Annotated in this window: 104 protein-coding genes and 1 other annotated feature (2 of these 105 cut by a window edge); of the genes, 18 read left to right on the top strand and 86 right to left on the bottom strand. The window is 42.2% G+C overall.

Annotated features, from left to right (window positions below):
• The 12 genes from DFR58_RS07145 to spoIIP form a co-directional block, all read right to left on the bottom strand.
• A protein-coding gene (locus tag DFR58_RS07145; protein WP_114297125.1) for a response regulator crosses the window boundary here: on the bottom strand, positions 1–30 show its 5' end (the start). It extends 342 nt beyond the left edge of the window; only the first 30 of its 372 coding nucleotides appear in the window; the start codon lies at positions 28–30; its stop codon lies beyond the left edge, outside the window.
• Positions 23–772 (bottom strand): 16S rRNA (uracil(1498)-N(3))-methyltransferase, encoded by a 750-nt coding sequence (locus DFR58_RS07140; RefSeq protein WP_114297124.1) that lies wholly within the window; start codon positions 770–772, stop codon positions 23–25. The genes DFR58_RS07145 and DFR58_RS07140 overlap by 8 nt, the downstream gene beginning before the upstream one ends.
• Positions 754–1,698 (bottom strand): 50S ribosomal protein L11 methyltransferase, encoded by a 945-nt coding sequence (gene prmA, locus DFR58_RS07135; protein ID WP_114297123.1) that lies wholly within the window; start codon positions 1,696–1,698, stop codon positions 754–756. Before prmA ends, DFR58_RS07140 begins: the two co-directional genes overlap by 19 nt.
• Positions 1,699–1,739: 41 nt before the next feature.
• Positions 1,740–2,879, bottom strand: coding sequence for a molecular chaperone DnaJ (gene dnaJ / locus DFR58_RS07130; protein ID WP_114297122.1), 1,140 nt, complete (start codon positions 2,877–2,879; stop codon positions 1,740–1,742).
• A gap of 321 nt (positions 2,880–3,200) precedes the next feature.
• Positions 3,201–5,054, bottom strand: a complete 1,854-nt coding sequence (gene dnaK / locus DFR58_RS07125; RefSeq protein ID WP_114297121.1) for a molecular chaperone DnaK — start codon at positions 5,052–5,054, stop codon at positions 3,201–3,203.
• A gap of 103 nt (positions 5,055–5,157) precedes the next feature.
• A complete protein-coding gene (gene grpE, locus DFR58_RS07120; RefSeq protein ID WP_114297120.1) occupies positions 5,158–5,796 on the bottom strand; it encodes a nucleotide exchange factor GrpE in 639 nt (212 codons plus the stop codon).
• Between the two features lie 67 nt (positions 5,797–5,863).
• Positions 5,864–6,928 (bottom strand): heat-inducible transcriptional repressor HrcA, encoded by a 1,065-nt coding sequence (gene hrcA, locus DFR58_RS07115; protein ID WP_479722730.1) that lies wholly within the window; start codon positions 6,926–6,928, stop codon positions 5,864–5,866.
• A 138-nt stretch (positions 6,929–7,066) separates the two neighbouring features.
• Complete coding sequence (hemW, locus tag DFR58_RS07110; RefSeq protein ID WP_114297118.1) at positions 7,067–8,215, bottom strand: radical SAM family heme chaperone HemW; 1,149 nt, start codon at positions 8,213–8,215, stop codon at positions 7,067–7,069.
• Between the two features lie 217 nt (positions 8,216–8,432).
• Complete coding sequence (locus DFR58_RS07105) at positions 8,433–9,242, bottom strand: histidinol-phosphatase HisJ family protein (RefSeq protein WP_242987453.1); 810 nt, start codon at positions 9,240–9,242, stop codon at positions 8,433–8,435.
• Positions 9,243–9,251: 9 nt separating this feature from the next.
• The gene (gene lepA / locus DFR58_RS07100; RefSeq protein ID WP_114297116.1) at positions 9,252–11,063 is read right to left on the bottom strand and encodes a translation elongation factor 4; all 1,812 of its coding nucleotides are present in this window, start codon (positions 11,061–11,063) and stop codon (positions 9,252–9,254) included.
• 156 nt (positions 11,064–11,219) lie between these two features.
• Positions 11,220–11,516, bottom strand: coding sequence for a hypothetical protein (locus tag DFR58_RS07095; protein WP_114297115.1), 297 nt, complete (start codon positions 11,514–11,516; stop codon positions 11,220–11,222).
• A gap of 70 nt (positions 11,517–11,586) precedes the next feature.
• The gene (gene spoIIP / locus DFR58_RS07090) at positions 11,587–12,849 is read right to left on the bottom strand and encodes a stage II sporulation protein P (RefSeq protein WP_114297114.1); all 1,263 of its coding nucleotides are present in this window, start codon (positions 12,847–12,849) and stop codon (positions 11,587–11,589) included.
• Between the two features lie 208 nt (positions 12,850–13,057).
• Here spoIIP and DFR58_RS07085 point away from each other — a divergent pair, with 208 nt between their 5' ends.
• Together DFR58_RS07085 and DFR58_RS21785 are read left to right on the top strand one after the other, a co-directional pair.
• Entirely contained in the window at positions 13,058–13,300 is a 243-nt protein-coding gene (locus DFR58_RS07085) for an endonuclease domain-containing protein (protein WP_147273154.1), read from the top strand.
• A 366-nt stretch (positions 13,301–13,666) separates the two neighbouring features.
• A complete protein-coding gene (locus DFR58_RS21785) occupies positions 13,667–13,828 on the top strand; it encodes a hypothetical protein (protein ID WP_170138061.1) in 162 nt (53 codons plus the stop codon).
• Positions 13,829–13,870: 42 nt separating this feature from the next.
• Here the strand turns inward: DFR58_RS21785 and DFR58_RS07080 are convergent, their stop codons facing one another.
• The 14 genes from DFR58_RS07080 to DFR58_RS07015 all read right to left on the bottom strand — a co-directional run bounded on the left by DFR58_RS07080 (position 13,871) and on the right by DFR58_RS07015 (position 33,561).
• Entirely contained in the window at positions 13,871–18,178 is a 4,308-nt protein-coding gene (locus tag DFR58_RS07080; protein ID WP_114297181.1) for a 2-hydroxyacyl-CoA dehydratase, read from the bottom strand.
• 386 nt (positions 18,179–18,564) lie between these two features.
• A complete protein-coding gene (locus DFR58_RS07075) occupies positions 18,565–18,783 on the bottom strand; it encodes a hypothetical protein (protein WP_114297112.1) in 219 nt (72 codons plus the stop codon).
• A 107-nt stretch (positions 18,784–18,890) separates the two neighbouring features.
• Positions 18,891–19,544: a hypothetical protein gene (locus DFR58_RS07070; RefSeq protein WP_114297111.1), complete on the bottom strand. Its 654-nt coding sequence runs from the start codon at positions 19,542–19,544 to the stop codon at positions 18,891–18,893.
• A gap of 445 nt (positions 19,545–19,989) precedes the next feature.
• Positions 19,990–20,544, bottom strand: coding sequence for a signal peptidase I (lepB, locus tag DFR58_RS07065; RefSeq protein ID WP_207659148.1), 555 nt, complete (start codon positions 20,542–20,544; stop codon positions 19,990–19,992).
• A gap of 67 nt (positions 20,545–20,611) precedes the next feature.
• Complete coding sequence (gene aspS, locus DFR58_RS07060; protein ID WP_114297110.1) at positions 20,612–22,396, bottom strand: aspartate--tRNA ligase; 1,785 nt, start codon at positions 22,394–22,396, stop codon at positions 20,612–20,614.
• A gap of 24 nt (positions 22,397–22,420) precedes the next feature.
• Positions 22,421–23,746 (bottom strand): histidine--tRNA ligase, encoded by a 1,326-nt coding sequence (gene hisS, locus DFR58_RS07055; protein WP_114297109.1) that lies wholly within the window; start codon positions 23,744–23,746, stop codon positions 22,421–22,423.
• Positions 23,747–24,243: 497 nt separating this feature from the next.
• Positions 24,244–24,861, bottom strand: a complete 618-nt coding sequence (locus DFR58_RS07050) for an MBL fold metallo-hydrolase (RefSeq protein ID WP_114297108.1) — start codon at positions 24,859–24,861, stop codon at positions 24,244–24,246.
• Positions 24,862–24,887: 26 nt separating this feature from the next.
• A complete protein-coding gene (dtd, locus tag DFR58_RS07045) occupies positions 24,888–25,337 on the bottom strand; it encodes a D-aminoacyl-tRNA deacylase (RefSeq protein ID WP_114297107.1) in 450 nt (149 codons plus the stop codon).
• 17 nt (positions 25,338–25,354) lie between these two features.
• On the bottom strand, positions 25,355–27,544 hold the full coding sequence (locus tag DFR58_RS07040; RefSeq protein WP_114297106.1) for a RelA/SpoT family protein: 2,190 nt from the start codon (positions 27,542–27,544) through the stop codon (positions 25,355–25,357).
• A 44-nt stretch (positions 27,545–27,588) separates the two neighbouring features.
• Positions 27,589–28,104 (bottom strand): adenine phosphoribosyltransferase, encoded by a 516-nt coding sequence (locus DFR58_RS07035; RefSeq protein WP_114297105.1) that lies wholly within the window; start codon positions 28,102–28,104, stop codon positions 27,589–27,591.
• Positions 28,105–28,138: 34 nt separating this feature from the next.
• Positions 28,139–30,688: a single-stranded-DNA-specific exonuclease RecJ gene (recJ, locus tag DFR58_RS07030; protein ID WP_114297104.1), complete on the bottom strand. Its 2,550-nt coding sequence runs from the start codon at positions 30,686–30,688 to the stop codon at positions 28,139–28,141.
• A gap of 171 nt (positions 30,689–30,859) precedes the next feature.
• On the bottom strand, positions 30,860–31,786 hold the full coding sequence (locus DFR58_RS07025; RefSeq protein WP_114297179.1) for an MraY family glycosyltransferase: 927 nt from the start codon (positions 31,784–31,786) through the stop codon (positions 30,860–30,862).
• A 36-nt stretch (positions 31,787–31,822) separates the two neighbouring features.
• A protein-coding gene (gene prfB / locus DFR58_RS07020) for a peptide chain release factor 2 (protein WP_114297103.1) occupies positions 31,823–32,927 on the bottom strand; the annotation gives its coding sequence in 2 pieces (ribosomal slippage) (positions 31,823–32,851 and positions 32,853–32,927; 1,104 coding nt in all).
• Between the two features lie 49 nt (positions 32,928–32,976).
• A complete protein-coding gene (locus DFR58_RS07015) occupies positions 32,977–33,561 on the bottom strand; it encodes an ANTAR domain-containing response regulator (protein WP_114297102.1) in 585 nt (194 codons plus the stop codon).
• Between the two features lie 885 nt (positions 33,562–34,446).
• Here DFR58_RS07015 and DFR58_RS07010 point away from each other — a divergent pair.
• The 3 genes from DFR58_RS07010 to DFR58_RS07000 all read left to right on the top strand — a co-directional run bounded on the left by DFR58_RS07010 (position 34,447) and on the right by DFR58_RS07000 (position 36,711).
• Positions 34,447–35,781, top strand: a complete 1,335-nt coding sequence (locus DFR58_RS07010; RefSeq protein WP_114297101.1) for an ammonium transporter — start codon at positions 34,447–34,449, stop codon at positions 35,779–35,781.
• Positions 35,782–35,936: 155 nt separating this feature from the next.
• Positions 35,937–36,275, top strand: a complete 339-nt coding sequence (locus tag DFR58_RS07005) for a P-II family nitrogen regulator (protein ID WP_114297100.1) — start codon at positions 35,937–35,939, stop codon at positions 36,273–36,275.
• 286 nt (positions 36,276–36,561) lie between these two features.
• A complete protein-coding gene (locus tag DFR58_RS07000; protein ID WP_170138060.1) occupies positions 36,562–36,711 on the top strand; it encodes an aspartyl-phosphate phosphatase Spo0E family protein in 150 nt (49 codons plus the stop codon).
• Between the two features lie 26 nt (positions 36,712–36,737).
• Here DFR58_RS07000 and DFR58_RS06995 read toward each other — a convergent pair whose 3' ends face one another.
• From DFR58_RS06995 to DFR58_RS06960, 8 genes are all read right to left on the bottom strand, one after another.
• Positions 36,738–37,556: a Cof-type HAD-IIB family hydrolase gene (locus tag DFR58_RS06995; protein WP_114297098.1), complete on the bottom strand. Its 819-nt coding sequence runs from the start codon at positions 37,554–37,556 to the stop codon at positions 36,738–36,740.
• 12 nt (positions 37,557–37,568) lie between these two features.
• Positions 37,569–38,735 (bottom strand): aminotransferase class I/II-fold pyridoxal phosphate-dependent enzyme, encoded by a 1,167-nt coding sequence (locus DFR58_RS06990; RefSeq protein ID WP_114297097.1) that lies wholly within the window; start codon positions 38,733–38,735, stop codon positions 37,569–37,571.
• Entirely contained in the window at positions 38,732–39,211 is a 480-nt protein-coding gene (locus DFR58_RS06985) for an Lrp/AsnC family transcriptional regulator (protein WP_114297096.1), read from the bottom strand. The genes DFR58_RS06990 and DFR58_RS06985 overlap by 4 nt, the downstream gene beginning before the upstream one ends.
• Positions 39,212–39,295: 84 nt before the next feature.
• Positions 39,296–39,573, bottom strand: a binding site (T-box leader).
• 78 nt (positions 39,574–39,651) lie between these two features.
• Positions 39,652–40,101, bottom strand: a complete 450-nt coding sequence (locus tag DFR58_RS06980; RefSeq protein WP_114297095.1) for a hypothetical protein — start codon at positions 40,099–40,101, stop codon at positions 39,652–39,654.
• A 382-nt stretch (positions 40,102–40,483) separates the two neighbouring features.
• Complete coding sequence (trxA, locus tag DFR58_RS06975) at positions 40,484–40,813, bottom strand: thioredoxin (RefSeq protein WP_114297094.1); 330 nt, start codon at positions 40,811–40,813, stop codon at positions 40,484–40,486.
• A gap of 159 nt (positions 40,814–40,972) precedes the next feature.
• Complete coding sequence (locus tag DFR58_RS06970) at positions 40,973–42,001, bottom strand: hypothetical protein (RefSeq protein WP_114297093.1); 1,029 nt, start codon at positions 41,999–42,001, stop codon at positions 40,973–40,975.
• Positions 41,998–43,023 carry a phosphodiester glycosidase family protein gene (locus tag DFR58_RS06965; RefSeq protein WP_114297092.1) on the bottom strand — a complete coding sequence of 342 codons (1,026 nt, stop codon included), beginning with the start codon at positions 43,021–43,023 and terminating at the stop codon, positions 41,998–42,000. The genes DFR58_RS06970 and DFR58_RS06965 overlap by 4 nt, the downstream gene beginning before the upstream one ends.
• Positions 43,024–43,197: 174 nt before the next feature.
• Positions 43,198–43,614 (bottom strand): putative ABC transporter permease, encoded by a 417-nt coding sequence (locus DFR58_RS06960; protein ID WP_114297091.1) that lies wholly within the window; start codon positions 43,612–43,614, stop codon positions 43,198–43,200.
• Positions 43,615–44,038: 424 nt separating this feature from the next.
• Between DFR58_RS06960 and glgP the strand changes: the two genes are divergently transcribed.
• From glgP to DFR58_RS06945, 4 genes are all read left to right on the top strand, one after another.
• Positions 44,039–46,606: an alpha-glucan family phosphorylase gene (gene glgP, locus DFR58_RS06955; RefSeq protein WP_114297090.1), complete on the top strand. Its 2,568-nt coding sequence runs from the start codon at positions 44,039–44,041 to the stop codon at positions 46,604–46,606.
• A gap of 234 nt (positions 46,607–46,840) precedes the next feature.
• A complete protein-coding gene (locus DFR58_RS21780; RefSeq protein ID WP_170138059.1) occupies positions 46,841–46,978 on the top strand; it encodes a hypothetical protein in 138 nt (45 codons plus the stop codon).
• A gap of 307 nt (positions 46,979–47,285) precedes the next feature.
• On the top strand, positions 47,286–47,585 hold the full coding sequence (locus DFR58_RS06950) for a type II toxin-antitoxin system RelB/DinJ family antitoxin (RefSeq protein WP_114297089.1): 300 nt from the start codon (positions 47,286–47,288) through the stop codon (positions 47,583–47,585).
• 3 nt (positions 47,586–47,588) lie between these two features.
• A complete protein-coding gene (locus DFR58_RS06945; RefSeq protein ID WP_114297088.1) occupies positions 47,589–47,927 on the top strand; it encodes a type II toxin-antitoxin system RelE/ParE family toxin in 339 nt (112 codons plus the stop codon).
• Between the two features lie 76 nt (positions 47,928–48,003).
• Here the strand turns inward: DFR58_RS06945 and DFR58_RS06940 are convergent, their stop codons facing one another.
• The 17 genes from DFR58_RS06940 to DFR58_RS06855 all read right to left on the bottom strand — a co-directional run bounded on the left by DFR58_RS06940 (position 48,004) and on the right by DFR58_RS06855 (position 70,109).
• Positions 48,004–49,068 (bottom strand): serine hydrolase, encoded by a 1,065-nt coding sequence (locus tag DFR58_RS06940; protein ID WP_114297087.1) that lies wholly within the window; start codon positions 49,066–49,068, stop codon positions 48,004–48,006.
• An 89-nt stretch (positions 49,069–49,157) separates the two neighbouring features.
• Positions 49,158–50,744, bottom strand: coding sequence for an NAD(P)/FAD-dependent oxidoreductase (locus tag DFR58_RS06935; protein ID WP_114297086.1), 1,587 nt, complete (start codon positions 50,742–50,744; stop codon positions 49,158–49,160).
• 111 nt (positions 50,745–50,855) lie between these two features.
• Positions 50,856–51,845, bottom strand: a complete 990-nt coding sequence (locus DFR58_RS06930; RefSeq protein WP_479722729.1) for an acyl-CoA dehydratase activase — start codon at positions 51,843–51,845, stop codon at positions 50,856–50,858.
• Complete coding sequence (locus DFR58_RS06925; RefSeq protein WP_114297084.1) at positions 51,811–52,926, bottom strand: acyl-CoA dehydratase activase-related protein; 1,116 nt, start codon at positions 52,924–52,926, stop codon at positions 51,811–51,813. Before DFR58_RS06925 ends, DFR58_RS06930 begins: the two co-directional genes overlap by 35 nt.
• A complete protein-coding gene (locus tag DFR58_RS06920) occupies positions 52,898–53,884 on the bottom strand; it encodes an acyl-CoA dehydratase activase-related protein (protein ID WP_114297083.1) in 987 nt (328 codons plus the stop codon). Before DFR58_RS06920 ends, DFR58_RS06925 begins: the two co-directional genes overlap by 29 nt.
• A 119-nt stretch (positions 53,885–54,003) precedes the next feature.
• Positions 54,004–54,675, bottom strand: coding sequence for a hypothetical protein (locus tag DFR58_RS06915; protein WP_114297082.1), 672 nt, complete (start codon positions 54,673–54,675; stop codon positions 54,004–54,006).
• A 174-nt stretch (positions 54,676–54,849) separates the two neighbouring features.
• On the bottom strand, positions 54,850–55,119 hold the full coding sequence (locus DFR58_RS06910; RefSeq protein WP_114297081.1) for a ribosomal L7/L12 family protein: 270 nt from the start codon (positions 55,117–55,119) through the stop codon (positions 54,850–54,852).
• A 229-nt stretch (positions 55,120–55,348) separates the two neighbouring features.
• On the bottom strand, positions 55,349–55,504 hold the full coding sequence (locus DFR58_RS06905) for a cyclic lactone autoinducer peptide (RefSeq protein ID WP_114297080.1): 156 nt from the start codon (positions 55,502–55,504) through the stop codon (positions 55,349–55,351).
• Between the two features lie 20 nt (positions 55,505–55,524).
• Positions 55,525–56,409, bottom strand: coding sequence for a hypothetical protein (locus tag DFR58_RS06900; protein WP_114297079.1), 885 nt, complete (start codon positions 56,407–56,409; stop codon positions 55,525–55,527).
• A gap of 251 nt (positions 56,410–56,660) precedes the next feature.
• Positions 56,661–57,590 carry a class II fructose-1,6-bisphosphate aldolase gene (gene fba, locus DFR58_RS06895; RefSeq protein ID WP_114297078.1) on the bottom strand — a complete coding sequence of 310 codons (930 nt, stop codon included), beginning with the start codon at positions 57,588–57,590 and terminating at the stop codon, positions 56,661–56,663.
• A 183-nt stretch (positions 57,591–57,773) separates the two neighbouring features.
• Positions 57,774–58,193, bottom strand: coding sequence for a bacteriohemerythrin (locus tag DFR58_RS06890; protein ID WP_114297077.1), 420 nt, complete (start codon positions 58,191–58,193; stop codon positions 57,774–57,776).
• A gap of 156 nt (positions 58,194–58,349) precedes the next feature.
• Positions 58,350–59,621 (bottom strand): cysteine desulfurase, encoded by a 1,272-nt coding sequence (locus tag DFR58_RS06885; RefSeq protein ID WP_114297076.1) that lies wholly within the window; start codon positions 59,619–59,621, stop codon positions 58,350–58,352.
• A gap of 139 nt (positions 59,622–59,760) precedes the next feature.
• Positions 59,761–61,212 (bottom strand): ParB N-terminal domain-containing protein, encoded by a 1,452-nt coding sequence (locus DFR58_RS06880; protein ID WP_114297075.1) that lies wholly within the window; start codon positions 61,210–61,212, stop codon positions 59,761–59,763.
• A gap of 12 nt (positions 61,213–61,224) precedes the next feature.
• A complete protein-coding gene (locus DFR58_RS06875; RefSeq protein ID WP_114297074.1) occupies positions 61,225–64,428 on the bottom strand; it encodes a type I restriction endonuclease subunit R in 3,204 nt (1,067 codons plus the stop codon).
• Complete coding sequence (locus DFR58_RS06870) at positions 64,428–65,624, bottom strand: restriction endonuclease subunit S (protein ID WP_114297073.1); 1,197 nt, start codon at positions 65,622–65,624, stop codon at positions 64,428–64,430. Before DFR58_RS06870 ends, DFR58_RS06875 begins: the two co-directional genes overlap by 1 nt.
• A complete protein-coding gene (locus DFR58_RS06865; RefSeq protein ID WP_114297072.1) occupies positions 65,621–67,201 on the bottom strand; it encodes a type I restriction-modification system subunit M in 1,581 nt (526 codons plus the stop codon). Before DFR58_RS06865 ends, DFR58_RS06870 begins: the two co-directional genes overlap by 4 nt.
• Before the next feature lie 634 nt (positions 67,202–67,835).
• The gene (locus tag DFR58_RS06855) at positions 67,836–70,109 is read right to left on the bottom strand and encodes a pectate lyase family protein (RefSeq protein ID WP_114297070.1); all 2,274 of its coding nucleotides are present in this window, start codon (positions 70,107–70,109) and stop codon (positions 67,836–67,838) included.
• A gap of 639 nt (positions 70,110–70,748) precedes the next feature.
• Between DFR58_RS06855 and DFR58_RS06850 the strand changes: the two genes are divergently transcribed.
• The 3 genes from DFR58_RS06850 (at position 70,749) to DFR58_RS06840 (ending at position 73,181) form a co-directional block, all read left to right on the top strand.
• On the top strand, positions 70,749–71,576 hold the full coding sequence (locus DFR58_RS06850) for a hypothetical protein (protein WP_114297069.1): 828 nt from the start codon (positions 70,749–70,751) through the stop codon (positions 71,574–71,576).
• 126 nt (positions 71,577–71,702) lie between these two features.
• The gene (locus DFR58_RS06845; RefSeq protein ID WP_114297068.1) at positions 71,703–71,840 is read left to right on the top strand and encodes a cyclic lactone autoinducer peptide; all 138 of its coding nucleotides are present in this window, start codon (positions 71,703–71,705) and stop codon (positions 71,838–71,840) included.
• Between the two features lie 168 nt (positions 71,841–72,008).
• Positions 72,009–73,181 carry an MFS transporter gene (locus DFR58_RS06840; RefSeq protein ID WP_114297067.1) on the top strand — a complete coding sequence of 391 codons (1,173 nt, stop codon included), beginning with the start codon at positions 72,009–72,011 and terminating at the stop codon, positions 73,179–73,181.
• A 165-nt stretch (positions 73,182–73,346) separates the two neighbouring features.
• Here DFR58_RS06840 and DFR58_RS06835 read toward each other — a convergent pair whose 3' ends face one another.
• The 6 genes from DFR58_RS06835 to DFR58_RS06810 form a co-directional block, all read right to left on the bottom strand.
• A complete protein-coding gene (locus tag DFR58_RS06835) occupies positions 73,347–74,810 on the bottom strand; it encodes an FGGY-family carbohydrate kinase (RefSeq protein ID WP_114297066.1) in 1,464 nt (487 codons plus the stop codon).
• A gap of 63 nt (positions 74,811–74,873) precedes the next feature.
• Entirely contained in the window at positions 74,874–75,650 is a 777-nt protein-coding gene (locus DFR58_RS06830) for an SDR family oxidoreductase (RefSeq protein WP_114297065.1), read from the bottom strand.
• Entirely contained in the window at positions 75,647–76,615 is a 969-nt protein-coding gene (locus tag DFR58_RS06825; protein WP_114297064.1) for an electron transfer flavoprotein subunit alpha/FixB family protein, read from the bottom strand. Before DFR58_RS06825 ends, DFR58_RS06830 begins: the two co-directional genes overlap by 4 nt.
• A 2-nt stretch (positions 76,616–76,617) precedes the next feature.
• Positions 76,618–77,412, bottom strand: coding sequence for an electron transfer flavoprotein subunit beta/FixA family protein (locus DFR58_RS06820; protein ID WP_114297063.1), 795 nt, complete (start codon positions 77,410–77,412; stop codon positions 76,618–76,620).
• Entirely contained in the window at positions 77,390–78,679 is a 1,290-nt protein-coding gene (locus tag DFR58_RS06815) for an MFS transporter (RefSeq protein ID WP_114297062.1), read from the bottom strand. Before DFR58_RS06815 ends, DFR58_RS06820 begins: the two co-directional genes overlap by 23 nt.
• 75 nt (positions 78,680–78,754) lie before the next feature.
• On the bottom strand, positions 78,755–80,227 hold the full coding sequence (locus DFR58_RS06810; RefSeq protein WP_114297061.1) for an FAD-binding oxidoreductase: 1,473 nt from the start codon (positions 80,225–80,227) through the stop codon (positions 78,755–78,757).
• Between the two features lie 326 nt (positions 80,228–80,553).
• Here DFR58_RS06810 and DFR58_RS06805 point away from each other — a divergent pair, with 326 nt between their 5' ends.
• Positions 80,554–81,276, top strand: a complete 723-nt coding sequence (locus DFR58_RS06805; protein WP_114297060.1) for a MurR/RpiR family transcriptional regulator — start codon at positions 80,554–80,556, stop codon at positions 81,274–81,276.
• A 183-nt stretch (positions 81,277–81,459) separates the two neighbouring features.
• Here DFR58_RS06805 and DFR58_RS06800 read toward each other — a convergent pair whose 3' ends face one another.
• The 19 genes from DFR58_RS06800 to DFR58_RS06710 all read right to left on the bottom strand — a co-directional run bounded on the left by DFR58_RS06800 (position 81,460) and on the right by DFR58_RS06710 (position 93,504).
• Positions 81,460–81,894, bottom strand: a complete 435-nt coding sequence (locus DFR58_RS06800; protein ID WP_114297059.1) for an arsenate reductase ArsC — start codon at positions 81,892–81,894, stop codon at positions 81,460–81,462.
• 59 nt (positions 81,895–81,953) lie between these two features.
• Entirely contained in the window at positions 81,954–82,367 is a 414-nt protein-coding gene (locus tag DFR58_RS06795) for an arsenate reductase ArsC (RefSeq protein ID WP_114297058.1), read from the bottom strand.
• Positions 82,360–83,427, bottom strand: coding sequence for an ACR3 family arsenite efflux transporter (arsB, locus tag DFR58_RS06790; protein WP_114297057.1), 1,068 nt, complete (start codon positions 83,425–83,427; stop codon positions 82,360–82,362). The genes DFR58_RS06795 and arsB overlap by 8 nt, the downstream gene beginning before the upstream one ends.
• Positions 83,428–83,446: 19 nt before the next feature.
• Positions 83,447–83,785: an ArsR/SmtB family transcription factor gene (locus DFR58_RS06785; protein WP_114297056.1), complete on the bottom strand. Its 339-nt coding sequence runs from the start codon at positions 83,783–83,785 to the stop codon at positions 83,447–83,449.
• 180 nt (positions 83,786–83,965) lie between these two features.
• A complete protein-coding gene (locus tag DFR58_RS06780; RefSeq protein WP_114297055.1) occupies positions 83,966–84,847 on the bottom strand; it encodes an ATP-binding protein in 882 nt (293 codons plus the stop codon).
• Positions 84,819–85,721: a 4Fe-4S binding protein gene (locus DFR58_RS06775; RefSeq protein WP_114297054.1), complete on the bottom strand. Its 903-nt coding sequence runs from the start codon at positions 85,719–85,721 to the stop codon at positions 84,819–84,821. The genes DFR58_RS06780 and DFR58_RS06775 overlap by 29 nt, the downstream gene beginning before the upstream one ends.
• Positions 85,722–85,724: 3 nt before the next feature.
• Complete coding sequence (locus tag DFR58_RS06770) at positions 85,725–86,090, bottom strand: NifB/NifX family molybdenum-iron cluster-binding protein (RefSeq protein ID WP_114297053.1); 366 nt, start codon at positions 86,088–86,090, stop codon at positions 85,725–85,727.
• Positions 86,090–86,974: an Mrp/NBP35 family ATP-binding protein gene (locus DFR58_RS06765; RefSeq protein ID WP_114297052.1), complete on the bottom strand. Its 885-nt coding sequence runs from the start codon at positions 86,972–86,974 to the stop codon at positions 86,090–86,092. Before DFR58_RS06765 ends, DFR58_RS06770 begins: the two co-directional genes overlap by 1 nt.
• A gap of 67 nt (positions 86,975–87,041) precedes the next feature.
• A complete protein-coding gene (locus DFR58_RS06760; protein WP_114297178.1) occupies positions 87,042–87,455 on the bottom strand; it encodes a MerR family transcriptional regulator in 414 nt (137 codons plus the stop codon).
• Between the two features lie 113 nt (positions 87,456–87,568).
• Complete coding sequence (locus tag DFR58_RS06755; protein WP_114297051.1) at positions 87,569–87,841, bottom strand: hypothetical protein; 273 nt, start codon at positions 87,839–87,841, stop codon at positions 87,569–87,571.
• Between the two features lie 60 nt (positions 87,842–87,901).
• Positions 87,902–88,240: a DUF134 domain-containing protein gene (locus tag DFR58_RS06750; RefSeq protein ID WP_114297050.1), complete on the bottom strand. Its 339-nt coding sequence runs from the start codon at positions 88,238–88,240 to the stop codon at positions 87,902–87,904.
• A gap of 76 nt (positions 88,241–88,316) precedes the next feature.
• Positions 88,317–89,153 carry an MBL fold metallo-hydrolase gene (locus tag DFR58_RS06745; RefSeq protein WP_114297049.1) on the bottom strand — a complete coding sequence of 279 codons (837 nt, stop codon included), beginning with the start codon at positions 89,151–89,153 and terminating at the stop codon, positions 88,317–88,319.
• 97 nt (positions 89,154–89,250) lie between these two features.
• Positions 89,251–89,490: a thioredoxin family protein gene (locus DFR58_RS06740; RefSeq protein WP_114297048.1), complete on the bottom strand. Its 240-nt coding sequence runs from the start codon at positions 89,488–89,490 to the stop codon at positions 89,251–89,253.
• Positions 89,491–89,614: 124 nt separating this feature from the next.
• Positions 89,615–90,517, bottom strand: coding sequence for a thioredoxin domain-containing protein (locus tag DFR58_RS06735; protein WP_242987447.1), 903 nt, complete (start codon positions 90,515–90,517; stop codon positions 89,615–89,617).
• 42 nt (positions 90,518–90,559) lie between these two features.
• Positions 90,560–91,261, bottom strand: coding sequence for a cytochrome c biogenesis CcdA family protein (locus DFR58_RS06730; protein WP_114297047.1), 702 nt, complete (start codon positions 91,259–91,261; stop codon positions 90,560–90,562).
• On the bottom strand, positions 91,261–91,806 hold the full coding sequence (locus DFR58_RS06725) for a thioredoxin family protein (RefSeq protein WP_114297046.1): 546 nt from the start codon (positions 91,804–91,806) through the stop codon (positions 91,261–91,263). The genes DFR58_RS06730 and DFR58_RS06725 overlap by 1 nt, the downstream gene beginning before the upstream one ends.
• Positions 91,806–92,066, bottom strand: coding sequence for a 4Fe-4S dicluster domain-containing protein (locus DFR58_RS06720; protein WP_114297045.1), 261 nt, complete (start codon positions 92,064–92,066; stop codon positions 91,806–91,808). Before DFR58_RS06720 ends, DFR58_RS06725 begins: the two co-directional genes overlap by 1 nt.
• Before the next feature lie 46 nt (positions 92,067–92,112).
• On the bottom strand, positions 92,113–93,117 hold the full coding sequence (locus tag DFR58_RS06715; RefSeq protein ID WP_114297044.1) for a permease: 1,005 nt from the start codon (positions 93,115–93,117) through the stop codon (positions 92,113–92,115).
• A gap of 15 nt (positions 93,118–93,132) precedes the next feature.
• Positions 93,133–93,504 (bottom strand): ArsR/SmtB family transcription factor, encoded by a 372-nt coding sequence (locus DFR58_RS06710; RefSeq protein WP_423230831.1) that lies wholly within the window; start codon positions 93,502–93,504, stop codon positions 93,133–93,135.
• A 426-nt stretch (positions 93,505–93,930) separates the two neighbouring features.
• Here DFR58_RS06710 and DFR58_RS22150 point away from each other — a divergent pair, with 426 nt between their 5' ends.
• Positions 93,931–94,092: a hypothetical protein gene (locus DFR58_RS22150; RefSeq protein ID WP_207659147.1), complete on the top strand. Its 162-nt coding sequence runs from the start codon at positions 93,931–93,933 to the stop codon at positions 94,090–94,092.
• A 57-nt stretch (positions 94,093–94,149) separates the two neighbouring features.
• Here DFR58_RS22150 and DFR58_RS06705 read toward each other — a convergent pair whose 3' ends face one another.
• From DFR58_RS06705 to DFR58_RS06685, 5 genes are all read right to left on the bottom strand, one after another.
• Complete coding sequence (locus DFR58_RS06705; RefSeq protein WP_114297043.1) at positions 94,150–95,754, bottom strand: alpha-L-rhamnosidase-related protein; 1,605 nt, start codon at positions 95,752–95,754, stop codon at positions 94,150–94,152.
• 349 nt (positions 95,755–96,103) lie between these two features.
• Positions 96,104–96,940: a carbohydrate ABC transporter permease gene (locus DFR58_RS06700; RefSeq protein WP_114297042.1), complete on the bottom strand. Its 837-nt coding sequence runs from the start codon at positions 96,938–96,940 to the stop codon at positions 96,104–96,106.
• Positions 96,937–97,665, bottom strand: a complete 729-nt coding sequence (locus DFR58_RS06695; RefSeq protein WP_207659145.1) for a carbohydrate ABC transporter permease — start codon at positions 97,663–97,665, stop codon at positions 96,937–96,939. Before DFR58_RS06695 ends, DFR58_RS06700 begins: the two co-directional genes overlap by 4 nt.
• A gap of 249 nt (positions 97,666–97,914) precedes the next feature.
• Entirely contained in the window at positions 97,915–99,261 is a 1,347-nt protein-coding gene (locus DFR58_RS06690) for an ABC transporter substrate-binding protein (protein WP_114297040.1), read from the bottom strand.
• 296 nt (positions 99,262–99,557) lie between these two features.
• Positions 99,558–105,371, bottom strand: coding sequence for a putative Ig domain-containing protein (locus DFR58_RS06685; protein ID WP_170138058.1), 5,814 nt, complete (start codon positions 105,369–105,371; stop codon positions 99,558–99,560).
• A 637-nt stretch (positions 105,372–106,008) separates the two neighbouring features.
• Here DFR58_RS06685 and DFR58_RS06680 point away from each other — a divergent pair.
• The 3 genes from DFR58_RS06680 to DFR58_RS22600 are packed head-to-tail and all read left to right on the top strand — an operon-like array spanning position 106,009 to position 109,281.
• Positions 106,009–107,646 carry a sensor histidine kinase gene (locus DFR58_RS06680; protein WP_207659144.1) on the top strand — a complete coding sequence of 546 codons (1,638 nt, stop codon included), beginning with the start codon at positions 106,009–106,011 and terminating at the stop codon, positions 107,644–107,646.
• Between the two features lie 10 nt (positions 107,647–107,656).
• Positions 107,657–109,237, top strand: a complete 1,581-nt coding sequence (locus DFR58_RS06675) for a response regulator (RefSeq protein ID WP_114297038.1) — start codon at positions 107,657–107,659, stop codon at positions 109,235–109,237.
• A complete protein-coding gene (locus tag DFR58_RS22600) occupies positions 109,228–109,281 on the top strand; it encodes an AgrD family cyclic lactone autoinducer peptide (protein ID WP_114297174.1) in 54 nt (17 codons plus the stop codon). The genes DFR58_RS06675 and DFR58_RS22600 overlap by 10 nt, the downstream gene beginning before the upstream one ends.
• A gap of 12 nt (positions 109,282–109,293) precedes the next feature.
• Here DFR58_RS22600 and DFR58_RS06665 read toward each other — a convergent pair whose 3' ends face one another.
• Positions 109,294–109,914, bottom strand: a complete 621-nt coding sequence (locus DFR58_RS06665) for a TetR/AcrR family transcriptional regulator (RefSeq protein ID WP_114297037.1) — start codon at positions 109,912–109,914, stop codon at positions 109,294–109,296.
• A gap of 380 nt (positions 109,915–110,294) precedes the next feature.
• Between DFR58_RS06665 and DFR58_RS06660 the strand changes: the two genes are divergently transcribed.
• Positions 110,295–111,101, top strand: a complete 807-nt coding sequence (locus tag DFR58_RS06660; protein ID WP_170138057.1) for a class I SAM-dependent methyltransferase — start codon at positions 110,295–110,297, stop codon at positions 111,099–111,101.
• A 70-nt stretch (positions 111,102–111,171) separates the two neighbouring features.
• Here DFR58_RS06660 and DFR58_RS06655 read toward each other — a convergent pair whose 3' ends face one another.
• The 4 genes in view from DFR58_RS06655 to DFR58_RS06640 are tightly spaced (at most 48 nt apart) and all read right to left on the bottom strand, a layout consistent with a single transcriptional unit that may run on beyond the window.
• Positions 111,172–111,948 carry a transposase gene (locus DFR58_RS06655; protein WP_114297035.1) on the bottom strand — a complete coding sequence of 259 codons (777 nt, stop codon included), beginning with the start codon at positions 111,946–111,948 and terminating at the stop codon, positions 111,172–111,174.
• A 48-nt stretch (positions 111,949–111,996) separates the two neighbouring features.
• Positions 111,997–112,947 carry an ABC transporter permease gene (locus DFR58_RS06650; protein WP_114297034.1) on the bottom strand — a complete coding sequence of 317 codons (951 nt, stop codon included), beginning with the start codon at positions 112,945–112,947 and terminating at the stop codon, positions 111,997–111,999.
• A 6-nt stretch (positions 112,948–112,953) separates the two neighbouring features.
• Positions 112,954–114,135, bottom strand: a complete 1,182-nt coding sequence (locus tag DFR58_RS06645) for an ABC transporter permease (protein WP_114297033.1) — start codon at positions 114,133–114,135, stop codon at positions 112,954–112,956.
• A protein-coding gene (locus DFR58_RS06640; protein ID WP_114297032.1) for an ABC transporter ATP-binding protein crosses the window boundary here: on the bottom strand, positions 114,128–115,343 show its 3' portion. 329 nt of this gene lie beyond the right edge of the window; only the last 1,216 of its 1,545 coding nucleotides appear in the window; the start codon falls outside the window, past its right edge; its stop codon occupies positions 114,128–114,130. The genes DFR58_RS06645 and DFR58_RS06640 overlap by 8 nt, the downstream gene beginning before the upstream one ends.

The following is a 115,343-nucleotide window of genomic DNA, read 5'->3' as shown; positions in this document are numbered from 1 at the left end:
ATCTACTACAACAAATTTGAGGTTACTCATTTCCTAAATCTCCCAATTCATACATTAGTATTGATATTACAGCTATCCCTGCAGTCTCTGTCCTCAAAATTCTGGGGCCTAATGTTATGGGCCTTATATTAAAGTCCTGCGATCTACGCACCTCATTTTCCGTAAATCCACCCTCCGGGCCCACAAAAACAGCTATTCTTTTGGTTTTAGATCCTTTAATAATCGGCTTTAAAAAGCTCCCGGTTTCCTTCTCATACGGTATGATGCACAATTCGGCAGTGTCCGAAGCCTGCCTTAAAGCATCCTCAAAGCTCACGGGCACACCTATATGCGGAATTGTGCCCCTGTTGCACTGCTTTGATGCCTCCAGTGCAATTTTCTGCCATCTGGCAGTCTTGACTCCGGCATCCTTTTCATTGGCTATTTTAACCACCGTTCTATCGGTAGATACCGGAATAATGCTTTTAACACCCAACTCAACACTTTTCTGGATAATGAAATCCATTTTATCCGACTTGGGAATTCCCTGAAATAAAACAATATCTATAGGCGGTTCAGCATTATTTCTCTCTGAGCTTATAATTCCTGCAATTATACAATCCTTTTCGAAATTTTCAACCCGCACGGTGTAATCAGTACCCGCGCCGTCGCATACCTGAAGGGTATCGCCGCACTTAAGCCTCAAAACACGCTTAATGTGGCTTACGTCCTCACCCTTTATTGTAACTGCATTATTGCAAATATCCTCTTTGCTTATAAAGAACTTAGGCATTTGAACACCATCGCCACCCATTCGCCTGATTCCAGCCGCTCTATGCAGGAAAATCCCTCGGCTTCGCAGGCCTCCATAACCTCCCGGCTTCTCTCCTTTATGATACCGGAGGCTATAAAATATCCACCTGCTTTTAAATAATACGGCATAATTTTTGAAATGTCAATTATGATATTGGCAATAATATTTGCGGCCACTATATCGGCCTTCTGTGCAGGAACCTCATCCAAAACGCCTCTTAAGGCATGTACCCTGTCGTGAACGCTGTTAATTATACAGTTCTCCCTGGTAACCCTTATGGCAACCTCATCAATATCCACCGCCGTTATATGATTCGCTCCCAGCTTGGCTGCAATTATAGACAGTATTCCCGTGCCGCAGCCCACATCTATAACCTCGTCCCCTTGCTTCAAATACTTTTGGAGCAGCCCGGCGCACATTGCAGTTGTCTCATGTGTGCCTGTACCGAAGGCCATACCGGGATCAAGCTCTATTACAATCTCTCCGTCCTTCATGTTATAGTCTTCCCATGAAGGCTTAATCACTATGCCTTTTGAGATGTGTATCGGCTTATAGTATTTTTTCCATGCCGTGGACCAGTCCTCATCATCGACCTCGGTATAACCGCTGTAGCCGTGCCCGGTGTTCAGAAAGTTTGAAATAAACCTTATTTTCTCCTTAACAAGCTGCTCCAGCTCGGTAATATTAATATCCCCCTGAAAATAAGCCTTAATAATAACATCGTTCCCAAGGCTGCTTAAAAACTCCTCATCGGCATAATCGAGAGAATCGGACCTTAAAACTTCCCTTCTTATATCATTGGGGTCTTCTATTGCCACACCACCCGCACCTATAGAGGTAAGCATTTCCGATACGGCATCCGAAGCCTCGTCTGTAGTCGTTATTTTAATTTCATGCCACTTCACGCCCTGCTCCTTTCAGCTTTAGCAATAGTAAGCTTCCACAGCTACATTCCCAATGCGTTTTTCATTTTGTCAAAAAAGCTTTTCCTCTGCTCATGGCAATCATCACCGCTTAATTCCGCAAACTCCTTTAAAAGGGACTTTTGCTTTTCATTCAGCTTTTTGGGTACCTCAACATTCACCTTAACATATTGATCTCCCCTGCCGTTTCCTCTTAAGAAGGGTATCCCCTTTGTCTTAAGCCTGAATACCGATCCGGTCTGCGTACCCTCGGGTATGGAGTATTTCACCTTGCCGTCCAGAGTGGGAACCTCAAGCTCACAACCCAAAACAGCCTGCACAAAGGTTATGGGCATTTCACACACAACATCATTGCCCTGCCTCTGAAACAGTGCGTGAGGCTTTACTCTCATTGTTATAAACAGGTCTCCCGACGGCCCTCCCTTTGTTCCGGGCTCTCCCTCTCCTCTTAAGGATATTGTCTGTCCGTCATCAATCCCCGCCGGTACATTTATTTTTATTTTTACGCTTTTTCTTATACGTCCCTTTCCGTTGCATTTAGGACAAGGGTCTGTAATTATTTTACCCTCTCCATGACAAACGTCACAGGTTTTAACGTTTACAAACTGCCCAAAGGGTGTACTCTGCTTATATTGTACCTGCCCGGTGCCGTTACAGTGCTTGCAGGTTGAGCTTGTTGATCCGGGCTTTGAGCCTGAGCCTGAGCATGTACCGCAGTTCTCCATTCTGTTTATGCTTATTTCCCTTTCCACTCCGAAGGCCGCCTCCTCAAAAGCAATTTCCATTGCATATTTAAGATCAGCACCCTTCTGAGGGCCTCCCTTGCTCCTTGCAGACCTTCCTCCAAAGCCTGCACCTCCGAAAAAGGACTCAAAAATATCTCCGATGCCCCCGAAATCAAAATCGGAACTGAAGCCTCCCCCAAAGCCGTTGGGATCAGTTCCTGCGTGCCCAAACTGGTCGTACTGCGCCCTCTTCTGGGAATCACTTAGGATTTCATAAGCCTCATTGGCCTCCTTAAACTTCGCCTCGGCGGCCTTATCGCCTGGATTCATATCGGGGTGGTACTGCTTTGCCAGCTTTCTGTACGCTTTTTTTATATCAGCATCGGAGGCACCTCTTTCAACACCAAGGACTTCATAATAATCCCTTTTGTTTGCCATCCAATCAACTCCTTCTCTAATTAAAGAGCCTTGGGGGTCAGCATGTATCCCCTTTCAAGCCTCCCAAAATTTCTATGACACCTGCGAAATATTATAGCATATGGATAATAAGGTTTACAAACAAATTTATACTGACAGGTGCTTTTATATACGCTTAAACAGGCCAAAGCCATTTGCAGAGAAGGCTGATCCCAAAACCCGAACATTGTCCGTCAGCTTTCTCATGAAGAAACCCGGAAGACCCCTGCCGGCAAACCGTCAGAGCTTCTTGCTTCTAAATGACTTTGGCCTGTTGTTCCACTTTATATTTTAAATTATGTTCTATTTCTTATCGTCGTCAACCACCTTGTAGTCGGCATCATAAACATTGTCCTGAGCGCCCTGGCCTGGATTTGCTCCTGCGCCCGGATCAAAGCCCGCTTCAGGATTTGCTCCCTCACCGGGGTTCTGCTGATAGATTTTTGAGGATATCTCATAGAAGGCCTGTGTCAGAGCCTCGGTAGCACTCTTGATTTGTTCGGTATCAGTGCCCTTAAGAGCCTCCTTAACCTTATTTATTTCAGCCTCAACCTTTGATTTATCATCCTCCCCAAGCTTATCTCCCAGCTCCTTTAAGGTCTTTTCGGACTGGTATACCATAGAGTCGGCATTATTCCTTACCTCAATCTCTTCCTTCTTTTTCTTATCCTCCGAGGCAAACTTCTCAGCTTCCTTTACAGCCTTATCTATATCATCGTCCGATAAATTTGTGGATGCCGTAATAGTAACCTTTTGCTCATTTCCTGTACCCAGATCCTTGGCCGATACATGCGCAATTCCATTGGCATCTATATCAAAGGTAACCTCTATCTGAGGCACGCCCCTTGGAGCCGGCGGTATTCCTGTAAGCTGGAACCTTCCCAGTGTTTTGTTATAGGAGGCCATTTCTCTTTCTCCCTGCAGAACATGGATCTCAACACTTGTCTGTCCGTCGGCGGCAGTTGAAAATACCTGGCTCTTTTTGCTGGGAATGGTGGTGTTTCTTTCAATCAGCTTTGTAAATACCCCTCCCAGAGTCTCTATTCCAAGAGACAGAGGGGTTACATCCAACAACAGCAGATCCTTAACCTCTCCCGTCAGTACTCCGGCCTGTATGGCAGCCCCTACGGCAACGCACTCGTCGGGGTTTATACCCTTGAAGGGATCCTTTCCAAGGTATTTTTTAACAGCCTCCTGCACGGCAGGAATTCTAGTGGAACCTCCTACCAGCAAAATTTTATCAATTTTGTCGGGTGAAAGTCCCGCATCCTTCATGGCCTGTCTGGTGGGGCCCATTGTATTCTCAACAAGGCCGGCCGTCAGCTCATCAAATTTTGCCCTCGTCATTGTAACGTCAAGGTGCTTGGGGCCTGTCGCATCAGCCGTAATAAACGGGAGGTTTATATTTGTAGTGGTAACGCCCGAAAGCTCTATTTTAGCTTTCTCCGCAGCTTCCTTAAGCCTCTGCATAGCCATTTTGTCATTCCTTAAATCTATTCCGTTTTCCTTTTTGAAGGTATCGGCCAGATAGTCCATTACCTTCTGGTCGAAGTCATCTCCCCCAAGCCTGTTGTTTCCGTTTGTGGCAAGAACCTCAAACACTCCGTCTCCGATCTCAAGTATGGATACGTCAAATGTACCTCCGCCAAGGTCGTACACCATTATTTTCTGGTCGTGCTCCTTGTCAAGCCCATATGCAAGAGCAGCAGCGGTGGGCTCATTTACTATTCTCAGAACCTCAAGTCCGGCAATCTTTCCGGCATCCTTGGTAGCCTGCCTCTGAGAATCACTGAAATATGCGGGTACGGTAATTACGGCCTGGCTTACCGGCTCACCGAGAAAGGCTTCGGCATCGGACTTAAGCTTTTGAAGTATCATTGCCGATATCTCCTGAGGAGTGTACTGCTTGTCGTCTATTTTGACCTTTCTGTCGGTTCCCATATCTCTCTTTATTGATATAACCGTTCTTTCAGGATTAGTTATTGCCTGTCTCTTAGCCACTTGGCCTACCAGCCTTTCGGCAGTTTTTGAAAATGCCACAACCGAGGGTGTGGTTCTATTTCCCTCGGGATTGGGGATAACTACCGGCTCTCCGCCTTCCATTACCGCCACGCAGGAATTTGTAGTTCCTAAATCTATGCCAATTACCTTTGCCATATAAAAAACCTCCTAAAAATAAAAATTAATTATATTTTCATACTTTCTTATTCCCATAATAAAAATTTATGTAGAACTAAAAAATCATATGCCCCTCATGCCACTAATTGGCAACCTTCACCATACTGTGCCTTATTACCTTATCCCCGATTTTATAGCCCTTTTGAAACTCCTCAACAACAGTACTCTCTCCGGCATTCTCATCCTCTATATGCATTACTGCGTTATGCAGAATGGGATCAAACTTTTCACCTACACTTTTAATTTCCTCAACATTCAGTCCCTTCATTACATCCTTCATCTGCCTGAACATAAGCAGAATCCCGTCCTTTAGAGAACCTGCCTCACCAGCCTCTCCCACCTTGGCGGATGCGTCTAAGGCACGCTCCATATTGTCAGCCACAGGCAAAAACGCACTTACTGCCTCTGCCACCGCTTCTACATATTGAGTCTCCTTTTCCTTTGCGGTTCTTTTTTTGTAATTGTCAAACTCCGCAGCCATTCTCTGCAGCGCGGACATATACTCCTCGCACTTGGAGGATTTTTCCTCAAGCCGGCTTTTTAATGCCTCCAGTTCCTTTTCGGTGCAGCCCGCCTCCGTCCCTTCGGACTCACAGCAGCCGGTATCCATGCATTCAGTATCTTTTAACTCATCATTATTTTCAGGGCATTCATTCTTACATGCCTCACTTGAAGCATTCTCATCATTGGATCTTTGTAAATTGCCATCTTCCCTTTTCATTGTATTTTAGTCCAACCTCCTACACCTCTAAAATTTTAGCTTGCAAACAGATATTTCTTAACTAAATTTACTCCGTCGAGCTGCCGTCAGGCTGTGAGCCTATAAGCTTATTCAGTTCCTGATTGATTTTCTCCCTTATATAATTCATAGTAGATATAACCCTTGAATATTCCATTCGTGTGGGGCCTATTATCCCTATAGAGCCTATGATTATATTGCCAAGGGAATATGTCGTGGTAATCAGGCTGCAGTCCTTTATTTCCTTCATTTCATTTTCAGCGCCGATTTGAATGGTTACTCCCTTTGAGGAGGAAGCTCCCTTTAAAATCCTGCAAAGTATATCCTTTTCATCCAGCGTGTCTAAGAACTCCTTGGCCTTAATTACATCCCTGAACTCAGGGTAATTTAAAATATTTGTGGTACCGTCAAGGTAAACCTCTGAAGTATCTGTCTGGTTGATACAGTCAGCCACCCCATCCAGAATAGGAAGCAGTATCTCCTTTGCCATTCCCATTTCATATTCTATTTCCTTTATAAGAGGAAAATTTATCTGCTCTAGGGTAAGGCCGCTTAATTTGTCATTAAACACATTGGATACCTTTATAAGCAGATCGGGAGTAATGCTTTCCGATATCCTTATAAGACCGTTTCTTACAATTCCTGTATTGGTAACTATGATTATCAAAGCCTTCCCAACCTCAACAGGAACAACCTGAACAGCCTTCAGAGCAATCTTATTGGTCTGGGGTATCATAGCCATAGATGTATATTTAGTGATTTTCGACATAACCAATGAAGCCTGCTTCATGAGCTGTCCCAATTCATTTATCTTTATCTCCATAGATCTTCTTATGTGTTCTATGTCTTCAATACTCAAATCAGAGGCACGCATAAGCTGATCCACATAGAGCCTGTAGCCTTTGTCGGAAGGAATTCTTCCGGCAGAGGTATGCGGCTGGGCCAGATATCCCATATCCTCAAGATCCGCCATTTCATTTCTTATTGTGGCGGAGCTTAAGCCAAGCTCGTGCTTTCTGGCAATAGTTCTTGAACCTATAGGCTCGGCAGTATTAATGTAGTCGTCGATAATAGCCCTAAGTATTCTCATTTTTCTATCATCTAAAAACATCATCAGCACCCCCTTTGTTAGCACTCATTGATATCGAGTGCTAATTCTATTCTAAAAATACCACCGTATTTTTTGTTTGTCAAGTAATTTTTTCAAGTGACACTCAGGGGACATTCCTCGACGAAGGAGAGGTGTGTCCCCTTACCTTATTAGCTCCACGAAAACGCTGTTTGCCAGATCCAGGCCCTTTGAAGACAGAGCAAGCCTGCTTCCCATGCATTCCAGCAGTCCCTTTTCCGTCAGTTCCTTAATTTGCATACCGTAGATGTCAAAAATCTCCCGGCCGAATCTTTGCCGGAATTCACTGATATCTATTCCCTGTGTCAGTCTGAGGCCCAAAATTACAAATTCCGATATTTCATCCTTCTTATATATATGCTCTATATTTTCAGCAGTATTTTGCCCATTATCAATGCATTTTATATAATTTTCAATATCGCATATGTTGCCGTATCTTTTGCCGTCAAAATACGAATGGGCTCCCGGTCCCACCCCTATATACCTGCAAGTCCTCCAGTACTTAATATTGTGGCGGCATTCATATCCGGGCCTTGCAAAGTTGGATATTTCATAATGCCGCAGGCCCGCTTGCCCTAATCTTTTTATCGCAAGATAATACATTTCCCTGTCCTGCTCATCGTCGGCAGGACAAAGCTCCCCCCTGTCAAGCATTTGCCCGAATACCGTACCGTCTTCTATCTTAAGGCTGTAGCACGATAAATGCTCTGGCTCCCACCGAAGGGCTCCCTCAATCGTCTCCTCCCAATCCTTTAATGTCTGTCCCGGCAGCCCGAAAATCAAATCGGCATTTATATTTTCAAATCCGGCTTTTCTGGCATCCTTAAAATTAGAAATAAAATCTTCCGCCGTATGAATTCTGCCCATCAGCCCGAGCAAATTTTTCTGGTACGCCTGAAGCCCCATGCTCAGCCTGTTTATGCCCGCCTGCCTATAGAGCGTGAGCTTTTCAACGCTAAGGGTTCCGGGGTTTGCTTCAATGGTAATTTCCGCATTACGGCATATTTCAAATGTCTTTACGCACAGCTCCATTAATTCATATATATATGCAGGGTCTACAAAAGAGGGTGTTCCTCCGCCTATAAAAACGGTATCCACCCTAAGTCCTCTCAATTTATCACCATATTGCACAAGCTCCTTTGCCACTGCATTAAAATAGGCCGGGATAAGCTGATCCCTGCCCGAAAATGAATTAAAATCGCAATAACGGCATTTGGATTTGCAAAACGGCACGTGAATATATAACCCTATACCTTCAATCTCCGAATGCATGATTTTGTCCTGCGAACCTCCCTGTTTTAAAAATCGTAATTGTTTTAAACGATTTCATTATTCGCTGTAGGGGCAGACCTATGTGTCTGCCCTGAATTTCTCCGTGTTCCGCGTTTCCCGGCAATTTAAGGGCAGACACGCAGGTCTGCCCCTACGATTTCTATAATACAATGTTCATGGAGAATATCGAAAAAACCTCGACATTCTAAACCAATTTTTAAAGGTTCGCAGGGTGCTCCTTGTCCCAGGGCAAATACACATGCCTAAACCCTATGTCAAGAAGGATTTCCCTCACCGTGTCAAAACCCCTTGCGGTATGAAGCACATCATGTGCATCACTGCTCATGCAAACACGCCTTCCCCTGTAATTAAAATATGCCTTCAATATGGAAACGCGGGGAAGGATTGAATTACAGGCTGAAAAAAGCCCCGAGGAATTGACCTCCACAATTTTGTCCGACGACGCACACAGCCTGGCAACCTCATCGTCTAACTCATCCAGCCATCTGTTCAGCTTTTCATCCCTATAAAAATCCTCGGTAAGATGCCTCCTGAAAACCCCTATATGTCCTATTGCGTCAAACACCTCTACCTTAATGCTGCTTTTCAGTTCCTTATAGTAGCTTTCTATTGTATTAAAAAATATGTCCCTGTCGTAAAAATGCTCCGTCTTTCTGTCGGATACCGGCCTTCCCCCCGCATTGTGTATGGAGCATATGGTAAAATCGTAGCTCTCCTCGTTCAGCCTTTTTAAGATCTCCTGCTGAACACTGAGGGAGTAATCAACCTCCGCACCGGCATACACAGCATAGCCCTTATCCCTGTATTCTTTTACGGAGGCTGTATATCCTCGGTAATCCAAAAATCCGTAAGCCCCGCACTCAGGCAAAAAGTCCAGATGCTCGGCAAAGCCTATTCCCTTTAATCCACCCTTGCCGATAACATCCGCGTATTCCGAAACACGGGATTTCCCGTCAGGGGAAAATGTTGAATGTATATGACAATCGTACAGCTCCATCACCCCCACGCTCAACAGCTATGTATCCAGCTTAAGCACACTCATAAAGGCCTCCTGGGGCACCTCCACGCTGCCTACCTGCCGCATACGCTTTTTGCCCTCCTTTTGCTTCTCAAGGAGCTTCTTTTTACGGGTTATATCCCCGCCGTAGCACTTTGCGAGGACATCCTTTCTGTATGCCTTAACCGTTTCCCGTGCTATTATCTTCCCTCCTATGCAGGCCTGAATGGGAATTTCAAACTGCTGGCGGTGAATTGATTCCTTCAGCTTCTCCGCCATTCTTCTTCCCCTTGAGTACGCCTTTTCCCTGTGCACAATGAATGACAGCGCATCAACAATCTCGTTGTTTAAAACTATGTCAAGCTTTACAAGATCCGATTCCTTATACCCCAAAAGCTCATAGTCAAGAGAAGCATATCCCTTAGTTCTGGATTTCAACGCGTCGAAGAAGTCGTATATTATCTCGTTTAAAGGCATTTCATAGGTAAGAATGGCCCTGCCCTCATCAATATAGGACATGTCCTTATATACTCCCCTTCTCTCCTGAGACAGCTCCATTATGTTCCCCACATACTCTATGGGAGTCATAATGGTCGCCTTTACCACCGGCTCCTCCATTTTGTCTATTTCAGCTACGGGCGGAAGATTGGAGGGGTTGTCTATATTGAGCACCTGACCGTCTGTGGCAGTAATCCTGTAAATAACACTTGGCGCAGTAGTCACCAAATCAAGGTTATATTCCCTTTCCAGACGCTCCTGCATTATTTCCATGTGAAGCAGCCCAAGAAATCCACACCTGAAGCCAAACCCCAACGCAATAGAGGACTCGGGCTCAAAGGTCAGTGCGGCATCATTTAGCTGAAGCTTTTCCAGCGCATCTCTCAAGTCGCCGTACTTGGCGCCGTCAGCGGGGTATATTCCACAAAACACCATGGAATTGACCTTTTTATATCCCGGAAGCGGCTCCTTTGCGGAATTGCCGGAAAGGGTTACGGTATCTCCCACTCTGGTGTCCCTTACATTCTTAATGCTCGCCGCTATATACCCGACATCCCCCGAAATAAGCCCGTCATGCGGAAGCAGTGTCCCCGGCCTGAAATATCCCGTTTCGGTGACGACAAATTCCTTTCCGGTGTACATCATTTTTATGCTGTCGCCTACCTTTACACTCCCTTCCATAATTCTTATATACACTATTACACCCTTATAGCTGTCATAATAAGAGTCGAATATAAGTGCCCTAAGCGGCGCGTCCTCCTCCCCTTCAGGGCATGGGATTTTCGATACAATGCTTTCTAACACCTGCTCGATATTTATTCCGTTTTTAGCCGAAACCATAGGAGCATCTCCGGCAAAAAGGCCTATAACATCCTCTATTTCCTTCTTTACATGGTCAGGCTGGGCACTCGGCAAATCAATTTTATTAATTACAGGCATAATTTCTAAGTTATGCTCTAATGCGAGGTATACATTTGCCAGTGTCTGGGCCTCTATTCCCTGTGCTGCATCAACCACCAGTATCGCGCCTTCACATGCCGCAATGCTTCTCGATACCTCATAATTGAAATCCACATGCCCCGGGGTGTCTATAAGATTATATATATACTCCTGACCGTCGCAAGCCTTATAAATCATACGGACAGGCTGTGATTTTATAGTTATCCCCCTCTCACGCTCAATATCCATGTTATCGAGCACCTGCTCCTCCATCTCTCTGGCTGTAAGCACGCCGGTCTTTTCCAGCAGCCTGTCCGCCAGAGTGGATTTGCCGTGATCTATATGGGCTATTATACAAAAATTGCGTATGTTTTTCTGTCTTTCGCTTGCCATCAACATATTCCTTTCATTAAAAGAGCATTTAGGGGGACATTCCCCGGTGAATTAAGAGGAATGTCCCCCTTGCATTATAGCATATGTATTAAAAGGTGAACAGGTCAATTTAAAGCTCTGATGAAAAATACTTTTAAAAATTTATAAAGGATGCGATCATTTCCCCAGAAAGCTTTGTATTCCCGCCTTCAGCCTCTCAATGTCCTCCTTAACGTATAAGGTATTTAAATAAAGCTTAAGGTTCATAAAATCAACCATAATATAGCTGTCATCCTTCTTCTCAAGCTTTATTATTTCTATTTTGCTCTGGTTCTTCATGATCATGTTTACAGAATAATCCGACAGGCATACCCCCGCAAAAACCAATGTAAAAAACAGAACAAGCGTCATTATGCATTTTGCTCTATACCTTCTTGCCCTCTTAAAGCTTTCAACCCTGCTCATTTTCAGCATACCGCCCCCAAACAATAAAATCACGGAGCTATAAAAGCACTCCGTGATTTTATTATTTCCATTTTGAGCATTATTTATTTTCCTTCAGCACTTCATCTATTGCCTCCGCAAGATATTTTACACTCTCTAAGCTTTCCTCAACGGTATTTCCGTCCGCCCCCACCTCTATAATCAGCGCTCCGTCTGTTACATGCTGGTTATACCTGTTCATACTAAGATTCAAGGGCCTTGTAAGTCCGGGATACTTGGAATCCAGCTTTTTCTGAAGCTTCAGCGCAAGCTTGAAGTTTTCCCTCCAATTTGGGTGTTTAAGCCTGCTTGACGTTCCCACCACAAACATTATCTTTGAGGTATTTTTATTGTTTATCTGAGAAACAACTCTCAGCTTGGGCTGATCCGAGCTCAGCCCGTCTCTGTGTATATCCAGAACCACTTTAATTGAAGGGTTACCCTTTAATATGCTTGTAACTGTTCTGTACCCGGTAGTATAAGAGCTGTTATAGTCATAGTCGTTGACAGTTCCGTTATGGACAACGCCAAGACCCTTTTTATCCAACGCCTTTGCAAGCTCCTCTCCTATCCTTACAACATTGTACCTGTTATCGCTGCTCCTGTTGGGAATTCCGCTTTTGCCTAACTCCTTTTCGTTTCTAAGATATGCCTCGGAGGTATGTGTGTGATAAATAAGCACTTGAGGCCCCTTTTTATCAAAATTAAGCTTTAAGGGCTCTTGAATAAGCTTATCTATAACAGCATCATCTACTTTAAACTTTGTCTCATTCTGAACGGCAATTTTGCCGGTATATATCGTCTGCAAATCAGGGCTTCTTCTCTCATCCTCATATACTATGCTGCTTGCATCCTCCTTAAACGGGGGATTTACTCCCTCCTTGCCCTCATTATGCCCGGCATTGTCATATATCCCGTGCTCTGGGACTCTATTCGCTGTTTTCCCCTCCTTACGGTTTAAAAGAGCACGATATTCATTATTATAATAGCTTGCTATAAACGGAGACTGGGCATTAATTATTGTAAGAGGATTGCCTAAGTCAACCGTAAACACCGCCTTTATAGCACCCTTAAGCTCATTTGCAAAGGAAAAATCCACATTGCCGCTGTTATATATGGTATCAATTATGGGTAGAGACTTATTTAGCGTAGACTTAAAGCTCTCAACATCAATTCTGTTAATAATACTAATATGTGTATCGGACAGAAGCCTTCCTCCAAACATTCCCCCCGCCATAATCAAAAATGACATCCCTATAAATAAAGCTGTCTTAAGAGTCTTGTACAAAATATTGCGTCTGTACTTTCCGTAAATTTTGCCCATTTTGTCCTCCGTTTACAGGTAGTGGGAATTATCATAAGCAATTCTCTTTATCATGGCCCTAATATGTATATATTTGCCTTTAAAAAATTATATTCTCTAAAGGCGGATACTATTACTTTTTTAGACGCAGCTTATATGCCAAATATATATGTAGCAAACGGGCATATACATTCTGGCGAATAGGGTGTATTTAATTTAAGTGACGAAAATGCAAATTTTAACTCCCCTTCTATCTTCCCCTCACATTGAGGGGAAGAAAAAGAAGGGCACTGGAGAAGAAAATGAGAAGAACAACGCAGGCGCATGCAAAGCGAAAACAGCAGTAGAAGTGGATGGAAGTATTCATGAACAGGACGAACGTAAGGAATATGACTCAATAAGGGAAGAAGTAATAAAAGCACATGGAATAAGGATTATACGATTCACCAATGAAGACATAATTGCTACTTAGAAGACCAGCAAAACCTACATGGACCTTCTTTTCCTTCCCCTCGAAGTGAGGGGAAGATAGATAGGGAGCTTATTAAAAATCTGGATTTGGAATAAAACGCCATAATATATCGGCTCTTTTTAACCATTTTTTTGGATAATTATGCTGTTATGTGAAAAAGGTGCTTCAATTGTAATCCCTATGGCGACTTTCCGAAATGCTGTGTCAGATATAATTTATGCACCTCTGGCAAATAATAATTCTTGATTTACGTTATATTAGGCTATATAATATTTGTCTGTAGATATGTGTCATAAAATGAGTATGCTTTGTGAATTTAGAAATACAAGCTAACTCTTCCAAAAATAATATTACAGGGAGATTGATATGCTGACAAAAATTTTAATTATTGCAGGAACCTTGCTGGTATTCGGGCTTCTGGCCTTTATGATGAACAGATCGATAAATACGCACAATTCACGCCCCAAGGGCAAGGTGAAAAAAGGAAGAATGAAGTATATGCAGGAATCAAAAAAACCGGGTAAATAACAAGCGGCATTTCTTTTCTTAAAGAAATGCCGCTCTTCACGGTTAAATGCTCACGCTGCTTTCGCCGCCTTCTGCGGCGGTATTTATTCCCGTAAAAAGTGTCTTGGGTTCATAGTGTGCGTCACTGCTGTGAAGATTCTTAAACGCCGCGGAAAGCATAAGCTTTATTCTGTTGAGCTGATTGACTTCGCTCGCCCCCGGATCATAATCGACGGCAACTATATTGGCCTCCGGGTACCTTCTCCTCAGCTCCTTTATCATTCCCTTGCCTGTCACATGGTTTGGCAGGCACGCAAAGGGCTGCATACAAACTATATTTTTGGCTCCGCCGTGTATAAGCTCAACCATTTCGGCAGTCAAAAACCATCCCTCCCCGGTCTGGTTCCCTATTGACAATATATCCTCCGCACCCCTTGCAAGCTCATGTATGCTGCATGGAGGCTCAAACCTCTTGCTTTTCTTCAATGCCTTTTTCATTACTCTTCTATAATATTCCATACCCGCTATGGCGGCATTATTAATAATTACTTTTTTTAAGCTCTCCGAAAGCTTTTCATGCTTAAAATTAAGGTTATAGGCAGAGTACATGAAAAAGTCTATTAAATCCGGCATTACAGCCTCGGCGCCCTCTTTTTCAATTACATCAACCACACTGTTGTTGGCTGTCGGGTGGAATTTCACCAGTATCTCACCTACCAGCCCCACTTTGGGCTTTAACTGGTCAGTTATTTCGATATTGTCGAAATCATTGACTATTTTATAAATGTTTTTCCTGAAGGTCTTATGGCTCCCGCTCCTGACCGAAGCCTTGCACCTTTCCGTCCATGATTCATAAAGCATATTTGCAGATCCGGGCACCTTTTCATAGGGCCTCACCCTGTACAGAACTCTCATAAGCAGGTCTCCGTATACCAGAGCCATGAGACTTTTATTTATAAGGCTTCTGCTTATTTTAAAGCCGGGGTTCTTTTCCAGCCCAACGGTATTAAGTGAAATAACGGGGATGTTTTCAAACCCGGCATCCGTCAATGCCTTCTTAAGGAAGCCTATATAATTTGTAGCCCTGCAGCCTCCGCCTGTCTGCGATATTATTACCGAAGTGCTGTCCAAATCATACCGACCCGACTTCAGAGCCTCTATAAGCTGCCCTATAACCAGTATTGACGGATAGCACGCGTCATTGTTCACCCATTTTAAGCCCTCGTCCACCGCCTTTTTGTCAACAGACGGAAGGATCTCCACCTTATACCCCGAAGCGTTAAACGCCTCCTCGATAAATTGAAAATGAATAGGAGACATCTGAGGCGCCAGAATAGTATGCCTTTTTCTCATTTCTTCGGTAAATACCGGCCTCTCCGGCAGTGTACGGACACGTGACGGCTTTATCCCGCTTCTGTCCCTCTCATCCATTGCAGCCTTAAGAGAACGCATTCTGATCCTTGCCGCGCCCAAATTATTACCCTCATCAATCTTCAAAACGGTATATATTTTATCATAGTCATTCAGTATTTCCTGAACCTGATCCGCAGTTACTGCATCCAAGCCGCATCCGAAGGAATTAAGCTGTACCAGCTCAATATTTGACTGTCTCTTTACAAACTCTGCGGCAGCATACAGCCGGGAGTGGTATACCCACTGATCAACCACCCTTAAGGGCCTCTGTATATTTTCCAGATGTGCAACCGAATCCTCTGTTAATACCGCCATCCCTAGCTCGGTAATTATGTTTGGTATGCCGTGGTGTATCTCAGGGTCTATATGGTAAGGCCTTCCCGCAAGGACAATTCCCTTTCTTCCGGCAGACTCAAGGTATTTTAATACCTCCTCTCCCTTATCCCTTATATCCCGCTTTGCACGCTCTTCCTCTATCCATGCCTCTTCCACTGCGGCAAACACTTCGTTTTTAGGGATGTCAAAGGCTCTCAGTTCCTCATAAAGCCTTTCGGACAGCCTTTTTTTATCATGATAAGGAAGGAAAGGATTCATAAAGCTTATTCCTTTTTCCTTAAGCACATCCATATTGTTCTTAATAACCTCGGAATAGGATGTGACAATGGGGCAATTATAGTGGTTGTCTGAAGTCTCCTGCTCCTTCTTTTCATAGGGCAGGCTGGGATAAAAAATGAAATCCACGCCGCTGCCTATAAGGCTCATTATATGCCCGTGTACTAATTTTGCAGGATAGCACACAGACTCCGAGGGTATCGTCTCAATCCCCAGCTCGTAAACGCTCTTGGAGGATCTGGGAGAAAGCTGCACCCTGAATTTAAGCCGGTTGAAGAAGGTAAACCAAAACGGGTAGTTCTCGTATATATTCAGCACTCTGGGTATGCCTACAGTTCCCCTTGCGGCGTCCTCTTTTTTCAAAGGCTTGTAATTAAAAATTCTTTTATACTTATAGTCATAGAGATTGGGAAGGTTATCTGTCTTAGCCTCTATTCCCGCTCCCCTTTCACACCTGTTTCCCGATATGAATTTCCTGTCGCCGTCAAAGCAGTTTACAGTCAGGAGGCAGTTGTTTCCGCACAGCCCGCACCTTCTCATTTCAGTGCTGCAGCTAAAGGATTCCAGCCTTTGTACTTTGAGCAGGGTGCTCTCGTACCCCTCGCAAAAGCTGTCCCTCGCCAGCAGCGCGGCGCCGAAGGCTCCCATGAGCCCTGCTATGTCTGGCCTTATGACCTCCCTTTCGGAGATTATTTCAAAGCTCCTTAATACCGCATTGTTATAAAATGTTCCCCCCTGAACTATAATTTTATTTCCAAGCTCCTTGGGGTTCCTTATTTTTATTACCTTAAAGAGAGCGTTCTTTATAACGGCATATGACAATCCCGCCGAAATATCCCCTACTGTGGCGCCCTCCTTCTGAGCCTGCTTTACTCTTGAATTCATAAATACCGTGCATCTTGAGCCCAAGTCAACCGGCCTTTCGGACTTCAACGCCTCGGCAGCAAACTCCTCCGCACTCATATTAAGGGAATGGGCAAAGGTTTCTATAAACGAACCGCAGCCGGACGAGCAAGCCTCATTGAGCATAATGCTGTCGATCACACCGTTCTTCACCTTAAGGCACTTCATATCCTGTCCGCCGATATCAAGAATAAAATCCACTCCCGGAAGGAAGAACTCGGCAGCCTTATAATGGGCGACGGTTTCTATTTCTCCCACATCAACATAAAGAGCGCTTTTTAGAAGGCTTTCCCCGTACCCCGTAACAGCGGAGCTGGCAATGCGGGCACCGGCAGGCATTTGCGAGTAAAGCTCCTTCAAAATCTTTATTGCGGATTTCAAAGGGCTTCCCTCGTTGCTTCCATAATAGGAGTATAAAATAGCCCCATCACCGTCAATAAGAGCCGCCTTTGTTGTGGTTGATCCGGCATCTATCCCAAGAAAGCAGTCTCCCTTAAAATCCTCGAGCTGCCTTCTTGCTGCAACACTTCTGCCATGCCTTTCTTTAAAGTCCTTCAGCTCACCGTCATTTTGGAACAGCGGCCGCAGCCTCTCAACCTCATTTGAGGAAGCGTTATTTATGGCGGGCAGTTTTGCGTTCAACTGCTCAAAAGGCATCGGTTCCTCGCCTCTTGAGGCCAGAGCGGCGCCAATCGCCACAAAAAGCTGGGAATTTTCAGGGAATACAACCTGATGCTGCTCCATGCCCAGTGTTTCAATAAATCTTTTTCTAAGCTCCGATAAATAATACAGAGGGCCTCCAAGGAACGCCACATTCCCACGGATTGGCTTTCCGCACGCCAAACCGCTTATCGTCTGGTTTACGACAGACTGAAAAATAGAGGCTGCGATATCCTCTCTTGCCGCCCCTTCATTTAAAAGAGGCTGTATGTCGGTTTTTGCAAAAACCCCGCAGCGGGCGGCTATGGGATAAATCATCCTGTAATTCTTTGCAAGCTGGTTTAAGCCCGCGCCGTCGGTCTGGAGAAGGGATGCCATCTGGTCTATAAACGCGCCCGTGCCTCCTGCACATGTGCCGTTCATCCTCTGCTCCACTCCATTGTCAAAATACGTTATTTTTGCATCCTCCCCGCCCAGCTCTATAACCACATCGGTCTTGGGAATAAACCGCTCTATGGCGGTTGTGCCTGCAATTACCTCCTGTATAAAAGGCAGGCCAAGCCACTGGGCCACCGAAATGCCCCCTGAGCCGGTGAGCGTCACCGTTATTTTGTCATTTGCAAAGCTTTGGTATGCTTCGCTCACTATTGTAAATATTGTTTTTCTTATATCGGAAAAATGTCTCTGATACTTGCTGTAAACGACGCTTCCTTCAGCATCCAGTATTACGAGCTTAACTGTGGTTGAACCTACGTCCAGACCTAAATGCAATAGTCTATCCATATACATATGCAGACCTTCCGAGGGAATACGAAAATCCCTCCGGGCCCTGCATTCTGCGCCCCCTTTGATTTACTTTTAAACAAAGCCTCACTATATAATATAAAAAGCCCTTCGGCAAAAATTTTTTAAAGTCCACACAGCATATATAAATACAGAAATTCTTATTTTATACATGCCTTCTTCTTATATTAACATATATGCGGGTAATAATAAAGATATCAAAATTTCCAAGGCACGGCGCAAATATAAGTTTTATAATTTCTTAAAATGCAAAAAAGGCAGAACACAATAATGTCCTGCCCTTTTTTGCTTAATATTTATTAAATGTTTATTAACGCTTAAACAATATTTAACTTGCTACTTGTTCCACAACGGCTGAAATCAATTTATTCCTTATCCTTGGAAACATAAAGATATATTCCTAATAAAAATACCAATAGTACTCCTATATACTGCACTACAGGAATATGGCTGGTTAAATTAGGAGAGTATTCTTTGTCAAGCTTATCTAAATGCAGCGATATCTGAGCCAGCATAATATTGATGGTAAATATTAAAATCGAAAAGCTCGCAAGCACAATACCGAGAACCTTTTTTGTGTTCATTTCATAACCCCTGCCTTTGCTATAATCTTTACTTTGGAATGTCTTAAGCCTAATCTAAATAATAGACACAATGTATGCTCATTACTAAAATTACGCAAGCAGCCGCTTTAAAATGATGTAACATTTATGAGCTGCCAGTTTCCATATTTATCAAGCTCATAGACTTCTTCTTCTGTCTTACGTTCTTCTGGTTGATTTTCTGTGGCTTTTTGAACTATATTGTCTACTACTGATGCTGAAGAAGATGATGTATAATACTCTAATTTAAGCTGTGGCATAATTGCTTCATATCCGTATACATATGCATATATACCTTGTGCGACATAACCGTTGTATAGCTGTTGTGTAACCTTACTTACATTATAATATTTTCTGCTGTAAGCTTTCACGTATTCCCCTTGTGATAAAGCTCTGGAGTATTTTGTAATAGAAAAAGATTTTTGTTTTCCGAAACTATATCCTAAAGAAGCTTCAATTTCACTTCTTGAGGCTGATATTGTTCCAGAAAATGTATGGGAATATGATTGCTCAAATGAGATGGAATCTATTTCTCCTGTAGCTCCAGCAGGATAGCCTTGGTATTTAAACTCCCAACTGGATCCGTTATTAGAAGTTGTATAGTTTTTATCTACACTCTCCACTTTATAGAATGATGCAGCATTTATGATAACTGTACTATCTTCAGATGCAAAGACAGAAATATTAGATATTAAACAAAAAGCACATACAAACGCTGTCAATATAATTAATTTTTTATTCATAATAAACCTCACCTTTCAAAGATAAATTAATTTTATAACTTGAATATACAACTTAGTTTTTGAATAACTTTGAAATTTTAATATTCATCGCACCTCACCTTTTGTTAAATTCCATTAAAGAGTTTATATTAAGCTGCAGCAACTATTTAATAGAACTATTGTTAAGAGGTTCTTGATGATCCTGCTTTAGTCAGTTACTATCTTGGAATTCCTTAATAAAACCATATGTCATATACTACCATAGAATAAAATGTAAGTCAACCAACATTAATGTCTTAAGTTGTTTTTTTTGCATAAAGAAACTTGTTTATTCTTTTTTCAACAGGTATTTGACAGTTGAACAGAGAAAAAAACAGTGCAAAAAAGGCAGAACACAATAATGTCCTGCCCTTTTTCATTTTTCATTTATTAAATGTTTATTAACGCTTAAACAATATTTAACTTGCTACTTGTTCCACAACGGCCCGGCGTTGTTAAAAGGCAGGAACCTGAATACAGCCTTGCCCGATATGTCCTTTATTTCCACAGGCCCTATAATCCGGCTGTCTATGCTGTTCATCCTGTTGTCTCCCATTACATATACAAACCCCTCAGGCACAGTGAGCTTGGCATATTGAGGGTCATTTGCAATAGTAGTATTACCAAGAATATAATCCTCCTTAAGCTCCTCCCCGTTGAGCAGCACCTTTCCAAACTTTATTTCTATGCTGTCCCCCGCAACCGCTACCACCCTTTTTATAAGAGGGCTTCTCTCTAAGCCAACCTTATCCTCAACATCCACAGTTACTATATCACCATGCTTAAGTCTTCCCAGCTTGGGTGAAATCTTCTCCACCCACAGGTTGTCATTATTGTGGAGCGTAGGCTCCATAGATTCCCCGTCAACAATAGTCCTCTGCACAACAAAATTTACGATGAGCAGTCCTATAGCCACCGCAAGGGCAATGTGGAAAGCCCAACTCAGTATTTCCTTTAAAGCAGGATTTTTAGCCGTATCCATCCCTCCTTACAGCCAATATGCCGGATATCATCCCCGGCTGTGGCACTCAATAAATGCTTTATTACTTTTAGCCGTTAGTCATTTTAATATGCAGCTCCTTAAGCTGCTTTGCTTCAACAGTGTCGGGAGCATTAGTCATGGGACATGAGGAATTCTGCACCTTGGGGAATGCAATGACATCCCTTATGCTGCTTTTTCCCGCCATAAGCATTACAAGCCTGTCAAGGCCATATGCCATTCCTCCGTGGGGAGGTGTGCCGTATTTAAAGGCTTCAAGCAGGAATCCGAATCTCTCGCTTACCTGCTCTTCTGTTAAGCCTATAAGCTTAAACAGCTTCTGCTGCAGCTCATGTATATGGATTCTTATGCTGCCTCCGCCTATTTCAACCCCGTTTAATACAATGTCATAGGCCTTCGAGCGTACCTTCCCCAAATCCGAATCAAGATATTCGATATCTTCATCCATCGGAGACGTAAACGGGTGGTGCTTTGCCGCCCAGCTCTTTTCCTCCTCATCGTATTCAAACAGAGGGAACTCTGTAACCCATAAAAACTTAAACTCATCCTTTTTGAGAAGGTCAAGCCTTCTTGCAAGCTCAAGCCTCAGTTGCCCAAGCGCGTCATACACTATGCTGTTTTTGTCTGCGATAAAGCAAATCAAATCCCCCGGCTCTGCCTTTGTCTCTTTTAATATGGCGTCAATTTCGTCCTGGCTTAAAAACTTTGTAATGGCAGACTTAAGCTCATTCTCCTCAACCGCAATCCACGCCATTCCCTTTGCCTTATATATTTTTACAAACTCCACAACGCTGTCTATCTCACGCCTTGAAAATTTGGCCCCGCAGCCCTTTGCGTTTATCGCCCTTACACTTCCCCCGTTTTTTGCGGCATCGGAAAACACCTTAAACCCACAGTTTTCAACAATATGGGATAAATCTACAAGCTCCAAGCCAAACCTTATGTCGGGCTTATCGGAGCCGAACCTGTCCATAGCCTCCTTATAAGGCATCCGTATAAACGGCGTTTCCAGCTCTATTCCCAGAGCCTCCTTGAAAGCCTTCTTTATAAAGCCCTCATTTACCGTAAGAACATCCTCAACATCTACAAACGACATCTCAATGTCTATCTGCGTGAACTCGGGCTGCCTGTCGGCTCTCAAATCCTCATCCCTGAAGCATCTTACCACCTGAAAATACCTGTCGAAGCCCGACACCATGAGAAGCTGCTTGAACAACTGCGGAGACTGGGGCAGCACAAAAAACTTCCCCGGCTGAACCCTGCTGGGCACAATGTATTCCCTCGCCCCCTCGGGAGTGCTTTTGGTAAGCATGGGAGTTTCAATTTCAAGGAAGCCGTTTGAGTCATAATAGTCTCTGGCGATTTTTGCAACCCTGTGCCTTAGCATTATGGTTCTCTGCATATCCGGCCTTCTTAAGTCTATATACCTGTATTTAAGCCTTACGTTCTCATTGACGTCGGAGTCCTCCTCAATATAAACCGGAGGAGTCTCGGCCTTGCTCAATATCCTTAGCTCTGTTGCCGCAATCTCAATTTCGCCGGTGGGTATTTTAGGGTTTACAGTCTCGGGATCTCTTTTAACAACCTCTCCCACTATGGCAAGCACATACTCATTTCTTATGGTTTCAGCCTTTTGAAACAGCTCGTTGCTTACGGCACTGTTGAAAACCACCTGAAGCAAGCCTGTCCTGTCCCTCAAATCAATGAAAACAACTCCTCCAAGATCTCTTCTTTTATGCGCCCAGCCCATAACCGTAACCGACTCACCCACATTTGCAAGCCCAAGCTCGGAACATTTGTGGGTTCTTTTCAAACCATATATTGATTCTCCCATTTTCTCTCCTCCATAATGTCTTTATTAAAAAGCTCTATTTTTTATTTTGCTTATAACTCCGTCGAGATCCATAGCCTCCTGCATGCCTGTTGACATGTCCTTCAGCTTAAAAAAGCCGTCCCTCACCTCATCCTCACCTATAACAACGGCATACGGAATTCCAAGCTTGTCTGCATAAGCGAATTTTTTGCCGGTCTTGCCTTCGTTAAAATAAACCTCCGCAGCAATTCCCGCCTCTCTTATTTTAGTGGCAAAGTCCAGAGCCGGGCCCATGGTATCCCGCATTGGTATAACCAGCAGCACTGTCGGCGTGGCCCTTTTTGACTGCTCCAATATCCCGGCCTCCCTAAGCTGGTAAAAAAGCCGGGTTAAGCCTATTGAAATACCCACTCCGGGCAGCTTCCTCTCGGTATAATTCTGAGCAAGGCTGTCGTACCTTCCCCCGGAGCAGACGCTTCCTATGGAGGGATAATTGTCAAGTATGGTTTCGTATACCGTGCCGGTATAGTAATCAAGCCCTCTGGCAATGGTTAAGTCTATCGCATAATTTTTTTCGGGTATATTAAAATAGCTTATATGCTCCAATACCCCCATAAGCTCCTCAAGTCCCTGCAAAAACAGAGGCGATCCGGCATTCATTCCTTTAAGCCCGCCTATTACTTCAGCGGCACTTCCCTTTATCTCTATAAATTGCATGACGCTGTCCACCGCGCTATCGGAAAGCCCCATCTCCTGCAGCTCCCTCACAGTGTTTTCCCTGCCTATTTTGCCCAGCTTGTCAATGGTTCTCAGCACCTGCGCCCTGTCCTCGATTCCCAATTCCTCGAAAAATCCGTTTAAAATCTTTCTGTTGTTTATCCTTATCGTAAAGTCCTCAAACCCCAGAGCTTTAAACGTAGAGTATATTACACTTAATATTTCGGCATCGTTTATAACGCTGAGCGCGTCATTGCCCACAATGTCTATGTCACACTGGTAAAACTCCCTGAAACGCCCTTTTTGCGGTCTTTCCCCCCTGAACACCTTTCCTATATGATATCTTCTGAAGGGAAAAACCAGATCATTATAATGCTGTGCCACATACCTGGCAAGAGGCACCGTAAGGTCAAACCTCAGAGACAGGTCATTGTCTCCCTTATTAAAGCGGTATATCTGCTTCTCGGTATCACCCCCGCTTTTTGCCAGAAGTATTTCCGATTTTTCAATAGTGGGTGTATCCAAAGGCAAAAAGCCGTATTTTTCATAAGTACTTTTTATAGTGCTGATCATTTTGTCAAACAGCATTTGATCCGCCGGCAAAAGCTCCATAAAGCCCGGAAGAATTGACGGCACTGTTATATTCCTGCTCAAAACAACCTTCCTCCATTTCAAAAAAACTGGTTATTATTTTAGTATCGCCATATGTTTTAAAGCAAATAAAAAAGCCTCCCTCCCTTAAAACATGAAATGTCAAGGGACGAGACGCCTTAAGCTCCCGCGGTACCACCCCATTAAGCCCTGCTTACCTGCCCTAAAAAAATCTGCGCGCTGTATCGCTGCACTTCTTTAACAGGCTAAGCCGGCCCGCTTTAAATCCTTAACGCCGGACAAACGTATCTGCCTAATAACCTAGAACCACATATAATCTAAGCTTTCGGGAGATCGACTCCAGGAGGTTCTTTCACCAACCTTTTCCTGAAAGAGCTTCCAGTCACGGCACTTTCTCCCTGTAGGCAGCATTGGCTACTTTTTCCGTTCACAGTCTTTCACACTATAGCCTATATTTTATATTTTCCGTCATAACGTTGTCAAGACAAAATTTTTTTGAAAGACATACTCCAAGGCCGCGACTGTAATAGCCCCGTCTGTCACCCGGATATAAAGGGATTGTTGGCCCGCTCGTAGCCTATTGTGGTGGCGGTTCCGTGCCCCGGGTATACTTCCACCTCATCGTCTAACACCATCAGCTTGGTTTTTATTGAATTGATAAGCTCGTCGTAATCCCCGTTGCCAAGGTCTGTTCTGCCTATTGACATCCTAAACAGAGTATCCCCCGAAAACAGACGGTTTTCCGCCTTTATGCAAATCCCTCCTGCCGAATGCCCCGGGGTATGTATTATATGTACATCCATTCCCCCCACCTTGAGCACATCCCCGTCCTTAACGGTAATGTCTGCATTACCGAACGCCTTCGCCAGCCCGAACAGGGCGGAGCCGTTAAGCCGCGGGTTGGAAAGGTACACCGCATCATCGGCATGTGCCGCCACATTAGCCCCCGTCTTCTCTCTGAGCTCGTCCATATGGCATATGTGGTCAATATGCACATGCGTCAGTATTATATACTTTATCCTAAGCCCCAGCTCTTCTACGGCAGCCATAATTTCACCGCACTCAACTCCCGGGTCTATTACCGCGCCCTCTCCGTTGTCCCCTATTATATAGCAGTTAGACGAAAACATTCCTGTCATCAAACGTTTATAAACCATAGTAGCCTCCTAAATAAAGCTTAATTTTAAAATTCCTTCCTGCTGTCTAGCATAATTGTAACAGGCCCGTCATTGCATATGTCCACCTCCATATGGGCCTGAAATTTTCCCGTTTCAAGCTTAACGGGATACCTCCGGCAATACCCGACAAAGCTCTCATATATCTCATTAGCCGCCTGTGGAGAAGCCGCTCTGTCATAGCTCGGCCTTTTGCCCTTTCTGCAGTCTCCGTAAAGAGTAAACTGTGAAACAATAAGAAGCTCTCCCCCGACATCAAGCAGAGAAAGATTCATCCTGCCGCTTTCGTCCTCAAATATTCTAAGTCCCGCTATCTTGTCGGCGAGGTAGCATATGTCCCTTTCACAATCCTCCTTCTCCACACCTAAAAACACCAGCAGCCCCTTTCCGATTTCACCCTCCGTCACACCCTCCACAGACACCCTTGCCCGGCTGACCCTTTGCACAACCGCTCTCATAAAAGCCTCTCCCTGTTCTATTGCTTATTTCTTGTAACCTCAAAAACACTGTCAATCTTTTTAAGCCTCTTGATTATCCTGTCAAGCTGCTCGGTGTCTGTAATCTCAAGAGTAAGGTTCATTACGGCTATCTGATCCTTTGTAGTTCTGGCATTTATGGCCTTTAAGGGTATTTTCGACTCTCCTATCGAATTGGTTACCTCCATAAGCAGCGCTGTCCTGTCATTTGCCATCACCGTGATATCCGCCTTATACGCCAGCTTGTTGCTGGCATTGAACCAGCTTACCTCAATCAGCCTGTTGTCACCGTCGATATTATTTACGTTTACACAGTCCTTGCGGTGTACCGATACCCCTCTTCCCCTGGTGATATATCCCATTATATCATCTCCCGGCACCGGATTGCAGCACCTGGACAGCCTCACCAGACAGTTCTCTATCCCCTTTACCACAACCCCGTTTTCAGGCATTGATCTTTTCTTTTTATCCCTGTCGGCCTTGCTGTTTAATGAGGCCTCAACAGCCTGCTCCTGCAGCTCCTCAGGCTTCAAGGTTTTCCTGTATTCCTCCTTCAGCCTTGAAATAACCTTGTTTGCGGTAATAGCACCGTACCCTATGCCCGCAAAAAGATCATCCAAGGTAAGAAAGGTATACTTTTTTAGTATTACGTCTACCCATTCCTGCTTAAAGAGCTGATTGAAGGTAAAGCCCGCCTTTTTTACCTCCCTCTCAACCAGTTCCTTGCCCCTTACTATGTTTTCATCCCTTTTTTCCTTCTTAAACCACTGGTTTATCTTATTCCTTGCCTGCGAGCTTTTCACTATCTTCAGCCAATCCCGGCTAGGCCCGTGGATATTGGGGGATGTAAGTATCTCTATAATGTCCCCGTTTTTAAGCTCATATCCCAGAGTAACAATTTTGCCGTTGATTCTGGCCCCCATCATTTTATTTCCTATGGCGCTGTGGATAGAGTATGCAAAATCAATAGGAGTTGAACCGGCAGGAAGGTTTATTACATCTCCCTTAGGAGTAAATACAAACACCTCATCTGTGAAAAGGTCAATTTTAAGCGTCTCAACAAACTCTCTGGCATCACGCATGTCCTTCTGCCACTCAAGGAGCTGTCTCAGCCAGGAAAGCTTACTATCAACATCGCTGGCCCCGGTGTTTCCCTCCTTGTACCTCCAGTGAGCCGCAATACCCACCTCCGCGACACGGTGCATGTCCCATGTCCTTATCTGCACCTCAAAGGGCTGCCCCTCGGGCCCGATAAGCGTTGTATGCAAGGATTGGTACATATTGGGCTTGGGCATGGCTATATAATCCTTAAACCTTCCGGGCATAGGCTTATACAGCTCATGTACCAGCCCAAGCACCGCATAGCAATCCTTTACCGAATTGACTATTACCCTCACTGCAAAAAGGTCGTATATCTGCTCTAACGTCTTATTTTGCTCATGCATTTTTCTGTATATGCTGTGAAAGTGCTTTGGACGCCCGTCAATGTGAGGATTCTCAATTCCAAGCTCGTTTGTCTTTTCCCTCAGGGTGTCTATTATCTGGGATATATATGCCTCTCTTTCCTTTCTCTTTGTGGAAATTCTGTTTACCAGGTCATAGTACCCTTTAGGGTCTATATACCTTAAGCATATATCCTCCAGCTCCCACTTTATTTTGGATATTCCAAGCCGGTGGGCAAGAGGCGCGTATATTTCAAGGGTTTCCTTTGCCTTTTCCGTCTGCTTCTCAGGAGACATGTATTTGAGAGTTCTCATATTGTGAAGCCTGTCGGCCAGCTTTATCAAAATAACTCTTATGTCCTTGGACATTGCAAGGAACATTTTTCTCAAATTCTCGGCCTGCTGCTCCTCCTTTGTGGTGTAAGGTATCTTACCCAGCTTTGTGACACCGTCCACAAGAAGCGCGACCTCCTCCCCGAACTCCTCCTTAAGCTCCTCTACGGTGTATGTGGTATCCTCAACGGTGTCGTGCAGAATTGCCGCAATAATTGATGTGCAGTCAAGCTCAAGATCGGCCAGTATGCATGCCACCTCTATGGGGTGAATTATATAAGGGTCTCCCGAAACTCTTTGCTGCCCGTCATGTGCGCCCTTTGAAACCTTATACGCCTTTTCAAGCATTGTAAAGTCGCAATTCAAATTATATTTTTTAATTTTTTCAACCAAGCGTTTATAACCATCAGTCATCAAAAATTCCCCCATAATAACGGCAGCAAATAAGCATACTCCGCTTAAAACTCTACTATTGAATGCACATTAAAGCCTTTAAGCTTATCTCTTCCGCCAAGGAACCCCAGCTCGATAAAATAAACTATGCCGGCAACCTTTCCCCCCAGCATTTCAATTAATTCAATATTTGACATTGTAGTTCCTCCCGTTGCCAGAAGGTCATCCACAATTACCACCCTTTGTCCCGGCTTAACGGCATCCTCATGCATTTCAAGCATATCGGTTCCGTACTCCAATTCATATTCCGCCTTTACGGTTTTATAAGGCAGCTTGCCCCTTTTTCTGATCGGTATGAACCCCTTGCCCATCACATACGCCAGAGGAGCCCCAAACACAAAGCCTCTGGATTCGGGGCCTACAATAAGATCAAATTCACCAAGCCCTCCAAGTCTTTCCTTCATAAGATCCAGCACCTCTTTAAATGCCTCGGCATCCTGAAGCACGGTAGTAATATCAATAAAATCAATTCCCTGCTTCGGAAAATCCATAACATGTCTAAGCTTAGCCTTTAAATCCATTTTAAAAACCCTCCCTTAAAAATATTAAAGTCATTTAGACCTGCTGCCATCTCATTTTTAAGCTCTGCAGCATTCGGTACAATTTTGAGTCCTCAAGCCTTTTTTTATCCTTTCCCGAATAAATTACGGTGAAAGCCACGCCTCCGTCTTTTCTCATATCCTTTTTAATAAGCTTCAGCTCTTCAAATATTTCCACACATCTTTTAATTTTAAAATAATTTATGTTTATATTATAGCAATATGCCACTTTCTCTGCCAGCCGTGAAAAGCTGCCAACTGCCTTACCTTCCGAAGCCCCCGCTTTTAAATACTGATAAACGGCCGCAAGCTCTTCCCTCTCGGGAACAATTTGCTCTATATTAAATTCGGGAGTCTCACCGCTCTTTACCAGACGGAGCTTATCCTCCCCTCCTTTTTCAATAACAGCCCTTAAATAGCCTTCATCAATCCAGCTTCCATATATGGCGGCATTGTCGAACCATGACAATTCAAGCCGGCGCGGATCGGGATTGACAAGTATAAAATTGCTGTTTGAAGTAAAATTATTACAATCAACACTAGTATAACAAATAATACGATTTTTTTTAATAGCAGTTTCATTGTTTATCAAAAATTTAACCAGACACTGGGCATCGGGGAGAGAATTAACCATAATTACAGTATTCTTTTCCGTTTGCAGCATGTCTTGCAGAGCCTCCACGCCCCTATAACAGAAATTAAAGGCCTCCGGCCCGCCGTATTCGGACAAGCTCCAAAATCTCATGCATTCATCCAGACTTATAAAATAGCTTTCCTCTTCAAATATCCGCGAGCATTGCTTTATGCCCTTAATATTCATCTGGACACGCTCTTCAGAATTCCATGAATTCACGTCAAGGCTGCATGCAACATCAACCCTAGACCCATTGTTAACCCCTTCAAGCAGATTCCCCATGTTAAAGCCTATTGCATCAATAAAAGATCCTCCATCCTCAAGCTTAAGCTTAAGATGCTTGCTTTCTCCCACCGCTCTGGCCTCTGCAACAGTGAGCGCGTCATACTCAAAAACAGGGCTTGGATTCCCCGCGCCAAAGGGTGCGAGCTTTTCAAGCTCCCTCACGCGGGCAAGGCTTATGTCCTCCCTTTTAATAACGGCATCTATAGTTATTTTGGGTATAAGGTCTCTTTCCTCCATTACTTCATCAGCATAAATGTTTATCTCTCTCCTCACGGCGGGTATATTTTCTGCTCTTAGGGAAAGTCCCGCCGCCATTTCATGTCCCCCGTACTTTTCCAGCAAATGCCCGCAAGAGCCCAGAGCCCGAAACAGATCAAAACCCTGTACGCTTCTGCCGGAGCCCTTTGCGGCTCCATCCTCCTCGCATGAAATCAAAATGCACGGCCTGTAATACCTGTCGGTAATTCTTGACGCAACTATCCCTATTACACCGTGATGCCACCCTTTACCGCATATTACGATAACCTTCTCAGTTTTAAGATCTATTTCTCTTTCAACTATCTCTATTGCCTGCCGCAGTATGCCCGTCTCAGTCTCCTGCCTCAGCCTGTTCTCCTCATTCAATTGCAAAACTATGCTAAGTGCCTCTTGTGCATCAGCAGTGGTAAAAAGCCGCACCGCCCGGGATGCTTTTCCCACTCTGCCCGCCGCATTTATTCTGGGAGCAAGTACAAAGCTGATTACCCACGAGGTTACCGGCTTGCCCTGCAGCCCGCAATTATCCAGAAGCGCTCTTAAACCCGGACGGCGTGTGCTTTGTATTATATCTATCCCGTTTTTTACAATAATCCTGTTCTCCCCCGTGAGGCTTACAACATCCGCTACCGTACCTAACGCCGTGAGATCCAGAAAATTGCTGCAATCGGTATCAAGCCCCATTTTTGCCGCTATCGCACAAGCAAGCTTATACGCCACTCCAACTCCCGCCAGTTCCTTAAAGGGATATCGTGAGCCCGGAATGCCCGAGCTTATAATTTCAAAGGCTTCAGGGAGTATCTCCTTGCATTCGTGGTGGTCGGTTATGATTATCTCCATTCCATTTTCATTTATGTATTTTACCTCGTCCACCGCGGTAATGCCGCAATCCACCGTAATAATGAGGCAGCTCCCCGCAAGCCTTATCCTGTGCAAGGCGTTTATAGAAAGGCCATACCCATCCTCGATGCGATCAGGTATGTAATACTCTACATTCGAGCCCAATTCCGATAAAAAGCCGTACAGCAGTGCCGTGCTTGTAATGCCGTCCACATCATAATCTCCGTATATTACAATCCTCTCATTGGCTTTCACTGCCTTTATTATGCGCTCCGTCGCCCTATCCATACCGTTAAACAAAAAGGGATCGTTAAGACCGTCCATCCGTGGGTCCATAAACTCCTTTATTCCTTCAGGATCACTCATTCCCCTTCCCAAAAGAATTGTGGCCAGAAGCCTTGATATTCCCGCTTCCTCTGCCACCCTGTCTATGTCTTCATCACAAACGCTGCGGCAAAGCCATAGCTTATCCAAGGGATGAATTTTATCCAAGTGACTGCGTCTATCTAAGTGATGACTTGCATCACCGTGGTGCAATGTATCCTGCGGCATCTTTTCTCCTATAAGCAAATTATGATTTTAGTCCTTATTACGTGTACAATACATTATAGATTATTTAAACTAAATGTTCAATTTTTTTTGCCCTCTAAAAATGGCATAAAAAAACAGCATAACAATGATTATGCCATTTTTAATGTGCCCCATTCTAAAAAAGCTGAAAGGCTATGCCCTCAAAAGAAGGATTATTATTGAGGTCAGGCTGAAGCAAAGGCTTATAAGACACAGAAATGCCAATGCCTGCTTGGGATTTAAGCCGGCCGAAAGCAGTCTGTAATGTGCCTGGCTTCTGTCCGCCTTATATATCGGCTTTCCCTCCTTCATCCTTTTGAAAACAACAAAAACATTATCAAATATGGGAACGCCCAGAGCAAGTATAGGAATAAGCACCGACAAAACTGTCGCCTGCTTAAAGGCTCCGTCAAGAGCTATTATTCCAAGAATAAAGCCCATAAAGGTGGCTCCGGCATCGCCCATATATACTCTTGCGGGGGGACTGTTGTACCTGAGATATCCCAGTGCGGCTCCTACCAGTATAATAGCCATATAGGCCGGCGCAGTCCGGCCCATGACCAGAGCGACGATAAAAAGGGTGGCGGAGGATATTGCGGAAAGCCCTCCCGCAAGCCCGTCAATACCGTCGGAAAAGTTAATAACCGTTGTAACTCCAAAAATCCATGTTACCGTCAGTACAAACTGAATCCATACGGGAAGCAATATGTACTGCCCTGTAAACGGGTTATTAAAGCCGGTAAATACAATCCCTGAAAAATAAACTACAGCTGCAGCTCCCACCTGAACAATGAGCTTGGGCAGAGCCGGGAATTCCTTTCCATGAGTTTTATACCAGTCATCCACAATGCCTATTGACAGAATCATTAAGCTTCCCACAAGGATACCCAGAGTTTCTCCGTCCCATTCCCTTACAAATGCCAGATACACCGATATAAAGCCTGCAAATATACCGACACCTGCCAAGTGCGGCACCGGCTCCTTATGAATTTTTCTCTCAGTCGGCCTGTCCACAAAGCCAATTCTTACCGCAAGCCCTCTTAAAGGGGGTATAATTAAATACACTATTATAAAGGCCATAAAAAAGGCCAAAAAATATCTGATAGTTCTCCCTCCCTATGCCAATCCACTTGCCAGATAGGCATTTATAAAGCCGTCCAGCCTTCCGTCCATAACGGAATCCACATTGCCCTCCTCAAAATTCGTACGGTGATCCTTTACAAGGGTATAAGGACAAAATACATAAGACCTTATCTGGCTGCCCCATGCAATCTCCATCTGAATCCCCTTTAAGTCCTCTATCTTTTCCTTATGCTCCCTCTCCTTAAGCTCAAACAGCTTGGATTTCAGCATTTTCATAGCAGTATCCCTGTTCTGGAACTGGGATCTTTCAGTCTGGCAGGAAACAACCACCCCCGTAGGGATATGAGTTATTCTTACAGCAGATTCAGTCTTATTTATATGCTGTCCGCCCGCACCGCTTGCCCTGTATGTGTCAACACGCAAATCCTCGGGATTTATGTCTATTACAATATCATCGTCAAGCTCTGGCATTACATCCATTGACGCAAAGGAGGTATGCCTTCTCCCGGATGAATCGAAGGGAGAAATTCTTACAAGCCTGTGTACTCCCTTTTCAGACTTCAAATACCCGTAAGCATTCTCTCCTATAACATGTATGGCAACGCTTTTAATTCCTGCCTCATCTCCGTCCAGAAAATCCAGAGTCTTTACGGCATATCCCTTGTCCTCACACCATCTGGTATACATTCTTAAAAGCATTTGCACCCAATCCTGGGCCTCAGTTCCTCCCGCACCTGCATGGAGAGTCAGTATGGCATTGTTTTTGTCGTATTTACCCACAAGCAGAGTCTCAAGCCTCAGCCTCTCAAAATCCGATTTAAGTGCTGCCAAGCCTTCTCCAACCTCTGATATAACACTTTCGTCCTTCTCCTCAAGCCCAAGCTCACTTAGTGTAATAAGATCCTCCCACCTGCATGTCAGGCTTGTAAATTTCTCCACCTTTGTCTTCAATGTTTTTGTCCTCTGCAGAACCTTCTGGGAATTCTCCATGTCCTCCCAGAATGACGGCTCGGAGGCCTTCTGCTCAAGCTCCTCCACCTCATCGTTTATCCTTGCGATGTCAAAGTGAAGCCCCCATTTCGTCTAAGTCTGCTTTCATAGCGTCCAGAGCAAGCTTATATTGTTCTAATTCCAGCATTCTACCATCATTCCTTCCGGCACCTTCTTAAATATTTAAGAGGTGTGTTTTATTTATTTGTTATTTCATGTGTGAAAATTATAGCCTCCGCTATGGATCTCATTGACATTCTGCTGTCCATGCTTTTCTTGCGCATTTTTTCATACGCCTCGTTCTCATTCAGCGAATTCCTCTCCATAAGTATCCATTTTGCCCTTTCAACAAGCTTTCTTGTCTCATAGTTGTCGGTCATCTCCTTAAGCTTTTTACTTAATTCGTAAACTCTTTTATAATTCATGTTAGCCATTGCCGCGACCTGAATAAAAACCTCTCTGTTCAACGGCTTGGGGCAAAAGGATAAAACCTTTGATTTTTCCATGAGGTCCATGACGTCACCATCACTATAATCGCCAATCAGAATACATGCGCACAGCATTTCATCCTCCAAGGTTTCAAGTACATTCCTGAGCTCTCTTAACTGCATACCCAGATCCACTACTATAAAGTCAGGCTGATAACTTCTTATTAATCTTATAAGAGATACAGCATCACTGCAATTCCCAAGAAAAAAATACCCTTCAGGATTAAGAATATTACGAACAGCTATTTGCAAGGGATTTTCAACCGCAGCAACTATATATTTTTCTCCTGCCACTGTCAGACCCGCCTTTCAGCCTATTTTCTACAAATATTATGACGCGTCTTTCCCCCACGGCTTCCAAGCCGAAAATCTTTTTAAACAAGCCTCAGCCTTTGAGCACGTCATAAAAACTTATTTACTTAAAATATAATTACAAATTCAGTGCATGTCAATACATTATTTATAAAGATGCAATTAAAGAAGCCACAGAAATCAAAATACCCGCACATATTATATTATGCCAATCAAAACGGCTTTTCTTTCATATCCTTTATAATTACCAGTATTATATCAGATAAAATGCACCTGCTGCAATCATTAAAATTTTAGCACACATGCCCCCATTATGCAAGTTCACCCTTGTAAACCTTCATATTTATTTCATTTTTCATACAGAGAATAGTTCATGTCGCACCAATTTATTTATATTCACATAGAATTGGTGAATTTACATAATTACATACAATGTTAGTTATATGAATTATAAAAATATTAATGTTGCATTTTTAAATGCCTGATGCTATAATTTTATTTAGAATACAATGATAGTATTGATAAAAGCGTTTGATTCAGAATGTTCCTTACATTTTTAAGAGATATTTTGAAATGATACGCTATTTTATTGCACAAATTACATTGAAGTGTTTATGTGCTAAAGGAGCTCCTGAAAGTAAATATTTCTTAAGAGGTGCTTTAAGCATGTGCTTTTGCATAACCTCTTAAAAAGCTTATTATCAAAGCTGATAATTTTTAGAAGTTCAACTGTATAAAGACAATAATATGGCAGTATTTCTTTATGCAGGGGAGTTAAAAATTAAAATCTTTTACTTTTATAAAAGGACATAACTCAAAAGGCAAGGGGGTTTATGTCTTTTTGAATCAAAAATAAGGAGTCGGAATATGAAAAAGAAAATTTATTCAATACTATCATTTTTGTTTATTATCTGTATGCCTGTAATTGCTTTTGCCGAAGGTGAAGCCGTTGTCGATACGGGCGATACTGCTTTCTCCGTGCTTTGCACAGCATTGGTATTCTTAATGACACCCGGCCTTGCACTTTTTTATGGAGGAATGGTAAGGAAAAAAAACGTTTTAAATACAATGATGAATTCGTTTGTTACAATAGGACTTATATCAATACAATGGGTATTGATAGGCTATACAATAGCGTTCGGCGCCGACACCTTTAACGGTCTGTTCGGAGGCTTTGACTTCCTTGGCTTCAGAGGCGTGGGTGCGGCACCTTCCGCATATGCGGAGACTATTCCTCACGGTGCTTTTGCAATGTATCAGATGATGTTTGCAATAATAACACCTGCATTAATAACAGGTGCGATTGCGGAAAGAATGCGTTTTCCGGCATTTGTGGCATTCATACTTTTATGGGCAACCTTTGTTTATGACCCTCTTGCCCACTGGGTATGGGGTGCGGGAGGATGGCTCGGAGAAATGGGAGCTCTTGACTTTGCTGGAGGAAACGTCGTTCATATAAGCTCGGGTATTGCCGGCCTTATAGCGGCACTGGTGCTGGGAAAAAGAAAGGGACATGGAACCACCCCCATGCTTCCCCACAATATTCCTTTTGTTTTAATAGGCGCATCTCTTCTCTGGTTCGGATGGTTCGGATTTAACGGAGGCAGCGCACTGTCGGCAGGAGGCCTTGCAATAAACGCTCTGATAACTACAAATACCGCGGCGGCGGCAGCCTTGCTGTCATGGGTCATCGTGGAATGGATACACCGCGGCAAGCCTACTCTCTTAGGCGCAGCTACGGGAGCAGTGGTAGGTCTGGTTGCTATAACCCCCGGAGCGGGTTTTGTGGGAGTTCTTTCCGCTATAGTTATAGGCCTTCTTGTAAGCCCGATATGCTATTTGGGAATAAGCTATGTAAAAGCAAAGCTTGGATATGACGATTCGCTGGATGCGTTTGGATGCCACGGCATAGGAGGTATATGGGGAGCTCTTGCCACAGGGCTTTTTGCAGACAAGTCCATAAACTCATTTGTACAGCACAACGGCCTTTTTATAGGGGGAGACGGTGCAACCCAGCTTCTCATACAGGCAGCTTCAGTTGTGGCTACAATAGCTTTCTCTGGGGTGCTTACGTTCATTATACTTAAGTTAATATCCTTATTTACCAAGCTGCGTGTGGCTGAAAGTGATGAAGAAGAAGGGCTTGATACCGCACAGCATGGAGAGGATGCATACCCCGACTTTACAGGGGCTCAGGTTTAAAATTATTATAAGCCCTTTAAAAACCTAAGCCTATAAAATGTTTGAATTTGAAAGTAAAAGTTTAGAGTTTGGAAATAACGCTCCTAAAACTCTAAAGGCTTAAAATAAATTTTTTTCCAAACTTTAATCATAAACAATGAAAGAGGTGAAGGTTAATGAAAAAAATCGAAGCAATAATAAGGCCTGCAAAATTGGAGGACATCAAGGAAGCCCTTAACAAATTCAACATTCATGGTCTTACCATAAGTCAGGTTATGGGCTGTGGTCTTCAAAAGGGACGCAAGGAATTTTACAGGGGTACCGAAATAACACTGAATCTGCTTCCAAAAATCAGAGTCGAAATTGTTGTCAGGGATAATCAGTTAGAGGACATAATAAAGCTTTTTTGTGATGAGGCAAAGACAGGAGAGGTAGGAGACGGCAAAATATTTGTATATAATGTAGAGGACGTTATAAGAATAAGGACGGGAGAACGTGGAGAATCAGCAATTTAAGCGTTATATTTTTAATGGAAATCATGCTGTTTTTGCAAGTCCCGGAACTTAAAAAACAAGGTGTGGATAAATCAACATCCATACCTTGTTTTTTTATCTCTTTATTTATATTACATTTTTATGAAATAATTCCATGTTTTTTTATGTTTAATATTGACAAAAATATATTATTGTTCTAATATTAAGACAAAGGTAAATTCTATAAAATATTGTATTATATATAATCACTGCACAATATATTTATTTTTTGTAATATTACATAAATTTATATTTTGGAGGATATTCCGTGAGTCATCTGGAGCGCGTAAGGCAAGAGCTGTACAAATCAATTGAGTCGGGAAATGCCGAAGAAATACTCAAAATAAGCCGCGAGCTGGATAAAATAATTCTTATCTATATGGGTATTGAGGAGAGCGGGCATAAAATGCCGGCATAATATACGAGAGTTTATATTTAAAGCGTTTATAATATAAATTCCTTTACCGCTTCCGCTACCCCGTTTTGGTCGTTGTCAAGGGTTACATAATCAGCAATCTGCTTTATGTATTCCTCAGCATTTCCCATTGCTATTCCAAGTCCTGCATTTTTTATCATGGAGGAGTCATTTTCATTGTCCCCTATGGCGATAACCTCCCCGGGCTGTATTTTCATTCTTTCTATAAGGTATTTGAGTGCGTTCCATTTGCTTACTCCATGATTTATTACCTCAAAATTATCGTAATTAGAGCTGGTGATGTCAATGGTCTTTACAAATTCCATACTTCTTCGAGCCTTTGAAAGCTTTCCCCCGTCCCTTGAAATAACAACTACCTTGGCTATGGGATCGGTATTGCCCTCCACTACCCTTTTAATGTCTTCAGTTAGCCTTATGTCAACCTTATCTTCCTCCGAAAGCTCCGCATTTCTATTCCAATAGAAAAGAGATGAATATTCAAGCCTTTCGGTATACATTGTGTCGCCTATATAAACATGAAAGTATATGTCCTCCTTGTGGCATACGTCTATTATTTCGCAGCAGGCCTGCGCGCTTAATGAATTGCTGTAAATTACCTTAGACGATGACATCTCTTTAATAACAGCGCCATTACATGCTATTACAGGCTCATTGGTCTCTATTTGCCCGGCAAAGATCCTTGCACCCGCAAAGATCCTCCCCGAGCATACCACAACCTTTACTCCCTTATCCATAGCACATTTTAATGCGTGTCTGTTTTCCCGGGAAACATATTTCTGTGAATTGAGCAGAGTACCGTCAAGATCAACTGCAATTAATTTGTACATTTTTTCCCCTTTCTATCTGGCACCTTCAATAAACCTCTTTATCCTTTTTAAAGCCTCATAAATATTTTCCATAGATGCCGCATAGCACGCCCTTATAAAGCCCTCTCCACATTCTCCGAAGGTGCTGCCGGGCACAACTAAAACCTTCTCCTGCATGAGGAGCCTTTCGCAGAACTCATCCGATTTCATTCCTGTAGACTTAATGCTTGGAAAGACATAAAAAGCCCCCTTAGGCTCAAAACATTCTAAGCCTGCCTTCTTAAAACCGTCAACCATTACTCTTCTTCTGTGGTTATACTCCTTCCTCATCATTTCAACATCCCCGTCACTGTTTTTAAGCGCCTCTATTGCAGCATCCTGTGCCACAGTGGGAGCACACATAAGGGCGTACTGATGAACCTTTTTCATTGCACCTATTATTTCAGGATGCCCACAGACGTACCCCAGCCTCCAGCCGGTCATTGCAAAGGCCTTTGAAAAACCGTTTATAACAACGGTCTTTTCCCTCATTCCCGGCAAGGAGGCTATTGACACATGCGTACCCTCATAAGTCAATTCGGAATATATTTCGTCAGATATTACTATAACATTTTTGTTTCTAAGCACCGAGGCAATTTTCTCAAGATCCTCTCTCTCCATTATGCCTCCCGTAGGGTTGTTGGGAAAGGGCAGTATAATAACCTTTGTCCTGTCTGTTATGGCATTTTCAAGCTCCTCGGCAGTCAGCCTGAATTTGTTTTTTGATTTTAAATTTATAGTTACCGGGGTAGCCCTTGAGAAATAAGTACACCCCTTATATGCAACAAAGCTTGGCTCGGGAATTATTACCTCGTCTCCCGGACCCGCAAGCACACGTAAAGCCGCATCAATAGCCTCGCTGCCCCCCACTGTAACCAATATCTCATCCTTCCAGCTATATTCCAAGCCGTATTTCCGCCTCTGGTATGCTGCTATCTCGGATCTCAGCTCAATAAATCCGGCATTTGAGGAATACTGTGTATGCCCTCTTTCAAGGGAATAAATTCCCGCTTCTCTTATATTCCATGGGGTTATAAAGTCGGGCTCTCCAACTCCAAGGGATATGACCCCCTGCATTTCATTAATAAGATCAAAATATTTCCTTATCCCGGACGGGGGGGTATTCCTTATATTTTCACATATCATGTCTTCTATAATCATAGAAAAATTGCCTCCCTGTCATCCTTTAATTTTTCTTTAAAGACAATCCCCTTGTCCTTATATTTTTTGAGTACAAAGTGAGTGGCTGTACTCAATACAGATTCAAGTGGAGCCAGCTTTTCAGCCACAAACAGCGCCACCCCCTTCATTGTCTTTCCCTCAACTATGACTGTCAGGTCAAATCCGCCCGACATAAGATAACATGCCTTAACCTCGGGGAAAAGGTATATTCTCTCAGCCACCTTATCGAAACCCTCTCCTCTTTGCGGAGTTACCTTTACCTCAATTAAAGCAGTTACAGCTTCATTATCCGTGTTTTCCCAATTTATCAGTGTATTGTATCCCAGTATTACATTATCTTCCTCATACTTTTTTATTGCCTGCTTTACCTGCTCGACAGGCTTATTAACCATCACCGCTATCTGCTCGTCATTGAGTCTGCTGTTTTTTTCCAATATCTCCAGTATCTCTTCCATCTCTTTACATCCTCCTTTTTAAAGCTACAAATTTTAAAGCAATAAAAAAACTCCTCTACCCCAAAACCCATTTAATACTCAAGGTCAAGGGACGAAGAAGTAATCCGCGGTACCACCCTAATTAGCACAAGAACAGTGCTCTCTCTCCCGGTACAACTCTATTATACCGTGCCTCTGTAACGTGAGGTTACGTTCTCCTCTATTGTTGGGGCATATTGCAACAGCATCTTAAGGCCGTGCCCGCAATTTCTCAAGGATAAACTCAAAGGCTGCGTTCAATATAGTCCTCTGCCGGATTCACACCATAGCCTCCGGCTCTCTGAAAGATTTGTATATTTACTCTTCCTTGTCATCGTCTTTATTATTATACATTTATATAATTATACTATCTCCTCAACATTTTTTCAATATGTTTGTAAAAGGTTTTTGTGGAACTCCCCTTATGCTATGTGATCTCCTTGCTTTTCCAGCATATTATTCAACTGGTTTTCGTATTTTTTAAGTGTGCTGGTGAGCTCCGATTTGAGAAATCTGATTTCGCTTTTTAAGTCCACCAGCTTTTCCCGCTCCTGCTCTATAACGACCTCAATTCTTCTCTTCTCCTCCATGGCCTTATTCTTTGCATCCTCAATGATTAAATCGGCTTTTTCCTGAGCTTTAATAAGTACGTCGCCTATCTTTGCCCTGTCGTCATTTACCTGATCCGCTTTTTGGGCAAGCTCCCCATACCTTAGCTTCATATCCTTTATCTGATTTACAAAAGCTGAAATTTGCTCATCCTTTTCCTGTAATTTATCATCAAACTCCTTGAGTATTTTTTCAATATATGTATTTACATCCGTCCTTTTAAATCCTAATATTGAAGTTCTAAAACGCTTTTCTCCCGCCACCTTGCACCCCCCCTTATGTAAAAATCCGCTAAAAGCATATATTCATAATATTCAATGCCTTCCTCTAAAATCCTCTTTTCCCAAAAAAATAAAGCTAATCCTGTCGGATAGCTTTATTTCCCTGAGCTATATAGGATGCAATAAAGATTTTACAAACATAGAGGATATAATTGCTTACAGAAATTTTTAATAGCAACGAAAAGACGCCTTGCGGGGAAATGTCTCACGGGTATGTCATCAGGCGCTTTTCTTAGATGTATTCCTTACGGGTCAAAAAAATTTCTTCCATCAAACTATATCCTCCATGTAAAATCTTTATCGCTACATATATTTCCCCAATAACATTGATATATAATGCATAAAGACTATAAAGCACGAGAGGCTATATACTCTTTTTAATCATATCCGCAAACTCATTTTTTGTCCTCGACCCTATAACCTTATCCGCCATATTACCATCTTTAAACAGCATTACCGTAGGTATGCTCATAACTCTATACGCTGACGCAAGCTCACCCTGCTCGTCAACATTTATTTTCCCTACTTTTGCACTTCCGTCAAATTCCTCTGCAAGCTCATCCATTAAAGGCCCGACCGCTCTGCACGGACCACACCACGGAGCCCAGAAATCCACTAAAACAGGCTTATCCGATTTAATAACCTCCTGTTCAAAATTGTCCTTTGTCAGTGTTATTATTTTTTCACTAGCCATAAACAAATCCTCCCAAACATATTTTCACCATTCTTAAGCTCTTATAAGCAAAAGCTAGGGCGTTTTATAAAACTGAAATTTTTTATAAATAAATTTATTGAATTATTATTACCCTCCATAAGCTTCTATCAAACATAAAAAGCAAACAATTTCCCAATGCTATATATACAAGGCATATATCCTTAGTAAATTACCTTCTGCGGCAGCCAGATATTTGCCCGCAATATCGCACAGAGTTCCTTTGTAAGCCTGCTCGGTGTTATCCGTTATATTGCGTACAATGCCCCCCTGAGCATCTATTTCATATATTGCTCCGTCACGGGTAATATATATGCAGGAAGGATCTGCCGGACTCCTTAATTGAATCTCCCCCTCGCGCTCAAGCGTGTACCCGTTAGCGGTCCCCCAATAGACTTTTGCTATCCTCCCGGCTTCATCATATTCTCCCATATAAATGCTATCTCCTGCTGCCACACTAAGCAGCACAGCCTTTTTCTCAAAGAATATTTCCCTATCGTTTTCATCCTTTCCGTGCCGTATTCCTATATGCCCTGTATCGCTCTGATACACCATTCCGTCCATGTATCTGAATACCTTAATGATTGTTGACGCTTTCTCCCGGGCAACAAGCTCAAGCTCATCTATTATATTATATTTAAAAATCCTTTTTTCCATTCCATTTATAGATACCTCGACATATACCATGTTTGTGAGGGAGGATAATTCTATATTGACAGTCCTGCTGCCCGCCGGAAGGCCTTCTATAAGCGGGTAGCTCCTTAACACTCCCGTCACAGCATCATATGTATCTACTCTGATATCACATTTATCCTTCCCTTCAACTGCTGAGGAGTATATAACCATATTTCTGTCATAAAGCCACCTGAAAAAAGAGATATTATCAAGAACAACGGCTTTTTTTTCCGCGGCTTTGTCAAGACCTTCCACATTAAGCCTTCCCTTATGAACATAGCCTGCAAAGCTTCCGTCAAAGGATATTTGAATATTTTGCGCATTGTTGGGCAGAGTAATTTCCTCCCTCCTGCCGTCCTCCGCATCGGCATACCTTGTCACCTCTACATATTTCCCCCGCCCGGGCAGGTAAACACTGTTTAAAACCCAGAGAAGCATAAGCTGGACTATAATAGAAAAGCAAGCCCACTTAAGCAGCCGCAGCACAATCTTCACCTGTCATACCCCTCCCCCCACGTCACTATAAAGGCAGAAGGTACTGCCCTTTCCCCCAGCCTGTCCGAAGGAGTATTTATTACCCTTCCGTTGAAAAACATAGTGGTTGATGATCCCCCGTCAAGGTTTACCGCATTCACAGCCCCATATGTAAGTAAAATGTCCTGTATATCTCTTAAGGTAGCTCCAAAGGTACTGGCGCTTCTTCCGTCTACCGTGAGCAGCAGCACCTCTCCTGTCTCCCTTTGCCCAATGGCAGTCCGAGGAGCAATTCCCCATCCTCCGTCTCCCTGCGAAATGGAGGGCTTTCCATTTACTATAAGGGGAGGCCCAAAGCTCACAGCCTCCTTTACGCCGTATTCCTTAAGCTGTTCAAGAGAATGCTTCCCAACTATAAGCATTCCGTCTTTAGTAAATGCGGCGGTGTCTATTCTTTCCTTTTCACTCTCCAATTGACTGTATATTACCCTCCCGCCGCTTATAATGAATCCCATAGGGCTGCCCCCCGTGCCGGTCAAAGAGTTGTCCTGAAAGCCCCCTGCGTTTATGGCTCCCACAGCATTATTCTCTTTAGCCAAAGCACTGACGGTTTGTCCGGCCTCGGGCAGCTTGTCTGAGTATGCGGCAGCAATTCTGGCAGGATCGTGCACCACCATCAATTTCCCGTTAAAGTCTATTCCCTTTATATTATATACCTCAATTTTATCCGATCGCTTGGAATCGAAACGCAGCACCTGTATTTTTTCTTCTCCAAATCCATAGTCCCATACTGTATTTTCCCTGAGTATTTCATTAATTGCCTCGTCAGACAAAAAAAGCCTTGCAATATACTGGTGGCTGAGGGTTCTGTGTGAAGCCCCGACAGCAATGCTTTTAATATTGTCAAAAGGCCCCAGAAAAATAATGGCAGGAAGCGTCATCGACACAAAAAGCATCTGAAACAAAAAAAACAGCGCGGCCGTTTTCCAAAACCCCTTTTTTGCAATGCGCCTTCCCACTATATCGGTTACAAGCCTGAACATATTCCACATCCCTTAAAATTGTCTTTTATATATAGGACGCGATAAAGATTTTACAAACATAGAGGATATAATTGCTTACATCAAGTTATACCCTCAATTTAAAATCTTTATCGTTATATATATAATAATAAATTTTAAGGCTGATTTAAACCCCTGTGCGATATGTTACCGCAATTATTGGGGCTGCCTTCTTGCCGTCTGATACATATCCATGGCATAGTGTATTCTCTCAAAAACAAGCCCCGCCACAAGCCATGCGGGCGCAAAGTCCAGTCTTACAAGTCCGTCTACGGCAAAAGGCCCTGTATATGCCCAGGGGTATATACCCAATATGTTTCCCATAAGAAATCCGCTGGTATATTCCATACCCCATATTATCACAACCCATATTAAGCCTCTGTATATCCACCTCCATTCCCGGATAATATCATGCAGGGGTTCTAAAAAAACCGCGGAACCGTAAATAAAAAACATCCACAGGTTTGTAAAGCCCTCCAGATATTTATCTCCGCTTATAAGAGAGCCCATTCCCGTCCATATTATTTCCATACACCAGCCCATAAGTCCATATATAAAAAATCTTTTTATCATACTAATATCTTTACAAAAATTCAATAATTTAATGTTAAGGAAATTATGGATAAAAGCTATATAAATTAGGATACAGACTATCTAAAAAGGATGTAAAATAATTTCCGGAGGAATAATTTCCCCGGAATACGTGACCGCGCTACAATTTAAGCTAACTAAAGTCACAAGCGTCTTCTACAGGTATACATGCTTCTGTAGTTAGAGTAGAAATTATTCTGGAGGATATTATTTTACATCCTCCGTTATCCGATATGCAAAAGCCTGAACTATATAAATTCACATATTACTCTAAAATACAATCTTTATTTCTTCTAAATTTCTTCTAAATTGTGTAAAAATTTAGCTTAATATCTACCACAGTAAGGATATATATGTTATTATTTAAAAAAAGATATCAGGTATATTAATTCACTGGAGGTTGTTTATGTATATTTTAGGTAAAATAACAGTGACGGCAGTCTTGCCGGACAGGTTAAAAAAGCTAAGGGATATGGCTTATAATTTATGGTGGACATGGAACGCGGATGCTATTGATTTATACAGGGAAATCGATATTGATCTATGGGAAAGGCTTAACAAAAATCCTGTCAGCTTTCTGCAGGAGGTAAGTCAGAAAAAGCTTGAACAAAAGCTTATGGATGAGGGCTTTTTAGCCCGCTACGATAAAACCTCGGCAAGGTTTGATTCGTACATATCAAGCAAGGACACATGGTTTAATCAAACCTATCCCGCAAAGAATGATTTTTCAATGGCATACTTTTCAGCAGAATATGGGTTAAATGAAGTTCTTCCCATTTATTCAGGCGGTCTTGGCGTGCTTTCAGGCGATCACTGCAAATCGGCAAGTGATCTCGGGCTGCCCTTCACAGCAGTGGGGCTTTTCTATAAGCAGGGCTATTTCAGCCAGCATATAAACCGTGATGGGTGGCAGGAAACAAAATTTACCGACCTGAATGTGTCCCAGCTTCCCATACGTCCTGCACTTGACTCGGAAAACCGGCAGGTGACGGTTAGCGTTGAGCTTCCGGGCAGACTTATATATGTTAAGGTGTGGGAGGTAAAGGTGGGAAGAATATCCCTTTTCCTTATGGACAGTGACGTAGAGCAAAACAGCTCCTCGGACAGAATGCTGACGGCAAGGCTGTACGGAGGGGATCAGGAGACAAGGATACAGCAGGAAATAATCCTTGGGATAGGAGGCTTCAGGGCTCTTCAGGCTCTTGGAGTAACCCCCCGTATATACCACATGAATGAGGGACATTCATCCTTCTTAGGACTTGAAATCATTCGGAGGCTTGTTCAGGAAAAAGGCCTTTCCTTCAACGAGGCCAAGGAGCTTGCCCTTTCCTCTCTGGTTTTCACCACTCACACGCCTGTGCCCGCAGGGAATGACGTATTCCCTCTTCATATGATTGACAAATACTTTGGGAACTATTGGGGATCTCTGGGCATAAGCAGGCATGAGTTTCTGGATCTGGGAATGAAGATTAATGACAACCACAACTTTAACATGACAGTGCTGGCACTGACCCTTGCGGGACGAAAGAATGGTGTAAGCGAGCTTCACGGCGCAGTGTCAAGAAATATATTCGGCAATGTATGGCCGGGAGTTCCCGAAGATGAGGTCCCTATAGGACATATAACAAACGGAGTCCATACAATGACATGGCTCTCTCCCTCTATCAAGGAGCTTTATGACAGGTATCTGTCCCCCGGCTGGGAGGAAAATTCATTCCGCAAGGAAATATGGAGCCAAATAGATGATATACCTGATGAGCTTTTGTGGCAAGCCCATTGCCGGCTTAAGTCAAAAATGATAGAATTTGTCCGCAGCAAGCTGAAGCAGCAGAGATCGGAGAACGGAGAATCCTCCGAAAGCATCCGCGAGGTGGATACTCTTTTAGACCCCGATGCGCTGACCCTTGGCTTTGCACGGAGATTTGCCACATACAAGAGAGCCAACCTTATATTCAGGGATGCGGCACGCATACAGAAAATAATGAATGATCCCAAAAGACCCGTTCAGATTATATTTGCCGGTAAGGCTCATCCCGCCGACTCACCCGCCCATGATGTAATCAAAAACATAAATGATATAGCACGGCAGGAGGGCTTTAACGGAAAGGTAATACTGGTTGAAAATTATAACATGACACTGGCGCGAAACCTTGTTCAGGGAGTTGACATATGGCTCAACAATCCGAGGCGTCCGCTTGAGGCAAGTGGAACCAGCGGACAAAAGGTGTGTATAAACGGAATTGTTAACTTCAGCATATTGGACGGATGGTGGTGTGAGGGATACAATGGTAAAAACGGCTGGGTAATAGGAGACGACAGCTTCTATGACAATGAGCACTATCAGGACAATGCCGACAGCCAGTCCATATATGAAATACTGGGAAATGAGATAGTCCCTCTGTTCTATGACAGGGATGACAAGGGCGTACCCGTTAAATGGGTGCAGGTAATGAAGGAGTCCATAAAATCGCTGGTGCATAATTACGGAACACATAGAATGGTTCAGGATTATACCAATAAAATGTATATTCCGTCGTTTGAGAGGCTTACAGCCATGTCCTCCGACAATTATGCAAGGGCAAAGGACCTTGCGCATTGGAAGCTGTATATGGCGCAAAACTGGCCTCATTTAAGTATTACGGCAGAAAAGGACATGAGCAGCCTCAAGGAGCAAAAGGCAATATCGGGAGAGACAATATCCATCTGCGCATCAGTATATCCCGGCGGCATTGACCCCTCAAATATAGACGTCCAGCTTTACTATGGATGCATAGGCAAGAATGGCATGATTGAAAATCCCGAGGTGAAGTCAATGCATTCCATAGAAAGCCCCGACCAATGCTCTTGCAGGTATTGCTGTGATATAAGCATTACGGAGGGAGGACAATACGGCTATACAGTTCGTGTTGTTCCCCGTCATAAGGATCTTATAAGCAAGTTCGATATTGGGCTTATAAAATGGGTGGTTGAATAAAGGATCAAAAAAAAGGGGGCTGTTAAGAAGCACGGTTTAATAAGAAAACTTACTGAACCATATCCCAAACCGATACGGAAATGACGGAAACGAGGCACTTCAAAGCGAAGAACCTCGTTTTCTTTTCTTTGAAACGTCGAAACGCTGAAGTATGAGTTGGAAATAAAGTTTGAAGGGTGTATTTAATTTAAGTGACAAAAATGTTACCAACGAATATATTTTGTGGTAATATGAATGAAAATGCAAATTTTAACTCCCCTTCTATCTTCCCCTCACATTGAGGGGAAGAAAAAGAAGGGCACTGGAGAAGAAAATGAGAAGAACAACGCAGGCGCATGTAAAGCAGCTAGCGAAAGAAATGAGAAGACATAATTGCTACTTAGAAGACCAGTAAAACCTACATGGACCTTCTTTTCCTTCCCCTCGAAGTGAGGGGAAGATAGATAGGGAGCTTATTAAAAATCTGGATTTGGAATAAAACGCCATAATATATTGGCTCTTTTTACCCATTTTTTTGGATAATTATGCTGTTATGTGAAAAAGGTGCTTCAATTGTAATCCCTATGGCGATTTTCCGATATGCTGTGTCAGATATAATTTATGCACCCAAGTTTGAACAACGTATTGCTAAACGTTATACAATAGAATATAATAAAGAAAAAGGAAGGGTGGAACTATTATGGCTATTAAAACAGCAAATGTCCTCGCTCGCGTTGAGCCCGATATAAAAGAAAAAGCGGAATCCATCATGGCAAAACTGGGAATTCCGGCTTCCGTTGTAATCAATATGCTCTATAAGCAAATCATTATGACTAAGAGCATTCCGTTTTCCCTGTCGCTTCCTGCTGCTCCGACTGCGCTGGATGAAATGGATGCTGCCGCATTTGACGCAATTATGCAGAATGGATTGAACGAGGCAAAGGCTGACCGTTCCCGTCCTGCTTCTGAGGTGCTTGCGGATTTAAGACGAGGATTGTAATTTATGGCGGATAAAACGTATATCGTTAAAATTACCGCGCAGGCAGAGGAACAGTTTCAAGAAATTATAAAATACATTACTTCCGAATTGAAAGCTCCAAAAGCCGCGCTGTCCTTGCTTGACAAAATAGAAAACTCAATTTCATCACTTTCTCAGTTTCCGCAACGCGTTACATTGACTGATGAAGAGCCATGGCGCAGTTATGGAATTCATAAAATGCCTGTAAAAAACTTTCTCATTTATTTCTGGATTGACGAAGAAAATAGCAAAGTACAGGTTACTGCCATTATTTATGGCAAGCGTGACCAGCTAAACCGGCTTTCGCAGATGGATACAGAGTAAGTGTCACAGGTCAAGGAAATTTCTCACATCAAGCTGTATCCTCCATGCAAAATCTTTATCGCTGCATATATAGCTCTTATTTTCCCTGTACAAAGTCATATACCTTCTTAGATATATTAGCAATAACGTCGTATCCTTCCTCTTCATTTATATTCTTGGACATTATAGCTATTACATAAGGCCTATCTGCAAAAACCAGCCCTATGTCATGCAAAGCGCCCAGCTGATTCCCAACCTTATGAGCCACCTTAACTGCCTTGGGGAGAAGCTTCGGTATACGGTCGTTATATATAGTGCTTTGCAGGGAGTCTATCAGCTCTCCTCCTACATCAGGGTTTTCATTATAAAAGTCATATATTGCCTTCATGTACAAAGCCATGTCACTTGGACAGGACTCATTTTTTTCTGTAACAACAACGCCTCCCGACTGTTTCATATAGTCCTTATAGTTTTGCCTGTCAAGCTTTCGTATAAGCATGTTTACCGCCACATTGTCGCTTTCTCTTATGGACAGTGCGGACAGCTCTCTTATTGTATACTCGGTGCCGTCATTTTGGTATTGTATTCTTCCCGTCCCGGCCTCATAGTCAGTGCTTTTGGTATATACAAGCTTCTCCTCGGGGTCTATTTCGCCGTCCTTTATTTTATTAAACAAATATAAATTGATGGGAATTTTGACGGTGCTTGCAGCCAAATACTCGTCACTTTCGTTTATTCCAAAGCTTATATCGGTATTCAAATCCCAGAAATATATTCCGTATTGCCCTTTAAAGGTACTGACATAATCCTCAAGCTCAGACTTAAATTCATCCATTCTGGATCTCTCAAGACTCCTATAGACCGCCCTGCCCTGCCTGACTCCCTGTCTTGCCCCTCCTATAAACGCGGCCTCTCCTATATCCTCCTTGAAGGTGGTAAGCGCAGCCTGTTCGGTGGTATTCTGTGTTTTAGCCGCAGACGTTGCGGGCATAAAAACTTCATTCTCCGGTTTTTTGAAAATTTTATCACGATTAAGTACAAAAGCAACAGTACCCGCAATAATAACGATAACTCCTATTACTGTAAAAAGTCTTTTAAAGTTCAGCCGCCTTCTTCTTCCAGACACTCTTATATCTATAGGTATATTGCCCCTAAAGCCCATTTTTCTCTCCCCCACAAAAGCTTTTAAAACCTAGAACAATTCTATCATCCTATAATCAAAATTGTCAAGCGACGAGCCTCTCTGCGCCGTCATTCCAGTATCCTCTCGGCACAGAGCATACCGTCCACCGCAGCGGAAATAATGCCTCCGGCATACCCCGCTCCCTCTCCGCACGGGTAAAGCCCCTTTATGCCTATGGCCTCAAGGCTCTCTCCTCTTGTAATACGCACAGGAGAAGAGCTTCTGGTTTCAGCCCCTGTAATAACGGCATCAGGATAAGCAAACCCCGGCATCCACTCCTCCATTTCATATATTGCCTGACGCAGGGAATCGGTTATATAGCCGGGCAAATAAGTATCCGTACGGCAAAAGCCTGTTCCCGGCAGATATGTAGGCAGCACCTCCCCAAAGCAGGATGAATTCCGTTTATTAAGAAAATCCTCCAGCCTTTGAACGGGTGCTCTATAGCCTCCCCCTCCCGCCTCAAATGCCTCCGCCTCTAAACGACGCTGAAAAGCAACCCCTGCAAGAGCATGGCTGCTTCCCAAATCTGCGCTTCCAAGGGTTACCAAAAGCGCGCTGTTTGAATTCCTGCCGTCACGGGCAAACTCACTCATTCCGTTTATCACAATGGCATTGTCCTCCGATGTAGCCGCAATAACGCTTCCCCCCGGGCACATGCAAAAGGTATATACCGCCCTTCCGTTGTTCAAATGCACCACCATTTTGTAATCCGCCGCTCCCAGTGCGGGGTGCTCGGCAAAGCTGCCGTACCGTATTCTGTCTATCATTGCCCGCGGGTGTTCGATGCGGACTCCCACTGCAAACGGCTTCTGCTCTATGTAAACTCCGCTTTCCATGAGATTTTCAAACGTATCTCTTGCGCTGTGGCCTATTGCAACAACAACATTGTCGGTGTAAAGCTCCTCATATTTACCGTTCTTTATAAAGCCTATTCCCTCTGCCACACCCTCCTTATGCAATATTTTTGTCAATACCGCATCAAAATGTACTTCTCCCCCCATGCGTATTATTTTTCTCCTGATGCCTTTAACCGTTTCATTCAGGCGATCAGTACCTATATGGGGCTTGTCTAAGTACATAATTTCAGGAGGAGCGCCGGCCTCCACAAGCTCACTCAGTATTTTCATCTTGCGGGGATCTCTTCTTCCGATTTTAAGCTTCCCGTCGGAAAAAGCACCTGCTCCGCCCTCCCCGAACTGCACATTGCTCCGCGTATCAAGAATTCCTGTCTGCCAGAACTTAAATACGCTTTGCTTCCTGCTGTCAACATCAAGTCCTCGCTCCAGCAGAATGGGCCTTGCCCCTTCCTGTGCCAGAAGCAGTGCCGCAAACAAACCCGCAGGCCCGCACCCTACAACTATTGGGCGTTTTTTAAGAAATTTCCTCTCTGGAAGGATGTAAGGAGATTCCGCTTCTACCGATATGCGCTTATCCCTGTTTTTGAAAGCAATTGCCTTCTCATCTCCTGAAACATATGCGTCAACGCTTGCCTTAAAGCAAACATTATTCTTGTCTGAAGCGTCTACCGATAATTTTGAAATTTTTATATTCTCAATACCGCTGCCGTCTATATGCAGTATATCAGCAACAATATCCGCAAGCAGCTTAAGGTCATAGTCAAGCGGTATTGCCAGCCCTGTTATTTTAATCATCATCTGCCTCTTATATTTAAAGCATAACAAACACTTATATTTTACCACACCGAGGCATCAATTAGTAGAATTTCTAAGCTTTTCAAACACTCTGCCGTCCCCCGGCATCCATCATATCACATGCTCCTCAGACACTCCGCTTGACCATTTTCCGCATTTATCTCCCCACCGGGCCATAGCATGTCCGTTGGACATGATTTCTATAATCTCACACATGTTGGGGCAGTCATTGCATTCAATGCTTCTTGCCTTGTAATCCTTTGCCGCTACCTCAAATCCATAGAAATTACTGTCCAGACCTGTTTCCTTCATCTTTTCCTTCGCCATCAGCGCAGCCCCAAAGGCACCCATTACATTGTAGTATCTCGGGATAATGACCTTTTTCTCAAGCGCCCTTTCAAAGGCCGCAGCTATGCCTACATTGGCGGCAACTCCCCCCTGAAAAACTATGGGCCCCTCAATTTCCTTTCCCTTGGCAAGGTTATTCATATAGTTTCTCACAAGAGCCTCACACAGTCCGTTAATAATATCCTCCACGCTCTGCCCCATCTGCTGCTTGTGTATCATGTCCGATTCGGCAAATACCGCGCACCGTCCCGCTATTCTCACTGCCGAGGCAGACTTTAAGGCGTAACGTCCGAATTCCTCAATAGGTATGTCCAGTCTGGCGGCCTGCCTGTCCAGAAAAGAGCCGGTGCCTGCCGCACACACGGTATTCATTGCAAAATCATATACCACACCGTTTTTTAATATTATTATTTTGGAGTCCTGACCGCCTATCTCTAAAATGGTCCTCACTCCAGGCACCAGCTTTTGGGCGGCAACAGCGTGACAGGTGATTTCGTTTTTAACCACATCCGCTCCCGCAATAACACTGGCCAGCTTTCTTCCGCTTCCCGTAGCTCCCCCGCCCTTTATTCTGACATCGCTTCCCATTGCCTCAGAAAGCATCCTAAGCCCTTTTCGGAGTGCATTTATGGGCTGTCCTCCTGTTCTTAAATAGAGCTTTTCGACTACTGTCTCACCCTCATCAATTACAACCAGATTGGTACTTACAGAGCCAACATCAATTCCCAGGTAATACCCAGCCTGCTTCACCAAAAAATCTCTCCCTTCTCTTTGAAAGCAAATCAACAAATGCCTCCAGTCTTGTTAAATATCCCGCTTCTCCCGTCATTTCGTCTATGATAAGCGTAAGCACAGGAATATCATAGTCTCTTTCCACAGAAGGCAGTATGCTCTCCGCAACAATTTCAGGCATACATGTGAGGGGATATATCTGAATTACGCCACTGTAGCCATTTTGAGCATACAAAATGGCATTCCCTATCGTTTCCTGCGCGTGGCCGCCTATCATTGTCCCCAGATAAGGTCTGGCCGCCTCCGCATACCTTAAATCCCTCGGCAGGTGCAGAGCCTTTTTTATCATATGCTCAAAAATCCACTGGCTGACAGTAACCTGACGGTCAACCTCTATTCCCATATTCCCCAGCCTTGAGTCTATATAAAAGCTGGTATAGGAATCTATAGTGGTGTAAATCTCCCCCACTATGCCCACCCTCATAGGGACAAAGCTTTTGTCCGTCTCTATTTCCTCCAGCTCGGCCTCAGTTTCCCTTATAAGCCTTTTTATTGCAGATGCCCCTCCGGCCAGTAACGCTTTGGCCTGAAAATTTTTATATACCCTGTCGGTAGTTCCCTTTTTTATTTCTCTGGGCCTCACCTTATAGCTTAATTTCTCAAGATTATCCACCTGCTTGGATATCTGGGCGGCGTTCTTTACAGCCCTTAATATTTTCACGCCGTCAAGACGCCCCGCGATTTTCTTGATCCTTTTTAAAAGCTCCTTTATCCCCTCGTCAGGCATTTCCAGTGTAATTATATCCATGCCGCAGCCCGCGTCCCTTAAAATCTCCCTGTGCATTTCACAGTAATACCCAAACCTGCACGGCCCGCACCCGCCGGTAATCATGACGGTATCGGCCCCCTTTTCATACGCCTGGATAAAGTTGCCTATATTAATTTTAAGGGGAAGGCAGGCCTGCTCAGGAGCATACCTGGTACCGATTTCCAGAGCCTTTTTATTATTGAACGGTGGGATCACATAATCCACATCCAAATCATCTAAAAGTGCTTTTGCCACAATAAAAGTGTTACCCATGTGCGGAAAAGTCAGTTTCATTCTTATACCTCCACCCAACCATATCTATAAATGCTTCCAGTCTTGTGTCCATTCCCGCCTCTCCCGAATGCTCATCCAGAGTGAGAACCATAAACGGTACATCCCTCACTCTCCTTATTTTTCTCTCTATGAGATCGGAAACAAAGGAATCCACCCCGCACCCAAAGGACATGACATATATAATTCCGTCTATATTTTTGTCCTCAGCCAGGCAAAGAGCTCCTCCCAGAGCCTTTCTCCCGAAATTCCAGAACATCCTCTTTTCAAGAGTTCCGCAGTGCTGGTTCACCACACTGCTTTCAAGCATATCCAGCGTTATAATATTTACGCCGCTGTCCTCAAGCTTACGCAGCATATTCATATTTACATATTCATCATACAGGTTGTACACATGCCCTATGACGGCAATGTTTAATTTTTTGCTCTTCAGGCCTTTTTTTTGCTCCTTATGCATCGGCCTGAAAGGGATCTCTCCCTGTTTTACTTGTGCTGTGAAGCACGTGTAGCTCTCCATAGCTTTGTTATAAGCTTTTCTTATATCGGAAATATTGTCCGAAAAATAGCCTCCCACCTGTATTGCTGCCTTAAGAGCTCCCTTTGGAGATTGTCTGGCATTTACCTCAACGTCAATAACAGCGGGAAGATCCTTTATGCTGTGTCTTACCATGTCGGGCAAACCACCGAATTTTGGACAGATATATTCCTTTGCCGATATGCTTGTCAACCTCGGTATAAAAATATAATCAACTCTGTCCTTAAGATTCAGCACATGCCCGTGGAAAAGCTTTACCGGGAGGCAAGCCTGATCAACACAGCTTTTTGTGCCGTCGTCAAGTATTTTTTTCGTTGTATTGTCGGACACTACTATTTCCGCACCCAGCTCTTCAAAAAATTTCTTCCATAGAGGGTAGAACTGATAATAAAAAAGACCTCTAGGAATTCCTACTTTCTTTGCCAAATATCAACACCTCAAGGGATATTATTAACTTTTAGAGCTGAACTTATACGCCTTATTATCGTTCAAGGCGTTAGGAGCGAGTAAAGTAGCGAAAAAAATAATGCGCTGTGGAAGCGCATCTATACCTTAATATCCCTTGAGTACAATATATATTTTGACGGCTCCCTAAATCTTCCGCTCTGTGAAATGGCTATACCATTTATGGCTATGACCTGTATCCACTTGCCGCTACTTTGGTAAAATTTACATCTGTATTCCCTTGAATTGTATTCCGAGCTTTCATCCGGGCCGGTTAGCTCTGTTCCCTTTGTAATATCGCAGGTTAAGGTAACCCCTGCAAGTCCGACGGGAATACCGCCCGATATAGTGGATCTTAAAGTGCTTGAAATTACAGACTGGGTTTTTACAGTCTCACCCTTTGCATAGGAAGCAATAAACCTGTCCGACTGGAATTCATTATATATGGTGTAGGCTTTTATAACCGAACCCATAACACAAATGCCCGGCGCATCGGTATCCGTTTTGGACAGATTGTCCAGCCCGCGCACTGCATACCCCACTTTAATTATCCCGATATCACCCGCGTCGGGGTCTGAGCCTGCAATGGAGAAAAGCTCCTCCATGCTTATATCATCCTTAAACTCTGTAGGAACAGTGACATTGAAGGTTCTCCCTCCAATACTTACAGCTTGTGCTGTCCCGCCGCTGTTGTCAGCAAAGGCCCCGCCTGCGCCCATGCTTAACAGCACTGAAATCATAAATACAGCCGCACATTTTTTTAATATTTGCATAAGCACTTCCTGTTAATTTTCTCTTATAATATCATATTATCTATTTATTGTAAATGTCCTTTGCATATGACGGGGGCATATAATAAAGGTGAATAAATAAAGAAGGGTTCGTAAAGGCACTTTTGACTTCAGTGGGTAATTCAGGGCAGACACGCAGGTCTGCCCCTACGATTTCTATACCAGTCTGTTAATATAATCGTTTGCTTCTTTTAATCCGGCACCAGTAATTTCTCTATATCTTTTAATAGCTTCAATCCTTTTGCCTTCTTGAATAAAAGCTTTTATTTTGCTATCCTCGGATGGTTCAGGTATACCAATTTTTTCTGAAATTTGCTTCAAAATAAAATTAGTATATTTAATATCATTTCTCAGCCGAATAATAGCAATAAATATAATTAGCAGTAACGCGGCACCTAAAACTACTAAAATAATTTTCTCGTCCATAAATATTAACCCCTTATTATTTAAGCACAATATATATTTTGGCGGCTCCTTAAAGCTTCTGTTCGGTGTTTTCTTATAATATTATTTATTGTATCGGAGCCTTGGGCTTGTTCGGCATATTTGATTTACTAAAGAAAAAATAATTCCTTTACGCCCACACACAGCAAAGGGGTACAGGTCTGCGCGCAGCCCTTTGCCGCACATGCAGTCACGTACCCCCGCCGCCATGCTACTTGCCCTTCAGTGCCTTGGGGACCTTGGGCTGATATACCCATATCGTGCAAGCAGATTTTGTGCTTGCACACGCCGCCCCCTTTATCCCTCTTGCAACTGCTCTGGCCAGCGGGCCCCCGTTCTTAGCATACTCACAACTTAACTTTGTCATATCCTTATCACCTCCATTATTTATTCCCTGCCGCCTGTTTCCATATCGCGCTCATTCTCGCTGATATGTTTTTTAATAAAGCTTATGGCCTTATCAACATTCCTTTCTCCTTCCAGTATTCCGCACAGGCTTTGAAGCTCAAGATAGTTCTTATCCTTTTCCTTTTTCAGTACAACCTCCGTATGCCTCATATGCCTCTCGCCCAGTGCAGCCGCACCCTTTAAAAGCTCTTTTACCATTATATAAATAAAACTGAATATAGCTGTGTAGAATGAAAGCATTATAATTAACAAGCCCACAGAATATGCCATTTGTAGTTTAAAAGAAAATTTATTAAAATCTGCAACATATATATATGAAAAGAAAGTATGTGCCATTACCATCAAAAGACTGCTTGCAGTAAAAATTATGCTGTACTTTCTATCCTCAAGAACAGTCTTAAAGCATACGTCATGCTTATAAAACATCGCAATTCCAAGCAATTGAAATGCTCTTATTGGCAGGGTAGAAAGGAACATTGTGATATTGCTTGCGTAAAAATTGGTTATGCCTTCGCAAAGATAGGTTATTACAAATGGCATAAAGGTATTCTCCAAGGTAAATGTATATAAAAGAGTAAGTGTAACAGACAAGACTGCGGCGTTAGCATTCATTTTATATATAGCCTTTAAAGCACCTACATATGCGATTGCATGAACTATTACACTCACAACAACGTTAGAAGACAATGGCCGCAAAATACATGTCGCCACCACCATGAGGCCAATTGCTATGATAAGCTTCGAAGCATTTTCCACATCCGGCTTCAGCCTCTCCTTATTTCCCGAGATGATAAGCATCAGAACAATACTCAGAAAAAACTCCGGGATAGATAAAAAAACCACCATGAACAGATTTATGAACACTCAGCATTTCCCTCCTTTTTTTGATACTATTGGTATTAATTTTTATATTATTTTACAATAAAATTCATATAATGTAAATAAGATATGCACATTAATTTATATTTTTTTGAATTATGTAGCAAATGGGAGGTATTCTGAATTGAATAAGCTATTTGCTTTATTTCATAACAAAAAATCAGGGCAGCTGCACCTTTAAAAAAGTGCCGCCACCCTGACTTTATTTAAAATATCCTATTTGTATTTTTCGTTGACTACGCCTTATTGTCACAGCCCAATACATTAACAATTTTCTTCTTAACAAGATCCTTTATTGCAGCCCTTGCAGGACTCAAATACTGTCTTGGGTCAAAATGAGACGGATTTTCAGCAAAATACTTCCTTATCGTACCTGTCAATGCAAGCCTTAAGTCGGAGTCTATGTTGATTTTGCATACAGCCATGGAAGCAGCCTTTCTCAGCATGTCCTCGGGTACTCCCTGAGCTCCCGGCATGTCTCCTCCGAACTTGTTTATCATTTCAACATATTCGGGGATAACAGAGGAAGCACCGTGCAATACTATCGGGAACTGAGGAAGTCTCTTTGAAATCTCCTCAAGTATGTCAAACCTTAATTTGGGTTCACCCTTGAATTTGAACGCTCCGTGGCTTGTTCCTATAGCAATGGCCAGAGAGTCAACTCCCGTGGTCTTTACAAATTCCTCAACCTCATCGGGGTCTGTGAAAGCCGCATCCTTTTCCGATACGTTGACAGCGTCCTCAATTCCAGCAAGCTTACCAAGCTCCGCCTCTACAACAACACCCTTGTCATGGGCATAATCAACAACCTGCTTTGTCAGCTTCATGTTTTCCTTAAAAGAATGGTGAGAGCCGTCAATCATAACAGAGGTAAATCCTCCGTCTATACATGATTTGCAAAGCTCGAAGGTGTCGCCGTGGTCAAGGTGAAGGCAAATGGGAAGGCCTGTCTCGATAATAGCAGCCTCAACAAGCTTCATAAGATAAGTATGGTTTGCATATTTCCTCGCGCCTGAGGATACCTGAAGAATCAGAGGGGCGTTTACCTCCTTAGCGGCTTCGGTAATACCCTGTACTATTTCCATGTTGTTAACATTGAAAGCTCCTATAGCATATCCGCCTTCATAAGCTTTTTTAAACATATCCTTTGTAGTTACCAATGGCATTTTAAATACACTCCTTTTATAATTTTATATTTAGTATATAACAAACCTTGTTAAGTTTTTATCATTTTAATTTTACCAGATTTATCTTTAAAAGCAAGGTCTTTTAAAGATAAATCCCTAAAATGTTGACAATTTAAAAAAATTTTTTAGTTTATAGCTTAGCTTTGCTGTTAAAAAGCCTTATTATACCTCAATTCCGTTTTCTTTAAAAAAGGTGGCATATTTCCTGTCTGAAAATATAATATGACTGCTGATCCATTCAGCCAGAAAGTCCAGTATTTCCAGAATGGCCTTTTGCTGGTCTTCATCAATATCCCTTTCAGAAAGGCTTCTTATCTTATCAATATAAAACTTATGCTCCTTCTTCTGCTCGTCGAAGCCGTTGTAGCCGTGCTTTTTCATAAGCTCCTCTTCATATCCGAAATGGTACTCGGTGTAGTCGATAAGGCTGTTAATCACCTTCAGTATTTCATCATACCGGTCATACGAGCTCTTTAGCATGGCAATGTCATAAGCCTCATTTCCAATCTCAAACAGCCTCTTATGCTGTCCGTCAATTTCCTCAATGCCAAGCCTGTACCTGTCTTTCCATTGAAAGGACATTCAATCATCCCCCTTTTTAAATATAATATATACATTATAATCTTTTTATCCGGCAGAAATCAACATTATCCTGCATTCACGGGTGCATATAGCAAATATGAATCAGGATACAAACTATCTAAAATTAGAGTAAAAATCCTTGTGGAGGATACTATTTTACATCCCTCTGGATATTTTGCCGACAGACTTCACAAGCAGCTCTATGTCCTCCATGCTGTTATACACTCCCAGAGATGCACGTATACAGCTCTTTAAGCCATATGCAGCCAGAGCGGGCTGGGCACAGTGATGCCCGGCACGAACCGCTATCCCCTCCTGATTTAAGTATTTAGCGGCATTTTCCGGAGAAACCCCTTTAATTGTAAAGGAAATTACACTGGTTTTATTGGGTGAGGTTCCTATAACACGTACACCGGGTATACGCGAAAAGGAATGCATAGCGGCTTCGGTCAGCTCCTTTTCGTGCCTTTCAATATTGTCCATGCCTATTTTTTCAAGGTACTCCAATGCCGAACCAAGGCCCACTGCATCGGCAATATTTCCAGTACCTGCTTCAAACTTGTATGGGAGTCCGCTGTATGTGGTTTTATCGAAGCCGACATCCTTTATCATCCCACCACCCGACTGCCACGGAGGCATTTTGTCCAGCAGCGCCCTTTTACCGTATAACACGCCTATTCCTGTAGGGCCATATGCCTTATGCCCTGAAAACGCGTAGAAATCCGCATTTATTCTTCCCACATCAACCCTCATATGGGGCACAGACTGGGCTCCGTCTATCATAACGTGTGCCCCGTGTTCATGCGCCATCTCTGTCATTATATCCACGGGGTTTATAGTACCAAGCACATTTGACACATGAGTCATGGATACCAGACGGGTGCGCGGGGTTAAAAGCTTTCTGTATTCCTCAAGCATGACCTCTCCGCGCGCGTTGATTGGTATGACCTTTATAACTGCCTGCCTTGCCCGCATAAGCATCTGCCACGGCACAATATTTGAGTGATGCTCCATTGCAGTCAGAAGAATTTCATCTCCCTGGCGTATATTTATGCTTCCCCAGCTCGACGCGACAAGATTGATTGCTTCAGTCGTCCCCCTGACAAAAATTATTTCCTCCTGTGACGATGCGCCTATAAAGCCTCTTACCCTTTCCCTGGCCGCTTCATACGCCTCTGTGGAAAGTCTGGCAAGGGTGTGCGCTCCTCGGTGAACGTTTGAGTTGTACCCGGTGTAATACCGGTTTAAAGCGTCTATTACGGCAAACGGCTTTTGAGTGGTTGCGGCATTATCAAGCCAGACCAACGGTTTTCCGTTAATTTTCTTCTTGAGAATGGGAAAATCCCCGCGTACAGCTTCTACCGGGGCGTATTTCCCATAGGTAGCGGTGGTGTGGTGTTTCCGCTCCGCCGCTTTAAAGCCCGGCATAAAATAATATATGTCCTCTCCATTATCCTCCAAGTCATATGCTGAACAAAATTATTGTCTATACAATAATATGCTTAAAGGGTTTTGAAGGTGATTTGCCAATGCCTGCCGCTACAAGTCGTATTTAGTGACAACGATGCTATTTTATATCATTCAAAATGCTTTCTATCTCTGGCTTGACTATAGTGTGAATCTCTGCAGAATCATTTATTGGTTTGTATTTAAATCCATCCAAATCAAAGGGCGGCTTATGATATTCTTTTGTTGGGGCAAAATAGAATACCATTCGCCCTGTCTCAACGTGTTTAAGGGCATACCCCACTTCAACCATTACATTATGCCGGCAGCCGGTCAAATCTGCAATAAATATATCGCATTCCTTAATTTCGTTGTACATTACAGAGCGGATATCAAAAGTGCCCCCATCCTGTGTTCCCAAATCAATCAATCTGAGGTTCAGACTCTCAACAACACTTTTTATTGCATTAAACCGGTGTTGTGCGTTTTGGTAATTTTCATCCGTCGTGGCAGGATACCACCGCGCCAGAAACACATTTTTGGGTATGTTATCATAAACCTTATCAAAGATGCTTATAAGGTCATCTATGCTAATGGTTTTAGCATCCGCAATATGATTTTTTGCTATCCACCTAATAAATCGGCTATGCTTGTCGGGGTCAGAAAGCTTATAATACGCTAATGCTCCAACAATCGAACTATTATTGTAAGAAGCAGCTATACTGGCTTCGTTTATTGCGTTCTCTACATTTACAAGCTCATTTTTCACATCCTCAACAGCTGTGGCATTGTTAATTAAGCACTCTTTACACAAGTATCTGAATAAATCAGTGAAGAAAGAATATTTATTATCATACACAAAATTTTTTATATGAGGAAAACAACCAAAATCAATTTTGTCGTTCCCGCATAACAATTCTCGGGTAAACCTATAGTGCAGCCCAAACGGCTGGGGCTTTTCAAGGATACTATCGGTAAAAACACCGCTGCTTTCTATAATTATCTTTATATTTTGCTCCAATTTTAACGGTATTTGTTTTGAATTTATGTTATGAAATATTGCTCTTGAATTGTTTTTTGCTTCTTCTTCGTTAGGAAATATAATAAGACAAAAGGGAATCAAAATATCATTGGCTAAATAATTAGCGGCGCTTAAACGGTGATTTCCATCAATTCTGCTTAATTTTATATCATTTTCATCAAATGCTATTTGAGCAACTTTTAATTGCCTGCGGTCATCAATTAGCTTATTCTCATCAGGCTTAAAATTGACTTTAACGTTCCCAACCTTCAAATTGAAGCCTTTGTCGGCCGAATCAACAGCAACGGCAAAATCTTCAAAAACTTCAACCTCATCAGACAGACCAACATTCATCGACAAAACAACTTCCGGAAAAAAAGCATACTCGCCCCTCTCTAAAAAGTCCTTCATTTCATCTTTGTGGTCTTCCAGCAAATCCCTTTGTATATCAGGATTAACTTCGGATATTTTAGCCAGTGACTTTATACTCGCAATACCACGCAAGCACAAATAATTGTCCATAACTTTTGAAAGCATTCCGTTTAATTTCATATGCATTCCCCTTTACACAAGTCCTAAATATTTTTCAAAGAAGCCAAGCAGCTTCGCAATCACTCCCTGTTTTTTCTCAGAACGGTTGCCGCCGCCGAAACGGGACACGGGCGGCAGGATTTTGTCAATATCCGTGCCGGTAGTCTTTAACGCACCATCACGGAATGAATTGTCAATGAATCGCCGCGTTTCCTTTTCCTTAAGCTTCTCTTCGGCAACAAGCGTGGCAAGGTCAGCTTCTTTCTGTTCCAACACAAACTTGCGCCAGTCCTCGTCAACTTGGGTGGATGTATTAACACGGGCGACGAAGCTCTCTATGAGTTCCTTTTTGCTGCGCAGCTCAAGGCTCGAATTGACGGCTTTATCAATTGCCGTGAGGATTTCTTTATCGGTGCAGTTGCTTTCGTGGTACTTCGCCACGAGCATAAGTATATAGTCGATGTTAACCTCAATCTGTTTGATTAGCTCAATTTCAAATACTATATCATCGTTGATATTTTCTTTATCTCCTCTGTCTTTGGGTCTGAAATTCTGGTACAAGTCTATATACATGCTTTGGTAATCTTGAAAATCACGTGCGGTGAGGATTTCATTGCCTGCAAAATCGTCAAACGCGGTAAGTATGTTACGAAGCCTCAGTATTGCGCCAAACAACCGAATGAAGTCCTTTTGCGCTGTCTCACCCAGAATTGCCATTCCGGGCGGGTAAGAGCCCGTTAATATTTCAATGAGTTCTTTATATCCCTTGCGCTGCTTACTGTCCTGCTTATACCCATTATAATAGTCTTTGTAAGTTTTGAGCAGCGCGATGCTGCCCGCCTCCCTGTCGCCGTAAAGAGCGATTGCGTCGTTGGTGGCTTTTTCCAGACCGCGGAAGCAAACGATGTTGCCAAACGTCTTAACGCTGTTTAAGATACGGTTTGTGCGGGAAAATGCTTGAATCAGGCCGTGATACTTTAGATTCCTGTCCACCCAGAGCGTGTTCAGCGTAGTTGCGTCAAAGCCTGTAAGGAACATGTTCACCACAATGAGCAGGTCAATCTCGCCGTTCTTCATCCGCAATGAGATGTCTTTATAGTAGTTCTGGAACTTATCCGATGAAGTGTCATAAGAAGTATCAAACATTGCATTATAGTCGTCAATGGCCCGTTCAAGGAATTCGCTGGAGGATTTGTCCAGCTTACCGTTATCAAAATCTTCATCGGGAATAGTGCTGTCTGGTTCTTCCTCATTAGCGGCAAAGCTGAATATGGTGGCAATGCGCAACTTACGCCCGCTTTCGGAAAGCTGCTTTTTGAACTCCTCGTAATAAAGCTGTACTGGTGAAATCCGTTGTCCGTTGATGACAATGGAGTTTGAAACAGCGAATATTGAGTTGAAGCCTCTAACCTTTAATTCTTCCGTTTTTTCTTTGATGCGGGCTTCAAGGGTCTGGGCTTTGTCTTTCGCCACCTCTTCAATATTCGTTATTCGCTTGTGTGTGTAAAAGCTCTGTCGTTTCGTTTTTTGGTCGAAATGCTCCAGCACATATTCGACAATGCTTGTGATGCGTTCAGGAGATGCCATTGCGCTTTCAGTGTCTATGGCGCGAACCTGCGCGTCCTTAATGTTGTCAGGCATCTTAATGGTGTCTATAAAGTCGATTCTGAACGGCAGAACATTTCTGTCCTTTATTGCGTCAACGATGGTATATGTATGAAGCGGTTCTGTTTTATATTTATCTGAGCGCGGTAATATTTTGCCTTCCTTTTCACAATCCGCCTTCCACTTGCTTTCGTTGAAATCTCCTCCGAACGCCTGCGGGGTTGTCCTCAAATTCGGGTTGCCGCCTTGTCCTGCGTTCAGGGCGAATATCGGCGTGCCGGTGAATCCGAAGATATGGTATTTCTTGAACGCCTTTGTAATCTCCCGGTGCATATCCCCGAACTGGGAGCGGTGGCACTCGTCGAAAATCAGGACGATGCGCTTGCCGTAAATCGCGTGGTTCTTGTTCTTTCCGATAAATACACCAAGCTTTTGAATAGTCGTGATTATAATCTTGACGTTTGGGTCTTCAAGCTGCCGCTTCAATACCGCGGTAGAGGTGTTGGAGTTCGCCGCGCCCTTCTCAAAGCGGTCATATTCTTTCATCGTCTGATAGTCGAGATCTTTACGGTCAACCACAAAAAGCACCTTATCTATATAGGACAAAGCCGTGGCAAGCTGCGCGGTCTTAAAGCTTGTCAGCGTCTTGCCGCTTCCTGTGGTGTGCCAGATATATCCTCCGCCGTCAACCGTGCCATAGCTTTTATAATTGTTGGCAACCTCAATGCGGTTCAAAATACACTCGGTTGCCGCAATTTGATATGGACGCATAACAAGCAAGATCTCTTCTGCGGTGAACACGCAATAGCGCGTGAGTAGATTCAAAATTGTGTGCTTGGCAAAAAAAGTTTTTGTGAAGTCCACAAGATCGGTGATGGACTTGTTCTTTCCGTCTGCCCAGAACGATGTAAATTCAAAGCTGTTGCTGGTTTTTTTCCTGCTTTTGCGGGCATTCCCGCCCATTTCCTTGATGTGCTGAAAGCGCGTTGTGTTGCTGTAATACTTCGTATGCGTCCCGTTGCTGATAACGAATATTTGCACATACTCAAACAGACCGCTCGACGCCCAAAAGCTCTCACGCCGATAACGGTTAATCTGGTTGAACGCCTCTCGGATGGCTACTCCGCGCCGTTTAAGCTCTATATGTACAAGCGGCAGACCGTTGACAAGCACAGTAACATCATATCGGTTTGCGCGTTCACCGTCCGATGTTTGGTATTGGTTCAGCACTTGCAGGCGGTTGTTGTGGATACTCTTTTTATCTATTATGGCGATGTTTTTGGTTAAACCATTATCAAGCCTGAAGCTATATCTCTCATCTATCTGGATTTTCCGGGTTTTTTCAACAATACCATCGTTTCTGTTCATTAGATATTCATTGCAAAAGCGCTCCCACTCACTATCATAAAACCTATAATCATTGAGCCTTTCAATTTGAACGCGGAGGTTGGCAGCCAGCCCCGCCTCGTCATTTACGCTGATGTATTCGTAGCCCTGCCCTTGCAGCCGCCTGATAAACTCGCGCTCCAAGTCCGCTTCGGATTGATATTCCTTAGCTATGCGGTATTCAGCGGCGTATTCCGCAACAACGGTTGATGTGTTGTCGGAACTGATGATATTGTACTCGCTCATTAACTCACTTCCTTAAAATTCAGGAGCTTATCCCTGTAATATTCGTATTGCTTCCGGCGCGCCGCGATTTCGGCGGGAAGACCTGTGGTTATGTCGGTAGTCAGCACATCGAACTTATCGAGGATTTCGACGATGCGTTGTTGCTCCGCAAGCGGTGGAAGAGGGATCGGAATTTGGTTGATTGTTTTCAAGCTCAATGTTTTTTGACTCCCGCCTCCGACATTATTTTCAATAAATTGTTGAGCACCTGTTGATGTTAAGTATTGATATAAAAAACCAGCATTTATTTTGGGGTGAATAACCACAGTGTTCTGTCCCATGCACACTTCTTCACTTCGGGGTACTATACTAACATTCCCATATGAGCCAACCCTTGATAAAACCAAATCTCCTTTTTGAGGGGCATACTTTTTTGTAAAAGTCATATATGTTTCTTTATCAACTTTAAGCGTTGAATCAATATTTAAATATCCGCCCTTTATATCCGTCACACGAACCATAGCATAACCGCTCTTAACATAACCCGGAGTTTTATGAAGTGAATCAACTATTGTGCTAACAGAACATAGAGGTACCCACTCCACATCATCAAAAGTCAGCAAACTATCCTTATAATACTCATATTGTTTTTTTCTCGCTGTAAGCTCCGCTGTAAGCTCCGCTGTAAGCTCCGCAAAATTGTCCAGAATACGGACAATTTCACTCTGCACAGGCAGGGGCGGGAGGGGGATGCGAATTGCTTTCAGAGCTGGAACACTTGAATGGACAACCTTACTTTTTACCTTGCCCTTGCTCTTTTGTTCCTGTGCTGCGACCGTTGACAAAGCATAAGAAAGATACTTGGAGTTTTGCTCATGCTTCATGACCACAATGTCTCCACCTGCATAGCAAACTTCGTGACCAATATATGCGCATGACTTGGCAATCTCATCAACTCGCTCGCCCGTAATCGCAAACAGGATGTCGCCGTGCCCAAAGGTTTTAGTTCCGGCATTGGTATGTGATACACAAGTATCAAACCAAATTCCATAGGTTGTGTAAATCTCACCGTAGCGGACACAAGGCTTACCGTTATCACTGACTTCTTCGCGTTTGATTCCCGCACCGCGATATATATCCGTAGCGATTTCTCCCAGTGTCTTAAACGCCACTCCATTAGGGCAATGCTCCGCTATAAGCTGCTCCAGCCTGCTCATATCTCCACTCCCTCAATCTCAGCGATAATTGCGTTTATTTCTTTCCGCAAAACGGCTTCGCGGGCAACAATGCGGTCAATTTCGGCATTCAGTGCCTTGATGTCCACAACCTCCCGTGTGTCTTCCTGCTCGACGTATGTAGACACCGAGAGGTTGTAGCCCTGTTCGGCTATTTTGCCGTTTGGCACAACTTGAGTGAAATAATCAATGTTTTTTCGTTCCATATATGCCGCTACAATTTTATCAACATTACCGCCCTTGTCTGTTGTCAGCTTGTTGCTGTTCGTGATCTTCACGAACTCGCGGCTCGCATCAATGAACAGAGTGGAGTTTTCACCCTTGGCTTTCCGCAAGACCATAATGCAGGTGGCTATAGATGTTCCAAAAAACAGGTTGTCCGGCAGTTGAATGACGCAATCCACAAAGTTGTTGTCAATTAGGTATTGACGTATTTTCTGCTCCGCTCCTCCGCGATAGAGAACCCCGGGAAAGCAGACAATCGCCGCCGTCCCGCTCGTGGCAAGCCAGGAAAGCGAATGCATTATAAACGCAAGATCCGCCTTGCTCTTAGGTGCAAGTACTCCTGCGTGGCTAAAACGCGGATCGTTTATCAACAGCGAATTTGCGTCCCCGTCCCACTTGATGGAATACGGGGGATTGGAGACAATCGCCTCGAACGGCTCATCGTCCCAATGGAGCGGGTCCGTGAGTGTGTCGCCGTGGCCTATGTCGAACTTGTCGTAGTCGATGTCGTGCAGAAACATATTTATGCGGCAGAGGTTATAGGTGGTGATATTGATTTCCTGCCCGAAAAATCCGTTCCGTACATTCTCCTTTCCGAGAATCTTCGCAAATTTCAACAACAGGGAGCCGGAACCGCAAGCAGGGTCGTACACCTTGTTGACCTCGGTCTTGCCTGCAATCGTCAGACGTGTAAGCAGCTCTGAAACCTCCTGCGGCGTGTAGTATTCGCCGCCCGATTTTCCGGCGTTGCCCGCATACATACCCATCAGGAATTCATAGGCGTCGCCGAAAGCGTCTATAGTATTGTCTTTATAGTCGCCGAGCTTCATATTGCCCACGCCGTTAAGAAGCTTTACAAGCCTCTCATTGCGCTTTGCCACAGTGCCTCCGAGCTTATTGCTGTTCACGTCGATGTCATCGAACAATCCCCGGAAGTTTTCTTCTGATGGTGTACCCTGTGCAGATGCCTCTATATTCTTGAACACAGCTTCAAGGGTTTCATTTAAGTTTTCATCTTTATCGGCACGGGCGCAAACTCTCTCAAACAATTCCGACGGCAGGATGAAAAAGCCCTTTGTTGCGACCATATCCTCACGAGCCTGCTTGGCGTCGTCATCCGATAGCTTGGCGTAGTCAAACGCAGTGTTTCCTGCCTCGTGCTCGCCTTCATTTATATAAGCGGTGATGTTCTCGGAGATATAGCGATAGAACAATATGCCGAGAACATACTGCTTGAAATCCCATCCGTCCACACTTCCGCGCAGGTCGTTGGCAATGCCCCATATGGTGCGGTGGAGTTCCGCCCGTTCCTGCTCTTTTCGGTTATCAGCCATTGGTTAGTTCCTCCTATTTACTGCGGATCTTGCATACCGCACGAATCTTGGCAAGTTTAGTTTCATTGCTTTGTAGCTCTTCTAAATTTAATATCTGAAAAATTTCTCTAATATTTAATGGAAATGCTGTTTGTGCGGAAAAATCTACTTGTCTCCACCTCTTACTGGAAATTATAGCATGTGTTATAACATTTTTCAATCTCGAGAGGTATTTTAAACATAATTCAGCAGATATATATTTAGCAATAAAGATTTTACATGGAGGATATAATTTGATGAAAGAAATTTTTTTGACCCGTAAGGAATACATCTAAGAAAAGCGCCTGATGACATACCCGTGAGACATTTCCCCGCAAGGCGTCTTTTCGTTGCTATTAAAAATTTCTGTAAGCAATTATATCCTCTATGTTTGTAAAATCTTTATTGCATCCTATATATCTTCACCAGACTGTGATATGTTGTGTTGCTGAAGGATTTGGCCATATGAAAAAGCAAATATCTTCCCAAATAGCCGGGCAACAGCAAAGGCAGACAGCTCAATCTGCTGCCTGCCTCAACCAATACTCACGATTCATAAAATGTCCCTATGGGAATGCTCCTAATTAGCCCCCTTTTTAATACTGTAAATCGCTGCTTATTTTTTATACCACTGGTTGGTGCCATCATCAACTCCCACGATTTTGTCGTTTGCTCCTCCGTTTGTGGATACGTTTTTACTGAATATGTGTGTGCCTGCCTCAAATGAGAAATTCCTCTGCCCGTTTTGGTACGCTTTGTTTCCTGTCATGGTTATTGTGCCTGTGTTTCTGTTGTAAGTAAAGCCGTGCTTTTTATTTGAATAGGAGGTGCAGTTTTTTACTGTATGGTTTACCGCTATATCCTCTCCCCCAAGCTTGAAGCCATTTCCGTCACTATCTGCGGTATAGCTGCCGTCAGACGTCACTCCGTTTTTGTATGACGTGCAGTTTTCGAGATACACCGCTCCTATTGCCCCTGTGTCACTCTTTGTGTACAAATCCCACCCGTCATCCACATTGTTGTAGGCAACGCAATTAATGAATTTGTTTCCGTCTCCCGTTGTCAGCTTACACGCAAAGCCGTCAGCATCCTCTCCGTCGTCAGGGTCCATATTGTTGTGCGACACACAATCTATTATTTGATTATGAGAAGGCCACTCACTCTTTGAAGCGCCGGACGAATATCTTCCGAGCTGAATTCCTGTATCCCTGTTGCGATGCGCCTCACACTTCTCTATTATATTGTAGCTTCCGCCTATAAATATGCCGTTGTCTGCCGAGCCCTTTACCTCAATCCCCTTAACATGCCAGTAGTGGGCATTAATCTGCAGCCCCCTGTAGTTGGAGGACACATCTCCATACGGCTGTGAGGAAAAGTCAAGTACAGGCTTTTCCTCGCCATACGCGAATATTTTTTTCATTTTGCCGCTCTGCCCGTCATTTCCCCTCGCAATTGTCAATTGGGTTGAAAAGCTATAGGTTCCGCCTCTTAGGTATATAGTCCCTCCCGGCTTCACAAGAGCAATTGCCGCCTCAAGCGTGGTGGGATTGCTTATAGTCCCTCCCGCACTGCCTGAGCCGTTGGGGGAGGCATAGATATCTCCGTCTGTCGGCTGAGGGCCGGGATCATCACCCGGGAATTCCGATATCAACCCAAGCACATATTTTTGCATGTATAAATAATCAAGAGAATTAACGCTTCCGCTTTTATCTACGTCTGCGGCCTGGGGATAGGGAAATGAGCTTATTGCACCAATGAGGTACATTTTCATCATTGCACAGTCAAGTGAATTAATTGAGCCGTCGCCGTTTACATCCCCTGCAGCCACCTCCGCCGGCTCTTCGGGATCAATAGGTTCCTCAGGTTCTTCCGGGTCAGGAGGTGTTCCGCTTTTTTCCGCTCCCGCATACTGGCGCAACAATGACGGCACATTGCCGGCGTTGTCAAGTGCATAGCTGTACGGAGGGCTGAAGGAAAACCCCGAATCATTTACCATTGGCTGTCCGCTGCCGGAATCATAGTAGTTGCTTCTTTCCTTTACCTTTCCCGCGGGATCATTTGACAGTGTGGAGGCGGCATCCGTACCCGGTTGGGGCCATATGACGGGTCTTTTTACCGAAGCGAAATAGTTTCCCTCAACTAAAACCTCGGCATCACATGTCGAAGCCACTCCATAGTCTGTCAGCCTGTCAAAGAAGTTATTATATACATGCACCTGCCCGAAGCGAACCCTAGGGTGCCTTGAATTTGTGCCCTCAAACCAGTTATGGTGGTATGTAACCTTCAGCTTGCCGGAGTCTGCACTTCCATTGTTTGCAGAATGTCCGCACAAAGCCGTCTTTTTATGCTCCTTAAAGTGGTTCCATGAAACCGTTACATAATTGGAGCCGTTTTTAATATCCAAAAGCCCGTCGTAAGCTCTCATAAAGGTACAATGATCGACCCACACATTAGTGCTGCTGTCAACGCACAGCCCGTCATCCGAGCAATCGGAAGAGGTAATGTTTTTAACTATTATATTTTGAGACCTGACAATATTAATCATAAACGAAATTTTTGCGTTGTTTCTTCCTATGATTGAAACATTAGCCGTATTCTTAATGTCGAGCTTATCACTGCCGCTCATGGTGCCGTCAATGTACACTATTACCTTCTCCGTTATGCGCTTGTCGGGGTTATTTGATTCCCTCAGCTTAAAGTATGCCTGCATGTCCGAAAGCGAGACGAAAGTTTTCTCAACCCCTCCCGTACCGCCTGTTGTCCCCCCGTCATACGAAGCCCATCCTATAGGGCCTTCTCCGGCAGCACTTGCAAATTGGCCAGATTGGCCGGAAAGCAGTGCCAGCATTAATAGCATAAATGCCAATGTCGTGCAGCTTATACGCCTCACAAAAACTCCACCTTTCTTTGCTGTAATAATACTTTATTACTTTATTTTAATCCGGCTTGAGTTTATATAGCAGACACAGTATAATGGTGCGGTGATAAGGATATTATTGCAGAAATATAAAGATATATTAAAAGCTGATTGTATCGACAATATATTGAATATTTTACATTTAGAGAATATCATTAGTGGTATTTGCATGTCAATATTTATTTAAAAATCGTATTTTTTTATACTTTTTTCAAAAAATTATATAAATATATAGGACGCGATAAAGATTTTACAAACATAGAGGATATAATTGCTTACAGAAATTTTTAATAGCAACGAAAAGACGCCTTGCGGGGAAATGTCTCACGGGTATGTCATCAGGCGCTTTTCTTAGATGTATTCCTTACGGGTCAAAAAAATTTCTTCCATCAAGTTATATCCTCTATGTAAAATCTTTATCGCTACATATATAGATGCCTCTTTTAAATGCAGATCTTTTAAAATTTATGGTTTTATATGAATTTTCTACCTTAATTATAATACAAACTTCCCTAAAAATGTAAATAATTATATAAAAATACTTTACTTTACGTGCAACATGCACTAAAATATATAGTAGGAAGCTTCTATAATAAAGGAGGAGCCCTTGGAATGGTAATGAATTTATACATATTATTTTTTGTTTCGCTGCCGGATGCAGTTTTGAATTCTTTCATATTGCTGCTTTTTATAGGTGAGAAGGACAAGCTTAAAATAAATTCCAAAAATATATTGCGTTTTACCGCCGCCATAGCTCTTATGGTAACAGCCTCATGGTTCATTAGGCCTATTTCGGGTAATGTCGCAATCAACATGACACTGCACAATATCGCATATGTGATTATATTTTTTGCGGTATACAGACTAAATATAGTATATTCCGCTCTGGGAGTTGTTTTTTCCTCTCTGGTTCATTCTGCGCTTGAAAACCTTTATATTCCTTACATCATAGCTTATGCTTACAATGGAATGGAGGCGTTTTCTCAGGACTACCGCATGTATGTTGTTTACTCGCTTCCAAAGCAGATTGTTCAGATATTAATTATTAGATTTTTATGGAACAATGAAATTTTGCTTATAACAAAAATAAACAAACATATGCATAAAATTTTTCTTGCATTTTCATTTGTTCTGATTTTTATTGAATGGTTTTTTGTATATATTTTTTATACTTATTCCAACAGAATGATACTGCACCATCAAATCTTTTTCTCCTTGTGCCTCTTATGTATGGTAACACTATTTAATTTACTGACGTTTAAGCTTATATACATTTCGATTAAGGGCATTGTGACTAAAGGATATATAAGATATACAGAGCTGGAGGAAAACACAAAATTTATGCTTGAGGAATTAAACCAAATGCTTAAAGCCAATAAAGTGGATAAAGCGCTGAAGCTTATTAATGAGTTAAAGGGCAATGACAGTCAGAGCCTGTAGCATAATTCCCATCTAATAGTCAGGGCACTTTGGAGCTTTGCCTCTGGAAATTTGCTGCCATAACTTTATTGGTATCCATATATTTGTTCAATCATTTAAATAATTCCAAACACAGGGGGTGAAAAAATGAAAAACACAAACGTTAATCTGTTGTCCGTAGTTTCCGGCATGCTTCAACTGATAGCCGAAAAAAACATCAGTACGGCCTCTGCAGGAACCATGTACCAGCCAAAAGCACCTGCATCGCTAAAAGCAGGTAAATAAAAGCTAAGTACAAGCGAAAAGCACCCTTTTATAAAATACCAAAGGGTGCTTTTGCTCCGCCATGACAAATTCCCCCGTTAATTTTCCACAATTTAAAAATTTATTGAAATTATCAACTTGATATGTTATAATTGCTGGAAGTTATGACTTAAGAGAGCTGGTAAATAGATGAGATTGCGCACAAATTTTCTTGCCGAACGGGACTTTAATTTGTTTTTGCTTGCGGGGCTATTCTCAGGAGTTGGGGCAGGCATTAATGTATCAATATTCAATAACTACTTAAGCGATATATTCAAGCTATCGGAGGATATCAGGGGTTTCCTTGAGGTGCCCAGAGAAGCTCCCGGCTTCTTTATTATGTTAATTCTGGCGGCGTTAAGCTCCTTTGGTGATGTACGGATTGCAATGCTCGGTATGACGGCAGCGGGTTTGGGTATGCTTGGACTGGGTATTCTGTCACCCACCTTTGCGTTCATGATAATCTGGATGATGATGTACAGCCTCGGTACGCACATGACAATGCCCGTCACGCCATCTATCGGCATGTCCCTTTCCAATCAGCAATCTTTCGGGGCCAGACTTGGAACAGTCAGTGCCTTCGGCCTATCAGGAAGCATCCTCGCTTATATTTATATCTTTGTGGGCTTTAATTTCATGCATATGACTTATCAGACGGCGTTTATCACCGGAACCGTTTTCTATTGGCTCGCTGCTTTTGCGGTGGGAATAATGAAGAAGGGCGGGACGGAGGCTAGACAAGTAAAATTTGTTTTTAGAAAACGTTATTGGCTCTATTATATACTGGCCGTTGTAAGTGGCGCAAGGAATCAAATTTTTCTGACGTTTGCGCCGTGGGTATTGATTAAGGTTTTTGACGTAAAGCCTCAGATGTTTGCTATCTTGGGTATGGTGGTTGCCGTTATCAGCATAGGCTCACGCAAGCTAATAGGTAAATTGATTGACAGCCGCGGGGAGCGGTTCGTCCTGAGTTGGGAGGCTGTTCTGCTGTTAGCCATCTGTCTCGGATACGCATTCTCGGACAGAATTTTCTCTGCCGGCATCGCCGTGGTAATCATTGCCGGCTGTTATGTCATTGACAACTCCATGGCTGCGGTCGAAATGGCGCGCTCCACATATGTGCGGAAGATCGCCATCGATCTTGCCGACGTGACGCCAACGCTGTCTACAGGTGTAAGCCTGCAGCACATCGCTTCAATGGTCATTCCTATTTTCGGAGGCCTTTTGTGGCTGCAAGTCGGATATCAGGCGGTATTTATGGCGGCAGCCGTTATCGCGCTCCTCAACTTAGTTCTTTCGTTAAAAATTAAGATTGCAGCTTGAGGATAAAAAAAATGCCGGCAGGGCCTGATAGGGTCTTGACGGCAGAGTGTTTCAGCATTATTCCTTATTTTTAATACCATAAGTCAATTGTCGAAGAGCTTATCATGGCTCAACTGACAACGCCTGTGGGTATGATGTGTTTCATTGCAATGCCTCTTTTCAAATTTACTGTGAATGTGACTGTTCATCCTGTTTCATTGTGGCTTTGTATATTGTTTTTAATGTTTCTTCCATAAGGTTGGGCAATTCACGGTATACCCCCGTGTTTATCCTGCTGTAAACCTCATGGTTTTCTTCATTAGGAATAAACTCATCCTTCTGTTTCACCATCTGCTGCACCGCTTCATCAAATCCCCCGTATAGCCCGGCGGCTACCGCAACGCAAATTGCCGCTCCCAAAGCTGCTGCTCCGTTCATTTCATTTCTCACCGTCTTTACACCATAGGCATCTGCAAAAATCTGCATAAATAAATCACTATTGGAGCCGCCGCCGGATATGATAATCTTGTCTGGCTTTATTCCGATCTCATTGATCATGGCGTCATAGTGGTTCTTTAACGTCAGAGCTATGCCTTCCAGAATGGATCGATAGATATGCCCTCTGGTATGGCGTTCGTCAAAGCCGATCATAACACCCTTCCTGTGCAATTGGCTTGCAGGTGCCAGCCAATCGGGTATCGTCAATAATCCGTCTGAGCCGGCCGGGGCATTAACCGCTTCCTTTGCCAGGTATTCCTCAACGGAGTATCCTTCGCTTTTGGCTTTAGCTGCATACTCTTCGCCGATAATGCTCTTGTACCATGAAATATGCCACATCCCACGTCTGATTCCGTTGCTTTCGTATAAATACCGATTGGGAATACAGGATAAATTCGTCCAAAAGTTCGCAGGAGAAGCTTCATTCTTGCTGCCGCAAACCATGGAAGCAATATAGGTTCCCAAAGAGATAAACCCCGCGTCAGTCTTCAGAAGTCCTGACCCAAGGGCTTCCACCGCTTTATCATTGGCGGTTGCAACCACAGGAATTCCCGAAGGCAATCCCGTTTCTCCCGCTGCTTCTTCTGTTACATATCCCAGTACCGTACCAGGCATACGCAAGTCCAGCAATTTCTCTTTTGGTATATTAAAGCTGTTAAAGTATTCTTCGTCCGCCGACCAGTCCCAGGTATCCATGTCAACAGGGAATTGCCACTGGAAGGCATTTGCGGCCGTATCCTTGAATTCTCCCGTCAGCCTGTGCGTCAGATAGCCTGAGGTAGGACATGTGTAGCTGATTTCCGGGTTATCGTCTTGGAACTTCTCATAAGAGCGGATATCCATCCAGCTCATAACAGGCTGCGCCAATGTGCCGTCCTTCTTCATAAACACCCTGCAGCAACGGATGGAGCAAAGGCCCAAACCCATTATGTCTTTCGGATCACCCTTAAATTCCTTCATTACCTTTTGGGATGCTATTTTAAGGCTGTCCCATAGATCATCATCAGGATGCTCCACATATCCGGGCTTTGTTGACATCATTTCCTTAAGCTTTTCGCTTGCACTGCAGATAATATCCCCTCTTTGATTGAATATAACAACTTTTGTGCTTTGGGAACCGCTGTCTACTCCAATGAGATATTTATCTCCCACTTTTACACCTCCACAATGGTATAATTCTTGTCCGTACAAAACTCATCACACAGGCTTTGCGTATCATCTTGTCAAGAAACCGCCGTCTACCGCGAGGATATGACCATTTATAAATTGAGATGCCTTACTTGCGAGGAATACCGTTGTACCCATTAAATCGGCAACATCTCCCCACCTTCCTTCCGGAGTATGGTCAACAATCCATTTGTTTCTTTCGGGATTGCTTATGGAAGCTTCAGCAACCTTTGTTTTGAAATATCCCGGCGCGATGCCGTTGACCTGAATATTGTACTGTGCCAGCTCATCGCAGTAAGCTTTTGTCAAACCGGCAATACCGTGTTTGGAAGCAGAATAGGCCGGTGACCACTGACCGCCAAGGAAAGAGAACATGGAGCAGATATTGATGATTTTGCCGCTCTTTTGTGGAACCATGAATTGTGCAGCTTCATAGCTCATTTCAAATGCCGCTGTCAGATTGATCGCAATCATGGGGTCCCAGACTTTTCTGTCAAATTTCAAAACCGGCTCACAGAGACAGATGCCCGCACAGTTAACGAGGATATCCACCGAACCTAATACTTCAACGCATTTTTCAACTATCTGCTTGGGAACTCCGGGCTTGGTAATGTCTCCTTCCATATATACCGCTTTTACACCCTCCGCTTCAATCAGCCTGTTAAATTCCGGGTCATCGGGCATAATGCTCGGCATGAATATGTTGGCTCCTCCTTTTGCCAGGGCTAAGGAAAATGCCTGTCCCAAACCCGTATTGCCTCCAGTAACAATGGCGTTCTTCCCGTTTAAAGAAAAATAATCCATTTTGAAATCTGTAATATTCATCTCTCGGCCTCCATGTCCTTATTCTTTTTACTATTTCTGATTTTAGTCAATAATTTTTCTATAAACTCTTTCGAATCACCCTCCACAACAATGTCGGACAAGCTGCAGATGGGCGCATTTCTGTTAATGTTGACAGAGATAATGCTTTCCACATTTTTTAACCCTTCCATATGCTGAAGCGAACCGTAGATCCCCAATGCAATGTATAGCCTCGGGCTAACCGTTTTCCCCGATTGCCCCACTTGGATGCTGCGTCCCGCAATACCGCTGTCAACCACCCTTCTGCTGGCAGATACCATGCCGTTCAATTCATCGGCAAGCTGATAAAGCCAATCAAAATGATGGGCTGCTCCTCCCCCTCCTGAAACCAAAATTTCGCTTTCTCTGATGTCTTTTGCCCTTTCCTTTTCTTTGGCCTCCAGCAGCTTTATCTTGCTTGGCTGTAATGAAACAGGATGAAAGGGGATTATCTTTGTATCTTTTAAATGCTTAGAAGTATACGTAAAAACATTTGGCCGGACGCTCATCATAACAGGGCTGCAATTTTTATTGGTAACGCCTGCGAAAAGCTTGCCGCTGAAAGCAGGCCTTACCATTTCAAGCTCTCCGTCGTTATATTCAATTCTTGTAACATCCGCAACCAGTCCCACTCCAAGTCGCATAGCCAACCTCGGAGCAAGCATCCTGCCTTGATAGGAAGCAGGAATCAGAATGCTGTCAAAAAGGTAAGTCCGATGCAATTCTTCCAGACAATTTGTCAGGTTTACTATGTCACAGCCTTGCAGCATGTTATCCCGAACAGAAAAAACATAGTTAAACTTGCATTCTGCAGCTTCTATCGGTTGATTGAAACAAAAAGCATATGTTTCATAACACTCGTCCCGATAAATCTGACGGACTGCTTCCAATAAATCTATGGAGCTTTGAATATCTTCCTCATCTAAATAAATCAGGCTTTTTTTCATAACTAAACAAATCCTTTGGATTTCAAAAAATTATACACCGTCTCAATACCCTCTTCATCATTGCACACCACTGTTTTTTCCTTACTCTGAAGTTTCCTTGCAAAGGTTCTTTTAACCTTGGTCAGCGACCCCTGCAAACCTACTTCAGCTTCGGAAAAACTTAAGTTTTCATTTTTTATGACTGAGACACGGTCATTTACATCCAGCTCTAAATCCTTATATCTCACAAAAGGCAATTTGTATTTGCTGTCCTTTCCTATACTTAAAATACAAGGAAGAGCAATTTCATATTTTGATATGGTTTTATCGGTATCTGCTTCAACAATAACGGTTTTACCTTGTAAGCTCTCATCATAAACCCTTACTATATTGGACATCTGCTCCATCTTCAGCAGCTCGGCAACTTGTGAGGGGACATGGGATGTATCGCCGTCTAAAGAATGGGTTCCTGTAAGAATAATGTCATATTCGGTATTTTCCAGATATCTGGCTATGATTTTGCTTGTCACATAGGTATCGCTGCCTGAAAACAACCGATCAGAAATTATCACCGCCCGATCAGCATTGCGCCTTAGCAAATCCTCAACAAGCGGTAAAACGCTTGCCGGTGCCATCGTTACGATTTCGACAAAGGTATCCGGCCTCCTTGCCTTCACTTCCAGTGCAAAAGCCAAGGCGCAAGCATCATCAGGATTCAGTATCAGTTTGACATTTTCTCTGACCAGCACGTTTTTTTCATAGTCATATAAAAAGTTAGCAACGTCAGAAATAAATTTAACCAGACATACGATTTTCATTGGCAAGCCTTTCCTTCTTTGTGAGTCTGATAAACGTAATGACAAGCAATGCACCGATTACACCAAAAATTGCACTTATTATGAAGTAGGCATTATATCCTCCGTTATCACCAAATGTCTTAAAGAGGAAGCTGTTGAAGGGCCCAAGGATGATATCCGGCAAATATCCTACCAGAGATATGAAGCCTATCGCTGAACCGACGATGGAATTGTCTATTTTACAATCGCCGATCAGTGACCAGTATGTGCCGCGGATAGCATACAGGAACAGTCCCGCACCTACAACAAGGGCGTAGAACACGGAAGTACCCGAGTCCGAGGGTAGAACTGCCATTAAGACAAGGCATACGGCGGTTGCCAAAAGCGCGCTCATGACAATGGCTCCTTTTCCGAACTTGTCTGCAAGGAATCCGCCTCCGATACCGCCAAGTGGCCTCATCCATAGAACGATTACCATTATTGTCGCTACTGTAACGGGATCAACACCAATGTTGGTCTGCAGGAATCCACCGAAGTAATATACCGTCCATGTCACGGCATAAGACAGGAAAATAATGCCCCCCATCAGATACACGAATTTGTTTTTAAACACCTGGCCTAAATCAGCCAATTTGATACCGCTTTGTTTGACAGCTTCCGCATTGTCAGACGTTTTAAGCTTCTTGTCGTCCTTAACGAAAATGGTTACAAGGATACCGATTACAAGCAATACGATGGAATACATATAAATAATCGCAACCATCGCCGACCTCTTATCCGCTATGTCGGTGCTACCGCCCAAAATGCCGGAGAAAATCAACAGGGCAAAGCTGGCTAGAAGTGCTTCCACAACACCGCGCCCGCCATCTAAAATTCCAAAGAACCGTCCTTCTTCTTCTTTACTGGCAAGCAATTTAACGAGCTTCATATGGGAGCTCCAAAAGGTAAATACAGAAAATACTCCCCAGATGCAAAAAATCACAACAACATTTGTATAGTTTGGAATCTGTGCAAACCAAAATCCACCTGCAGCGGTACCGAAAAGAGAGATGGCCAGTAGTTTTTTAGCAGAAAACCTGTCACTTAGCAAGCCGCTGGGCAGATAGCCCACCACCCATACGATCCCAAGGAATGAATAAATCATATTTAACTGGGGCAATGTAATACTAAATACTTCTAAAATAGTTTCCTGATAATTTGTTTTCAAATACATAATCGGAAAGATTGCACCTGCAGCTAAAACAACCAAAAGAAATTGGAAATACCTTTTCAATTTACTATGATTCATACCGCTCCACCTTTCACTAAAATATTATTGTTGTTGTTGCATTGCAATTTTCGGCAGGCCGTTTAGGAATAATTGCTATTTTTGATATTTAACACCTTCTTTCTGTGGATAGATTGTACCGAAATTCATGATACCGTTTGGGTCAAAAGCCTCCTTCAGCTTTTCCAGCATGTAATACGCCGTTCCGTGTTCTTCTTTTGTCCATTCGTTGCGGTATTTGCCAATTCCGTGGTGATGACACATGGAGCCTCCCAGCTTCAGCGTTTCCTCAACAATTATTGTTTGCAGCGGATGATGGTAAATTCTCATTTCATCCTCCGGGGCACAGTTGATATTGTAATTATAAACAAAGTACATATTCGTCCCATTGATGTAGCTGTGGGAGGAATGTCCGCCAAGCATTGTTAAATCATCTGCTCTCGGGAACTCGCTTTTGATTCTGTTGATAACATTGTGATAAATCTTGGGTATTGCTTCCCAGTTGGCTGAGATTTCCGTTGTGAAGCCATCGTGCTTGTCATTGTCAATCATGCCCTGAACTTCATCATCAATGTCCTGCTGCGACCAGTTCAAATGATCGAACCAATCCGATATAAGTTTACTGTCAACCTGCTCTATAATCCCATCCTTAAATTTATCAACTGCCGCTTCAATTCCCGCACAGGTAGCATTAACAATTTCCCGATTTCCTTCAGCCATAAAAATCAGTATACTTTTTCCCTTGTAAAAATGATAAAAATGCTGCCTTGCATCTTCTTCGGAGTAAGTGCGGGCAATAGACGGACGGTATCCGTTAACCATTACCTCCCTTAGTAATTTAATTCCAGTATCAATGTCTTGAATAAGGTATCCATAGAATTTGCTGTTCTCCGGGTAAAATTTGAATAATTTCACAGTAACCTCAGTAATATAGCAAAGCGTACCCTCGTTACCTATGGCGATATGCCGGATATCCGGCCCACCTGCACGGCGCGATACATTTTTGATCCGTGCGATATGCCCATCCGGGAAAACACATTCCAGTCCTACCACCATGTCCTCAATACCGCCGTATAAAGTGGAGAATTGGCCGATACTCCTTGTTGCCACCAATCCGCCATACTGGGCAATGGGTTTGGATTGCGGGGAATGGCCTGTTGTGCAGCCCAGCTTTCTCACCTCATCCTCCAGTGTCTGCAGAGGAACACCCGCTTGTACTGTCGCTTCCATATTATATAAATCCACATTAAGAATTTTGTTCAGATACTTTCCATCAATGACAAGTGTTTGCTCTTTCCAGTTTTCCAGCCCCCCTTCGGTAGCAGTTTTACCGCTTCTCGGGATTACATTGATACTGTTTTCATTACAGTACACTAAAAGCGTCCGCACTTCATCCACAGATCTTGGGTATACGATTGCGGTTGGCACGGGAACATCCAATACCTTCCTGGCTTTGGCATATTTTTTATAACGATCTGCAGCGGCATCATACAAATTATCATAATTTGTATCAATCTGCTCTTGTGAAAGAATGCATTTAAGACCATCCAATAATGTCTGATTATCCAACGTTTAACCTCCTCATATTTAATTTTCAGATTTAGCTGATAAGGTAATTTTACTATAATACTCACGATAGATCAATAGATTTTACGGAAAATTTTTTGTTTTTAAAAGTTTATAGCGTTAGTTTCGGAAAATTTTCCGTTTGCAAAGATATATGGCAACTGCTATAATCAATTTAAAAGAATCTTACTATATAGGATGCAATAAAGATTTTACAAACATAGAGGATATAATTGCTTACATCAAATTATATCCTCCATGTAAAATCTTTATTGCTAAATATATATTATGATAAAACACTAAGCAAATGGAGCGGTTAAATTTGTATTATGATAAACATTGATTTTAATAAGTTAAACCCATTGGAAAAAAAGATAAATGAAACGCTTTTGAACCACTCGAAAAGCGTTTCCGACATAACCATTAAAGAAGCAGCGGAATTATGCGGCTGCTCTATTTCAAAAATCTCCAAATTCGTAAAGAAGCTTGGCTTTAACAATTACAAGCAATATGTAGACTTTCTGTATGGAAGAGAGCAGCCGCAGCGTAAACCTTCCGCCGAGCTTGAACGGATAAAAAATTTCATAGATGATTTTAACATATCTCTGGTTGATGAATTTATTGAATTGATGAATGCCCATGAAAAGATTATCCTTTTTGGTTATGGACCTTCTTTCATTTGTTCACAGTATTTTGAATATAAATTGAGAATCGTAACAAATAAAGTTGTCATGGCCGTTTCGGATGAAGTTTCGGTGGAAAATCTGATTGATGACACAAGCCTGCTTGTTATTTTTTCAGCAACAGGGCAGTTCAAATCCTTTGACAGCATAAATAACAGTGCTAAAGAAAAAGGGTGCAGTGTTCTATTGATAATAGAAGAATACAATCCTAAATTACTGGCAAATTACCACAGGATCTTTTGGCTGTCCAAACACCTTCAGCCACAAGACTTGAGGCCTTACGAGAAATCAAGAACCATATTTTTTATTTTTATTGAGGAAGTGGTTCAGCATATTCTTTTTAACAACCGTGGGGAGATATTGGGATAAAATCAAAGCGCAAACGGGGACAGAGGAATGTCCCCGTTTCCAAATCATCTTGTTTTATTATAGAGAATACAGGTGTATTTTTTGTAATCTTTGTTGATACTTTTGCAATTCCTCTCTGGCGCAGCCCTACCAGCTGAATCACTGTTTTAAGATCACTTCAAGGGTTTTAAAAGCCGTATTCTGTTAGTTATAATTGCCATATTCTTTTATGAAGTCTAAAACCAATTGTTTAATTTTATCTTTAAGCTCTTTGACTTTATTAATTTTTTCTTCTTCTGTGCCGGTGAATTCTTCAGGATTTTCTAAATCCCAGTGAATTCTTTTCGGTATACCTGGGAATGTCGGGCACTCGGTTTCTTTGGCCCTGTTACATACAGTAATGACATATCCATAAAAATTCTGGGCTTTTACAAGGCTATACACACTTTGAGTTTTCTTTTCGGTCAAATCAATGCCTTCCTCTTTCATTACTTCTAAAACTAAGGGATTGATATCAGTTGGATTAAATCCGGCGCTTTCAACCTCAAACTTTTCACCGCCTAATTTTTTTAGCAGTTCTTCAGCCATTTGGCTTCTTGCGGAGTTATGAACACATATGAATAACACTTTTATTTTCATAGAATAGACCTCCCTTTTTAGATTATTTTATCATTCAAAATTGTTAAATCATATTAAATTCATATTATAATCGTGTTTGATTTAATCCTTTGCGCAAGCAGCTTTATTTTTTGCTCAATCTCATTTATAACGGTTTTAAACTCCTCGTCGCTTTTTCCCGAGGGGTCCTCAAGGCCCCAGTCCTCACGGTATTTGCATGGAAGAAAGGGACAGTTTACATTACAGCCCATGGTTATAACAATATCAACAGAAGGAATATCAGACAGCAGCTTTGAGCGCTGCGTCTTCTCCATATCAATAGAATAAATCTCCTTCATCAGCCTGACGGCATCTTGGTTTATCTGCGGCTTTATTTCGGTGCCTGCAGAGTAGCTTTCAAAGATATCTTCCGCAAGGTGCTTTCCAAGTGCTTCGGCAATCTGACTGCGACAGGAATTATGAACACATATAAACGCTACTTTCGGTTTACCCATTTTTAAACCATCCTTTCGTATTGTTTGCAATTTTAACGAGGGTCAGCATAACCGGAACCTCTACAAGCACGCCTACAACTGTTGCAATAGTGGCTCCTGATTTTAAGCCAAACAATGATATCGCAACCGCAACGGCAAGCTCAAAGAAATTTGACGCGCCTATCATACCTGCGGGTGCTGCAACATTATGAGGCAATTTCCATAGCTTTGACCAGATGTATGCTATAAAGAAAATCAGAAATGTCTGAAGAATAAGTGGTATGGCGATAAGCACGATATTTATCGGATTATCAATAATCGTTTGACCTTGGAAGGAAAATATTATCACCAGCGTTAAAAGCAGACCGATAATGGTAACATTCCCAAACCTTGGTATGAAATTGTTCTCGAAATAATTAAGCCCTTTATTTTTTGTAATCAACACTCTTGATAACCACCCGGCTGTCAAAGGAATTACTACAAATAACACCACAGATAAAAACAAAGTATCCCAAGGCACTGAAACATCACTAATCCCAAGCAAGAAAGCGACTATAGGAACAAAGGCTATAAGTATTATTAAGTCATTGGTTGCCACCTGTACAAGTGTATACGCAGGATTTCCTTTGGTCAAGTGAGACCATACAAACACCATAGCCGTACAGGGTGCGGCACCAAGCAGAACAGCACCGGCAAGATAGTCTTTTGCCAGTTCTGCCGGTATTAATGCCTTGAATATAACAAAAAAGAACAGGCTGGCTATGCCAAACATCGTAAAAGGCTTAATCAACCAATTTGCAACCCAAGTAATTATGAGTCCTTTTGGTTCTTTTCCTACTTGTTTAATGCTTGCAAAATCAATCTTCAGCATCATTGGATAAATCATAAGCCAGATTAATATTGCTACGGGAATTGATACCTGAGCATATTCAAATTTGCTAAGAAACTGAGGGATCATTGGTAAATACACCCCGATGACTATTCCTGCGCCCATACAAAGCAGTACCCAGAGAGTTAAATACCTTTCAAAAAAACCGATGCCCTCCAATTTCTTATTTTGCACACTGTTTTGTTCATTCATATTCCTTTTACTCCTTCCACTAATTGCATGTTATATTTTTCCTTGACAACCATTCATTCAAACTTAAACGGTCATTATTAAATATTTCAAGCCTTCTTAAGCTGTCAAGCACCAAGCTGTCGATAAACTTCATTTCCTCGTTTCGTATGATTGAATAGTAAACCCATTGAGCATGTTTCCTGTCTGAAACCATTCCGGCATTTTTTAAATAATTCAAGTGTCTGGATGCTTTTGTTTGCGAGATTTTGAGGGCTTCCATTATATCGCAGACGCAAAGCTCTTTTTCGTACAACAGATTGACAATCCGCAGACGAGTTTCATCCGATAAAGCTTTCACGGCATTCAATAGCTCTTTCATTGTAGTCTCCTTTTGTATATGTGTATAATCGCATAAGCGGTTATACACATATTATATACCACGAGCTGCTCAAATAAAACTATAGATTATAAAATTTTGTGTTAATTCTTTGTAAAATAAAAGGGGACGCTCCTGCTTATTGCTCAATAAGCAGGAGCGTCCCCAATTGTTTTGCCTTATTCATGTCGTCTTTAAAAGCATTGCTAATACAGCTTCCCATATTTCCAAAACTGCATCCCCGGCTGTACTGCCATTGATTAACACAACGGGTTTGCCTGTGTTAACCGCCTCTATTACCTTTGGATCGAAAGGTATCCTGCCGGCTACCGGTATTCCCCGTTGTACACAGTATTCTTCAATCTTCTGAGTGTTTACGAGATTTACATCAAATTTATTGATGCATACAGCACAAGCAACACCAAACTTGCCTGCCGTCTCCACAATCCTCTCCATATCATGCATACCTGACAAGGTGGGCTCAGTTACAACCAAAACCATGTTGACCCCTGTTACTGATGCAATTACAGGACAACCAATCCCCGGAGACCCGTCTATTATGACAAGCTCTTGACCGCTCATGGAATTATACAGGTTCTTCCTAACCTGTGTGACCAGCTTCCCTGAAGCACCGTTTCCCATTTTAAGCTCTGCCGTTGAGAAAACATCGACTTCATTTTTATATACCATTGTCTTTCCCGACACGTTATTTTCAAGCCGGATTGCCTTCTTTCCATCTCCTCCGGCAGAGGGACAGAAAGCTTCACAAACACCGCACCCTTCGCACTCATATGGATTGACTTTCCCATTCTTTATAGCACCAAACTGGCACAGCTCCTCACATTTCCCGCAATTTATGCAGTAATCATCATATTTTACAGCCTTCTGATACCCGTAAAAGTCTTCGGTTTGTGGCTGTTCACCTTTTGCATATACAAGCTGAAGGTTGGGGGCATCCACATCACAGTCGGCATATGCCTTATTCCGGGCAAGAGCAATGAAGGATGCTGCAACAGTTGTTTTTCCCGTCCCACCTTTACCGCTCAATATGACAATCTGCTTCATGACACACCTCCAGCTCAATGTTATCAAGGATTCCCTTAAAAAGCCCCAGATATCTTTCGTATTCCTCTGCAGCTACAAGACCTTTTGAATTAGCCAGTGCAATATCGGAAGCATATGGAATGGAAGCAATAACCCTGATATCCTTGTCACTGCAATACTTTTCAATCAAGCCTATATCACCCATGTCTTTATTAATAACAAGCGCATGGGGCTTGCCAAAAAGCTTCACCAGCCTGTAAACCATATCAAGGTTATGAAGCCCAAACACTGTTGGTTCAGCCACCATCAGACAGAAATCCGCGTCCCTGATACTTTCCATAACACTGCAGGCACTGCCGGGCGGGCAGTCCACAATTACATGCCTGTCTTTTGGAAGTGCAGACCGGTCGTTGGCTTGGTCTGCTGCCCACCCATGCATTATGGAGAGAAGCTTCCGTATTATAGGCACTCCTGTGGCCTCGCCTGTATTTAAAATTCCAGTAATGACCTCAACCTCTCCTGCCTTACCATATTCAATGCACCCGATATGCCTGCCCGATTGGGAAAGAGCTTTTTGGGGGCACAGCATCACACATCCCTTGCAGGCATGGCATAGCTCCGGAAAAACGAGCAGCTTGTTTTTTATATAGGCTAATGCATTAAACTTGCAAAACTCCACACACTTGCGGCATCCTGTACATTTGTTGGCATCAACCTTAGGAATCATGGTGTTTACCTTCTCCAAGTGCTTCTCCTGCGGCTTGAAAAACAACCTTCCATTGGGTTCCTCCACATCACAATCAATGTAGATAGATTTACCGTTTGCATAAGCCAGGTTTACCGACACAAAGGTTTTTCCAGTGCCGCCCTTTCCGCTTAAAACAGCTATCTGCATGAGTTAACCTCCATGCTGGTGGTACCCCGGATGTATCTCTGTCAACTCAACAAGCTTTCCTGCCTTATACTTCTGAACAATTTCTGAAACTGTACCGGGAACCGCCTTCATTATTTTAATATCTGCCGCCTTCAGAACATCAGATGCATTCTGCCCGCAATGGAACGTTACCACTGTATCCGCACCGCTGTCCACGACAGCCTGAGCAGCCTTTATTCCGGCTCCGCCCTGGCTGCTGGCCGCCTGATTGTCAATCACTTTATATTCAAGTGTTTCCGAGTCGGCAACCACAAAGTAGTAAGTGCGCCCAAAAGACTGGCAAACACTGCTCTCTATTGTATTTCCCTCAGATGGAACTGCAATTTTCATTATTGATCACTCCCTTGCTTTTCAATTGGGCATTTGTCCGCAGCAGCTTTTTCAATATGCTCCACGGCATGATCGAGATAAGAATGATTTAGCTTTTCAATATCTCCTTTATCACAAAGTTCGGCTATCGACGGATCTATAGGCATCTTTCCCAGTACAGGTATACCCAGCCCGGAGGCAATTTCTTCTATTTTGCTTTCCCCAAACATCCGGATATCCTTGCCGCAGTCAGGACACCTGAGCCAGCTCATGTTTTCAACAATGCCAAGGACAGGTATATTCATAGATTTAGCCATATTGTATGCCTTCCTCACTATCAGTGAAACTAAATCCTGAGGTGATGTAACAATGACTATACCGTTCAAGGGTATGGATTGAAACACCGTCAAAGGTACATCTCCGGTTCCAGGCGGCATATCAAGGAAAAGATAGTCTATGTCTCCCCATATCACATCCGTCCAGAACTGTTTTACTGTGCCGGAAATAATTGGCCCCCTCCATATTACAGGCGAATCGTCCTTTTCAAGAAGCAGGTTTACCGACATCACATGAATATTGTTATGAGTCTTCTCAGGATAAATCCCAAATTCACTCCCCTCAGCTTTCTTAGTAATACCGAACATTTTGGGTATTGACGGGCCGGTAATATCAGCATCAAGAACTCCTACATTATATCCCTTTCTTCTCATCAAAACCGCCAACGTTGATGTTACCAGAGATTTACCCACACCACCCTTTCCGCTCACTATACCAATTACTTTTTTGATACGGTTAAGCTCATGGGTTTTCTCAGTAAAGTCCTGTGGCTTACTGCCGCATTCGTTAGTTGAACAGCCTTCGCCTGCACAATCTGTGCCGGTACAATCGCAACTGCATTCGCTCATATCTTCATCTCCTAATTGTTTTATTTGAATGTTATTCAATGAAATTATTGATGTTTAAACTAAATTTTTATTTGCAGCCTGTGCAGCCTGTACACTTTTTAATCATGTCACAGGTATTGCACATTTCAGCCTTATCACTTGCAACAAGGCAATAGGTTCCTTCAAGCTTCCAGCAAGGCTTTGATTCATTTACAGCAATAGGGCTGTTCTGTGCTGCTCCGCCCTTGCAGTTCCGCTTATACCAGCAGGAATACATTGAGGTTAAATGCTTTACCCCGGCAATGTTCAAGCCTTTTTCATGCATGAGGTATTTTATAAATTTAAGCCTTTTAACATCATTATTGGAGTATTTCCTCTGGTAACCTTCTCTGTCAGGGCGCAAAAGGCCATTCCTCTCCCACACCCTCAACGTTTCAGGATGCTCCCCTATCAATCCCGCTACTGTGCCTATGGTATACAAGCCTTTGTCTTCATCAAACATGTATTCCACCACTGTTCTCCACCTCAATAATATTATGCATATATCCCTAAATATTATATATTTATTTTTAATATATTTCAATAATATTATTGAGGTTGATGTCAGAGAAAAGCCTATTCCCGATAATTCAAGTCAGATATTCTCTTATTTACTGCCTCCAACTGCGAATTGAGCCAGACTGCCGTGCTTTTTAAATACTCAGTTTCGTTTATGCCATTAATTGTTGTATTCCCCATTCCCGCCATAGCCATTGCTCTCCTAGACGGTAATAAAGGATTATGTCTGCAATACGGAAGCGGATTCCCTGCCCCATAGCCCTGACAGTTTGCATGTCCGCCAAAGCCCTGTCCCCTAATACTCTGTCCTCTTATTCTTTGTCCTCTCATTTCTGATTACCTCCAATTCTTTTTTTAAGATGCATACAGGTGTAAAATCCAAGATCAGCTTTATTCTTTTCCACCGCGAAACCGTCCGCATCTTCCATGGCCCCCTCCATGATGTCCTGAAACCTCATAACTGCCGCCCTCAATACGAATGGTCTTTCCATTGACAAGGGCATCCGCAAGCTTTTGTCTGGCAGCATTTATAATTCTTTGAAAGGTCCCTCTCGAAACCTGCATACTTATAGCGCAAGTTTCCTGCTCCATAGCTTCAAGATCAGAGAGCCGTATGGCTTCGACTTCCTCTATGCTTAACACTATTTCCTCAGCATTACGAAGGTGCGGATAAAACATTTGATTGTCGGGTATAAAACCAACCCTTCTGCATTTTCTTGGCCTTGGCATTTTCTCACCTCAATATTATTATGTGCATATGCACATAATAATATTACACCCCGTCAATTTTTTTGTCAATATGTTTTTATTTCTTTTCAAGAATGAGCTCATCTCCGGAATTGAGTAAAAAGCAACTGTCACCAAACTTGCTTTTTAAGAAACAGCTTGAAAGGACTCCCGAGCAATGCATTGGAGCAATTTTTTCTATGCCTGCTGATTTAAGTCCGGCCACAATCTCATCAAGCTGATCGGTGTTATACTTTTCAATATGCATTCCTCCAATTAATCCGCAAATATTAGTATCAGGGAAAAGATATTTTGCGTATGCAACACAGTTTAGTACTCCAGGATGACTGCATCCAACAAATATAAATATTCCTTCACTTCCATTTACAATCATAAACTGCTCGTCGGTAACCATATCGGCTTCATAGCCGCCTGAAATATTTCTTTTTATAAAATTTAAGGATTGCCTGTCTTGGCTTTGAGGGATCTCTCCTGATAGTAATATGTCTTTGTGTATTCTGACAGGCTCTTTTACATAAACCAACCTGTTTTTAAACATATCCCTATCCTGACAGCTCCATGGTATTCCAATGCAATTGCCTGCAGGCTTGCCTTGCACTGCGTTGTATCTTTCACAAAAAGCGTCAGGGTGAATATATATCGGCGCTTTGTGATTAATCATGCAAAACTCAGGAACACCTCCTGTATGATCGTAATGTCCGTGACTGATAACAAGAGCATCGGCCAGCGACAAATCTATACTCTCCATATCGGCATTCAAAGAAAATACATCTGTTTGTCCTGCATCAAACAACACTTTAAAGTTATCAGTCTCAACTAATAACGAGAGTCCATGTTCGCCAAGTATCCCTCTCTTTTTTGCACGGTTCTCTGCAAGGACCTTAAGTCTTATCAATTACTTCACCGCCCGTTATATACTTATAAACATATTTTTCAAAAGCAGTTCTGCACTCAGCGGAGTGCCATTTCCTTTGCCCTTGCCTTTACAGTCTTTACTTCAAGGTTTGGAGTATCTTAACAATATCCTTGGGCTTTAAAACCTTTCCGAAGGAAACAACCTTCTCATCAATTACGAGAGCGGGAGTTGACATTACACCATAGGCCATAATGTCCTTAAAATCAGTAACCTTTACAATCTCCGCCTCAATGCCTGCCTCTTTTAATGCTGTTTCGGTATTTTCCTTTAATGTCACACAATTTTTGCATCCAGAGCCTAAAATCTTTATTACCATAACAAATCTCTCCTTAACTTTATTTTATAATCCTAAATAGAACTTATAACACGCAAATTGGCATAATAAATATAGCCATAAGAATCCTATGTATTTTACATACTTAACTATATAACAGTATCGATCATTCTAATCCCATTTCTTCCAACGCACTTACCAATTGTTCTTTTGTCATTCCACCTTCATGAGCAGTAAAAACATGTTCGTTAGTATCCCTTGTTGAATACAGCCTCATTTGCATGGTTTGTGGGTCTTTAGGTTTAAATGGGTTACCATTAGCATCAATAAAAATTTGCGTAGGTATCAAACTTATAGGGTAACCTTCAGCTAAATCCCTATACTTCCATACATCAACGAACTTGATAATAGCTTTCCCTTTTAACTCAGCATTTAAGTCTTCCAATACCGGAGCCATTTGCTTGCATGGGATACAAGAATCTGCTCCAAAATCTATTACAATCGGAAGTCCATATGATTTAAGTTTTTCAAGGTCAATCTTTTCAGTCACATGAAGGTCAAAGTCAACATTGTCAGGATTAACCGTACTCGGTTTGTCCGTTAGATCAGCACTAGTCTTTTCAGACTCAACCTCAATTGGTTTGTCCGTTGGAGCAGCACTAGGCTTTTCGGACTTAACCTCAATTGGTTTGTCCGTTGGAGCAGCACTAGGTTTTTCAGACTTAACCACGCTTGGTTTTTCTGTAGAAGTAACACCAGAGTCTTGAGACTCAACCGTAGCTGGTTTATCTGTTGAAACAGCACTATGGGTTTCAGACTCATCCATGCTTGATTTATCTGTGGAACCCACACTAGTGCTTTGGGACTCAACATCTGTTGGTTTATCCTCCAAATTAACACTGTGGTTTTGGGACTCAAGCACACTCAATTTATCAGTCTCGACTGGGTCAGTATTTTTTTGTTCGTTCTTTACAACCCATATACCTACTACAACACATATAAGCACAACAGGCATAATAATTTTTACAGCCAAACCTTTTTTAAATTTCGTGTTATTCTCGTTATCCATCGGTAGTATCCTCCATATTTTTTCCGAATGAACAATATCATTTTAAAAACCTAAATAAAACATATATAGGGCTATCAGCATAATAAGTGAGCCCATTACAATTTTCAGTACTTTACTTGCACCGCCATACTTCTCACTTGATGACAGCTTATGCACAAAGCCTACGGATGTTCCGGCAATCATTACCAAGAAACTATGTCCTATAGAATATAACAGCAAAAGCAGTATTCCCCACAGCAGGTTTCCTTCCTTTGCAACCATTGCAAGTAAAACAACTAAAACAGGTGTTGCACAAGGGGAAGAGAAAAGTCCTCCCAAGACTCCGGCAATAAATGCTCCTACAAAACCCCGTTTAGTATTTTTACTAATGGCATAGGAAGACGGGATAAAGTTATACACCTCCCATGTTTGAAGTGCCATTAATAGCATAAGTATGCCAAGAAGTATATACCACCATGAGCCTGTTCCTTGCATAAGCCTCCCAAGAATGGAAGCCGCTGTGCCTAAAATGGTAAATGTGACAGCCATGCCTATAGAAAACACAACTGACAGCCAAAATGCTCTTTTAGTATCCCGTTGCCCCGTACCTCCTACATAGCCTATGATAAGCGGCACACTTGTAAGCGCACATGGAGTAACAGATGTAAGTATCCCTGCAATCAACGCTAAAATCGGTGCAAGCCAAATGTTTGCGGAAATAGAGCCCGAAAGAGATTCAAGCCATTGATTTATAACGGCATCCATTATTTCAACCCCATTTCCTTAAGAGCATCTAATATTTGCTCTTTTGTCATTCCGCCTTCATGTGCTGTGAAAACATGTTCGCCATTATCTCGTGATGAGTACATTTTCATTTGCTTGGCTTCCGGGTCTTCAGGCTTATATGGATTGCCGTCTGCATCAATAAAAATCTGTGTAGGTATTACACTTACAGGATACCCTTCTGCAAGCTGCTGATACTTCCATACATCAACAAATTTTACAATAGCTTTTCCCTGCAGCTCATTGTTCAATTCTTTTAATACCGGCGCCATTTCTTTGCATGGAATACAAGAATCGGCTCCGAAGTCTATGACAATAGGAATACCATATGACTTAAGCTTTTCAAGATCAATTTCCTCTGTAACATGAAGCGCAAAGTCAGGGCTGTCGGTTCCGGCCGGGCCGATGCTTTCTTTTTTGGTATTCTTCACAATCCACATTCCAACTAAAACACTCAAAATTATAACAGGTATGATAATTTTAACAGCCATCCCTTTTTTAGACTTAGAATCATTTTTGTCATTCATTAACAGCACCCTCCGTTCTCATCTCCACATGAGCAGCCACAGCTTTCACTTCCTTGTCTTGCCTCACCCACATAGCTTATTGCTTCTGACGGACAAAGATTTCCGCACCCATGACATCCTTGAATGCATCCTTCCGGCATAACCACAACTGGAACAGGAGCTTTCTTTAGATCGTATACCCCATGCTTGCATTTTTCTGTACATGCACCACACTCAATGCATTTCTCGTAGTCAATAACAGGATACCAGATTTTTGACATAAAACTGACCCCCTTAAGTGTATTATAATTCTAAAAGCCATTTATCTTAAATTATAAGATACCCAAATGCGTTAAAGATGTATCCAATCAAAATAATACCTATAGTAACAATACCTGCGAATATAAGCAGCAGCCTTGTTTTAACCACTTTCTTGAGCATAATCATCGATGGAAGTGAAAGCGCAGTCACGGCCATCATAAAGGCCAATACCGTACCAATGCCTACACCCTTTGAAACTAAGGCTTCGGCAATAGGAAGCGTTCCAAAAATATCTGCATACATGGGAACGCCGACAATTGTTGCTAATAAAACGGAATACCATTTATCCAAGCCAAGTACTGCCGATATTATTGACTCAGGAACCCAATTATGGATGCCTGCTCCGATTCCAACTCCCACTAGAATATACAGCCATACTTTTTTAATTATATTTAAAACCTGTTCTTTGGCAAAATCTATTCTTTCACGCGTTGTCAGTTCCTCTTGCGCTGCTTCAAACACCTTGTTGTTAAATACAAAAGGCTCTACATACTTTTCAAGCTTTGATTTGCTGATGATAGTTCCTCCTATAACCGCAAGTATGATACCTACAACTACATATGATATTGCAATTTTCCAGTTAAAGATGCTGGCCAGCAGAAGAACAGAAGCCAAATCCACAAGAGGTGAGGATATTAAAAATGAAAATGTAACTCCTATCGGCAGACCTGCACTTGTGAAGCCTATAAACAATGGAATGGAGGAGCAGGAGCAAAAAGGCGTGACAGTTCCCAGCAAAGCACCTAATATATTTGCTGAAATCCCATTGTATCTGCCTAATATCCTCCTGGTTCTTTCAGGCGGAAAAAAGCTTTGAATATATGAAATCGTAAATATCAGGACTGACAGCAATATAAATATTTTAATTACGTCATAAATAAAAAAGTGTATGCTTCCACCTAACTGTTCCTGGACACTCAGTCCAAAAACGTTTTCTACAAGAAGCTTTATTAAATTATAAAGCCACTCCATTTTAAGCAATTGATTATTCAACCATTCAAATACAAACAAAACATCATCTCCAGCTTATTTATTCTTTTCCAATAAGGACTTTGTTTCCTCTATTTGCCTTAGTATGATACCTTCTGCAATACCAATCATCTGGTACACCTCAGGACTTTTTATACGATATATCACCATAAGCCCGTCTTTTTTACTGTCAACAATGCCTTGGTTTTTCAGTACCGACAAGTGCTGAGATGTATTGGACTGCTCCGACTCCAGTTGGGGCAGGATCTCACAGACGCACAACGGCTTTTCCTTTAAAAGCCTTATAATCTGAAGCCTCGTCGGATGCGATAGTGCCTTGAAAATATTCGAAACAAGCTGATTTCCCATATTTGACATAAGTAATTCTCCAATCTGATAGGCTGCGTTTATTTCTACATGCTCAACCATTTTCTTTGCACAGGATACAGCACCGCCATAATTTCATGTGGTTTACAGATACAAGCCTCAGACATAAATTCAACCCAATTCCGTAATGCATTTTAGTATATTAGTTTTTCCTAATATACTAAAAATATTATATCCCTCATTCCATGAAATGTCAATATGAATTTTTTCGTCCATACATATGGCCAATCATTTCCTTAATTGAAAAAGTAAACTCCACCCATTTTTTAAGTCAGGTGGAGTTTACCTTTACAAATCTGAGTAAGTAGGCCATGTGGAATTTACCTTTGCAAACGCAAGCTATTAAAGTAGCTTTTATGCCGCGAAAGCCTCTTGACAATGAGTAGGATGGCATGTTAGGCTGTCGAGTCAGGCATCATCCATGCTACAGAGCAGTACTCCTTTGTTCAGAATGGGTGGTGCCGGTAAATGCCTGATAATATGCCATCAGAGGCTCATTGTCAAGAGGACCGTGGAATAAATGTGGAAACCATAGTCTATTTTGTGGTAAAATCTTTTATAAATTCGTGTCCGAAGGGCGCAACGCTATGCCTTAAAAGAGTGGATTTTACCTTTGCAAAAAAAAGTTAGATTTCACACTCTTATTTGTTATACGCAAATTTCAGTAAAAACAGGCCTTTTACTTCTTCATTTTACCAAATTGCTTTTTAAAATGCAGTTTTCCTGCATGAAGTAGTTTCTGATAAAATATGTCGGTGTACAGCTCCATGCGTGGCAATAGCTATTTATTAAGTTACTTCCATAAGGTGAGTAATTTTTATCTTCCGGGTTATACAGCTCCCAGAAAGTGTCCGCTCCATCTTTTATCATTTCTCCCCAATAGGCTTTGATCTGTTCAATAGCAAAATCTTTTTTCCCAGTTAATATAAGAGCGTCTACTAAATGATGATACGCATATGGAGTTGTAAGCTTCAATTTGGGTTGTTTTTCAAACAGTCTTTCCATCAATGCTTCATTTTCTTCTTTTGTCAGGACCTCCGCAAGAACCATCCATATTTGTGATGCCCACGATATTTGCTTTGTTTTACCGCTTACAAAAAAGCCTTTTTCTTTATCCCATAGATAAGTAATGGCAGCGGCAGAAACTTGGTTGACCTTTTCTTTTAAAAAATCTTTTTCTTTAAAGTCCAATTCTTCAGATAATTTCAGGGCTCTTTTCATGCAATATATCAAAACAGCTTGAGCAGGCGTTTGTTTATTTAAATCTTCGTGCCAATCTATAAATGCCCACCATTCATTATCATCTCTCTCTATATTATTCTCATCCAATCTTTCTAAAGCAATTTCAATTTGTCTATATGCAGACTCCCATAAATCTTTTAAAGTCTCCATATCCCCTGTCGCCTTATAATAGCTGTAAAGACAGTCTACAAAGAGAAGTGAATAATCATAAAGAAAAGTATTGTCGGCTGTTACCTCAGGTTCTATAAACAAACAGGAGGAAATTTGTCCATCTTGCCTTGTTATTCCTGCAAACAGATATAAGCATCTCTTCACCAAATCATAATTTTTAAACGTTTTATAATTTGCTATAGCCTGCAGTCTCAAATCCCCTATCCACAACCTTCTATCTCTCTTTGGACCATCTTCAAATACCTCCTGCATACAATCCTGCAGAGTCTTTATACTTACCCTATCTATTTCAATGAGCTCCTTATCAATCATAGAGGGAAGTTCTTTAACAGCTGATAAATCTGCAGATGTTACAGTTTTGCAATAAATCTCATCGAAAGATACTTTATATTTAGGAGAGGTATCTATTACTTCTGCTTTCAAGTATCTGAAGCTATATCTTCTAGGTAAACTCAACACTTGCGGCAGTATATCTATATTTATTATTTCTTCTTGAAGCCAGGAACTACTAATCCAGCCGTTATATTCTGAAAAAGGCTCTTTAACTTCACAGGGCATTTCACCAAAAATCAGCTTTAAGCGTAGAGGCGCATCAGGAGGACTCCCTACAGGTCTTATTTTCATAGTCAGATAACCTACTTCATGAGCCCCAAAATCCAAAATAAATTTATCGCCCCTGCCACAGGCATACTCTCTCAAATTATCTATACTATCTGCTTTATTAACTTTCCAACCATGAATTACTGTTTTATCTCTTACTACTTTAACTATATCTTTAGGATAGATTACTTTTTGAATTAACCTTGGTTTTAAGCCCTCCGCTATTTTAAGGAATTTATCGTTTTTCCTGAGTTCCATTTCAACCGTTTGTATCTTCATATCGCTTATTGCATTTCACTCCCCCAACTATATAAATTAGGATATAAACTATCTAATAAAGAATGTAAAATAATTTCCGGAAGAATAATTTCCCCGGAATGCGTAACCGTGATATAATTTAGGCTAATTAAATTCACAAGCGTCTTCTACAGGTATACATGCTTCTATAGTTAGAGTAGAAATTATTCTGGAGGATATTATTTTACATCCTCCGTTATCCGATATGCAAAAGCCTAAATTATATAGTTTCACTTTCAATATAATCACCATTATTTAATTTTCATAAAAATCTTTAAGAAAGTTTGAGTAGTATCTCTTAGTCTATGCAAAAAAAAATTTACTTTCTATCTCACCCTTTAACTGCTCCAGATGCAAGTCCACTCATAAAGTACTTTTGCAGTACACCAAAAGCGAGAATGAGCGGTAATGCACATAGGAAACAAGCTGCAAATAGAGTATTCCATTGCGTTGGATTTTCCTTATCACCCATAAATCCCAACATAGCAAGTGGTAATGGCGTTTGACTGCTTTTAGAAATAAAAATCAGATTGAAAAAATAATCATTCCATATCCACATACCCTGCGTAATTATTACCGATACTGTAGCAGGTAAAAGTAGCGGGAATACTATAATCCAAAACCTTCGAAAAAGTCCTGCCCCATCTAGATATGCAGCTTCCTCCATTTCCTCAGGAACACTAGCTTTTATAAAGCCTGTATACAGAAAAGATGAGAACGGTATGCTGCATGTCACAAACATAAGAATTGGAGTAAACTGTGTACTTGGTATATGAAGTCCCTTTATCATTTGAACTATAGGGATTATTACCATCTGGCCCGGAACAATTAGCCCTGAAAGGAAAAACAGGTACAAAAACTTGCTGACATTGCTTTTTATTCTTGCCATAGGATATGCAGACATAGAAGTAACTACAACGACAAAAGCAACTGAAATAATCGTCAAAATAAGGCTGTTTAACAATGACCTGGAGAAATTCATTCTTTCAAAAGCTAGCTTATAGCTTTCCAAAGTAAACTCATTAAAAAGGTTTAAAGGTGATGTCATATTGTTAGGAGAACGTAGCGAGCTTGACAATGCAATAATAAGCGGATACATATTTAGAATAAGAAATAGAATGATGCCTGTATGGATCAGAATTTTCTTAGGGAAATCTTTCTTGCTCATAACGATACCTCCTTTTTTCTTAAATTCATCACCAAAATGCCCGTAATTATTATAATTATGGTAAATGCTACCACTCCTAGCGCAGAGGCCTTACCGAAAAGCTGTTCATTATATGCATATTTAAAAATTTTAAATATCAATGTGTTCGTAGCAGTTCCAGGTCCTCCATTTGTCATTATAAACGGATAATCAAACGCTTTAAGCCCGTTTACAACGCTAAGGGTGACATTTATAGTAATTGATGCAGCCAGCAAAGGAATCCTTACATATCTTGTCAATTTCCATGAGCTACAGCCATCAATTTTACCTGCTTCAATAAGCTCATTAGGTATAGTCTGCAAACCAGCTAAGAATATTATAGTGTTCGTCCCTATATTTTTCCATATTTCAACAAATACAATTGCGTATAATGCTGTCGTTCCAACACCTAGCGGATTAAAGTCCGATCCATCTATTCCAATTGCTTTTAGGACTGAGGAAATAAGTCCGCTATCCGGCATATATACGTAGCTCCATATGAAGCCTACAACAATTGCACTAAAAAGAGTCGGTATGTAAGCTACAGAACGGTATACACCTTTACCGGCTATGTTCATGTTCAGAATAAAAGCCAGACATAAGGAGAATATATTACCAAACAAAACAAAAACAGCAGTATATATTAATGTGTTTTTAATGGAGTTAACTAGAACCCCCTCTTTAAAAAGCGATATATAGTTATCCATACCAATATAATTAAACTTTTGTACAAAACCATTGTAATCAGACACGCTATATTGAAATATCTTTAAGATAGGAAATATCCAAAATAGCAGATAAAAAATTAAAGCCGGCAGTACAAATAAGTACATCGATCTTTTCATTACCGATGAATTCATGATAGTCAGTCCTTTCGTAGCTTGTCTCCTTGTAATCTCGAGGGGATGGCCTCTGTCTGCCGCCCCCTGAAGATTACATAATATTGTAGAATGCTGTTAATTCTTCCAAAGCTCCTTAAATTTTGCATCCATTGCTTTAGTTACATCTTGCGGAGTCGTCTTTTGTCCGCCAATCATCTCCTGAAGTTTTGTTTCCATGTCTGTTGCTACAGCGCCAGGCCACATCTGGTTGCAGAAATATACAGATTTTCCGTTCTGGTATATGTCATATACACCCTTAAATAATTCATTCTCTAAAGGAACACCCTTTACTACACTGATTGAACTGCTAGCATCACGATATGCTGCAAAAAGCGATGAGTTTACATCAAACCAGTATTCAAAAACCTGCTTGACAGCATCAGCATTTTTAGTGCTGGCATTTACGGCATACCCGGCAGCTGTGGAAGCTGAAGCATATGTCGCTTTACCAGACTCGTTGGCAGGTGTAGCCATAAACCCTCTTTCAAATTCAGCTTCTCCTTTAGCCATCAGGGTATTGTAATCCCATGTACCATCAAATATCATTGCAGCCTTTCCATCAATAAACATTGAGCAAGCCTGTGCACTTCCTATGCCAAGAGAATTTTTAACAACGTAACCCTTAGCATATAGTTCATTGAACATTTCTATTGCTTTAACCCATTTAGGGTTTGTCAGGGACTCCTCGCCTGCCTGAAGTTTAACATCAAAATCCATGTCATCAGGATATACAACATTAGCTGCTATCTGGTATAGAGCAAACTGGAGATACCATGGATCCTTGTCGCCTGTCACTATAGGTGTGATACCCGCGTCTTTAAGCTTTTGGCATACTCCAAGGAATGATGTCCAATCTTTAGGCTCCTCGGTAATTCCTGCTTTTTGGAAAAGAGCTTTATTATAGTATATTCCCAGTAAATCCAACCCTTTAGCTACAGCACGAACCTTTCCATCATAAGACATATCCTCAACAGCACCTTTAGCAAAATTGTTCCAGATGTTGTAGCCGGATATATCCATCAGATAGCCAGCTTTAGATAAGTCAATTGCTCCGCATACCCCGGTCTTAGGCCAAACTAAAAATATGTCAGGACCTTCACCAGCAGCCAGCTTAGTTTTAATTGAGGTGTTGTACTGTTCATCCGGAAGTTTTGTTGCTTCCAGATTGATATTTGAAAATTTTTCCTTTATCATTTTAGGTAAAATATCCAGTTCTATGTCTTTACCATCAGGAGATTTATTTCCGGACACCAACATTGTCAGTGTTACTGGCTTTACGTCTTCAACTGGTTTCTGAGTATCTTCCTGATTGTTTGTACCCCCTGTAGCTATTGAGTCTTCATTTTTCTGACTTCCACCACAGCCGCTTAACAAACTTAAAGCCAGTGCTAAAGCTATAATCACAGCTAAAATACGTTTCATTTAATTTTTCCTCCCAATAATCTCAATTTTGATTAGTTAAACATACTTAACACTACTCTATAATGGGCCCTTTTGATATTCCCCTGTGCACAATGTCATCTTATCATATATGTGGTGTACATACTTTGGCATTTATAGTGTACTATTTTTAGATTGCAAAACAGTGTTTTACTCACCATGAAAATGCCATTTGTAAGAAATATAAAGTAATTTTAGTTACAAGGCTCAGTACAGTTTCAAGCTGCACTAAGCCCTGCAATATTTTAGTGCTGTTTATAATGTTTGTTTTTTAGGGCTCAATTTTCCGAATAAATCCTATATAGAATTTGTGCCGCTTCAGCCCTTGTTATAGTTGAAGTAGGATTAAGGTTCTTGCCGCTTCCCTTGACAAATCCTGCTTTAAGCATTATTGCTACATTCTCTACTGCATAACTTGCTATCTGGGATGCGTCAGCAAATTTATCCATATCGCCGCTTCCTTTAGCCAGCTTCTTATTGGCTGCTTTAAGAGCGTTGACAGCCAATACCATCATATCCTGTCTGGATATATTTGTATCAGGCCTGAAATTACCGTTGTTCCCTTGGGCTATACCCAATTTCTTTGCAATCCCTATTTCCTGATAATATTTATCTGTGTCCTTCATATCAGCAAAGTTGGTTTCAAAGCTGGTTGATAAGTCTAATGTCTTTACCAGCCATGCCATGAGTTCACCTCTCGTGATAGCCTCGTCCGGCTCGAAGCTTGGGTCTGTTACTCCCTGTATTATACCTTTTGAAGCAAGTACTCCTACAGGTTTCACTATCCATGGGTACTTACTGATGTCATCAAAAGTTTTCTTCACAAATGCTGCAGCATACTTGCCCGAATATGTCGTTGTAAAGATTACTTTGCCGCTGTCCTTGCCATACCTGCTGTTTGGTATAGGTATCAGGCTGCCTTTTCCATCTACATAATATATAGTTATGTATTCGTAATCCTTTAGTTCTTCTGATGTCGGAGTATAGTCAATCGCAGCCGTGACAGGAGCATCCGGGTTATTCCACCTAATGGGTTTCCCATCAACCTTTATATTAAGCTCAACCACAGACCTGTTACCAATGTTTTTTCTTGCTTCGTCACTAAGGCTTGCATTATCTGCAACACCTATAGATAGCTCTACTGTCTTTGCCTTCTGCGCATCCTGTGCATTCAACATGTTCCCAGGTACTGTCACAGATGCAACAGGGGTCTTGATTTCAATCTTCATGTTACCTCCATTTGAAGTAACCATTGCTGCCGGAAGCTGCTGTAAATAATTCTTTGCACCTCCTACAGATTTTACATCTATTACAATAACCTTTTCTCCGCGTCCATTAGCTATTACCTGTCCAAAAGCCTTATTAAGTTCACTGGCGCTAACAGCAGACACTGCATTTCCATTTTGTAATGATGCTTTAATCTCAATTCTCCCGTCTTTTGGAGATGCATTGCCGGTATTGCTTGTGCCAGTTGTACTTCTAGGATTGTTATTTGGGGTGTAATGGGTCGTTTTAGTACTGATTTGAATAGCAAATGTCTTTTCTGCAATTCTACCTTCTGCATCTGTAACAACAATATTTACACTATAATTTCCTGCTGTAGCAGGTGTTCCCGATATGATACCGGTCAATGAATCCAGTTCAAGCCCGTTCGGCAATCCTGTCGCAGACCATGTATAAGGTGCAGTACCGCCTGTTACCGTAAGCTTTTGAGTATAGCCGGTATCTTCCTTACCCGAAGGAAGGCCGGTTGTTCCGATTTTAAGAGCTTCTACTTCAGGCGCAGCAGTAATCTTAATAGAAAATGTTTTTTCTGCAGTCTCGCCTTTCGCATCTACCACAGCAATGTCTACATTATAACTCCCGGCTGTAGCAGGCGTGCCCGATATAACACCGGTGGATGAGTTCATCTCAAGTCCTTCCGGCAGTCCCACAGCAGACCATGTATAAGGCTCTGTCCCGCCTGTCGCAGTAAGCACCTGGCTATAAACGGTATTTTCCTGACCCGAAGAAAGACCCGTTGTTTCAATTTCAAGAGATGGTACCTCAGATTGAACGTTAATTTTGATAAAAAATGACCTTTCATATGTTTTACCTTCGGAGTCCTCTACAACTACATATACGTTATATTCCCCGGCTGTAACAGGAGTCCCCGATATAACACCGGTGGATGAATCCATCTCAAGTCCTTCCGGCAGTCCTGTGGCAGACCATGTATAAGGCTCTGTCCCGCCTATCGCAGTAAGCGTCTCCTCATACAGGGTACCTTCTTGGCCTTCCGAAAGGCTGTCCGTTTCAATTTCAGGAGACATTCCCCCATCTTGGGCACTAATCTTAAGAGAAAATACCTTTCCGGCAGTTTTACCTTCTGCGTCCGTCACGATAATATTTACACTATAGCTTCCGGCCGTAGCAGGTGTCCCCGATATAGTGCCGCTGGATAGGTCAAGAGTAAGTTCTCCGGGCAATCCCTCGGCAGACCATGTATAAGGCTCCGTCCCGCCTGTCGCAGTAAGCGTCTCCTCATACAGGGTACCTTCTTGGCCTTCCGAAAGGCTGTCCGTTTCAATTTCAGGAGACATTGTCTCATCTTGGATATTAATCTCAAGAGAAAATACCTTTTCGGCAGTTTTACCTTCCGCGTCCGTCACGATAATATTTACACTATAGCTCCCGGCAGTAGTAGGTATCCCCGATATAACAGCAGTGGATGGATCCAGCGTAAGCCCTTCCGGCAACCCTGTGGCAGACCATGTATAAGGCTCTGTCCCGCCTGTCGCGGTAAGCGTCTGATTATAGGCGGTATTTCTCTCCCCATCAGGAAGGCCGGTTGTCTGAATTGCAAGAGATTCTTCTATGGTTTCAGTGCTAAATTGTATAGAATCTACACGTATATCCTTGCTTTTGAATACAAGATACAGGTTATGATATCCTGATAAAGTTGAGGTTAAATCTTCTGAAACATCAGTATAATCAAGCTCTATAACATCATAGTCAGTACCCTCAACATCCCGTGTTACCACCGATGTGGCATCAAATGAAAGAACAGCCAGCGTGATTCCCTCAGGTGAATCTGCACGTACCTCGATAACAGAGTTTGAATTAGTGGAAGCACCCCGTAAGGTAATACTTTTCATATCGGAAAGAGAAACCTGATTAAGTGCTACCCAAGCATCGTCATTTTTGGACATAACAGAATAATATCCATATTCGGCTGCCTTGTTCTTGAGACCCTCCGCAGTACGTATTTTTGATACTTCACGGTAAACAACATCTTTTGTCGCAAAGGCAGAATCATAAACATTAATTGCTTTACTTGAAGCGTCCAGTTCATGTATTACTCCTCCAGTATAATCAAATTCTTTGGTAAGAAGGATATTATCTGAGGATTTTCCTGCCATTATTGTGTATGAGCCTGTCTCTGTTACATAGCTTGAGCTGTTTACATCCCATACAGCAAAATCTGCCGGGTCTGCGGTAAGAGTCACCGTCTCTGTTTCCCCGGCCAGAATATAAACCTTTTCATAAGAAAGTAACTTTTTCTTGGGCACATATTCTCCATAGACAGAGTTGTCATTTTTAATGTAAATCTGGACTACTTCCGAGGTGTCAACCGTCCCTGTATTTTTTACATCAACCGTCACTGTAAAAGGCGAATCACCGCTCACATCCTCCGGCACTGAAAGATTTAAGTATTCAAACGCACTATATCCCAGTCCAAAGCCGAATTCATATGTAACATCGGCATCGGTGTACATATATGTCATGCCCGTATCCAGCGGATCGCCGTTTGTCATATCCGCGGTGAAACGTTTATCAATTTGTGCCAGTGTTGTTGGAGTTGCTATACCTTCAGGCAGAGAATATTCACTGATTGCAGGGAATGATTCTGTTCCTGAGTACCAGGTTGAAGTCAAGCGGCCTGTAGGGGCATAATCCCCGAACAGCACGTCGGCAAGGGCTTTGCTGTCATATTGTCCGGCATATGGCTGATAAAGTATAGCACCAACATTGTCATTATTTTGTACTTGTTTCATATTCACGGGATAGTTGGATTTTACAATAACGATTGTTTTTCCGGGGAAAGCTTCAGCCACGTTGTTTATTATTTCATACTGATCCTCGCCCAGGTCGAGATCGGAGCGGTCAGAGCCTTCACCGGTACTGTGTCTGGCAGGAGCACCTACAACAACAACAGCATAGTCATTGCTTATTTTCCAAGCTTGAGCATCAGCACCTGCTTCTTTTAAAACAATCTCATCAAATTTTTCGGCATTAGTACGTGCTGCCGCTCCGGCTTCATTAGCAAGCACACTGCTCGAAACAGTAATGCTGTCCTCTGAATCTACAGTTGCAAAACGGCCAGCTGTATAGTAAACAGTTTCAAACCCTCCACCAAAACTTTCATTGTAGCTTCCGCTAATCAATGATACTGTCCCATCAGCATTAACCTCACGTCGGAAACGCCCGGGCAGAGTGCTGGCAGTTGCCACATTCGAAAATGGATTTTCCGTTAAATTAAGGCTTGTACTATCAGTATTTGTAACACCGTCATTAGTAGAATATTTAAGCCATTTATTATTGGCTAAAGCTTTATAGCTATAACCACCCTGACCCCAGGCATAGGCTTCAAAGGCTTGGGAGTCAGTATAAGCCTTATCATCCTTTTCATATGTGTAGGTGTCTTCCGGCACAGATTCTGCTTCTGGAGGTTGATATGTCGCAGTCAACCGTTCCCCTGTTTCTTGCTCCGAAGCGGTAACAGTTTTCTGGTTTGATACTGATTTAAAGGCTACGATTTTAGCCCCTGTTCCATAAGTTACATTGTCTGTACCAATTGCGTTACGAACAGCTCCAAGCGGTGATAATCTGGAGTTTTCAATATCAGGCGTAGTACCGACAGAATACGTAGCTTTGAAGCGTGTATCAGCAAAAATGCCGGTCACTGCCACCTTGCTGTCTTTGCTTAACGGCAAAATATTATCTTTGTTCTTCAATAAAACCACACTTTCATGTGCAGCCTCCATTGCAACTGCTTGATTATCAGTTGATGTATAATTAACAGGAGATTTATCCTTCGCGAGATTTGTGAAGGGATAATCCTTTGCAGTTCCATCATCCTCTTTTTCACTGAAAAACCCTGTACGCACCCACATTTCAATTTGGCCACGGACACTTTCTTCTAATTCATTTCTTGAAACGCCAAATAATCCATTGGTTACAGCATTCACTAGATTAGTTTTGTTTGAAGAGAAAGTATTTGCATGATTACCAGCGAGAAGCAGCAATGCTGCTGATCCGTTTGCATCTGTATAGTTCTGATATCCGTTACTAAAACCGGAAGTCATTAACGTGTCAGCAAAAATAAAATCTCCAACCGGCATCAAACTGTAATGAGATGCGTTTCTGGCACGTATTATATTAGGAGAAACATGGTTTGGTATGCCGTTTGTACGCCCATAGGTAGTCATTATGCTTGTAACCAGACCAGAGCTTAAAGGATATAAAAAGCTCTTCATCTGATATTCATTAATAGCACGCGGGCTGGCATAAAACTGCCCACTGGTTCTAAACCACTGAGCCAGATAGTTAGTAAAGTGTTTGGTGCCCAACTGTGTTTTAAGCCAAAAACCATCTTCATTCCCTTGCTCTCCATAACCGGTAATTCCCGTAGACATGGAATTAACCATTGTACCCGCAAGGACAGGATCCTCTGCAAAGCCTTCTTCAAAACGTCCGCTAAGAGGATTAATCCTAAGGTCTGACACAGCGGAGAACATAAGCGTATTTGGATCGGTGCTGTTGACTTCACCTCTGCGCTCATTGCCCATTACCACACCTACTTCATTGACAAGTTCCTTGTTCCATGATTGTCCTAATGCAAGCATTGAAGGCATGTCGGTGCTAACACCCATAACGCGGTCTACACCGCCTGTAGCCGTAGCCGGAAGTGTATAGCCTCCTTCAATCACTCTTGGATTTTTTGCATTCTTTTGATCCGCATAGTATGAGAGATCATCAATGCTCATGTCTGCTAAGACCAGATCGACAAATGCATCAAGATGAGACGCTACTCCGTCGAAAATCGGCATATTACTGGCGTCCCTCTCGAAAGTGATAGTGCTTCCTTCCGCTGATACATGAGATGCCGGCATGCATGATATGATAATCAAGCACACAATCAAGAGACTTAACAGCTTCTTTGGTCTACTACAATAACTCATCTTTCAACAACTCCTTTTGTTTATTATCTATTTAAATTTAAATAGAACCAATTATTAATTGCAGCAAAGCCTTCATCTTGGTTAACAGGTGCAGTGAATAGCCTAAAAGTTTAAACTCATTTTTAAGGCTTCCTAAATTTGATTTTAAGTGGGTAATATTTATTTCTTCATTTACATTTTTTGTAAATCATCTTATTATAAGCTAACGAATTGCCATAAATGGAGTACTTGATATTTTCATGTAGCTACATCTTAGCACATTTATAGTGTACATAATTTAGTATTTATGGTATACTATTTTTAGATAGAAGGGGTGAGATCTATTAACTCATATTTCTTAAACATTAAAGCAAAGTTTCTCATTATATTTATTGCGATATCTGTAATTCCGATTATAATTGTTACCATAACATCTTACAACAGCTATACAGAGCTTATCAGTCAGCACGTATCACTAGTTTCTTCAAATACCCTTAAAAATTCAGTAGAAAGGGTAAGTTATGTTTTGCAGGATATAAATCGAATCACTGTATCCTTTCAACAGTACTCGGCAGATACATATAATTCAACAACAGATAGCACAATAGCCGAAGAATTAAAAAAATTGAACGATAACATTAATAGTTGGTCTCAATACGATCTTTATATGAGTAGAAAAAAAATGAGGTTTCTTTGTGAGAATCTTATGTACGGATATAGCTATATAAATGGGATTTATATATTTACTCTGAATGGTAATTATATAAGTTATAGCAGTTCAGGAACCGATCTTAAACTTGGCTATACTCCATTTAACGACGAATGGTATAAAAAGACGTTAGAGAATAATGGTCAGTTATATGTTAGCGATGTGGAACCCAAAAGTTTTATATTAAATTCTAAAAACTCGATTTTTTTTTCTCGAGCAATTTTTGATACAAGCACTCGTGAATTCCTTGGTGTCCTTATGTTGGACTGCAGTCTTGACATATTTAATGGTTTGGACAGAGATATTATTCCTAATATAACGGATATTTATCTGGTTAATGAGAGTGGGAAAATTTTATTTGATAACGAAAAGAATAATATAGGGCAATATTTGTCCAGCGATATACTTAATAAAACCTCAAGCGGCGCTGAAGGCAGCTTTGAAATGGAAAAAGGAAGCGTGCTTACTGTATACAAATCGTTCCCGAATAATAATTGGAAAGTTGTAGCCTCTGTGTCAATAAATGAATTAAACAAACAGTTTGGCATCACTAAAAAATTAATAATATATATATCAGGAACATGTACTGTTATTTTCATAATACTGTCCGTAATACTATCAACTTTTTTGACTAAACCAATCACTGAATTAAGTGATATCATGCGTAAAAACAAATTACATAAACTTGTAATTGCAAAAAAGAAGCATTTGGAGCGTATTGATGAAATAGGTACATTATATAATGAATATAACAATATGATAAATGAAATAAATACTTATATAAAGGAAAGCTATCAAAACAAGCTCATAGCCCTGGATTCGCAAATGAAGGCTTTGGAAGCCCAGATAAATTCCCACTTTTTATATAATACTCTTGAATCTATCCACAGCATAGCAGAAATAGAGGAAGTGAATAGTATTGCTATCATGTCAAAAGCTCTCGGAGATATGTTCAGATACAGCATAAAGACTACTAGCGAATTAGTAACGGTAGAAGAAGAATTATTACATGTTAATAACTATTTGTCTATTCAAAAAATCCGTTATGAGGATAAGATTAGTTTCGTACAAAACATACAAGTTGATTTATCTTGTAATAAAGTTCTAAAACTTATACTCCAGCCAATAATTGAAAATGCTATTTATCACGGCCTAGAAAGTAAAAAGAGCAAAGGAATCCTTACTATAAAAGGTTACGGTACAGAAAGGGAACTTTGTTTCGAGATTATGGATGACGGAATAGGAATGTCTGTTGAACAGGTTAATGAAATAAAGGAATTATTGAGTGAAAAACCTAAATTTACCGAACTGGGTCAAAGAAATAAACGCAGTATCGGAATAAAAAACGTACATTCAAGAATCCAGCTCTATTACGGTATGGAATACGGTTTGAGCTTTGAAAGTGAGCAAAATTCAGGAACAAAGGTTAAGGTTCGTGTACCAAGAGTAATTTAGGAGGTATTTTATGTATAAATTTATAATTGTAGATGATGAGCCTTTGATAAGACGTGGCATATTGAAGAAGCTAGAGACCTATGAAAAAAATATTTCATTTGCCGGTGAAGCAGATAACGGTGAAGATGCCCTAAAATTGGTACATAAGATCAATCCTGATATAATAATTACCGATATGAGAATGCCTCTTATGGATGGAAAATCTCTGTTAAAGCTTATTCAAAAGGATTATCCTGAAAAGAAAATAATTGTCATTAGTGGATATAGTGATTTTGAATACATGAAGGAAGCCATCTCTGCAAATGTGGTAAGCTACTTGTTAAAGCCTTTTAATCGTGAAGAACTTCATAAGACCCTGACAAAAGCAATCTCTCTCATAGAAAGAGATAATTCTATTCAACAAAAAATAGAACTCATTGAAGATGAGAAGGAGCAAATCAGCTATAATTCTGATTTACAATCCTTGAGCAGCATAATCCTCGACATTAACAAGAAAGACGCTGTCCCAAGTATCAGGTCGGGAAAACTGAAAATCATAGATAATGCAGATTCCTTTTTGCTTCTTTCCATATATTCAACCAGTAAACTGGAGGAATATGTTTTTTATAATTACATGGAACAGAATGACTTAAATAATTCCTGCATTTTTCTTCCTCATCCTTATAATGACCAAATTTGTTTCTTCATATTGCTCTATTCAGAACAATTGGATAATAAAATTATTGAATTGGCCTCTCAAACTGCAAAAAATCTGATTGAGATATTCAGCAGCAGCCCGTTAACTGAAGTTTTTATCGGTATCAGCAATATAAAGCACAATATTATTGAATTGCGTCAAGCTTATAAGGAAACTGTTTCGGCTTTAGACAGCAGAAAGATTTTTGATAACAGTATTTTTCACTTTTTCACGGATGACACTACTGTTCCGAATTCATTTGAGTGGGAAAACTCTGATGATCTAGTATTTTACATTGAATCCGGAAATACTCAAAAAATAACAGAATTAACCAGAGATTTGTTCGAATTTTTTTCCAGAGATCCGCTAATGACACTAGCTGTAGTTAAACGTAATTGCCGGAGTCTGCTTAAAGAAGCAAGAGATTTATTACATGAATATTTTGATTCAATGCCAGATAATACACTTCCATCCAGCTATGAAACAATAATTGATACATTATTTGACATAAATTCAATTAGAGCATATTTACTTCAAGTATTATCAAACATTTCTCTGATGCTGGGACAAAAAGCAATTTATTCTTCTGAAAATATTATAGATAATATTAAAACCTATGTACAAAAAAATTATTCTAAAAATTTGACATTAGAGAAAATATCTTCATTATTCTTTATTAACCCCAGTTATTGCAGCTACTTGTTTAAGGAAAAATCCGGTGATAATTTCATTGATTTTATAAATAAAGTAAGAATACAAAAAGCTACAGAGTTACTCAGAAATTCTGATAATAAAGTGTATAAGATAGCAAAAACCATTGGCTTTGATAATACAAAATATTTTTTTAGGGTGTTTAAAAAGGTAACCGGGTATACCCCTAAAGAGTACAAAGCTATATGTGATCTTTGGAAATAAAGCTTATTCTACACCAGCCTAAAGCACCTAAGAATTTAAAGTAGTAAATTCATACGCTAAGTATTCGAAGTATGATGAGCGGTATCTGTTTTTTGATACCAGTTTTTAACCAATCCACCCATAAATAGGTTGAACATGCTGATTTGAAATTCTTTCCCTTTTTTGATGTACTCAGGACTTCTGACAATTGGACCAAAGGCAGAAAAATAGGCGAGAATCGCTTCATTGTCGAGGGAGGAATCAATATCGCCCGAGCGTTTCCCTTCTTCCATAAACTTCATAATTATCGGTAGAGCATAAGTGGCAGTCATTTCCTTGATAAGCCTGAGAAGTTCCGGGTCGTCCCATGCCGTGGAATGGATAAACCGCTCTCCAATCCTTTCCCTCCCGGCAAGCCTTGTGTTCAGAAGTTCGAGCAGCTTTTTATGAAAAGGCTTGGTGCTTGAAAGGATGGTTTCATATTCCTTCATGAGCAGCTCAATCCATGAAAACATTGCCTCTTTCGCCAATGCTTCTTTATCCCCAAAATATTTGAACAGGGTAACTCGGGACACATTTGCTTTTGCCGCAATGTCGGTGACACTGACCGCCGCAATGCCTTTTTCTGAGAACAGTTCCTGCGCCGCTTTAACAATGGCATCCCGCTTTTTTTGGGTTCTTCTCTTGTATCCGTTCATACATGCACCTGCTTTCTATATAGTTTAGGCTTTTACATATCGGATAACGGAGGATGTAAAATAATATCCTCCATAATAATTTCTACTCTAACTATAGAAGCATGTATACCTGTAGAAGGCGCTTGTGATTTTAGTTAGCTTAAATTATATCCCGGTCACGCATTCCGGGGAAATTATTTTTCCGGAAATTATTTTACATCCTTTTTAGATAGTTTGTATCCTAATTTATATAGGTTCAGTATACCACGAATATGAACCGACGTAAATTGTAAGTTCAATTCATATTGACTTGCAGATAGAAAAAGAGTATAATGAACTCAGATAATATATCAGTTCATTATTTAAAAAGAGGGCGGGCATTGATATTGGGAGGTGTTAATATGAAAATGCATTTGAAAAATGAAATGGAAACTCTAATAATCCCACTGTACGGTAAAGCTAAGATGAGCAAAATGGGAGTTTTTAAGGATCCATATGCCGAAGCGGCGATAGGCAAGCTTGATTACGATTACTCAAGGCTGAAAATCCAAAATAAAACACAGGTTATGCTTGCAATGCGTGCGGCAATTATTGACGATTTCTCAAGGAGTTTCATCGGAGAAAGTCCAAGCTGCTTGGTTTTGCATCTCGGTTGCGGACTTGATGCACGATTTATGCGGTTGGGACTTCATGTTGGAATGTGGTATGATTTGGACTTCCCAGCAGTTATTGATATTAAAAAGCAATTGTACGGTGAAACAGACAGCTATAAATACATTGCTTCCTCTGTTACAGACCTAAGATGGTTGGAGGGCATGGGAGCAGTCGAATATGAGGTACTTGTTATTGCAGAGGGATTGTTTATGTATCTTTCTGAAAATGAGATAAAAGCACTTTTAAGCGCCTTGAAATCCAAGTTTAAGAGCTATACGATAATTTTCGATGCATATTCTAAATTGACTGCAAAAAGTTCAAAGCATCATCCATCGTTGAAAAAAACAGGCGCAACTATAAAATGGGGGGTTGATGACCCTCGGGAAATGGAAGGTTACACTAAGGGGGCAAAGCTTTCGAAAACGCTCTATTTGACTGATAAAAACGTGATTGAAGCACTGCCCCGAAACTATCGCCCAATATTTAAGCTTGCAGGCCTTTTTAAAAGTTCAAGGGAAGCACATAGAGTTTTTGTTATGAATGTTAGAGAATAAAAATCCCGCACCCTCAATATTCAAAGGTTTCGGGATTTTATTATTCATAAAGGATACACTTTATTTTTTTTTACTGCACCATGGAGATCAGTGTTTGAGAAAGTCCCAGTATTCTTGCCGCCTGTCTTTGTGACAGGCCGTCAATTTTTTTTATTTTCATAATTATTTCGTTTCTTATTCCCTTTGGCAAATTTCTTATTTCGCCTATATCCATCTCAGGAGCCAGACTTGTTATGTGTGCCCTTGCCTGATCATCCGTAAGCTTTACGGAGGAATTGCAGTCCATGCAGCTATCCTGATTTCTCGCTTCATTAAATTTTCTAAAGTCTTGTGAAGCCGCTGCTTCATCCTCAGAAAACGTTTTGAGTAAAGGCTTTATATCTAAAAGCCCGGCGGGACATGCTTCCTCTCCGTAATATTCTCCGCAGCTGCTCCATTTCCATTCCGAGGGTGTTGATGCAATTCCGGCATTAACGGGATTTTGATGTATATATCTCGCCACTGTCAAGAGATACTCATCGGTCTCTATATTTTCACTTTGGTATCTGCCATAAAATACATGTCCCATCGACTTGTACTTTCTGTTGTAGTGCCCCGCGTAGCTCACTGCAAGCCTCTTCATGGTATCGGAAAGCTCTTCCTCTCCCCTTTTTATAAGCAAATGCAAATGATCAATCATAAGGCACCATGCATAAATTTGTACTTTAAGCTCTCTACCGCACCTGCCAAGCTTCTTAAGAAACATCAAATTATCTTCATCATCCCTGAATATGGCTCGCCCGGTTCTGCCTCTCAGTATTATATGGTATATACCGCTATTACTTTTTTCTCTGGCTAATCTAGGCATTTTTACACCAACTTTTTTGCTTTAATCTTATTATTAAACAGCTCTTCATCAAAAAACCTGTCCCGCTGCCTTTGGAGCTCTGGACTTTTTAGAGGTAAAGGCCAAGACAACCATAGTGGCTATATATGGCAGCATTTTGTAATAGGCTTGATTTATGCTTAAAGCATCCAGAAACGGGATCAGTGAGATTGAATAGGCCAGAGTACGAAGGAGCGCGAAAAATAATGCCGCAAGCAAAATTTTAATCGGCTTCCACTGCCCGAATATCATAACGGCAATTGCAAGGAATCCAAATCCCGCAACTCCCGTATGTCCGTTAATGTTTCCGTCCATCACGCCTACCGCATAGAAAAAGCCCCCGATGCCTCCCAAGATACCCGAAATGCCCGTGCCTGCATACCGCATAAAATGCACATTTATACCTGCCGAGCCTGCCGCGTGAGGATGCTCTCCACATGCACGAAGACGCAGCCCAAACTTGGTTTTATAAAAAATAACGGTAGAGGCAACGAGAAGCACCCCTCCCATATACACGGTGATATATGTATTCTGAAACAGCATTTCTCCAAGCACCGGTATTTCTCCAAGCAGCGGAACCTTTTTAATATAAAAGCTGCTGTCCGTTGTAATTCCGTCACTGTTGAAATGCATTTTGGAAAACAGCAAAATGGCGGCAGGAACCAGCATATTTAACGCAGTCCCGATAATTGTCTGATCCGCCTTCATGTTAATCGCCGCAAAGGACAGAAGCAGTGAATATATAAATCCCGAGCCCGCCGCAATAAGCATCCCGGCGAGCAGTATCATCTGTGCATCAATGCCCGTACCCTGCACAAAAAAAACAAACAGGCATCCGAAAAACGCTCCGAACAGCATTATGCCCTCAAGTGCAATATTGACAACTCCGCCGCGCTCACTGAACATGCCTCCAAGTGCTACCAGAAGCAGAGGCATCGCAACGGGAAGCATATTTTGAATAAGATAATATAAAATGCCCATAAAAATTTACGCCTCCTCTCCTCCGGCACTTGCGGGCGCATTTGAAGCGTCCGTGCTCTGTGTCTGCTTTTGTTTATGCCTTTTGTTATACTCTTTTGATATAAACCTGCCCAGTGTGGCTTTTATGAGCACCGAAAAGGCGGAGAAATAAATAATTACCGCCACCACCGCATCAATAATTTCCGGCTTGTATCCATAAAGGCTTGCCAGTGTACCCCCTCTTTGAATATGCGATATGAATAACGCCGAAAATATAATGCCTATGGGACTGGAGTTCCCGAGAAGCGCTACAGCTATTCCGTTAAATCCGTTTGCCGCAATAACATTAATAGGCTCATACGTCATGCTGCTTCCCGGTATGATGGACGGAGCCAGAATGGCAAACGCTCCCCCAAGCCCCGACAGAGCCCCTGCAATTGCCATAGTCACAATAATGTTGCGTTTTCCGCTCATGCCTGCATATATACTTGCGTATCTGTTATAGCCGGTAGCTTTCAGTTCGTATCCAAACACAGTTTTATTTAGGATAATATATAAGATGACAGCCACTGCAACTGCAATAAAAATGGAGATGTTTGCACTGGAATTCTTTACTCCCAGTGAAGGAATCTGAGCCGACAGAGGAAGGTATGCCGTTCTGGCTTTAGAGGAAACATACATTGCCGAATTGCCCTGTATAAGCATGTCCACAATATACATTCCCACATAGTTGAACATGATGGAGGTAATAACCTCATTAACATTTAACAGCGCCTTAAATACACCGGGAATAAGCCCCCACAGCAATCCTCCTGCCATACCCGCGGCAACGCAGGCCAGCCAATGAATTGAGTCCGGCATATCCCACATGAACCCTGCATACAGTGCAAAAAACATTCCCATTGTATACTGGCCTGAGGCTCCTATATTGAATAGTCCCAATTTAAAGGCAAACCCCACAGAAAGCCCTGTCATCAGTATAGGAGTTGTAAAGTAAAGCAAATCGCCAAGACGCAGAAATCCTCCCCAAAGCACCGTCATAAAGCCTGAAAAGGAATTGCCCGTACTCGCTATGGCCATGACAATATAACCAAAAATAAGCCCTAGGAATATTGCCAGCAGCGATGCCAGAAATGCAGAAAACCCCTTGTTTTTCACCAGCTTTTTCAAGTTAAATGCTTTTAACGGGGTAAATGTGTTATTACGCATTTTCAATCTCCTTTATCAAGCTGCGTTTTGCTCCCGACATATAAAGGCCAAGCTCCTGAACGGAAGCTGTCGAAGGATCAAGCTCACCTACTATCTCACCCTCATACATTACAAGAATGCGATCACTTACATTCATAACCTCCTCAAGCTCAAGGGATACCAGCAGTACCCCCTTCCCCTCATTGCGTCCTGCAACAAGCTGCTTATGTATGTACTCTATAGCGCCCACATCAAGGCCGCGTGTGGGCTGCACGGCTACCAGCAGTTCATGCTGCTTGTCCATCTCGCGTGCGATGACAGCCTTTTGCTGATTTCCTCCCGACATTCCGCGCACAATCGTGGCAGCACCCTGACCGCTGCGCACATCAAACCGCTCAATCAGCTCTTCGGCATATGCACGGACCTCATGGCGTTTTATAAAGCCCATATGCTGAAACTCAGGCTGCCAATACCTCTGGAGCACTATATTATCCTCGAGAGTATAATCAAGTATAAGCCCATGCTTTTGCCGGTCTTCAGGTATGTGGCTCATACCGGCCTTGGAACGGGCGCGGATTGATGCCTTTGCAATAGCCCTGCCACAAAGGGTAATGCTTCCTGTGCTTAATTTTTCAAGGCCGGTTAATGCTGAAACCAATTCGGTTTGGCCATTTCCTTCAATGCCTGCAAGGCACACAATTTCACCCTGCCTTACATCAAACGAAACGTTCTTGACTGCATTTCCTTTATGAATTTTGGAAGGAACGGTAACATTTCTCACAGACAGCACAGCCTTACCGGATTTTATTTCTTTTTTATCCGTCTTAAAGCTTATATCACGCCCGACCATCATTCTTGACAGCTCTTCTCTGGTAGAGCTCCCCACCTCAACCGTACCCGTGCATTTGCCCTTGCGCAGCACCGTGCAGCGGTCTGCAACAGCCATAATCTCATTGAGCTTATGAGTTATAAACAGTATGGACTTGCCCTCTCTTGCAAACCCCCTCATTATTTCCATAAGCTCGCCAATCTCTTGAGGAGTCAGAACTGCAGTCGGTTCGTCAAAAATTAAAATATCGTTTTCACGAAACAGCATTTTTAAAATCTCAACCCGCTGCTGCATTCCCACCGAAATGTCCTCAATTAAGGCATCGGGATTCACCTTAAGCCCATATTTTTCACTGAGCCCGACCACCCTCTCTCTGGCCTTTTTTTTGCCCAGAAGCCCA

The sequence above is a fragment of the Anaerobacterium chartisolvens genome (assembly GCF_003337415.1).
Classification (GTDB): Bacteria; Bacillota; Clostridia; order Acetivibrionales; family DSM-27016; genus Anaerobacterium; species Anaerobacterium chartisolvens.
This window is presented reverse-complemented; position numbering and strand designations above follow the sequence as displayed.

Excerpts from the sequence above, each read along its gene's own strand:
- DFR58_RS07140 (WP_114297124.1), bottom strand. The coding sequence starts at position 772 with ATGCCTAAGTTCTTTATAAGCAAAGAGGATATTTGCAATAATGCAGTT.
- dnaJ (WP_114297122.1), bottom strand. The coding sequence starts at position 2,879 with ATGGCAAACAAAAGGGATTATTATGAAGTCCTTGGTGTTGAAAGAGGT.
- dnaK (WP_114297121.1), bottom strand. The coding sequence starts at position 5,054 with ATGGCAAAGGTAATTGGCATAGATTTAGGAACTACAAATTCCTGCGTG.
- grpE (WP_114297120.1), bottom strand. The coding sequence starts at position 5,796 with ATGAAAAGGGAAGATGGCAATTTACAAAGATCCAATGATGAGAATGCT.
- hrcA (WP_479722730.1), bottom strand. The coding sequence starts at position 6,928 with ATGATGTTTTTAGATGATAGAAAAATGAGAATACTTAGGGCTATTATC.
- hemW (WP_114297118.1), bottom strand. The coding sequence starts at position 8,215 with ATGCATTCGGAGATTGAAGGTATAGGGTTATATATTCACGTGCCGTTT.
- lepA (WP_114297116.1), bottom strand. The coding sequence starts at position 11,063 with ATGGCAAGCGAAAGACAGAAAAACATACGCAATTTTTGTATAATAGCC.
- DFR58_RS07095 (WP_114297115.1), bottom strand. The coding sequence starts at position 11,516 with ATGCTGAAAATGAGCAGGGTTGAAAGCTTTAAGAGGGCAAGAAGGTAT.
- spoIIP (WP_114297114.1), bottom strand. The coding sequence starts at position 12,849 with ATGGGCAAAATTTACGGAAAGTACAGACGCAATATTTTGTACAAGACT.
- DFR58_RS07085 (WP_147273154.1), top strand. The coding sequence starts at position 13,058 with ATGCAAATTTTAACTCCCCTTCTATCTTCCCCTCACATTGAGGGGAAG.
- DFR58_RS21785 (WP_170138061.1), top strand. The coding sequence starts at position 13,667 with ATGCTGACAAAAATTTTAATTATTGCAGGAACCTTGCTGGTATTCGGG.
- DFR58_RS07080 (WP_114297181.1), bottom strand. The coding sequence starts at position 18,178 with ATGGATAGACTATTGCATTTAGGTCTGGACGTAGGTTCAACCACAGTT.
- DFR58_RS07075 (WP_114297112.1), bottom strand. The coding sequence starts at position 18,783 with ATGAACACAAAAAAGGTTCTCGGTATTGTGCTTGCGAGCTTTTCGATT.
- DFR58_RS07070 (WP_114297111.1), bottom strand. The coding sequence starts at position 19,544 with ATGAATAAAAAATTAATTATATTGACAGCGTTTGTATGTGCTTTTTGT.
- lepB (WP_207659148.1), bottom strand. The coding sequence starts at position 20,544 with ATGGATACGGCTAAAAATCCTGCTTTAAAGGAAATACTGAGTTGGGCT.
- aspS (WP_114297110.1), bottom strand. The coding sequence starts at position 22,396 with ATGGGAGAATCAATATATGGTTTGAAAAGAACCCACAAATGTTCCGAG.
- DFR58_RS07050 (WP_114297108.1), bottom strand. The coding sequence starts at position 24,861 with ATGGTTTATAAACGTTTGATGACAGGAATGTTTTCGTCTAACTGCTAT.
- dtd (WP_114297107.1), bottom strand. The coding sequence starts at position 25,337 with ATGAGAGCGGTTGTGCAAAGGGTCAGCCGGGCAAGGGTGTCTGTGGAG.
- DFR58_RS07040 (WP_114297106.1), bottom strand. The coding sequence starts at position 27,544 with ATGACTGATGGTTATAAACGCTTGGTTGAAAAAATTAAAAAATATAAT.
- DFR58_RS07035 (WP_114297105.1), bottom strand. The coding sequence starts at position 28,104 with ATGGATTTAAAGGCTAAGCTTAGACATGTTATGGATTTTCCGAAGCAG.
- recJ (WP_114297104.1), bottom strand. The coding sequence starts at position 30,688 with ATGCCGCAGGATACATTGCACCACGGTGATGCAAGTCATCACTTAGAT.
- DFR58_RS07025 (WP_114297179.1), bottom strand. The coding sequence starts at position 31,786 with ATGGCCTTTATAATAGTGTATTTAATTATACCCCCTTTAAGAGGGCTT.
- DFR58_RS07010 (WP_114297101.1), top strand. The coding sequence starts at position 34,447 with ATGAAAAAGAAAATTTATTCAATACTATCATTTTTGTTTATTATCTGT.
- DFR58_RS07005 (WP_114297100.1), top strand. The coding sequence starts at position 35,937 with ATGAAAAAAATCGAAGCAATAATAAGGCCTGCAAAATTGGAGGACATC.
- DFR58_RS06995 (WP_114297098.1), bottom strand. The coding sequence starts at position 37,556 with ATGTACAAATTAATTGCAGTTGATCTTGACGGTACTCTGCTCAATTCA.
- DFR58_RS06990 (WP_114297097.1), bottom strand. The coding sequence starts at position 38,735 with ATGATTATAGAAGACATGATATGTGAAAATATAAGGAATACCCCCCCG.
- DFR58_RS06985 (WP_114297096.1), bottom strand. The coding sequence starts at position 39,211 with ATGGAAGAGATACTGGAGATATTGGAAAAAAACAGCAGACTCAATGAC.
- trxA (WP_114297094.1), bottom strand. The coding sequence starts at position 40,813 with ATGGCTAGTGAAAAAATAATAACACTGACAAAGGACAATTTTGAACAG.
- DFR58_RS06965 (WP_114297092.1), bottom strand. The coding sequence starts at position 43,023 with ATGTTCAGGCTTGTAACCGATATAGTGGGAAGGCGCATTGCAAAAAAG.
- DFR58_RS06960 (WP_114297091.1), bottom strand. The coding sequence starts at position 43,614 with ATGATAAAAAGATTTTTTATATATGGACTTATGGGCTGGTGTATGGAA.
- glgP (WP_114297090.1), top strand. The coding sequence starts at position 44,039 with ATGTATATTTTAGGTAAAATAACAGTGACGGCAGTCTTGCCGGACAGG.
- DFR58_RS21780 (WP_170138059.1), top strand. The coding sequence starts at position 46,841 with ATGAAAATGCAAATTTTAACTCCCCTTCTATCTTCCCCTCACATTGAG.
- DFR58_RS06950 (WP_114297089.1), top strand. The coding sequence starts at position 47,286 with ATGGCTATTAAAACAGCAAATGTCCTCGCTCGCGTTGAGCCCGATATA.
- DFR58_RS06945 (WP_114297088.1), top strand. The coding sequence starts at position 47,589 with ATGGCGGATAAAACGTATATCGTTAAAATTACCGCGCAGGCAGAGGAA.
- DFR58_RS06940 (WP_114297087.1), bottom strand. The coding sequence starts at position 49,068 with ATGGGCTTTAGGGGCAATATACCTATAGATATAAGAGTGTCTGGAAGA.
- DFR58_RS06935 (WP_114297086.1), bottom strand. The coding sequence starts at position 50,744 with ATGATTAAAATAACAGGGCTGGCAATACCGCTTGACTATGACCTTAAG.
- DFR58_RS06925 (WP_114297084.1), bottom strand. The coding sequence starts at position 52,926 with ATGAAACTGACTTTTCCGCACATGGGTAACACTTTTATTGTGGCAAAA.
- DFR58_RS06915 (WP_114297082.1), bottom strand. The coding sequence starts at position 54,675 with ATGCAAATATTAAAAAAATGTGCGGCTGTATTTATGATTTCAGTGCTG.
- DFR58_RS06910 (WP_114297081.1), bottom strand. The coding sequence starts at position 55,119 with ATGGACGAGAAAATTATTTTAGTAGTTTTAGGTGCCGCGTTACTGCTA.
- DFR58_RS06905 (WP_114297080.1), bottom strand. The coding sequence starts at position 55,504 with ATGACAAAGTTAAGTTGTGAGTATGCTAAGAACGGGGGCCCGCTGGCC.
- fba (WP_114297078.1), bottom strand. The coding sequence starts at position 57,590 with ATGCCATTGGTAACTACAAAGGATATGTTTAAAAAAGCTTATGAAGGC.
- DFR58_RS06890 (WP_114297077.1), bottom strand. The coding sequence starts at position 58,193 with ATGTCCTTTCAATGGAAAGACAGGTACAGGCTTGGCATTGAGGAAATT.
- DFR58_RS06885 (WP_114297076.1), bottom strand. The coding sequence starts at position 59,621 with ATGCCGGGCTTTAAAGCGGCGGAGCGGAAACACCACACCACCGCTACC.
- DFR58_RS06880 (WP_114297075.1), bottom strand. The coding sequence starts at position 61,212 with ATGAAATTAAACGGAATGCTTTCAAAAGTTATGGACAATTATTTGTGC.
- DFR58_RS06875 (WP_114297074.1), bottom strand. The coding sequence starts at position 64,428 with ATGAGCGAGTACAATATCATCAGTTCCGACAACACATCAACCGTTGTT.
- DFR58_RS06870 (WP_114297073.1), bottom strand. The coding sequence starts at position 65,624 with ATGAGCAGGCTGGAGCAGCTTATAGCGGAGCATTGCCCTAATGGAGTG.
- DFR58_RS06865 (WP_114297072.1), bottom strand. The coding sequence starts at position 67,201 with ATGGCTGATAACCGAAAAGAGCAGGAACGGGCGGAACTCCACCGCACC.
- DFR58_RS06850 (WP_114297069.1), top strand. The coding sequence starts at position 70,749 with ATGGTAATGAATTTATACATATTATTTTTTGTTTCGCTGCCGGATGCA.
- DFR58_RS06845 (WP_114297068.1), top strand. The coding sequence starts at position 71,703 with ATGAAAAACACAAACGTTAATCTGTTGTCCGTAGTTTCCGGCATGCTT.
- DFR58_RS06840 (WP_114297067.1), top strand. The coding sequence starts at position 72,009 with ATGAGATTGCGCACAAATTTTCTTGCCGAACGGGACTTTAATTTGTTT.
- DFR58_RS06830 (WP_114297065.1), bottom strand. The coding sequence starts at position 75,650 with ATGAATATTACAGATTTCAAAATGGATTATTTTTCTTTAAACGGGAAG.
- DFR58_RS06825 (WP_114297064.1), bottom strand. The coding sequence starts at position 76,615 with ATGAAAAAAAGCCTGATTTATTTAGATGAGGAAGATATTCAAAGCTCC.
- DFR58_RS06820 (WP_114297063.1), bottom strand. The coding sequence starts at position 77,412 with ATGAAAATCGTATGTCTGGTTAAATTTATTTCTGACGTTGCTAACTTT.
- DFR58_RS06815 (WP_114297062.1), bottom strand. The coding sequence starts at position 78,679 with ATGAATCATAGTAAATTGAAAAGGTATTTCCAATTTCTTTTGGTTGTT.
- DFR58_RS06805 (WP_114297060.1), top strand. The coding sequence starts at position 80,554 with ATGATAAACATTGATTTTAATAAGTTAAACCCATTGGAAAAAAAGATA.
- DFR58_RS06800 (WP_114297059.1), bottom strand. The coding sequence starts at position 81,894 with ATGAAAATAAAAGTGTTATTCATATGTGTTCATAACTCCGCAAGAAGC.
- DFR58_RS06795 (WP_114297058.1), bottom strand. The coding sequence starts at position 82,367 with ATGGGTAAACCGAAAGTAGCGTTTATATGTGTTCATAATTCCTGTCGC.
- arsB (WP_114297057.1), bottom strand. The coding sequence starts at position 83,427 with ATGAATGAACAAAACAGTGTGCAAAATAAGAAATTGGAGGGCATCGGT.
- DFR58_RS06785 (WP_114297056.1), bottom strand. The coding sequence starts at position 83,785 with ATGAAAGAGCTATTGAATGCCGTGAAAGCTTTATCGGATGAAACTCGT.
- DFR58_RS06780 (WP_114297055.1), bottom strand. The coding sequence starts at position 84,847 with ATGAAGCAGATTGTCATATTGAGCGGTAAAGGTGGGACGGGAAAAACA.
- DFR58_RS06775 (WP_114297054.1), bottom strand. The coding sequence starts at position 85,721 with ATGCAGATAGCTGTTTTAAGCGGAAAGGGCGGCACTGGAAAAACCTTT.
- DFR58_RS06770 (WP_114297053.1), bottom strand. The coding sequence starts at position 86,090 with ATGAAAATTGCAGTTCCATCTGAGGGAAATACAATAGAGAGCAGTGTT.
- DFR58_RS06765 (WP_114297052.1), bottom strand. The coding sequence starts at position 86,974 with ATGAGCGAATGCAGTTGCGATTGTACCGGCACAGATTGTGCAGGCGAA.
- DFR58_RS06760 (WP_114297178.1), bottom strand. The coding sequence starts at position 87,455 with ATGTTTGATGAAGACAAAGGCTTGTATACCATAGGCACAGTAGCGGGA.
- DFR58_RS06755 (WP_114297051.1), bottom strand. The coding sequence starts at position 87,841 with ATGAGAGGACAAAGAATAAGAGGACAGAGTATTAGGGGACAGGGCTTT.
- DFR58_RS06750 (WP_114297050.1), bottom strand. The coding sequence starts at position 88,240 with ATGCCAAGGCCAAGAAAATGCAGAAGGGTTGGTTTTATACCCGACAAT.
- DFR58_RS06740 (WP_114297048.1), bottom strand. The coding sequence starts at position 89,490 with ATGGTAATAAAGATTTTAGGCTCTGGATGCAAAAATTGTGTGACATTA.
- DFR58_RS06735 (WP_242987447.1), bottom strand. The coding sequence starts at position 90,517 with ATGGATAACGAGAATAACACGAAATTTAAAAAAGGTTTGGCTGTAAAA.
- DFR58_RS06730 (WP_114297047.1), bottom strand. The coding sequence starts at position 91,261 with ATGGATGCCGTTATAAATCAATGGCTTGAATCTCTTTCGGGCTCTATT.
- DFR58_RS06725 (WP_114297046.1), bottom strand. The coding sequence starts at position 91,806 with ATGAATGACAAAAATGATTCTAAGTCTAAAAAAGGGATGGCTGTTAAA.
- DFR58_RS06720 (WP_114297045.1), bottom strand. The coding sequence starts at position 92,066 with ATGTCAAAAATCTGGTATCCTGTTATTGACTACGAGAAATGCATTGAG.
- DFR58_RS06710 (WP_423230831.1), bottom strand. The coding sequence starts at position 93,504 with ATGGTTGAGCATGTAGAAATAAACGCAGCCTATCAGATTGGAGAATTA.
- DFR58_RS22150 (WP_207659147.1), top strand. The coding sequence starts at position 93,931 with ATGCCTGATAATATGCCATCAGAGGCTCATTGTCAAGAGGACCGTGGA.
- DFR58_RS06705 (WP_114297043.1), bottom strand. The coding sequence starts at position 95,754 with ATGAAGATACAAACGGTTGAAATGGAACTCAGGAAAAACGATAAATTC.
- DFR58_RS06700 (WP_114297042.1), bottom strand. The coding sequence starts at position 96,940 with ATGAGCAAGAAAGATTTCCCTAAGAAAATTCTGATCCATACAGGCATC.
- DFR58_RS06695 (WP_207659145.1), bottom strand. The coding sequence starts at position 97,665 with ATGGATAACTATATATCGCTTTTTAAAGAGGGGGTTCTAGTTAACTCC.
- DFR58_RS06690 (WP_114297040.1), bottom strand. The coding sequence starts at position 99,261 with ATGAAACGTATTTTAGCTGTGATTATAGCTTTAGCACTGGCTTTAAGT.
- DFR58_RS06685 (WP_170138058.1), bottom strand. The coding sequence starts at position 105,371 with ATGCCGATTTTCGACGGAGTAGCGTCTCATCTTGATGCATTTGTCGAT.
- DFR58_RS06675 (WP_114297038.1), top strand. The coding sequence starts at position 107,657 with ATGTATAAATTTATAATTGTAGATGATGAGCCTTTGATAAGACGTGGC.
- DFR58_RS06665 (WP_114297037.1), bottom strand. The coding sequence starts at position 109,914 with ATGAACGGATACAAGAGAAGAACCCAAAAAAAGCGGGATGCCATTGTT.
- DFR58_RS06660 (WP_170138057.1), top strand. The coding sequence starts at position 110,295 with ATGAAAATGCATTTGAAAAATGAAATGGAAACTCTAATAATCCCACTG.
- DFR58_RS06655 (WP_114297035.1), bottom strand. The coding sequence starts at position 111,948 with ATGCCTAGATTAGCCAGAGAAAAAAGTAATAGCGGTATATACCATATA.
- DFR58_RS06650 (WP_114297034.1), bottom strand. The coding sequence starts at position 112,947 with ATGGGCATTTTATATTATCTTATTCAAAATATGCTTCCCGTTGCGATG.
- DFR58_RS06645 (WP_114297033.1), bottom strand. The coding sequence starts at position 114,135 with ATGCGTAATAACACATTTACCCCGTTAAAAGCATTTAACTTGAAAAAG.